Here is a 115,343-nt window from a genome sequence, read left to right as displayed (position 1 = left end):
GCAAGAGCGATTTGGGCAGTTGTTGTGTGGAGTGGCGATCATAGACTTGCAGAATGGGCAAACAGTGGGAATGCTAGAGTTCCTAGCAGGATGTCAAGAACTTTATGCGGTACAATTTTTACCAGGTGTTTTTCGACCAAATATCTTAAATGCCGAACGTGCAGAGATTCGTCAGGCGTTTACAGCTCCGGGTATTGATTACTGGCTAAGGCCTAGCGCGGAAATTAAAGATTGATTTCAGTAAGTAAAGTTTTTCGGTTACAGAAGTTGATATAGCTACTTAAAACGTATCATTTTATGCGATGCATTGACAGTATATTTCTGTAATATCCAATGCAAAGATCGTCAAAATTAACGACTGAGATTGCATAGATACAATAATTGGAGTATGTGAAACGATGAGCGATCCGTATATAGGCGAAATTCGCATGTTCGGGGGAAATTTTGCACCTGTGGGTTGGGCGCTCTGTGATGGGCAGTTACTCCCCATTTCCGGAAATGATGCCCTATTTGCTTTGATTGGTACAACCTATGGCGGGGATGGGCAGACAAACTTTGCATTGCCTGATTTACGAGGTCGAGCGCCCATCCATCAAGGGACGGGGACTGGATTATCTCCCCGCAATATTGGCAAGCCAATTGGAGCGGAAGCTGTAACTCTCACCACAGATCAACTGCCACAACATAATCATTCTCTGACAGCCAACACCAATTCAAATCCAGGAGTCATTACTGCCACAGATAAAAGCCCAGTTAATAATGTGCCAGCTACCGGCACCCTTGAAATGTATGCCCGACCAAGCGATCCATTGGTATCTATGAGTGCAAATGCGATCGCCCCCTTTGTCGGTGGTAGCCAACCCCACAGCAATATGCAACCCTTTCAGGCAATCAATTTCATCATTGCGCTGGAAGGTATTTTCCCACAGCGAAATTGACCTGTACAGAATAGTTGCTGAGGGCACATAGATGATTGATTTTAGCTTGCTTAACTACCGTGCTGTCTCCCTCCAAGATGAGAATTTTCTATTTGAGTTGTATGCCAGCACTCGTGCGGAAGAATTAGATGCTTGGGGTTGGAACCAGTCCCAGCGAGAAGCTTTTTTGCAAATGCAATTCAAGGCTCAACGCTGGTCTTATCAGATGAATTTTCCCAAGGCAGAACATCAGATAGTAGAGTACTGCGACCGCCCCATTGGTAGCATTCTAGTAGACAGAACGCTGACAGAAATTCTTTTAGTGGCGATCGCACTGCTACCAAAATATCGAAATCAGGGAATTGGAACTCGTTTGATTCAAACTCTATTAGATGAGGCTACACAAAACCATCAGATTGTCAAGCTACAAGTAATTTGGCACAATCCAGCCTTCCATCTATATCAGCGCTTGGGATTCTATAAAACAGGTCACACGGCTAGCCACATACAGATGGAATGGCAGTTGTCAAAAGCCTCTTCCTTTAATATTTCACACAAGTCAATATCATCAAAGAGCTGATTATATGGATAATTTCATAGGTGAAATTCGCATGTTTGCTGGTACTTTTGCTCCTAAAGGTTGGGCATTTTGTAATGGACAAATCCTACCCATCAGCCAAAATACTGCCCTATTTTCTCTTTTGGGTACTTTTTATGGCGGGAATGGCACTTAATTCTCAGTGCTACCAGCATCGACGAAAATGTGGCTGCTAACTCTGTAGTGGCCAACTTCAGCACCATAGACCCCGACGCTGGCAACACCTTCACCTACAGCCTAGTTGCTGGAACTGGTTCCACCGATAACGCTGCTTTCAGCATCGTCGGCAACCAGTTGCGAATCAATAATTCACCTGATTTTGAAACCAAGAATTCTTACAGCATCCGACTACGTACCACTGACCAGGGAGGACTAAGTTTAGAAAGTCCCTTCACTATCACTGTCAACAATCTTACTGAACAAAACATCATTAATGGTACGGCTAATTCGGATATCTTGCGAGGAACTGCTCAAGACGATATCATCACAGGTTTCGGGAAAGCAGATTTGATTATAACTGGTGATGGTCGAGACTCAATTGTATAGACTAGCCTTAATGAAGGCATTGACCTCATCAAGGACTTTTCAATTGGCAACGACAAGATTGTGTTGACAAGCTTACTCGACAGTATAGTTGCTGGTGGTTATAACGGAACCAATGCGATCGCTGATGGTTATGTGCGAGTGCGATCGCTTTTGGGTAGTACTAATCTCCTCTTTAGTCTTGATATTGACGCAGATGGACTAGGGAATAGTAAAACCTTCCAAAGCTTGACTACGATTACAGGTTCCGGATTAACACTCTCTGGATTGAGTAACCCCAGTAATTTCGTTTTTTAGGAAGTGTTTTCAAACTATAGCCAAAGACAGATAGAAGCTGTGAGGTAAGTTGTAGCGATTTTCATTTGAATAAGTTACACGGTAGGGTAGCAAAGCTGTCCTACCTTACAAATTGTTTGTACTCGACGCAATTGCAAACCGCTATATGATGTAGTTCTGTTCAGACAGCAAAAAACAAAATCCACCTCAATACTTGTCGGTTAAGGGGAAAAGGGGAAGGGGAAAAGGGAAAGAAAAAACCTTTAACCCTTACCCTTTAACCTTTTCCCCAAACCAAATTCTGAGTTCAAAATGCACAAAGCGAGTAGTATTGAAATCCACCTTGATATCAAATTATCAGGTGGACTTGTTAGTTTTTTTGTTAGTGGATCCGAGCAGAGTCGAACTGCTGTCCAAATTGGGTATTGACCCCCCGCTCATTCACAGGTTTAGCCTATCTAACCCTCAAGGCGGGAATCGTTCATTATCCCGAACGTAGGATGCTCTGATTTAATCTTAGCCAGCAAGCCAACCAGAGAACGCTTGCTAGAGCATCCGTTGGGGTTTTGTCTTCAGTCCTTAACGGAGTCAAACTAAAGACGCTCGAACCTGTAAGAGGTGTTTTAGGCTGCTACTAGAGCTTCCCGACGAGCAAATTTTACGATGTTATTCGCATTTACTTTTGTTTTGAGCCTTTGATTTCCGAGAGGAGACTCACTCTCGACCTGAATCACAGAGCAGCGTTCGCCAACCTGTCGAAACCGTGACGGACCCATGCGGTTGATATTTCTATTATAATACGCGATTTTTAATTCGTATTAAAGCCAGTACAAATGGCTTCAATCACTAAAAATAGCCAATCGCTAATTTTAAAATAACTAGCAATTGGCTATTTTCAACGATCCACAACAAGTATTTTCCTAAGTTAATGCTTCGGCACCACCCACAACTTCAAGGAGTTCTTGAGTAATTGCCGCTTGTCGGGCTTTGTTGTAAGACAGGGTGAGAGTGTTAATTAATTCACCAGCGTTCTCGCTGGCATTACTCATAGCTGTCATGCGGGCTGCTAGTTCGCTAGCCGCTGATTCTTGCAGCGCCCGCAATAGCTGGTTACTCAGATACAGGGGCAACAAAGAATCGAGAATCTGTAGCGGATCTTGCTCGAAAATCATGTCAGGAGCTAATGGCCGCACTTGCTTGGTGACTTTCTCCCGTTCTACTTCAAATTTACCGCCACGGGTTGTCAAGCGGAAAATTTCGTCATCACCTGCTTCTAGACCTTGTGGATCTAGAGGTAGCAAGGTTTGTATCACAGGACGGGAGCTAACCAAGGAAAGGAATCTGGTATAGATTAATTCAACCCGGTCTACTTCTTCGGAAAGGAACAAGGAAAGTAGCTGGTCGGCAATTTGAGTTGCTTCTGCTGCGGTAGGAATTTGCTCTAAGCCGCTGTAAGTGGCATCAATGGGCTGATTGCGGCGTTGAAAGTACTGTGTAGCTTTACGTCCGACAAGCACAAATTGATAATCTACACCTTCTGCCTTGAGTTCCTTGGCGCGGTTTTCGGCGCGACGGATAACGTTACTATTGTAGCCACCGCATAGACCCCGATCGCCAGAGACGACCAAAAGTGCCACGGACTTCACTTGGCGTTTTCTCAGCAGTGGTAGGTTTGCTTCTTCAAACCGGAGACGGCTTTGTAAACCATACAATACTTGTGCCAAGCGATCGGCAAAGGGGCGAGTTGCTAGCACTTGTTCCTGTGCCCGACGCACCCTTGCTGCCGCAACTAGGCGCATAGCTTCTGTAATTTTTTTGGTGTTTTTGACCGACTGGATGCGATCGCGTATTGCTTTAAGATTGGCCATATTTTTGTCCTTTGTCCTTAGTCATTTGTCATTTGTCCTCTGTTACAAAGTTGAGGCAGTCAGTTGGCGGGGTTCCCCGCTTAAAGGAACTGCCGTTGAGCCACTGCGTTGGATTTCCCGGCTTGAAGCAAGTGGCGTCTGATTTAAGGAAGCCTTAGCTCAGACTTTGGGCTTTGTCACTAGTCATTTTAGTTATTCACCAATGACTAATGACTAATGACTAAAGACTAATTACGCTGTTGCTTTGAAGGTCTTCTTGTATTCGGTGAGTGCTTCCTTCAAGGCAGATTCTTCTGTGTCACCTAATGCTTTGGAAGCTTGCACTCCTTGGGCGTACTGGGGTTTACCAGTTTTTAAGTAGTCCCGCAGACCTTGGGTAAAGACGGTGACTTTATCTACTGGTATATCATCTAAGTAACCGTTGATACCAGCATAAAGAATTGCCACTTGCTCGTATACTGACAGAGGAGCGTTTTGTGGCTGTTTTAGCAATTCCCGCAAGCGTTGACCCCGTGCCAACTGGTCTTGAGTGGCTTTATCTAAGTCAGAAGCAAATTGCGCGAATGCTTGCAGGTCGTCAAATTGTGCCAGTTCTAATTTAATTTTACCAGCAACTTTTTTCATTGCCTTGGTTTGAGCCGCAGAACCTACGCGGGATACGGAAATACCCGGGTTCACAGCGGGACGGATACCAGCGTTAAACAAGTCAGAAGAGAGGAATATCTGACCATCGGTAATAGAAATTACGTTGGTAGGAATGTAAGCCGAAACGTCACCTGCTTGGGTTTCGATGATTGGCAGGGCAGTCATACTGCCTTTACCTAATTCGTCACTGAGCTTTGCTGCTCTTTCTAACAAGCGGGAGTGGATGTAGAATACATCTCCAGGGTACGCTTCGCGTCCGGGTGGACGACGCAGCAACAAGGACATTTGGCGGTAAGCTTGGGCTTGCTTGGAAAGATCATCGTAAATTACCAAGGTAGCTTTGCCTTTGTACATGAAGTACTCAGCAATAGTTGCGCCTGTGTAGGGAGCTAGGTATTGTAAGGTAGCTGGGTCACTGGCATTAGCGGCGACGACGACGGTATAGTCCATTGCGCCCTTTTCTTGCAATGTCTGCACCACGTTAGCGACGGTGGAAGCTTTTTGACCGATGGCAACGTAGACACATACTACATCTTCTTCTTTTTGGTTGATGATTGTGTCAATGGCGATCGCAGTTTTGCCAGTTTGGCGGTCACCAATAATCAATTCCCGCTGACCACGACCAATGGGAATCATGGAGTCAATAGCTGTGATACCCGTTTGCATGGGTTCGTGTACAGACCGACGGGCAATAATACCGGGTGCTGGAGATTCAATCAAACGGCTTTCTGAGGATTTGATGTCTCCCTTACCGTCAATAGCACGACCCAAACCATCCACAACTCGTCCAATTAAGGCATCTCCTACGGGTACTTGGGCAATTCTACCAGTAGCAGTTACAGAGCTACCTTCTTGAATTTCCAGACCTTCACCCATGAGTACCGCACCCACGTTGTCTTCTTCCAAGTTCTGGGCGATACCGACTGTGCCATCTTCAAATTCTAAAAGTTCCCCAGCCATAGCCTTTTCCAGACCATAGATCCGGGCAATACCGTCACCAACTTGCAGGACAGTACCGACGTTAGCAACTTTGACTTCTTGGTCGTATTGCTCGATTTGTTGTTGGATAATGCTGCTGATTTCGTCTGGTCTAATTGATATGCTCATGTGTCTATCTTTTTTGCTTTCGAGACTGAATTCAGTGCTGAGCGATGAGAGACGCGATTATTCTCTTACGAGAAGCCGCTCTTCGAGCGTCTACGCGTCTGTACAAGAGTGCTTTGACAATTTTAGATTTTTAATTTTGGATTCACGGAGAAATCTCAAATCTCAAATCCAAAATTGAATAGCTTTCTAGCCACTAGTTAAGCGCAATGAGAGGCGACGTAGCTGACCTCGGATACTAGCGTCAATTACTTGGGAGCCGACTTTAATAATCACACCACCAATTAATTCGCTGTCTACTTTGGTTTCCAGTTCGACTTGGCGAGCTTTAGTGATGGCAATCACTTTTTCTGTAATTGCTTGCTGTTGAGCTTCTGTGAGGGGAATGGCTGAAGTTACTTCCGCTAATACGGTTTGGTTCAGCTGCCGCAACAGCGCCAGATATTGCTGTAAAATCGGTTCCAAGAAGGCAATGCGTCGCTTATCTACCAGTACTAGCAAAAAATTGCGTAAGTAGGGATTAGCGCCTTCACCAACTATTTGTTTGATGAGAGCCTTTTTACTCTCAGACTGAATAAAAGGGTTGCCAAAGAAGTTTTGTAGCTGTTTGTCTGCTCTCAGCAGGCTCAGGAAAGTACGCGCATCTTCCCCGAACTCTTCTGTCAAATTTTTCGATTGCGCTATTGACAAAAGTGCCTGTGCATAAGGCTGGGCTACTTCAGCTGTCGCTACTTGACTTGTCATACATTGCCTCCGAGTTGTGCGATGCTACGGTCAATTAAAGTTTGTTGAGCATCGTCGGCAATCCCGCCTTTGAGTTGCGATTCGACTTTTTGCAATGCTAGAGTCGCTACCCGTTGCCGCAGTTGGGCAATCGCTCGCTCTGTTTCGGTGTTTAAATCCGCTGCTGCTGTTTGTTTCAAGCGTTCTACGTCTTGTGCCGCCTTCGCTAACAAGGCTTCTTTCGCTTTTTGGGCGTTTTCTTCAGCAGATTTACGGATGCGTTGTGCCTCTGCTTGAGACTGGGTTAACTGCTCTTGTGCTTGGGAGAGGGCAATCTTTGCCTCTTTTAACCGTGCTTCTGCTTCCTGAATTGCGGTGGCAATATTGGATTGTCGCTCGTTCAGGATATTGCTTAAAACTTTACGTCCGAAGTAGAATAATATGCCAACCAGAATCGCTAGATTGATGAGATTGGTTTCAAAAAGGTCTAGATTTAGACCAAAACCACCCTCTGCCGCGCCTTCTGCCAATTCAGAGCCAACGGCGTTGGCTTCTGCGGCAAGTAATAAGAATGTGCCCATGATACCCATCTACAAGTGCGCTGCTTGCTAGTACGTTCGTATTTTCCCGTAGGGAAATTAGGTAAATAAATCCCGTAGGGAAATTAGGTAAATAAATCCCGTAAGGGAATTAGGTAAATAAATCCTGAAGGGAAATCAAGTATCTTTATCCCGAAGGAAAAAAGTGCCTTTTTTTGACACTTAATTTAGCGCTCTGGAACTAGTGCCCAGCTGCGCCTATGCTGACACAGGAATATTCCTGTAAGCTTATCTAACTACAGGTTGTCCCAATAGTTTTTCTAGGATCTGTCTACTTAGAGCATCAACTCGTTGCTCTAAGGTACGCAAAGCTTCCTGCTTTTGTTGTTCTATTTCAACAGCAGCTTGTTCTCGTTGAGACTGAGCTTCTTTTTGTGCCTCAGCGATTTTTTGGGCAGTAATTTTCTTAGCTTCAACTTGAGCTGCTTCTACAGTGGCTTGCGATTGTCTGCGAGCATCTGCGATCTGCTGCTCATATTCTGTGGCTAACCGCTCAGCTTTCGCCAAGCTTTCCTTTGCCTCAAGGGTATTCGTTCGGATGTAATTATCGCGATCGTCTAGTACCTTGGTGAGTGGCTTATAGAAAATTACATTCAACAAAGCTGCCAATAGCAGGAATTGCAATGCCATGAAGGGCAAGGTAGCATCGAAATCAAACATTTCTCTCCTCTTTGGCTGGAGTAGCAATTTTCATGGCTAGCAAAATCATCCAACCTTTGATATTTTAGAGACCCATAGCCAACAAGGGTCAAGGGATTTTGGATCGCGCAGCGTTAGCGACGTAGGAGCGTCTTTATAGATTGACAATTTTAGATTTGTTCTACCGACAAGCTTACAGGTATGTACTGAAAACTATCGAGCTTCTAAAATCCAAGTTGCGCTTTCAGCGCATTTTTGGTCCGACCCAAAATCTAAAATTGGTAATGCCCAAAATCTCCTAGACTGTAGAGGCGTGATGGTTCACGTCTCCACACTCACAAAAACTTTGAGGTCTTATGCTGAGAAGGGGTTAGCAAACAGCAGCACCAGAGCAATAACCAGACCGTAAATGGTCAGGGATTCCATGAACGCCAAGGTTAATAGCAGAGTACCGCGAATTTTTCCTTCTGCTTCTGGTTGACGGGCAATACCTTCTACTGCTTGTCCAGCAGCGTTACCTTGACCAATACCAGGACCAATTGCAGCTAAACCGATTGCTAGAGCAGCAGCTAGAACTGAAGCAGCAGAAACTAATGGATCCATTTTGATTTTCCTTGGTTTGATTACAGAACTAACAAATGTACGTTAACGATTAGAAACGTGGTTTTCACGCTGCACCGAGTTCTCTAAGTCGCTATTGCGACGTTTTGAGCGCATACCGCTCTTGGAACTGTGCTATCAACTGAGAAGCTTAACAGTATCAGTTATCAGTTGTCAGTTGCGCCGCAAGCTTGATAACTGTTGACTGTTGACTGAATTTAATGCTCCTCATGCTCTTCTCCGCCATGTCCCTCCATTGCCTCATGAATGTAGGCTCCGGCTAAGGTAGCAAAAACCAGGGCTTGGATGGCACTGGTAAATAAACCTAAGGCCATTACAGGCAGAGGTATAAATAGAGGAACTAGCAGCACCAGCACCGCTACTACCAATTCATCCGCCAATATATTCCCAAATAGACGGAAGCTTAGGGAGAGGGGCTTAGTAAAATCTTCTAGGATTGCAATCGGCAACAGCACGGGTGTTGGCTCTATATATTTCTTAAAGTAGCCCAAACCCCGCTTGCTAAAACCCGCGTAAAAGTACGCTAAAGAAGTGAGCAGTGCCAATGCAACAGTCGTATTGATGTCATTGGTGGGAGCTGCCAATTCTCCCGAAGGTAGCTTAATCAGCTTCCAGGGAATTAGTGCACCTGACCAGTTCGATACGAAAATAAACAAGAACAAAGTACCAATAAATGGCACCCAAGGGCGGTACTCTTTCTCACCAAGTTGGTTTTTTGCCAGATCTCGAATAAACTCTAGAGCATATTCCATCAAATTTTGGATGCCCTTGGGAATTCTCTGGGCGTTGCGAGTAGCAGCTATTGAAGCCACTACTAAAATGCTAATCACAAACCATGAGGTGAGAAAAACTTGCCCATGAATTTTAAGATTGCCCAACTGCCAGTAGAAATGATGACCTACTTCTAATTCGGCGAGGGGAAAAGAATTAAAGGCGTTTAAGACACTAAGCATTTGCATTCTTCAAGCATTTTCCCCAACGAGCGAGGATGGGAGTATTGTCTTTGTCAGCCTGATTTTTTAAGAATCAGGAATGAACGCAGTTTGCACCATGTAGACGAAGAGCGTGGCTTTATAAGTTAGAAACCCCAAAAATATGGGCAAAATCTTTAGCTCATGCCATTGAGTTGCCAATACAAACACCCCAATAAACAGAGCAAAGCGAGTTTTGCTCAGTCGGGTTTTCTCACTACCGAGTCGCTCAACATCTTTAGCCAGCATTTTTAAGTAAACCACACCTGTACACGCTCCAATCAAATAATTGAGAGCAATGTTTAAGGAATAAAAAATCCACACAGAGATAAAAATAATCCCCGTCAAGACAAGTGTGATTACCAATAACCTCTGGAAAAGTTGATAAAACTCTCCCATCGAGTTATCTGATTCTGTGTTCTCAGAATCAGTTTTAGCATCTTGTCGTGTCGTCGTCGGAGTCGGTGCAATTGGTTCTTCTGACAAGCTCACGGGACTCGAAACTAGTACAGTTAAAGGATAATGACTGCACATTCAGTCAGCTGAATCATATCACGATCCGGTAACAATACTTTAGAAAAAAACAATTAACTTCTTGCAAACGTGAAAAACTAAACAAAGTTACGCTCTCTTGCAATAACAGAGCCTTTGATGATGGAATAGGGTAGAATGAGCAGTAATTAACACTTAATGCCCGGACAATTCCTAATTGTTGCAAATTTTGGCTTTTTTAGTGAACGATCGCCCTCCAAGGTTTTTGTTTTATTCAGCATCTTGGTGTTGAAACTAAGTCGGTGTTGAGGAGTACAGGCGCTGACTGCAAAGCAGAATTTGTAGGGTAGCGCCTTGTCTTTAGACATTGCACCATTGCTGAATTCCAAAAAATTCCAAGTTTTTCGGATGTGCAACACCCAGTTTTTGGGGCACTTTTCTAATCTACACCAGATTGGCGAAAAGTCGTGATGGGCGATCGCCCATGACCAAAAGTATAAATTCTACTGCGATGAAGCTGGTGTCAATAAAATCAACTGCTGTTGGATAAGCTTTCTGACTGCATCTAATCCCAATTCCAGGTTTGCCAAAATCTCTGCCACTGTGGAATTAGCATCACACCTTTGCATAAATTCAAACTCTGGAACTGACAACTTAACAATCTGATAATCGTAATTAAAGAAAGATTGGCTGGGAAATCCCTCAATACAAGGGTTAAGTTCCGGAATTGCTGCCAATAGGGCGTTATCGTCTGACCAGTCGGCTTTAATTAGGGGAGGACGGCCGAGGAAAAACTCGTAATGACTGACTTCGGGATCTAGTAATTCTATCAGCCGATAACGTTGGCGATCGCTCAACTCTTTAGCCCGTTCTACCAACTCTGGCGCTTTACCCAAAAGTCTCTCTAAATCCCAAAAATTCGGATTCGAGAAACCAATAAACTCCAATCCCGAACCATCGATTAATTCAAACAGCGTCTCGATGTTGTAATCAATTTCCTGGGGATGAACGTACATATCAGCAAAGTGTTCGTCCTTGTGGTTTTCTAACGACCAACGCTGTTTTTCATATTTGACAATTCGATTATTTTCTGGTAGTGAAGCGAATATCTTTCGTCCAACTTGGACACCATCGCGGTAGTCGCCTTTTTTGTCACCTTGGAGAAGTGCGATCGCTTTTTGCATGAGTTGAATTTCCCAGCGTCCCAACTCACCGTAGACAAAAATGTGCATTAAGCCGCCTGGAGCTAACTTTCTCGCCAAGGCTTGAATACCACCAATTGGGTCGGCAGTATGGTGCAAAACACCTACACAGTTAATTAAATCAAACTCACCTGGTAACTGTTGGGCATCAAACAAGCTGAGGTGATGAAACTCAACGCGGTTAGCACCGGAACGCTGACAACGTTCTTTTGCTATATCCAAAGCACCGCTACTGAGGTCAATTCCCACAACAGTAGCCTGAGAATTGAGGTGAACCAAGTACTCAGTACTCACACCGGTACCGCAACCTGCATCTAAAATGCGGACATCTTGCTTTTGGGGTTTTTGACCTGTGCAGAAGTTATAAGCGGCTAACCAATTCCAGCGCCAATTATACCCCGGTGGTGGTTCGTCTAACAGAGCTTCCGGCGGAAAGGGATAGGTATTGTAGAGTTTGGCAACGGCAGCACTAACAGTTTGGGAATCGGACATGATGAGGAATAACGCAGCAGTTTTGAGTGTAGCGAATGCTGGACACTTCAAGTAAAAAGATATCAGAGGAATTATTTTAACGTGAGTTCGACGGATAGAAAAGCCCAAAAAACCCTCAATTGACATTTACCCAAAAGATTTACCCGCACTACCTCCTGCCGTTTTTTAGTTCGTCGAACTCACGTTATTGTTACATTATTGCTGTATCAAAAAATCCTGCTTACACTTAAGATTAAGGAAAATATAAAGGTAAAACCTAAGTAGTACTACCTAAAGCAGAATTGGTAAGATGATAATCATTAAAGTCGTTCACTCTAATTCAAATCACGAGGTTCAAAAGAAATTACTTGCTCTTGAGAATTATGATGTAAAAAGTTTTGTTCGTAAGCGACTACCTATTGAAAAGTCGCTTGTAGAATCAGGAAACAAAGATTTATTGACAAGAATAACTGAAGTAATGGAACGTACTGTTTCAAAGCTTATAAACGATATTCGTAGTCAATTTGAAGAGGAAAACGTCGAGATTCTATCTCTCGAAGCCGCGAGGCAAAAATATCCGACAACTCATAATCTTTCAATTGGAACTTATACACTTCATCCCTATGACTCTAAAAAGCTAACTCGTCTTGAACATTACCACTCTAATCTTGCACTTGAGAAAGATGATGAGTTGATTGTGCTTCTGGGAAGAATGGGCGCTAAAACCCTAAAGATAACAGATAATGAAAGTTTCGATAAATCCAGATCCGGCAACTTAGGAGTAACTAATGTGGCAGTGGCTGGTACTAGAGTAGATGCAGAACTTTCCAAAAAAGTGGAAGCAGGTAAAGATTTGCTTGTTACCTTTGAAGGTAATATCGTTGACATTGATCCAACTCTTTTAAAACAATCATTGTGGTTTGCAAATGATAGTAGGCTTAATGCCATTTTTGAAAGCAGACGATTTAGCCAAAATAAAATAGAAAGCTATACATTACGAAACACATATACGGAAACCTTCGATTTTGATTTTGTTCTAGCATCAAGGTATTTGGCGGTTGATTTTGATTTAAAGGCTGAATATCGTTCGTTGAGTAAGAAGGAAAGATTTTTCCATCTTGAGTTTGGGAGGTAGAGTTAGCGTTCGCGTCATAACAATCCTGCTACATCAGTTATTTGTCAGTTACAGAGTGTTATAAACGCACAAATTTAACCCAAATAAACTGGTTTTAAACTCTTGATTCACTCTAAATCTGTGTAAGCAGATATAGTTAAAATAGTTCCGTTATTTATAATGGCTAGAATACCGATTCAGAAAATGTATCTTGTAATCTAGCAGGAGCTAAGACTAATTTATCTGATGAATTAGCCCTGTTAATAGTATTTATTCTTCCCCATAGTTGTTCAGTAGCTTTACACTAGCTTACTTATTTATGGTTGAATTTTTATAATATTGTATAAAAGCGATCGCTCTTATGATTTACGACCAATCAGAGTTTAATTTACGCTGTGAATGGGGCGCACAAGGAGTTTCTCAACTTGCTTCTATCAGTGATGTAGTGATAATAGTTGATGTTCTTTCTTTTTCTACTTGTGTAGAAATTGCCACGAACAATGGTGCGATAATTTTTCCCTACGCATATAAAGATGAATCAGTTATAGATTATGCCAAGTCACTACAAGCAGAATTAGCGAGTCATAGACAACGTTGGACAATAACTGGATATTCTCTTTCTCCAAAGTCACTAGAAAAAATTCCTGCTGGAACTAGATTAGTTTTGCCTTCACCTAATGGTTCTTTTTTAACTTTGCATACTGGAAAGACACCAACTTTGGCTGGCTGTTTGCGAAATTGCCAAGCTGTAGCCCAGTTTGCTCAAAAATATGGCGATAAAATCGCAGTGATTCCTGCTGGTGAGAGGTGGAAAGATAATGGTAGCCTCCGGCCTGCTTTTGAAGATTTGATTGGTGCTGGGGCAATTCTTAGCTATTTACCTGGTAGTTTATCCCCAGAAACCGAAGCAGCCGTAGCAGCATTTCAAGCTTTCCAGCACGATTTAGTAGGATACTTGAAAAAATGCAGTTCTGGTAAAGAGTTGATAGAAAAAGGTTTTGAACCAGATGTTGAACTTGCGGCTGCTTTTAATGTTAGTAATTGCGTACCTTTATTGACTGGTAATGCTTATATAAATTCTGGGTTACAGAGTTAATTAAACGTCACATTGATTAGTTTGACAATATTTTGCACTATCTATGTTTTGCTGCAAATTATTCAAGGGAATTATTTGAAATCCGGAAATACTAGGTGCATCAGCTGTAGCCTCGAAATCAGAAGCGCTGTAGGCAAACTTTTGCCCACGATAAAACTGTTCGTGAGCAACTTTGGTGACGTAGCGAGAATTTTTGAAGTCATTAGCAATATTAGAACCATAAATGTCTTGAAGCAATTTGACTGCTTTGACATTTTTCTTGGTGAATTTGAGCTTGGAGTCACCATTTATAGATATGGTCTCATGAGTCACTATCCTTTGATTACTTTCGTGAACTGTCACATAAAAACTCAAATTTGCCTTAGTACCGTAATAAATTAAGGTTTCGTGACCATATTCTAGGGTTGGTAGTTGGGGTTTGGTTTTTAGCCAGCTCAAGACAGTGTTAATATTTTGTCCTGGTAAGGCATTGGCCGGAGCAACGGCAAATGTGATTGCTAGGGTGGACAAAGTGGCAAAGTGCAACAAGTTAAATTTATTACTTTTGTTCATAAATATTTTTTTACTACGACAGTTTTAATCAAAAATCTGAAATTGGGGCGTTCTTGAATTGCGGTATGAATCCACATGTAGAGACCTTGCATTGCAATGTCTCTACACAGTCAAATGTCGCATTGATTCGTTTGACAATATTTTGCATTATCAATAAATTCTTGCAAGTTTCTCAAAGGGATTATCTGCAATGATGACCCGCCTTGCACCTCAGCGGTGATGTAAGCAAACTTTTGCCCGCGATAATATAGGTCACGACCAATTTTGGTCACGTACCGAGACTTCTGGAAGTCATTGGCAATCTGAGAATTATAAATATTTTGTAACAATTTTACGGCATTGGCATTTTTTGTGGTGAATTTGAGACCGCTACCACCAACAGTGATTCCTTCTTTTGTTACTGTCCCATCTTCAGAGGTGACATCAGCATAAAAGTACAGTTTTCCCTTTGTACCCTCATAGCCGTGGGCTTCGCTGTTGTATGTCAGAGTGGGTAGTTGAGATCTCGTTTTTGCCCACTTGACAACGCTGCTGACATTTTGACCTGGAAGCGCATTTGCAGGAGTAACAGCCACTATAACTACTATGGCAGACGCAGTAGCATTGAATAAGTAGTTAAATTTAGAACTTTTAAGCATAGTATTTTTACAATAAACAATGATGATAGCTAAAGCTTGAGCCTTTCTAATCTCAGAATCTTTCCAGAGCGATGTTATTTATAAATATTCAGCTATTAGTAGCAAAAACAACTTAACACTGACTAGTGGTTACTGTCCACTGGTGTTACAGATTGTAGGGTGGACATCAAGCGATTAGACATTTGGCGTTGTTTATTCGGCATTAGCCACAGGACAAACGACAAATGACAAATGACTAACTACTTAGTTACAAAACTTAGTTTTGTCTCAGACAAACAAGATTATCTATTGGGATTTGATGCATTAAAGCTACATATTCTACATACTTCTTAATAAACCAGCCTTGATAACCCAAAACGTTTTAATCTAAAAGCTAACTGGGTTAATTTACTGGCAGTTTTGCAGGCAGTACTCTTAGGCTAATAAGCATAGACGCACCGATGTGTCAAGCCTCAAAGCGACCCAGACTTAACACATAAATGATTATGATGGGAGTTTTACAAATCCGATGAGTGTTAAGGCAAGTGGTGGAAGCTCAGTTGCGCGTCCGCAACTATATCAAACCCTAGCTGTAGCTACAATTACCCAAGCGGAGCAGCAAGACCGCTTTTTGGGCACTGGTGAACTAAATGAACTGGCAAGCTATTTTGCATCTGGTGCAAAGCGTCTAGAAATTGCCCAGACGCTCACGGATAATTCCGAGATTATCGTATCTCGAGCTGCCAACCGGATTTTTGTCGGTGGTTCGCCAATGGCTTTTTTAGAAAAGCCCAGAGAACCAGAACTAGTAACTGCTGGTGCTGGTAGTGGTGATGTTCAACAAGGGATGCAGCTGGGAACAATAACTTACGTTGAAAGCCGTGGTGGGTTCCTAGAAAATTTACGCTCAATCTTTAACTCATCCCCCAGCGGCCCAACACCTCCAGGTTTTAGACCAATTAACATTGCTCGTTATGGTCCGAGCAACATGGCCAAGAGCTTGCGGGATTTATCCTGGTTCTTACGCTATGCTACTTATGCGATCGTTGCTGGCGACCCCAACATCATCGCCGTGAACACACGCGGTTTACGGGAAATAATTGAAAATGCCTGTTCTGGTGAAGCGACACTGGTGGCTTTGCAAGAAATTAAAGCCGGGTCACTTTCCTTTTTCCGTAAGGATGCTGAGGCTACAGAAATTGTCTCTCAGTACATGGATGTTTTGCTTACAGAATTCAAAGCAGCCACACCTTCCAATAAACTGCGCCAACGTCCCTCTAGCGACCAACAAGGCTTACAACTGCCACAAATTTACTTTAATGCGGCAGAACGACGTCCCAAGTTTGTGATGAAAACTGGGTTGTCAGCTAGCGAAAAAAATGAGGTAGTCAAAGCAGCCTACCGACAAATCTTTGAGCGCGACATTACCCGTGCTTACAGCTTGTCTATTTCTGACATAGAATCCAAAGTCAAGAATGGCGACATCTCTATGAAGGAGTTTGTTCGCCGTCTAGCTAAATCTCCCCTTTACCAAAAACAGTTTTACCAGCCTTTTATTAACAGCCGAGTCATCGAACTAGCTTTCCGTCACATTCTGGGACGGGGACCAAGTAGCCGCGAAGAAGTACAAAAATATTTCTCGATTATTTCTATCGGTGGTCTGGCAGCTTTAGTAGATGCCTTAGTAGATTCTGCTGAATACAGCGACTATTTTGGTGAAGAGACAGTACCTTACCTCCGGGGTCTGGGTCAAGAAGCCCAAGAATGTCGTAACTGGGGGCCGCAACAAGACCTGTTTAACTACAGTGCGCCTTTCCGCAAGATACCTCAGTTCATCACCACATTTGCGGCTTACGAGCAACCGCTACCTGATCAGCATCCTTACGGTTCTGGTAATGACCCCTTAGAAATTCAGTTTGGGGCGATTTTCCCGAAAGAAACTCGCAACCCCAGCAACAGTCCGGCTCCTTTTGGCAAGGATACCAAGCGCATCCTGATTCATCAAGGGGCAGGGATTAATAACCAAAACAGTAATCCTAAGGCACGGGGTGAAGCTCCCGGTACTCTTGGACCTAAGGTGTTCAAACTGGATCAACTGCCTGGAACTATTGGCAAAAAGGCTGCTAAAGGTTCTAGCATCAGATTCTCCGAAAGCTCTACCCAAGCAGTTATTAGAGCTGCTTATCTGCAAGTTTTCGGCCGGGATGTTTACGAAGGTCAGCGGCAAAAGGTATTGGAGATCAAGCTGGAAAACGGCGACATCTCTGTGCGGGAGTTTGTCCGTGCTTTGGCTAAGTCGGATGTATTCCGCAATCTTTACTGGTCATCGCTGTATGTTTGTAAAGCGATCGAGTACATTCACCGCCGCTTGTTGGGTCGTCCTACCTACGGTCGTCAAGAAATCAATAAGTACTTTGATATCGCTGCTAGACAAGGCTTCTACGCTGTGGTTGACGCCATCATTAACAGCGTAGAATACAGCGAAGCATTTGGTGAAGATACAGTTCCTTATGAACGGTATCTGACCCCTAGTGGTGTAGCAGGGCGACAATTGCGCGTTGGTAGTATTCGTGAAGATATTGCCCCGAAAGTCCAGAAGGAAGTAACGCCGAGCTTTGTGACACTGGGTACTGTCAGTGAAAAGCGGTCAGAACCAGATATTCAGTTCCGCATTAACCAAGGTGTTAGCAAGCAGCGCGAACAAACCAAAATCTTCAAGTTGGTGGCGAATACCAGTGACAAAGTTGCAGTGCAAACTTTGATTAGCGCTGCCTATCGTCAGATTTTTGAGCGCGATGTTGCACCCTACATCGCTAAAAATGAATTTACGGTGTGGGAAAGCAAGCTGGGTAACGGCGAAATCAGTGTAAAAGAATTTATTGAAGGTTTGGGTTACTCGAATCTCTACCTCAAAGAATTTTATACACCCTACCCCAACACCAAAGTAATTGAGTTGGGAACCAAACACTTCCTCGGACGTGCTCCACTAGACCAAGCAGAAATCCGCAAATATAACCAGATTTTGGCTACTCAAGGTATTCGTGCCTTTATTGGTGCTCTGGTAAATAGTGTGGAATATAACCAAGTATTCGGTGAAGATACTGTACCTTACCGTCGCTTCCCGACCTTACCAGCGGCAAACTTCCCGAATACCGAGAAGCTTTACAACCAGCTAACCAAGCAAAATGACGATGTAGTTGTACCGAGCTTTAAGGCTGTGCAACCACGTACAGGATCTAGTGATACGCCGCTTATAGCCCAGGCGATCGCAGATATCGCAAGCCAAAAGGCGATCGCGGACAAACAGCCCTCCTATGCTGAACTAGGTCGTTCTTACAGTAGTGGTAGCGGACAAACTGTAGAAGTAGGTGTGCGTAAACATGCACGTATTTACCGTTTAACGGAAAGTACAAGCCCAGCCGAAAGGCAACAGGCAGTTAACGCCATTTACTCTCAGGTATTGGATATCTATAGCGGTCAAATACCTGATAATTTCCGCCTGAGTGGCCTAGACAGCAAACTCGAGAATGGTGAAATTTCCGTCCGCGAGTTTGTGCGCCAACTGGCTAGTTCTGAAATCTATCGCCAGCGCTTCTTTTCACCTTATCCGTCTGCCAAGGTGATTGAGTTCCTCTTCCGTCATCTATTGGGACGTGCACCGGCGACTCAAGAAGAAATTAAGCAATACAACAAGCTGCTAGATGATAGCGGCTTAACAGCGGCTGTAGAAGCAATAGTTGAAAGCCCAGAATATGCCCGTTACTTTGGTGAAGATGTTGTGCCTTACAACCGCTTCCCATCCCTGCCAGCAGGTAACTACCTTGGCAGCGTACAGGCAGCTGAGTAGGGGCTAGGGACTGGGGACTGGTAGGTAAACTTTCAGTCCCCAATTACCAGTAATACCCAATCCCCAGTCCCCAATACCCAGTACCCAACAAGCTTTGCAACCTTTCGTAATACTGCTCTCAGATTGCAGCTAGACAGTGAAATCTGAAAAGTAATATTACAAAGTGTTAAGAGCAGTCATAAATGCTCAACAGAATGCCGGAAAATGTTTTGCGGAAGGTAGCTGAGTTTAAAAGCTTGTGTACTTATGTTGACTCAAGCAAACTCGTAATTTATTAGCCGTAGCAGTTATAAAACTGTTGTGTCTAAAACGACGAGAAAATAAACTCAGTCAACCAAATCAAAGTTGCACCAGTTTAATCAAATCCTGGTTTCATTCGTATTGGAGGAATCCATTAATGAGTATCGTCACGAAAGCGATCGTGAATGCTGACGCAGAAGCACGCTACCTCAGCCCTGGTGAATTGGATCGGATCAAATCCTTTGTTGCAGCTGGTGAGCGCCGCCTGCGGATTGCTCAAGTTTTGACAGACAATCGCGAACGGTTAATTAAAGGAGCTGGCGATCAACTGTTCCAAAAGCGTCCTGATGTTGTGTCTCCTGGTGGTAACGCCTACGGTCAAGAATTGACTGCTACTTGTCTGCGTGACCTAGATTACTACCTCCGCCTCGTTACCTACGGTATCGTTGCTGGTGATGTTACCCCCATCGAAGAAATTGGTGTTATCGGCGCCCGTGAACTTTATAAGTCCTTGGGAACTCCTATCGATGCTCTTGCTGAAGGTATCCGCGGAGTCAAGGCTGGTGCTGCTGGCCTGCTGTCTGGTGATGACGCTGCTGAAGCTGGTAGCTACTTCGACTATCTAGTTGGTGCTTTACTAGGTTAAAGCTGTTTACTCGGCATCAAACAGAAGTATTGCAATACAGTTGGAAATAAGGAATTAACAACATGGCTCAAGACGCAATTACCGCTGTCATTAACTCCGCAGACGTTCAAGGTAAATACCTCGACTCTGCTGCTTTAGAGAAGCTAAAAGGCTATTTCTCTACTGGCGAACTGCGGGTACGTGCTGCTAGCACCATCAGCGCCAACGCTGCTACGATTGTCAAAGAAGCTGTAGCAAAATCTTTGCTGTACTCTGACATCACCCGTCCCGGTGGCAACATGTACACCACCCGTCGCTATGCTGCTTGCATTCGTGACTTAGACTACTACCTCCGCTATGCCACCTACGCTATGTTGGCTGGCGATCCTTCGATTTTGGATGAGCGCGTACTCAATGGCTTGAAGGAAACCTATAACTCCTTGGGTGTACCTGTTGGTGCTACTGTACAAGCTATCCAATCCATCAAAGAAGTAACCGCCAGTTTGGTAGGTTCTGACGCCGGTAAGGAAATGGGCGTTTACTTAGACTATATCTCCTCTGGCTTAAGCTAAGAGCTAGTTTGCGCTTAAGAATTTAGGTGCGGCTTTATTAAGGTCTGGAAATCAATCGTGAGTGCTAGAACGTTATATTGCTTATCTTGGTCAATTATCAGTGATGAGTGTTGGTGGTCTAGTATTGATGTTTGATTTCCAGCCTTTGAAAGATTAATTTAAAGATTTGCACTCAAGATTTAGAGATAAAAAAGTTTCCACAAACAATACAGGAGATTTTCACAACATGGCCCGTTTGTTTAAGATTACTGCTCTAGTTCCTAGCCAAACCCGAATTCGTACCCAACGCGAACTACAAAATACTTACTTCACTAAGCTAGTTCCCTATGAGAACTGGTTCCGCGAACAGCAACGCATTCAAAAAGCAGGCGGCACAATCATCAAAGTGGAACTAGCAACTGGTAAACAAGGTGCTAATACTGGTTTGTCGTAATTGCTGTAGACAGAACATTTTTTTTAGGGAATTGGTAAGAGGTCGTTCTCGACCTCTTTTTTGTTATTCGTATTTCTGAAAATTAAAAGTCAAACATATTTACCAGGCGATACCCACGAGTGTAAAGCGGAACTGGAGCGCCAATATTCTGCCTATTTTTAGCCTGTTCAACAGTTTCATCAAACACAATCAGGGTTTCATTGCCAACTTTTAGCCAATCTTCATAAGGCACGCTCATATCTTCTTCAAAACCTGCAATACTAGGTGGTATCATTGCCCGGTAAGCTTCGTTGAATTTCCTGCGGAACCGAAAATCTACTGAAATTCTCAAACTTTCAGTCTTTCGTCTTACTGTTTGGTGTAATCCACGGGCATCATTAAAGTACATCGTACCGTGTTGTAATTGTGCTTCAGTGTAGGAAACAACCATTGGAATATCTCTACCTTCAGCAAAGTCTGACATTACCCGCATAGCCTGTAATTCCATTTCCCGGGGCATTTCACCAGCTTCAATGGTTATATTATCGATGTCGCCAAATAGTGGCAGAACCACTACAGTCGCATCGGCGGGAACACCTGCCCAGACATCGCTATGGCACTTCGAGCTAGCAAAGGGCAAACCCAACTTTGCCGAGTCAGTTTTGCCGTAGACCATGCGGAGATTGACTGGTAAATCTACTGCATCGATTAAGTCATTTGCTCCTAGTTGATAAAAAGCCTCAGCTACGCTTTTTTGAAAGAGGTTAAATGCCAGAGTGTGTTCCCGCTTCGGCATTAAAAGACCAGTGCCGGTGTAGTTCGGCAAAGTATTTCTTGCTTCCATTAGCCGTTCAAGCATTTCAGCTTCGGAAAGAATGATGGGACTGTTCAGACAAACTGATATATAAGCCGCAGCAGCAACTCGGATTTGCTGGAATAATTCAGGCTTTAATGTGTGTTCAAACAGCAGTCGATACTGGCGTCTCGTAGCCATTTTATCAGCCAGTTCATCAAAGAGGCGATCGCCAAGCTGAGAAAATGCGATCGCACGCTCATATTCTAAGCTGGATACTGATGATTCTACTGGCAGTTTTGTTAACATTATTTCTCCCAAAGTTCTTGTTAATTAGTTAAATAAGTGATGTATCCAAAGCTAGTTCGTCGTCAAAACGAGTTTGGTTATTATAAATTAACAAGATTATTTTGCAGATACTTCGTCAAATATACTGTTTTCCTTATCGTATTTATCTTGATTAAAATAGCAAATTTTAAGTATTTTAATAAAGCAGAGATAAACTTAAAACTTAAAGATATAGAAGTAGTTACATGTAAGGTATTTTTTAAATTAAAAATGTCAAAAATTTATAAAGTTAAATAATTTGGAGTTACTTTTTTTGAAGAGCTTACGAAGTCAATCAAAGTTAGGCTCGCTATTTCTTGAAATCATTCAATTTAAAATACAGCAAACACCTCAGATGAAAATCGGTAAAATCAACGTTAACAGTAAAAATATTAAATGCTAAAAATATATATATCCGTATTTAATGCTGATAGTTTTGCAACTCTGAAGATAAACCTAAATCAAATATAAATAAATAGTGAAAAATGTCAACCTTGAATCATAAAAACTCAACGAGAAACTTATATAATCGCACAGCATCAGAGTGGATTAGAGGAGAACCTATTTCCTTATCAGACTTTACAGCACGCCCTTTGGTACTAGCGCTTTGTGAACCTGTGAGTGGGCTGCGAGTACTCGATATAGGTTGTGGTGAAGGTTATTGCAGCCGAGAATTACGCCGACGTGGAGCTGCACAAGTACATGGAATAGACCTTTCTCAAAGCATGATTGAAGCAGCAACTTTGCAAGAAATAGAGGATGCTTTGGGTATTACCTACGAAGTAGGATGTGCTACTAACCTCAAGCAATTTGACAATGGTGAAATTGATTTAGTTGTTGCAGTATTTCTATTTAATTATTTAACAATTGCTCAGACTGAAGAATGCATGATGGAAGTTGCACGTGTTCTTCGTCCCGGTGGTAGATTTGTTTTCAGCGTTCCCCATCCATCCTTTCCATATATGCGGGAGCCAGGATATCCATTTTATTTTCAAGTTGAAGGTAAAGGCTACTTCAGCAAGCGAGATCAACAGTTTCCTGGCCGTATTTGGAAACGAGACGGTTCCTGGCTAAATGTGCAATTGATTCACAAAACTCTTGAGGATTATTTTAATGCCCTTAAAATTTCTGGCTTCAATACGATGCCAATCCTAAAGGAATTACGTGTGACTCCAGAACATATCGCACTAGATGAATCATTCTTTAGCCCTTTACTTGACCAACCCCTCCATCTAGCCATACAAATATCACGATGACACAGACACTTTCTTTAGCTAAAAATTCCTTTCAGAAAATAGCCGATAATCATCCTTTATGGAACCATGAGTTCCTAATGCAGTGTCGTACTGGAAATTTATTTCTAGCAGATGTACAGATACTAGCTGTTCAGATGTACAAATTCTCGAAAGAATTTAATCGTATCCTGGCTAGCATTTTATCTTGCTGCCAAGATGAAAGTACTCAGTTAGTCATCTTGGAAAACCTATTTGACGAAATGGGACAAGGAGATGTGAGTCAGTCCCACCCAGAATTATTTCGTCAATTTACTCGCGCACTTGGTATCCACGACGAAACTTTAGCAGCATTATCTACTGCACCTGAAACTCGCGCCTTGATTGATACCTACTTACAAATACCTCACAAGTATGGCTATTTAGCTGCGCTAGGTGCTGTCTGTTATGCTTCTGAAGGGATTGTTAGCTCGTTGTACACACAACTATATAAAGGAATTGTCGGCGCTGCTCCCTTACCTAAAGAATCACTGATCTTTTTTGAAGTTCATATTAATATCGATGATAGTCACGCGGCGAAGCTTGCAGCGGTGATTGAAGCTCAAATTGGGATGATTGAAGACGATATCAAGATTAAACAAGCAATTGTAGAAGCTATGGACGCTCGAGTTCAATTCTTTAACGGAATTCAACGCCAAATATCTAAATATAGCTTGTCTCCTAATTCGTTGCTGGTTGTGAGTGCATAGCTGTAGACGAAAGTAAAGAGTGGAAATACGGTTGTACATCCAATATATCTTAGTATTAAAATGCGAATAATCTTACCTGTTTTTGGGTTTTTAAAACTGTAATCAGACATTTTAATGTTTAACTACAGGAAATATCGTCATTTTAGTCTTGGTCAAATTCACGAAGCAAATTAGGTGCAACAAGAGGAAACTTCCATGTATGGATTAGTGAACAAGGCGATTCAAGACATGGTATGCAGTCGTTTTGGCGAAGAAACTTGGAAAGTAATTAAGCACAAAGCAGAGTTGGATGTAGATGTTTTCATCAGTATGGAAGGCTATCCTGATGACATCACTCATAGGCTAGTAAAAGCTGCTAGTGGCGTTTTGGGTTTATCTCCCACAGAAATTATGCAAGCCTTTGGGGAATTCTGGGTTCAGTACACAGCCGAAGAAGGCTATGGTGAAATGATGGATATGAGCGGAGATACACTACCCGAGTTTTTAGAAAACCTCGACAATCTTCATGCTCGTGTCGGAGTTAGCTTTCCCAAACTCCAACCTCCATCATTTGAGTGTACTGATATGGAGGAAAATTCTTTAAATTTACACTATCGCTCTGATAGAGAAGGGCTGACGCCAATGATTCTTGGATTAGTCAAGGGATTGGGAACTAGGTTTGATACACAAGTTGATATTAGCCAAACCCAGAGTCGAGAAGAAGGTGGTGAACATGATGAATTTTTAGTGATTTATAAAGCAAATTGACCGCAGGACAGCAGCATGGCTCCTCCTTACCTTACGCTTTCACCAGAGTTACTGGCGAAAGCTTTTCCTTTCCATTTTGTATTTAGCCGCGATCGCAAAATTGTACAAGCTGGTGATGTTTTAGAACGTATTAGTCCGGAACCACTAGTTGGTAAATTTATTGAGCAGCATTTCCAGATCAATCGTCCAAAAATTTTGTTCGATTTTGATACTATTAGTAAACAGTCTCGTGCCCTGTTTATTTTAGAGTTTCTCCACAATCGAATGCAGCTCAAAGGTCAGATGATGTATCACCCAGATCAAGAGGTGATATTTTTCTTAGGTTCTCCCTGGATTACAGATACAAGTAGTCTTCCTCCTTTGGGTATCAAGCTCAAAGACTTTGCGATTCATGACCCAATTGTTGATTTTCTGTTTTTATTGCAAGCTCAGAACACTGCTTTGGCTGATGCCAAAAAGTTAACAGGTGAACTCAAACAACAAAGATCTCAACTACGCAGTGCCTTACAAATCAAGGAAAATCTAGCGGAAATTGCTGAAGCTCAAGCTAAAAAATTGGAAAACTCACTCAAGGAACTTCAGCAGACTCAAGCCCAATTAGTTCAAGCTGAAAAAATGTCTAGTTTAGGGCAATTAGTTGCGGGGGTTGCTCACGAAATTAATAATCCCGTTAACTTTATTTATGGTAATATAAAATTTGTAAAAGATTATACAGAATCTTTGCTCAAGCTGGTACATCTTTATCAGCAATTTTATGTTAATCCTATGCCAGAAATCCAAAAATATACTGAGAAAATTGAGTTAGATTTTTTACTAGATGATTTGCCAAAAATTCTCAATTCGATGGAAGTAGGAGCCGAACGAATATCAGAAATTGTATTGTCCCTGAGGAACTTTTCGCGACTTGATGAAGCGGAGAAGAAAAGTGTTGATATTCACCAAGGACTAGACAGTACTTTGCTGATTTTACAAAATCGCTTCAAGAGTAGCCTCGATCATCCTGGTGTCAAAATAGTTAAAAATTATGGAAATTTGCCTTTAGTTGATTGTTACCCTGGTCAACTAAATCAGGTATTCATGAATATTATTAGCAATGCTATCGATGCTCTCGATCACCATAACAGTAAACGAGGAATCGCAGAAATTCATGCTCATCCTAATATTATTACAATTACTACAGAAGTCATTGGAACTAACTGTGCGATCCGAATTGCTGATAATGGTTCAGGAATGACAGAAACAGTTAAAGAACGATTGTTTGATCCATTTTTCACAACTAAGCCTGTTGGTAAAGGTACAGGATTAGGTTTATCAATTAGCTATCAAATTATAGTTGAAAAACATGGGGGAGTACTCAGATGTATATCAGAACCAGGACAAGGAACTGAGTTTCGGATTGAAATTCCTCTATCGATAAAAAGGCAAGCATTTACATCAGAATTCATCAATCAAAAATCAGAATTTGGAAGTAATACAGGCTTGATGCCTAGCTATCAAACATAGTTTCTAGATAGAAGGTTGATTCAATAGAAGCAGTAGGGATTTGTGCTTAAAAGTCCGACCTCTAACGATGGAAAAACTGAAATTTCATTTTTACTGAAATATCTTTTAATTAAGTTTATAATATTACGATTTAAACAGTGATTTGCTTGCTAACTATTTTTGGGTCTTGATGTGCTATGCAATCCCTAAAATCTTTTTTATCAATAAGCAAAGATTAATAACATTATTTTTGAGTCTATTGAAGATAGAACAATATTATTAACATAATGCAAAAATTACGCTTCTGGATGCAAATTAGTATAAGTGTAGCATTGGCTTCAGCAACATTGGGCGATCGCTAGATAAAAACAGCTTGTAGAAGTTACTGATTGCTAAGGCTTGATTATGTGTAGCAACTTACACTAATGGTATGATGAAAACGGTGCATCAGATTACTGAGTTATGAGTTATGATTTATGAGTTTTATTCCTAACTTTTAATTCCTAACTTTTCACCTATAGCGATCGTGAATCTACGCCGCCTGATTCCAATTTTTGATAATTCCGTCTCCAACTGGGCACTAGAAGCGCGATTATTGCGCTGGCTAACCTTTATTTGGCTATTCGTCGGCTTGATCGTCCTATTTTCAGCATCCTATCCCGTTGCTGATGCGCGTCATGATGATGGATTGTATTACTTTAAGCGCCAACTGCTTTGGGTTTTAGTTGCCTTATTCGGATTCAATATTATTGTTAACTCGCCATTGCAGAAAATTTTGGGACAATCCCATTGGTTTTTGATGGTGTTTTTGACGTTAATTTTCGTGACGCTGATCCCAGGATTGGGAAAAAAGGCTTTTGATGCAGCACGTTGGATAGCGATCGGGCCAATTCCCATTCAACCCTCAGAATTGATTAAACCCTTTCTGGTGCTGCAAAGTGCGAGGCTTTTTGGTCAATGGGAACGAATTAGTTGGCGGGTTCGCTGTGGTTGGCTGGTTATTTTTGGTCTAGTGCTTTTAGGAATTCTTGCCCAGCCTAATTTAAGTACAACAGCACTTTGTGGTATGACTATTTGGCTAATTGCCTTAGCGGGTGGGTTACCTTACAAGTACTTGGGAGGGACAGCGATCGGCGGAGTGATGTTGGCACTACTGAGTATTAGTATCAAAGAGTACCAGCGTAAGCGGGTGATGTCGTTCCTTAATCCTTGGGCGGATGCAACAGGAGATGGTTATCAGTTGGTGCAGAGTCTACTAGCTGTTGGTTCTGGTAGAACTTGGGGAGCCGGATTTGGACTTTCCCAACAAAAGCTGTTTTATTTACCAATTCAGGACACCGATTTTATTTTTGCTGTGTTTGCTGAAGAGTTTGGTTTTGTTGGCAGTATGGTGCTGTTAGCACTTTTAGCGATATTTGCGACTATGGGATTAATTGTGGCACTGAAAGCGAAAAATTCAGTGCATCGACTGGTGGCGATCGGTGTGACGGTTTTGATGGTAGGACAATCATTGCTCCACATTGGCGTTGCTACAGGTTCTCTACCAACTACTGGCTTACCCTTGCCTTTGTTTAGTTACGGTGGTAATTCCATGATTGCCAGTTTGATAGCTGCTGGGTTGCTGATTCGGGTAGCACGCGAAAGTAGCGAAGCCGAGGTAGTACCGTTGCGAAAACCAGTGTTGTCAAATGGGCAAAGACGCCGAACTTTTCATAAAACGAGGAATTGAGCTATTAAAAGCCACAACAGCCAAAGCTTTACGCTTTTTGAGAAATGGAAGACCTAAAACAAGCAATAATCAGCTACTCCAGCACAAGAATATATCTTGAGAGAATTAGGAAACATGGCCATTGATTCGGGGCAATTCAAAAACTTAATATGGGGACAATTTGTATCAGAAGTGACATACACTGTTGATGGGTATTTAACAGTTTCTTTTGAGTACTTATATCATGTTCGGATGAAGACTTATCATTAAGACTGACGCGGGGACGCGGGGACGCGGAGAAATTTTAATAATAAGTGATTATCCGAACTTGATATTACTCGATGTACATAAAATTAGATCCACATAGCAAAGAGTCTTTCTTTTCAGCATTGAAGCATCGCATCGAAGATAATTTTGGAAGCAGTTTGCAACTTTCGTATATCTCTGCTTTTCACGTAGCCCAAAAAGTGTAAATTTGAGAGGTTCGTAGTAAGCACTTTAGTGCTTAAAAAATCAAGGACTACGAACATTATTTACACTAGATAAACTAGGCTTAAGGTAAAGGACTCTTAAATGGGTTATTGGGCGGAAGATTAGGTGGAGTTGGGTTAATGGGAGGTATGGGAGTAGGTTCTGGTTTTGGGATGACTTTGATGGCAAATCCTTTCTGCTGGGGTTGCTGGTTACCAGATATATCATTAACTTGCAGTGCAATTTGAGGCGGGAAAGCTAGATTGACTGGAAGCTTCATTGAACCAACTGCTGGAATATTATTGCCATAAGGTTGAAGTTTAACCTGAATATTTTCTCCTTCTACTCTCCAATTGAGAGTTGCTGTTGTTCCTTCGTTGAGTTCTAGATTTGGTTGTTGACTACCGTTGATTGTGAAAGAAACAATCTGAAATGGTTTTGGTAATATTGCAATTTTAGATTCAGTCTTTTTAGAATCATTTTTTGGGCTTCCGTTATTAGGAAAAGCTTTAATTTCAAAGGCAAATTTTCCAGCTTTGAATGCGGGAAGAGGAATATTTGTACATTGCAATTGTTGATTTTGTTGTGTGCAGAGTTTTTGCAGCTTCGGGTCAGCAATATTACCTTGATTAAATTTATAAGTAATTGGTTCACTATATGATGTACCATCATCTGCACTACCAATAAGTTGAATTTGTGCCAGCAATAAGGGACGGTCAATTGTCCAACTTAAAAGAATGTTTTCACCTTTTGTATATTGTGTTTTATCTGCTTGAAAGTTAATCACTCTAGCAATCTCTTTCTCAACTATTTCTACTGGAGTTGTTTTAGTTGCTACTTGGTCTTTTCGAGAAAATAATTGTATACCATTGCGATAAATAGCTTGTAACTCAAAAGTGTAATTACCTTTGGTTCTCACTCCAGTTTTCACATTGCTACAAATGAGTTCTTGTTTTTCTTCCACCTGACAAGGAGGTATTTCATTAGCGTTACTTTTACCTAGTGACTGAGGAATACCATTGCTAAAGTCATAAGTAATAGGTTGAATAGGTTGTGAACCTTTGCTTGTGAGAACCAGCTTTTGCAACTGTTTATAGTGTTGAATTTTCCAACTCAAGGCTACCTCATCGCCTTCAGTAATTCGAGAGTTATTAGGTTCAAAAGATTCCAATCTTAAAGGGTCAGGGTTTAAAATTCGCAAAATAATAAATCCTATCCCTCCCAATAACCCCAAAATTGCTAAAATTAATAGGAGAAATTGCCACCAAGGACGAGGTTTCCATATCAATGTTCCCTGAGGGAATGTGTTAGGTAAAGGTAAACTTTGTTGGTCTTTGATGTTAACTTGAAAGTTGACAACTAGTCCTGTACCAAGCCACGGTCGTCGCCACCAAGGTTTAGGTTTGACCATCAAATTGGCTATGGCACTTTTACTAGGTATTAATCTCACCTCAGTAGGCTCAAAAGTGTAAGTATAAAGTTCTTCCTCGTCTCGATTTTTTAAGCTCAATATCAGTTCACGGACAATGTTTCCTCGGTTAGCTAGTGATAATTCATACTTGCCAAGACTACGGCTAACTTGCCCCAAAATTGTATTAAGTTCTATATCTAGGCGATAATTTGTGGGAATTTGGATGTATACCAAATCGAGTAGCACTAAGTCTGGAGAGTTTTCCGAGTACAAGCGGATTGTTGGAGAATAACTACCGGCGATGGTATCCGCAGGTGGATGAAATTTCAATAATATTTGACCTTGAGAACCAGGATTGAGTTTTAATGCATTTACCTCAGATACCAATCCTTGTCCCTCTAATCCACTTGTGGGATAATTGATTGTGAACCAGTCATCATCTAAATCTGGGCAAGTCAAGCGGAAATGGTCTACACGATCGGAGGGATTGTCAACTATTACCTCAACTTGCAAAGCTTCACTAAAATTGAAAATCAATTGCTTGTTGGGGTTGGTGTTAGGTCTAATGAAAAATGTCGGGTCATTCAACCGAATTGCGGTCTGTTCTCTTTGCAGAACCTTAATTTGGTTTGGAAAGGTTAGGGGAGTATCTTGGGGATAATGCAGAGGGGAGTCTACGAATAAGGTATACTCATAGGTTCCAGGAAAAGCGTCAGGGGCAATTTGAAATTCAAATTTCACTTCGTCACTATTTTGCCCTGGATCTAATGATAAACTTTCTCTAGGAGAACTAGACCAGCCTGTTAAATTTTGAAATCCCTCATCAAAAACAAAATATAAGTCAATAACAGCACTTTTATCTCCCTGATTAGTCACAACTATATAGAGAACAATACTATCTCCCGGCATTCCAAATTGAATATCAGATGGGTTGATATAAACTTGCAGTGGGTTGAATTTAGCTTGCATGTCATCGACTCCCTTATTTGATGCGGTGTAGTTTGACCTGAAAATCTTCACTGCCACTCACAATCATGGTTCCTTGATTAGTTTTCAAGTCGATACTATTGATTTTTTTAGAGGTTTGGTAAATTGTTTTACCTTCTGCTGCCTTTGTTTTATCGAGTTGATGTTCGGAGGTTAGATACCAAATTACGACTCGTCCATCATCGCCACCACTGACTAGCAGATTACCATCTTCACTAAATGCTAGACTACGCACAGATGTTTTCGAGGCTGACCAGCGGTCTAGTGGTGGGCAATTTAGTTCATTTACTTGTACTTGGGAATTGGGATTTGTGAGAATCTTGCAGCGATTTAAATTCCAAATTGTGATGTATCCTGCAGAATCAGAAGTTGCAAGGATTTTTTCTGCCGAATTAGGCACAAAAGCTAATGCCCAAATATAATCTTCACGCCCTACTCTTTCATCTAATTTTTCCAGATTTTGCACTGATAAATCTGGAAATTGTTTATTATTTTGACTTGGATTCCACTGCCATAAGATGAAGCGCTTAAAGTTTCCAGCAATCACAACAGTTGTGGCATCTGGACTGAGAGTTAAGGCACGAACTTGAAAACCTGATAATTTTAATGTACTTTGTACATCGATCGCTTGTGGTTCTGACAGAAAATTAGTATTGGGTGCTGGTCTTGACCATAATCTAACTTTCCCGCTACCATAACCACTAAATAAATTTAGAGAATTGGGAGTAAAAACTAAATCAAAAACGCGATCGCCTTTTGCTTTTGGATCTTTAAGATCTTGAAGTTCGCTAATCTTAACACCTGAGGGTACATCTCTGAGTTCAATTACACCATTATCTAGACCAACGGCAGCGCGATCGTTTTGTAATGGCATAAAACGTAAGACTTGTACAGCGTCATCAGTTATGGTCATCAAACCTTTGGGCTGTTGCGGTTTATCACAAGCAATAGGCTGCCCAGCATATGTTACTCTGTCGTCAGCATCTAAACGATGGTTGCCGATACTCCAAAGTCTTAATGTGCAATCGTCTGAACCACTGACAACAGACAAACCAATGCCACTAAAACGCACTGAGTTCACGGAACGCGTATGCATGACACCCCTTGGTTGTATTATCCATGCTATCAGTGCTGCAAGGGCGGCGATCGCTGCTAATTGTAACCACACAGGTATAATCGGCAAAACCCGCACTTCTAATGTCTGGGTGGCGGGGTCTGTAGTACCTAAACGGTGGTCGGATAATTCCGATTTAGCCTCCAGCAACAAAGTTTTCCCTATTCCTACCCAAGGACGTTTTGTTTTCACATCAAGAATAACTTTAGTTGTCTCTCCTAAATTTAAATTGGCGATTTCAGGAAACTTCTTAAAACTACATTTTCGTTCGTCTCTACCCTGAACTTGCACATCAAGTTGCTGATTTAAGTTACTAGCATTTTTAAATAGCAATTCAAAAGAGGCTGTATTGGATTTCCAGTCGGGTAACCATGCCGATTTACTAGGAATTTTTAGGTGTTTTTGTGTGGCCGTAAATTCTACAAAACCCACAGGTAAAACTTCAATATTGCCTTGAGTACTAGTTGGGTAACCATTATTGCTAACGGCTTCGATGGCAAAAGGATAGTTTTGACTGGGCGCTTGCAATACAGAAGGAGGTTGGCATTGGAATGTGGCTTCTGCTATACCACCGGGTTCTATAGCTAATCGTCGTTCTGCACTATTAGTCACCCAAGACGGATCTATACCTGTAAAACGTAGCACCACATTTGTCGGTTGTTGACTCAAGTTCCGCACCCGTATCAATATATCCAGAGAATTGCGGGGATAAACTTGGAACTCTCGCACAGGTAATTCTAAACTTAAATGTGTTGGTCTATTGTCTCGCTCAATTTTCAGACGCAGCACAAGTCTGCATTGTTGTGCTAACTGTGGTGAAAAAATCTTCACCATAAGGTTAACAGTGCCGACAAATCCCACTATCGGCGTATTGAATATGAAGACTTGGAATATTGTACTACTGCCTGTTGGCTTAGCTGCTGATACTTCTGGTTCGAGTCTATACCAGCGATAAGCGGGGTTGCGAGTTTCTCCGGCTGCGGTAATTTCTATCTGAAAATTCACAAACTCACCGCTGTCATTATTGACAGTTACCTCAAACGAGGCAGGAGTATCACCTGGACGAAAGGTTAGGTTTTCAGTTGAAAGGCTAGCACTGATACCATTTTTTTCCATATTTTTATTATTTATAATATTTATTTATATTCTGCACGATTGACAGTATTAGAAAATTAATATTTGCGAAAACATTACCATAAGTTTTTTGGCTTAATTATTGCAGTTTATATATTAAAATATATTTTCAGATAAATCTATCAATTGATAGATACTATTTTGACAAACAAATATTGAGTACTAAATTTATCAATAGCTAATATTTAGTCTTATTTTTCACAAACTAAAAAAACCGGGTTTCTGCCAGAAAAAACGAGATTTACGAGATCAAAGCCCAAAAAATCCCGTTTTTGGCACCCATGATAGATATGATTTGGGTCAAGTAGTAAAATTACATAGATTTGCTGATTGTGACAAGTAGCAACTTGCTAGATCGTATCAACGATGGAAAAATTACTCATGAATAATAGTTTGCCGATTCGTGACAAGTTATTGTCAAAAGTTTTCATCCCCTTTCGGGGAAGTGTGAGGAGAACTTTTGTACACTAAGCTGAGAGTGAAGTTTTAACTTGGCCAAAACGGCGATCGCGCTTTTGGTAACTCAACAAAGCCTGATGAAATGCTTCTGTGTTAAAATCTGGCCAAAGAATATCAGTGAAATACATTTCTGTATAGGCCATTTGCCACAACAGAAAATTACTTAACCGCATCTCACCGCTGGTACGAATCAGCAAATCTGGTTCCGGAGTATCTGCGGTATAGAGGTGTTTTTCGATAAGACTTTGATTCACTTGTTCCGGGCTGAGTTCGCCTCGTTCGACTAAGTCGGCTACTTGGCGACAGACTTTTGTAATTTCGTTGCGGCTACCGTAGTTGACTGCGACAGTAAAGTGTATTGCTTGATTGTTTAGCGTCTCTGTCATTGAACGTTCCATTTCTGTTTGTAGAGACTTGGGTAGAACCGATAAATCTCCAATAAACGAAATTCGCACTCCTTCTTGATGCATCTGTGCTAATTCGCGGCGTAGTAATCGCTCAAACAAAAGCATCAGAAAATTTACTTCTTCAATGGGACGCTGCCAATTTTCTGTTGAGAAAGCGTAGGCTGTTAGGGCTTTGATTCCCCAATGTTTGCAGCAACGTAATAGTTCTTTGAGGGTTTTTGCTCCTTGGCGATGTCCGGCGATGCGGGGTAATCCTCGATTGGTTGCCCATCGGCCGTTACCATCCATGATGACGGCGATGTGGTGGGGTAGGTGTTGGGGGTTTAGATCGGTGGGTAATAAAGTCATGAATTTTTGGTGTTGAGGAAAATAATGAAAAGTTCACGCAAAGGCGTAAAGACGCAAAGAAGAGAGGAAGAGGTTTATTGAACAGGTTTCATGTAGAGACGCAATTCATCGCGTCTGAAAGCCGGAATGATTGATTGAGGAGTTTCAAATAAAGTTTGTAAGTATTTTGGTGTGAGGGTGTTGTTCCAAGTCCATAAGCGATGCATTGTGTAGGTGAAGGTGAAGAGGAGGGTGGTTTTATTGGTTAATGACCAGGCGTTCCAGTTGAGAGTGGCCATCATGCGCCGGAGGGTACGTATAAGGTTGTTGCGCTGATAGTTTTGCGATCGCGTTTTGATGAGGGTGCGTCCAATTCGCATTAGTCCTGTATCAGGGAAAGCCCAGACTCCAAACCCCCAGAATTTGGTCATGTGATTGATTTCGTCTTGTGCTAGTTCTTCGAGTACGTCGTGGAGCGCACCTGTGGTGTGAGCCATTAGCCAAAGATAAAGGCAGGTTGCACCATATTCTGTGGCTATACGGTGTAAGCCGTGGCGATATAAATCTTCGTAAGGGTCATCTGTGGGGAGATAGCCTCGAACTGTGCGATGTGTGGCGGTAATTTTGTCGCCTGTTAATTGGGTGTAGACTTTGATTAATGCAGGGGTATGCTGACGTTCTTCTTTTTCCCACAAGCCAAGTTCTATGAGGTTGTTGTCTTCACCGACTGTGCCACCAACAAAGCGAGCCATCTGAGGATGCAGTTTTTCCAAATATTGGCGGCTGGTTTGGGTATAGCCACGAATGGGGGCTTCTGTATCCATTGCACCTATCAATATTGATAAGAATACTTCTGGCTCTATGCCGATAATTTGATTGCGATTTATTGTTTGCCAGTCGATGAGTTTCCAAGGACGCGGTTGGGGATTAGCAAACTGTATCAGTAAATCTTGCAGACGCTCATGTAGTTTTTCGACTGCAACATATCTGTCTATCAGGGAACGAATGCACTGCTGTGTTTGGAAATAGTGCGGACTGGGATGGGTTTGACCTGCTAAGTCTTCTGCAAGTGGGCTGAGGGTGTGAAGCATAATTTTTATACTTTGCTTTTTATCTCTTTGCCCAATAGCCTAAGCGATCGCACTTTGTTTTGTCAGTCGGCGAAAGTAGGCAGTTTTATCTGATGCAGCTACAAAAGTCAGAGAAAAAGTTGGTTATAGAAAATTTGGGTTTAAAATCTCGTCTCTGCTGCTATAGCTCATAAAAATCCAGAGACAGTAATTTTATTCGTCCTTATAAACTTCTCTACGATGTCCTACTCTAACAACGATTACTATTAATACATCATCGAAAATCTGATACAAAATCCGATAATCGCCTACTCTGATGCGATAACGATTCTCGCCATTTTTTAATTTACCGACACCATCAGGGCGAGGGTCTTGACCTAATTGTTGAATTTTGCTCTCTAACCTTGATTGAATATCTAAGGGTAACTTTTTGAGTTGTTTAGATGCACTCTTGGAAATTTCTACTTGGTAGCTCATGCAATTTGTTGCTGATGTTCTGACCAAGTTAAAGTACCATTTTCTGCAATATCTTTTAATCCCTCTTCAAACTCTATTTCGTCTGATTCGTCTTCTTGTTTACGAATTTTTAACAGTTCTAAAATTTCTTGTAGTGTATCGTCATAAGCGAGTTCTAATTGTTCATTAATAGCCTTAATTAATGCTTGCCTTTTAGTTGTAGTTTCCATGTTCATGCTGGTTTATACTTTCAACACCTTATTGTACTTGAAAATAAAGTTTCATTGTCAGGACTTACGCAAAATTATGAAAAAACGAACCACAAAGGACACAAATAACACAAAGAAATAAGAGTTTCAGAGAGTTTTTGCGTAAGTCCTAATTGTTTCTAGATCAATCATTAATTTCTCATAAAATTTACTCGTATTTAAGAGAATAAGTTTTTTTAACCTGTAAAAATCCTTTTTGGTTAATTTAAGCCTCTGGCAGTTCCCCAAATTGCTGACGATAACGCTCAAGTTGTTTTTGCGCTAATTCAAGCTGTTCTTCTGGAGTTTGATATCGCTTTCCTTGTCGGTCATACCAATACAAAACCTGACGCGGGATATTACCAGATACGTATTGCCCCCTACTAATTCCTAAACCAATTTCTGGCATCCAAAAAGGTTCGCCAATTTGCAATTGATAGCTACCATCTACTAAGCGATAAACTTCAAAAGGTTGGTGACGATCACGTTGCCAATACTCTGGATTATAAATAATGTAGTACAGTACTCCTAACTTGGCATAAGTATCTAATTTTTTGTCGTATTCTCCACCAGGAGTTAAGGAGACAATTTCTAAAGCAAGAATGGGTGGAATTTCGTTTTCTTCCCAAAGAACATAACTTTTACGCGATTTACCTGCTTTGCGACGTTCTACACCCAAGCTCAAAAATCCATCTGGAACAATTGGCACAAGCGGGCTAACACCTGTGGTATGGTAAACACCCATATCAACACTGAAAAACCAGTCATTACGGTCTGCCCAAATATATTGCAGCAAGAACAAAAGTAAATTGGGAATAAAATTTTGGTCTTCGTTATCCACTGGCGTATCGTCTGAACAAGGAAGTTCAGCGCTGCTAGGCAAAGATTGACGGGGGTCGGATTTCACCATAAGTAATGATGGTGCTGAGGTGACCTAATAAGTTTTATTTTATTAGACCACAAGGCTTTTATAGTTTCGCTTTGAAGGCAAGGCCGGAAAAGTCGGGAAAAAAGTAGGATTTACAAAATCTTATCCGAAAATTTGAAAAGCATAGCTGTAGAGTGATTTATAGTTGTGTGTAAAAGTCTGAACTACCCTAGCCGTTACAAATGGACGCCCAAGCAGCATTAGCATGGTTAGACACCATAATTCCTGCTCAGACCGGGGAACGGTTGAGCGATTTGCAAAAAGTAATTCTTGGGCAAGTTTGGTTGGGTAGGAAATACTTGGATATCGCTCGTTCTTACGGTTGTACGGAAGGACATGCTAAGGATGCTGGTTCTCAGTTATGGAAGTTACTTTCTAAGGTACTGCGCCAGAAGATTACTAAAAGTAATTGTCGCGCTACTTTGGAACGGGTTCTGAGAAAAAGTAATACGATATCGAGTCTGATTGATTACTCTAGAACGCCACACGCCGCCCCAAAATTAGAGGATAGCAATTTTATTGGACGAACAGAAGCGATCGCTCACCTGAATGCTTTGGTAAATCAAGGCTCGAAAGTGATTGTCATTCAAGGTGAAGGCGGTTTGGGCAAAACTACTCTGGCGCAGCAATATCTCCAAACTCAGGATTTTGAGTTGGTTTTGGAATTGCTGATGGCCAAGGAAACGCAAAACATCACTCCCGCCGAACGAGTTGTAGAGGAATGGCTCAAACAAGATTTTAATGAAGAACCTGGGGTAGAATTTGGCGTAACTTTGGCACGACTCAAGCGCCAACTCCACAATCGGCGGATTGGGGTGTTAATTGATAATCTCGAACCTGCATTGGATGGAAAAGGTGGGTTGATTGCTTCCCACCGCAACTATGTAGAGCTATTACGAGTTTTAGCTGATGCTAGGGTGCAATCTGTGACTCTAATTACTAGCCGCGATCGCCTTTGTGAACCTGGACTAAATGTTGATCGCTATCGGCTTCCTGGTTTGGATCAAAGCGCATGGCAACAGTTTTTTAGCAACCAGGGATTAGCGATCGACTTGCCAACTTTAGAAATCATGCATCGCACATATAACGGTAATGCTAAAGCAATGGGAATTCTCTGTGGTTCGATTCAAGAGGATTTTGACGGTGATATGGCTGTTTATTGGCAAGAAAATCAGGCTGATCCTTTAGCCGCAACCGACTTAAAAAATTTAGCTGTTAGTCAAATTAATCGTTTACAAAATCTCGACCTCCAAGCATATCGCTTGCTTTGCCGTTTGGGATGTTATCGTTATCAAGACATACCAAGTATCTCATCTCAAGGTTTATTTTGTTTGCTCTGGGATGTTCCACCCGACCAACATCGCCAAATTATTACTTCCTTAAGAAATCGGTCTTTGATAGAGTGTGATCGAGGTAAATATTGGCTACATCCAGTGATTCGTGCAGAAGCGATCGCCCGTTTACGACCCAGCGATGAATGGAGAATCGCCAACCACAAAGCCGCTGAGTTTTGGACAGGCAGTGTTAAACAAATTGAATCTTTTAAAGATGCTTTGCAAGCTTTAGAGGCATATTATCACTACATCGAAATTCAAGAATTTGAGTTGGCAGGCAAAGTTCTTCTCAAAAGCCGAAATAATCAATGGCAGCAGTTTTTACCTCTTGGCAGTACGCTGTATCGTATGGGATTAATTCAGCCTATACTGACGGCAATTAATCAAGTTGTTAACAATCTGGAAAATCACCAAAATCTCAGCGAACTTTACAATATTTTGGGTGATTTCTACTGGATAATAGGTAAAATTAGTCAAGCGATCGCTTGTCAAGAAAAGACTATTACTTTAGCAACGCAAGCACTCAAATCTCTTGTACCTCAGCCAGAAAATAAACATACAGTTTACTATCTAAGGATGCTTGAGGTAGATTCTTTATTAAGTATTGGTCTTTATCAAATAGATTTGTGGGAACTAAAAGCAGCTACAAAGTTATTTCAACAAGTAATTTACCTGGCTCAAAATACCAAGCATCATCGCTGGGCTGAAAAGGCTTCAGTGTGTTTAGCTTTGGTATATTCTTATTCAGGTTTGCGTGATGCTTCATATCAATTAGCAGATGTAGCTTATCAAAATATTACGAATTCAAAACTAGTAGAACAGACTGGAAGATTTGCTTATTTCATGCAAATTTTGGGACAAACCTATGTCAATTTAGGAGAATTTGAGCAGGCAAATCAAATGTTCAACCAAGCTCTGACTTTTGCAGAAGAAAGTCACTATATGCAAGTAAAAGCTAAAACACTCAATGCATTAGCCGAAATCCATCGACACCAAGCAAATTTTGAATTAGCTCTTGCTAATCATACAGAAGCAATCGGACTTTTAGAAAAACTCGGTGCTAAATGTGACTTAGCTGAAGCTTATTTTCAATTGGGTTTAACTTATCAAAAAATGGCTCAGCCTGATGAAAGTCATATGAATATTCATCAAGCAATTCAGTTATTTACTGAAATCAAAGCTCCTAAGCAAGTGGAAAGAATTCAGGAGTCAGGAATCAGAATTCAGATTATTGAAAATCAATGAGGATAGCACATCTGTCCTATCCTAAGTGTGTACCTCATTCAAAAAAAAATCGCCATATTCGATTTGGGTATCAAAGTCTTCTCATTCTGAATTCTTATTTAATAATTAATTTCACTAAATTATCAAGCAGGCGATCGCGTTCCATCGGCACGATATCGCCACTTTGCATAATATCTCGCAAAAGGACGAAATGAACGAGTGTCCCAACAAAAGCTCGCGCGGTAACTTCAGCATCGGGAAGCCCTAGTTCTGGATGAGAAGCTAGGTATTGGGTGAGAGCTTCTAGCATCGGTTTTTCAATGTTCTTGACAAATGCTCGCGCTAATTCTGGAAACCTCCCTGACTCACCAATAATAATCCTGAAGAATGTCAGAGCTTGCGGATCGTCTGCAATATGCTCAAGCATCCTATTTGCAAAGGATCTCAGCAAAGAAACCGGATCGCCTTGAGCAGATTGGATTTGTGCTGAATTAAAAAGTTCTTTTTTGCAAGCTAATTGCTGCATCAATGCTGTAAACAAACTTTCCTTGTCGGGAAAACGCCTGTATATCGTCGCTTTAGAAACACCCGCCGCCACAGCAATTTTATCTATTCTGGCTGCTGCATAGCCGTTTTCGAGAAACTCTTGCATTGCCCCATCGAGAATCATTTCAGTCTTCTCGGGAGATAAATCGCGCTCAACACTCTTAGATTTGCTCATGTCTTGATTTTACAAATAAACTAGCGAACTCATTCACGTCATTCACATATATTTCCAGCATACACTTGACAAGACGAAACAGTTTCGTTTACCTTAATAATATACACGAAACGAAACAGTTTTGTCTAGCTATTAAATGTAACTAGGAGCTTGTTAATGCTGCAAAACTTACCGGGTAGCCCTACCTCTGCTAAATCTCGTCAATGGTTTGGAATTGCTGCTAGCGCGTTGATTATTGTGGGTGGAACTTCTGCGTATGTACTCTCGCGATCGCCATCAAATCAACAGGTACAAAATCCCACCACAGCAGCAACTTCACCCCAAATTACTACAGTGACAGCGCTGGGGCGATTGGAACCTCAGGGAGAAACGGTTAACTTGTCAGCTCCCACCGCCAATAACGGCAATCGAGTGGAAGAATTGTTAGTTAAGGAAGGCGATCGCGTCAAGATAGGGCAAGTAATTGCAATTTTGGATAACCGCGATCGCCTCTTAGCAGCATATCAGCAAGCGCAGGAAGATGTGAAAGTTGCCCAAGCGAAACTTGCTATCACCAAAGCGGGAGCTAAAACTGGAGAAATTAATGCTCAACGTGCCGAAATTGCTCGTTTGTCAGCACAACGACAGGGAGACATTGATGCTCAAGCGGCAACAGTGGCTCGGTTAACATCAGAATTAACAAATGCACAGACACAATACAACCGCTATCAGTCGTTGTATCAGGAGGGTGCAATCTCAGCTGCCGATCGAGATACCAGACAGTTAACTTTAGAAACTACTCAGAAGAGTTTGCAAGAGGCAAAAGCAGTGTTAGCGCGGATTCAATCTACCAGTCCAGCGCAACTTAATCAAGCCAGAGCAAATCTGGATCGGATTGCAGAAGTGCGGCCAGTGGATGTGAAACAGAACCAAGTAGAAGTTGATCGCGCCATTGCAGCCATGAAACAAGCCCAGGCAGAACTGAATCAAGCATCAGTGCGATCGCCGATTGATGGTGAAATTCTAGAGATTCATACCCGTGCTGGAGAAGTCGTTGGCAACGATGGGATTGTGGAAATTGGGCAGACTCAACGCATGTATGCAGTTGCTGAGGTTTATCAAAGCGACATCAGTGATGTGAAAATCGGACAACGGGTGCAAGTAACTAGCGATTCGATTCCTGGCGAACTTGTGGGGAAAGTTGAACGTATTGGTTCTCAAGTGAAACGGCAAACTATTGTTAATACTGACCCTAGTACTAATATTGATGCCAGGGTGGTTGAGGTGCATGTGGCTTTGGATGACGCATCAAGTAAAAAAGCTGCTAAGTTTACTAATTTGCAAATTACAGCAGAAATTGAAAAATGATGGTTTTTTATTTCACGCAAAGGCGCAAAGAATCGTTCTCCGATTCAGCAACCTCCAAAATGGATCTTAATTACGAATTATTATGATTGGATTTATTCACCAAATTCAACGGCGAACGCCCCTCGGATGGCTGCAACTGAGTCGGGAAAAAGGCCGTCTTTTAGTGGCATTATCAGGGATTGCTTTTGCTGATGTGCTGATGTTTATGCAGCTTGGTTTTCAAAGTGCATTGTACGATAGCAATACAAAACTCAGCCGTACTTTGAATGCAGATATTGTCTTAGTCAGTCCCCAAGCGCGGAACACACAGAATTTAGGCACGTTCTCACGGCGACGTTTGTATCAAGCAAAGGATATTCCGGGAGTCCAATCAGCACAAGCGTTTTATTCCAATACTATTACTTGGAAACATCCCGAAACTCGCAAAGATACATCTATGCAAGTGATTGGGTTTGAGCCTGAACAACCAGCTTTGAATTTGCCAGAAGTGAATCAGCAATTGAAAAAAATTAAGCTGCCAGATCGGGTGTTATTCGATCGCAATTCTAGAGGAAGTTATAAAGATGCGATCGCTCAAGTTGAAGGAGGAAAAATTGTTACTACTGAAATTGAGCGCCGTACCGTTACCATCCCTGGATTATTTACATTAGGAGCATCCTTTGGTGCGGATGGAATTTTGATTGGTAGCGATCAAACTTTCTTACATTTCTTTCCTCGACGAGAAGCCGCTAGCATCAATCTGGGATTAATTAAACTCCAACCAGGTTATGACCCAAAGCAAGTTGCTACTGCATTACACTCTCATCTACCTAATGATGTCAGAGTTATGACTCATCAAGAATACATTGAATTTGAGCAGAGTTATTGGCAGAAAGAAAGCCCAATTGGATTCATTTTTGGATTAGGAACAGCGATGGCATTTGTAGTGGGCGTTGTCATTGTTTATCAGGTACTTTCAACCGATGTTAACAGTCACATCAAAGAATATGCAACTTTTAAAGCAATGGGATACCGTAACCAATACTTACTTGCGGTAGTCTTTGAAGAAGCAATTATCCTAGCTTTTTTTGGCTTTATTCCTGGTTTAATTTTACCAATTGGACTTTATAATCTCGCAGCAAAAGCAACTGCACTACCCATTTTAATGACATTATCGCGAGCCTTACTCGTTCTGATTCTAACCATCATTATGTGTGGAATTTCGGGAGCGATCGCCACTCGCAAACTTCAATCTGCCGACCCTGCTGATATGTTTTGAAATTTATCATTAGTCATTAGTCATTGGTCATTGGTCATTAGTGAATGATGAAGGGTAATTTTATGAATAATAAACCAGTTATTTCCATCAATAACCTTAACCATTATTTTGGTCACGGACAATTAAAGAAACAAGTTTTATTTGATATTAACCTAGAAATCAATGCTGGTGAAATTGTTATCATGACTGGGCCTTCTGGTTCTGGTAAAACGACGTTATTGACTCTGATTGGTGGACTGCGTTCTGCTCAATCCGGAAGCTTGAAAGTCTTAGAAACAGAACTGTGTGATGCCAATGCAGAACAATTGACATTAGCACGAAGAAACAACGGTTATATTTTTCAGGCACACAATTTGCATGGCAGCTTAACTGCTTTACAAAATGTCAAAATGGCTTTAGAACTACACAATCATTTATCATTAAAACAGATGCAAGCGCTTTCTGCCCAAATGTTAGAACACGTTGGTTTAGGGAATCGTCTCAACTATTATCCTGATAACTTGTCTGGTGGACAGAAGCAAAGAGTTGCGATCGCTCGTGCCTTAGTCAACCATCCCAAAATCGTCCTAGCTGACGAACCAACAGCTGCCTTAGATAGCAAATCCGGTCGAGATGTAGTCACCTTAATGCAGACATTAGCCAAAGAACAAGGCTGCACCATTCTACTCGTCACCCACGACAATCGGATTCTAGATGTTGCCGATCGCATTGTGAAAATGGAAGATGGCAAACTGATCGACAATGGAGTTTTGAGTGCAGCTGCTTGATTGATATTATTCTTTGCACCTTTGTCTTGAAAAGTGACGCTCCTACGTCGCTAACGCTGCGCTAACAGATCGCCGGAAACCGGCGCTCCGACGCCAGTTGCTTTCCGACGCAAGGCGACAGGAACGCACTGGCTCGACTTTTCGCTGCGCCTATGCGTGACCAAATCCACCTCCCCCAGGAGTTTCTATCACAAAAACATCACCAACATTCATCTCCACCGTTGCAGTACTATCTAAACTTTCTTCACTTCCATTTTGACGTTGTATCCAATTACGTCCGACTTTTCCCGCTTCCCCACCATTTAATCCAAAGGTCGGAACCAGCCGATGTCCAGAGAGAATATTAGCTGTCATCGGTTCTAAAAACCGGATACGACGAACAACTCCATTACCGCCAGAATATTTACCTTTCCCACCACTATGATCACGAAGACTAAAGCTTTCTAAAAGTACAGGATAACGTGTTTCTAAAACCTCTGGATCGGTCAAACGCGAGTTAGTCATGTGGGAATGAACGCCATCGGTTCCATAAAAATTAATTCCTGCTCCAGAACCACCACAAATAGTTTCATAATATTGATATCGTTCGTTACCAAAAGTGAAATTATTCATCGTTCCTTGAGAAGCAGCCATCACACCCAAAGCACCGTATAAAGCATCAACAATGGTTTGGGAAGTTTCTACATTACCTGCTACTACTGCTGCTGGATAAGTTGGGTTTAGCATACAGCCCACCGGGATAATAATTTCTAGAGGATTAAGACATCCGGCATTAAGAGGAATATTATCATCAACTAAAGTCCGAAATACATATAAAACCGCTGCTTGAGTTACAGCTTTGGGAGCATTGAAATTACTATTTAATTGCCCAGAGGTTCCAGTAAAATCAATAGTAGCGCTGCGCTTTTCTGGGTGAATTGTCACTTTAACTTGAATTTGTGCTCCATTGTCCATTTTATAAATAAATGAACCATCCTTGAGAACAGCGATCGCCTTTCTCACCGACTCCTCAGCATTAGCTTGCACAAATTTCATATAAGCTTGAACAGTTTCGAGCTTGTATCGCGAAACCATTTTTCGCAGTTCTTGAACTCCCCTTTCATTGGCGGCAATTTGGGCTTTGAAATCAGCTAGATTTTGCTCAGGATTACGAGCAGGATAAGTATGATTTGAGAGGTGATATCTGACTGCTGGTTCTCGAAAATTTCCTTCTTCAACTAAGAGAAAATTATCAAAAAGAATTCCTTCCTCTTCTACTGTGGTACTGTGGGGAGGCATGGAACCGGGAGTTATTCCGCCGATATCAGCTTGATGACCGCGAGAAGCAACAAAGAAGAGGGGCATAGGGCATGGGGCAGAAGAGGCGGAGGGGCAGAGGTGCGGAGGGGCAGAGGAGAAAGAACTTGTACAACAACTCTCCCCATCTCCCCAATCCCCACTTTCCAAAAATACAGGGGTAATTGCAGTTACATCAGGAAGATGTGTACCGCCGTTGTATGGGTTATTTGATAAATAGACATTTCCTGGTTTTACGCTGTCGCCTTTATCGTTAATTAAACTGCGAACACTTTCACTCATTGAGCCTAAATGTACAGGAATGTGGGGGGCATTTGCTACTAATAATCCAGAAGAGTCAAATATAGCGCAGGAAAAATCTAGCCTTTCTTTGATATTCACCGATGTTGCTGTGTTTTGGAGAACAATTCCCATTTGTTCGGCAATAAATTGATAGAGATTTTTGAAGATTTCTAAGCGGACGGGATCTGGTAGCGTTGTTGTGTACATGTTTGATTCCTATTCTTTGCTAAAATTATCTACTAAAGTGATTAAAAGTAATTCAATGAAGATTCGGTCTGCTACACCTGATGACATATTACTAATTTTTTCCTTTATCCAAAAAAAGTCTGAATTTGATAGAAACATTGGTGCTTATTCTGGCGTACTTCAAGTTACTGAGGAGAAAATAGGTAAAACGCTTTTTGGAACAATACCTTTTTCTTACGTTTTATTTGCAGAAACCTCAGAGTGTGTGGTTGGGTTTGCTTTATATGGATTCAGATATTCATCTTTTGTAGGGCAACCGAGTATCTGGCTTGATGATTTGTATGTGGATGAAGATATGAGAAGTCAGGGAGCAGGAGCCGCGTTAATGAGTTATTTAGCTCAAGTAGCAAAGGACAATGACTGTACCCATCTTGCTTGGAATGCTGATGTTCGCAACAGTCGCGGACTTAGTTTTTATAATAGGCTAGGTGCAAAAGTTACGGAGCAAAAAGGTAATCGCTGTTTTTTAACCTGGATACCACAAATACTTACTGTATAAGCAGTTTATAGACGCTGTAAAATTAAATGATTATATTCAGTTAATATTGCTTGCCAATTAGGTTCCACTACAATCGTGCTAATTTTTTCGACAATAATTGCAGTTCCAGTAATCCTATCTTCTGGTTGTAAATCTTCGCGTCGATAAACAGGTGTATCATGCCATTTATCAGCAGTAAACATCTGAACTATTTCAACAGATTTTGGCGCTTCATTTATAGAACGTGTACGAGTAATTAAGGGTTCTTCTGGTGTATCCATCTTCTGAATGACTTCTACTGAGACAGATTCGACAATTAAGGTTTTGTCTGATTGAATGAAACCATAGCGAGATTTATGTTCAATTTCAAAGTCTTGTCGCATTACTGCCACTTTATCAGCAAAATTCACTGTCAAGATAGAGTTAGTACCCTGATATTTTAAGTTAGTTTTTCGGACTACTTCTACTTGACTACTTGCTTCATTCATTTCACTTCTAGCTTGGGTTTCTAAATATTGCATTAAATGTTGTAGTTGAGGAATTAATGCTTGATTTAAAGGTTGTTCGACTCCTGATTCTCTAATCGCCCGCACATCAGCTAATCCCATTCCATAAGCAGAAAGAACTCCAGCATAAGGATGTAAAAATATCTTTTTCATACCCAAAGTATCGGCAATTAAACAAGCAACTTGCCCGCCTGCACCGCCAAAACAACACAGCACGTATTGTGTGACATCATAACCTCGTTGTAGACTGATTTTTTTAATTGCATTTGCCATATTTTCCACTGCGATCGCCATAAATCCAGCCGCTACTTGTTCCGGTGTACAATGATTTCCTGTAGCAGTTACAATCTCTTGGGCTAATTGTGCAAATTTCTCAATTACAACATCTTTATCTAAAGGTAAATTACCATCAATGCCAAAGACTGAAGGAAAATATTCTGGATGAATTTTACCTAACATCACATTTGCATCAGTAACCGCTAATGTTCCACCACGACGATAACAAGCAGGCCCAGGAATTGAACCAGCAGATTCCGGGCCTACACGATAACTAGAACCATCAAAAAATAGAATTGAACCACCGCCAGCCGCAATAGTATTAATTGCTAATACCGGAACTCGCATCCGCGCCCCAGCAATTTCTGATTCTAATTGTCGTTCATACTCTCCTTTAAAATGGGCAACATCTGTACTTGTTCCTCCCATATCAAAGGTAATTACTAACTCAAAGCCTGCCCTTTTACTAGTTTGAACTGCGCCAACAATACCCCCGGCTGGCCCACTCAAAATACTATCTTTGCCTTGAAATTGTTCGGCTGCAACTAAACCGCCATCAGATTTCATAAACATTAATTTGACTTGGGGTAGCTGACTGGCTATTTGGTTGACATAGCTGCGTAAAATAGGAGTTAAATAAGCATCGACTACTGTTGTATCTCCTCGGCTAACTAATTTCATTAACGGACTCACTTGATGAGATACAGATATTTGGGTAAAGCCGATTTCTTGGGCAATGGTCGCTACTTGTTTTTCGTGTTCAGGATAGCGATCGCTGTGCATAAAAACAATAGCACAACTCCGAATTCCTGTCTGATAAACTGCTTGTAAATCGAGTTTAACTTGTTCGATATTTACAGCAATTAATTCATTCCCTTTAGCATCATACCGTTCATCTACTTCTATTACCTGTTCGTAAAGCATCGTTGGTAGAACAATATGACGGGCAAAAATGTTGGGACGATTTTGGTAGCCAATTCGCAGCGCATCTTTAAAACCCTTGGTAATCAGCAGCACAACTCTGTCCCCTTTTCTTTCTAACAGTGCATTTGTGGCTACTGTTGTGCCCATTTTTATTACTTCTATTACTTCACTAGGAATAGGTTCCTTGCTGCAAATGCCCATAATATCTCGAATACCTTGAATAGCTGCATCTTGATATTGTTCGGGATTTTCTGAAAGTAATTTATAAACTATAAGCCACTGACGATTAGGCAGAGAAACAATTAAAAAACGTTCGGGATGTTCTAAAAGTCTGTCTATAATTGCTTGATTATTAGTAACAGCAACAATATCTGTGAATGTACCGCCCCTGTCTGCAAAAACTTTCAACATCGTTCTGTTTCATGAATAGCTTATAAGTAGATTAACAATAAGATGTGGCGTGTTTCTACTTCGGCTGTAGAAAATTTTCCAGACAACTGTCGAAGATTAACCTCCATCGATATGAGTAATATCATTTCCGCTTGATTGCTTGTTAAACCCTAAGAACCCTACCCCGCCAAAGCTGCGCTTTGTCTCAATTGAGGTAAATTTATACATCCGCTGCAATGATTAGTTAAGTCTTTTGAGCAATTATATAGACATGATTTTCAGGATATTGATCGTATTCAAGATGGCGGCATGTACAGTGATGCTCAATCAAAATTTGTAGGAAAGCATCTACACCTAAAGTGCTGTAGTCAAAGTCTAGACCTTGAAATGACCCTGAAATCTCGCTGTTTGTATGTCCACCGCCACAGGTGAACAGAAGTACTCCATCAGGTTCAAGAGCATCGCATAGCTTTTTGATAACAGGCTCTTGCATATCGAGCGGTAAATGAAATGTGCTGTCCCAAGCACAAATTAAGCTGTAAAGTTTTGGAGGAATCCAACAGCAGATATCTTCGTTGTAAAATTTCATTTCTGGATGCAGGTACTTAGCTAAATCGATCATTTGGGTGGAAATATCAAGTCCTTCAGCCCGAAATCCATACTTGGAAAAGACGTTAATGAAACGTCCGCTGCTTCCACACCCTATGTCAATAGCTGAGTGCCGCTTAGAAGTAAATTTGATAGCTCGCTCTAATTGTGCGATACCGTATAGCGAATCTTGATGCTTAATCTGCCACCATCGGGCAATTCTATCATATTGGGCAGCTGTAGCATTCGGATTCATAATGATAAATCTCACTTCAATTGATTGAAATACGTTTTAAATCTTGTAAAACTGCGGCGGCTGATTGATAGCGATCGCTAAAATGATAGCAAACCATTTTATCTAAAATCACTGCTAATTCTTCGCTGATTCGTGCTGTTTGTCGCCACATCACATTACCCGTTTCCTGATCTGGATGTAGTTCCTGTGGTAGTATTCCAGTTATTGCCTGAATAGCAATCATTCCTAAAGCGTAAATATCACTACACAACCGGGGATGACCAGCAAACTGTTCTGGAAGTGCATAACCCCGTGTTCCAATGGCTACCGTTGCTAATTCTGTTTGTTCGCTACTGGGCGGCTGCATGAGTTTTACAGCCCCAAAGTCAATCAATACTAACTGATTATCTTCAGCGCGTCTAATAATATTAGTCGGTTTAATATCACGATGAATCACCCGATGTTGATGAACAAATACCAGAATTTCCAAAACTTCTTTGAGCATTCCAATTACAAATGATTCGTTTTGTAAATTCTGCACGGGTGGCAATTCTTCACTTAAAGTATGTCCCTCGATGTATTCTTGAATTAAATAAAATTCTTGGTTATCTTCAAAATAAGCAAGTAGTTCGGGTATTTGATGATGTTTACCCAAAGTTTCTAAAATTTCTGCTTCACTATTAAATAATCTGCGAGCAACTTGCAAAAATCTGCTATCTTGGCGGGCTGGCATTAATTGTTTCACCACACAAGTTGGATTACCTGGTCGTTGAGTATCTTGTGCTAAATAAGTACGACCAAATCCGCCTGCACCTAAGACTTTTGAGATTTGGTAACGTCCACCCAAAAGTAAATCACCAGATTTTGTTTGTGGTGAATCGATTGCAGGAGGAAAATCAAGCTGCGAATCGGGAATTGCTGTTTGATCTTCTAAGAGTAGATTTAATTGAGCGATCGCTTCTTGTTGTTTTTCAACTTGGAGAATAATTACCTGAGTCTGCCGCTCATTTTGATAATTAGTATAAGCCATGACGCCGATCATACTAATTGTTAAAGCCAAACCAGAGGGAATTAACGGTATCCATCCGGCTTGAAGAAATAAAATAATGCAGATTCCCACCAATACAACTAGGGTTATTCCTCCTACCGTTAGCAAAAGCAACGGATTTCGCCACCACCATGCTAAAGTACTACCTAAAACTGCCCAGCCCCACACCCAAATTAGTTCTACCCAGTCAGGCCAATACCAAATTAAAGGCCGCCCATCCAACACTTTACTAATCAGTTGACTTGCTATCTGTGCGTGAATAAACAGAGCAGGCATTCTTGCTGGTTGATCTGGTAAACTGCTGTAAGGTGTATAAAAGCTACCTGGAACCAAGTTAGCTGAAGTAGTGCCAATAATTACCAGACGGTCTTTAAATAAACTAGGATTAACGCGATCGCTAAGAACTTCTGTCAATGTCACCCGATCCGCGAGATAATTGGGGTGACGATAATTTAATAGTATTTGATAACCATTTGCATCCAAATGTTGGTAACTGCCAGAATTAGGTTTTAGACGCCAGAAGATGGTTTTACCTAACTGAAAATCTCCTTGATCTGTAAATTCGTATTCAATGCCTTGTTTTTCCAAATAATTAATGGCAATTAGCGTCCCAAATGCAAATGATGTTGTACATTTTTCGTCTGTAGAATGAGCGAATAACAAGCTGCGGCGAAGGATTTGGTCGTTTTCATTATCAGGAACTACATCGCTAAACCCAACATTATCTATGGGAAAATTCGGCGGTGGTGGAATTTCAGATCTACCGACACTGCTAAACAAGCAAGTACTAATAATATTGTCTTGATTTTGTTTGTTTGCTGCTAAATTTTTATCTTCTGGTCGAAAAAGATATAAACCAACAATTCGCGGTTGATAAGAATTGATTTTTTGTAATAGTTGATTAATTTTAGTATCTGACAGATGCCATTTTTCTCGTTGGAGATCTGCATCAGTGATTGTTACCAGCAAAATCCGTCGATCGGGTGCTTCCGTAGGACGCGATCGCAACATTTGATCGTATACTCTTAATTCCCAAGGCTGCAACCATTTGAGTTCACGAATTCCCCAGATAGAGGCGGTGACCCCTACACTGCTAACCAAAATAATTTGTAGCCAGCTATTGCTGAAGGACGTTTTACGGGAATTTCGATCTTTGACAAACGGGACACGGAGTTTTTCTAAAAGTCCACTAATCACAGCGTTGCGGTGGTAGCCTGAATCGAGTAAATTACTCTAATTTAATCTAGCAATTTACTTGCTAATTCGAGGCGTTGGCTTGAGGGTCTTTTCAGGGTATGGAAAATCTAACGCCAAACCTAACCAGCGAGGAAGCTTTCCACCTCTGTGAAGCTGATGCGCTTTTAAATTGCATAGTTCAACTCGCTAGAAAGACGCGGGGATACGGAGATGCAATTTGAATGGCGATTAGCTTAACTCTCTTTTAATAGAAGCTAGGGCCTACACACAAATTTCTTGACCTGTTATGCCAATGCAGGTCGATGCATTGTTAATGCATGGGCTTGTCAAAATAAACTTACTCTACTAGGACTAGCCCTGACAAAGAAAAATGAAAATCTCTCTTCCCATGCCCCATGCCCCATGCCCCATGCCCCATGCCCCATGCCCCATGCCCCATGCCCATTATTCATCTGCTTTTGCTGGTTGAGCATCTTCAACAGAACTGGCAATTGCAAAGGAAATAGGCTCTGTAGATGAAGTGCTTGAATTTAACTGGGGGTGTTCGAGTGATGCTTCCATACTGGGATCGGTGAAATAGGAACCAACAATCTTGTCGTAGTTAGAAGCAACGGCTAAAAAAGCCCCACCCAAAATATAGATAGGCAATGGCAAGTTAAATTTTTGTAACCAGTCAAAAAATTCTGCCAACGCAAACAGTACAAAAAAGCAAGCAAGCCAAACTCTCATGTTTTCATCTTTTGCATTCAAATAACTCTATTATTAGCCCAAATAGCTTGCACTATAATGGTATGTATTAGACTAGAACTATCCCATAATCCCTACAACCCTAGATAGAGGCAGTCCAAATTATACAGGAATCAAATTTTATTTTAAAAAAATAACTTACTTTTGAGGCAACAGGCAAAAATAAATTCATCTTTCCCTATTGCCTATTGGCTATTGCCTATTGCCTATTCCCTACGTCTGGTATAAATATAAAAATACATTTAGCGTTATACTTTCACAGGTAAAACTGCCAACGATGCTAGGAGTTTCGTTTCACAGTATAAACCGATGGAGAGAAACTGATGAGGTGCTTTTAGCCAAATACATTCAAAAATGAGGAGCAGAAACTGTGACTGCTGAAATTCGGGCAACTTGCCCCCAAAATGTTGAAGAAATCTTAGCTACGATCAGCGATGCTTTTGTCATATTGGATTGTGAATGGCGCTACACCTATGTCAATGACAAGCTAGCTCAACTAGCTCAAATGAATAAAGAAGATTTCTTGGGGAAGAGTATTTGGGATTTATTTCCTAAGACAGTTAATAGCAGACTCTACACCGAGATGCATCGGGCTGTTGCCGAAGAAATTACAGTAAATTTTGAGTATTTAGACCCAACATGGCATCGTTGGTTAGAATACCGCGTCTATCCTGGGGAAAATGGCGTATCAATATTAATTACAGATATTACTGAACAAAAACGTAAAAAACAGCTTTTATCTGCACACTACACAGTCACCCAGATTTTAGCTGAGACCACTGTTTTTGCTAATGCTGTTCCTCTGCTGCTGCGATCGCTATGCGAAATCTTAGGATGGCAACTTGGTATTTTCTGGAGTGTAGATGAAAAAATTAATGCTCTGCATCGCATCGGTAGTTGGCATTCATCTGATTTGAGCATAGATACTTCCCAAGTATTTATCCAGCCTTCAACCCTCGCTATTGGGGAAGGGTTAGCTGTTCAAGTTTGGGGAAGTGGTCAACCTGTTTGGATTTGTGAACTTGCTCCAGATGAGAAATTGTTTGCAGCCGCCATCGAATTGCCGATTGTGCTGGGTAATAAAATTTTAGGTGTAATGAAATTCTTCACCAACCAAATTTTACAGCCTGACTCAGATTTACTTCAGATGATGAGTGCGATCGCTATTCAAATTGCTCAGTTCATCGAACACCAGCGAACCGAGTCATTATTGCAAGTAACACAGGAACAATATCGCCAAATTTTGGAAACTGCTGATGTTCCAATTTTGAATAAAGATTTTACCCATGTTAAAAATTTAACTAATAACTTCACAGATGAAGAAGTTACGGGTTTACAGCAGTGTTTGAGCGAACAGCAAACCGCACTGCGCGATCGCCAGCTCGTAGAAGAAAATCTGCGTTACAGTGAAGCACGCTACCGTTCCCTAGCACAAGCAAGCGCATCCATTATTTGGAGAGCCTCACCTTGGGGTAATGTTATTGACGAGATTCCTAACTGGCAGGCATTTACCGGTCAAAGTCCTGAAGAATACAAAGGCTGGGGTTGGGTAAATGCACTGCACCCAGAAGACCGGCAATCCGTAGCTGCAATCTGGAGACAGGCATTTTATGGACGTAATGTTGCAGTTGCAGAATATCGTGTCCTACGCTATGACGGGGAATACCGTCACATGTCTATACGCGGTGTGCCCATACTCAATCAAACAGGGGAAATCATCGAATGGGTGGGGATGTGTGTAGATATTAGTGAACGCAAGCAAGCAGAGTCAGAACGTGAGCGACTCCTAGCGCTACTAGAAACAGAACAGACTCGTTTGGTAGAAGCTAACGTGCTGCTTGATACCCTTTTCAATAACGCACCTATCGGGATTGGCGTATGGGATGAAAAATTGAGATACGTTCGCTTGAATCACGCTTTAGCTGAAATCAACGGTATGCCCCAAGAGATGCATATCGGTAAAACGGTTGCCGAATTGCTACCAGGAATAGCTTCGGAAGTCACCGAAGCTTTCCGTCATGTCGTGGAGACTGGAGAATCTATTTCCCAAGAAACTAGTGGAGAAACACCCGCTGCCCCTGGAGAGCAGCGCTACTGGTCAGTAAATTACTATCCGATTCAACTACCTGGCAAAATTACTTGGGTGGGCGCAATTTGCGAAGAAATCACCGAACGCAAGCAAGCAGAAGCCGAACGCGATCGCCTGCTTGAGGGCGAACGTTTGGCTCGTGTTGAAGCTGAGAACGCCAAAGAACAAGTTACGACAATTTTGGAGAGTATCACTGATGGGTTTCTTGCCTTTGACAGTGAGTGGCGCTTCACCTACCTCAACCATGAGGGAAGCAGAACTTTAGGGCGTTCCTCGGAGGATCTGCTAGGAAAGAACTTGTGGCAAGAGTTTCCAGAATTGACAGATACTAGTTTTGGTCAGCTTTATCTCAGAGCAGTTGCTTTGCAAGTGCCGCTAGAGTTAGAAGATTATTATCCACCCTTTGAAGCGTGGTTTGCTGTCCGCGCCTATCCCTCCGCCACAGGACTATCGCTATATTTCCGTAACATTAATGTCCGCAAACAGGCACAGGCAGCACTAACAGAGAGTGAAGCCCGTTTTCGGCTGCTGGCGGAGAATTCCACTGATATTATTTCACGTACTACAGTAGATGGAATTTTCCTATATCTTTCACCAGCTTGTTACACAGTACTAGGCTATCAACCAGAAGAACTAGTGGGTAGTTTCGGTGGCGAGTTACTTCACCCAGAGGATTTAGCTGAGATTCTCAAGAATTACCCAATCAACACTGATTTACCAGATATTTATACTCTTACTTATCGCACTCGTCACAAATACGGACATTATATTTGGTTGGAAACAACTGTTCGAGCAATTCGCGATCGCCAAACTCAAGAAATTTTAGAAATGCAAGCCTCTTCGCGGGATATTACTGAGCGCAAGCAAGTGGAAGCTAAACAGCGCTTTTTAGCTGAGGCTAGCGAAATTTTGGCTGGATCGTTGGATTATGAGACAACTTTAGCAAGCTTGGCGCGTTTAGTAGTACCCGAAATAGCTGATTGGTGCGTAGTTGATATGATTTGTGAAAATCAATCAATTCGCCGGGTTGCAGCCGCCCATGCCGATGCAGCGAAACAAGAACTCGTAGAACAGTTACAAAATTATCCGCCCAATTTGGCACAAACACATGGTGTTGCTGAGGTGATAGCAAAAGGCAAATCACAAATTACTCATTTTATTTCCTCAGAACAGATACAAGCGGTAACCTCAAATGGCAATCACTTCAAAATCTTGCAACAGCTAAATCCTCAGTCTGGGATGTGTGTATTGCTGATTGTTCGCGGACGGGTACTAGGAGCGATGAGTTTAGTATCTTCTACTAATCGTCGCTATGATAGTCAGAGCTTAATGTTAGCTGAAGAATTGGCTCGACGTGCAGCGATCGCTATTGATAACGCCCGACTCTACACAGAAACACAGCAATCGCAACAAGCTGCCGAACGAGCCGCATCTCGTACTGCTCGTTTGCAAGCCATTACTGCCGCCCTTTCTGAATCTCTAACTCCCGCACAAGTGGCAGAGGTGATTGTCGAGCAAAGTATGGCAGCTTTGGGCGCTAGTTCTGCTTTAGTAGCGCTACTGACAAACAACGGCACAGAACTGGAAATTATCCGTGCAGTTGGTTATGAGGAGGAAGCTGTAAACTTATGGCGTCGATTCTCGATTAATGCAGCCCTACCACTGGCAGAAGCAGTACGAACTAAAAAACCCGTTTGGCAAGAGTCAACAGCAGCAAGGGTGGCTCGTTACTCACATTTGGCTAAAGAATATGGTCGATATAACTACGGTGCTTGGATTTCCATTCCATTAATTATTGAGGGACGCGCCGTAGGCGGAATGTCCCTAGCGTTCACCGAAACTCAGGAGTTGAACCAAGATGACCGCGGCTTTGTACTGGCACTAGCACAGCAATGCGCCCAAGCAATGGAACGTGCGCGTTTATACGAAGCAGAACAAACTGCACGAGAAGCAGCAGAAAACGCCAACCGCATTAAAGACGAGTTTTTGGCAGTTCTTTCCCATGAATTGCGATCGCCACTTAACCCAATTCTTGGATGGTCGAAGTTACTCCAAACCAGAAAATTGGATGAAAAGACAATCCCTCAGGCGCTCAAAACTATCGAACGCAATGCTCAATTACAAGCTCAATTAATCGAAGACTTGCTAGATATTTCCCGGATTTTACAAGGTAAACTCAGCTTAAATATCCTTCCAGTTGATTTGGTATCTGTAATTTCCGCAGGAATGGAGACAGTGCGGCTGTCAGCAGAAGCCAAATCAATAGAGATGCACATCAGCTTGCAACCAAATCTGAGACAAGTTTTAGGCGACCCCAGCCGATTGCAGCAGATCGTTTGGAATCTGCTTTCAAACGCCGTTAAATTTACACCAGAGGGTGGACGGGTTGATATTCGACTCGAAGAAGCAGGGGAGCAGGGAGCAGGGAGCAGAGGGGAGGATCTTCTCCCCTGCACCCTGCCCCCTGCCCCTCTGCCTCCCTACGCCCAAATCACCGTCAGCGACACAGGCAAAGGCATCGATCCGAATTTTTTGCCCTATGTGTTTGAATATTTTCGCCAAGAAAACAGCAGCACTACCAGAAAATTTGGGGGATTAGGGTTAGGATTAGCCATCGTTCGTCACTTAGTGGAACTACATGGCGGCACAGTCAAGGTAGAAAGTGAGGGTGAAAATCGCGGCGCAACTTTTACTGTCAGACTGCCGATGATTCAACAGCCATCGGAGAGGAAACAAGACATTAACAACTCCGAGCCATCCTCAAATTTAAATAATATCAAAATTTTAGTAGTGGATGATGATGCCGATACGCGAGAATTCATTGCCTTTTTGCTAGAGCAATATGGGGCAAATGTGACAACAGCGGCATCAGCAGATGAAGCACTAGCCGCCTTAAAGCAATCTCTACCAGATGTGCTGTTAAGCGACATTGGAATGCCAGACGTAGATGGATGTATGTTTATGCGACAGTTGAGAACATTACCACCAGAACAGGGAGGAAAAATTCCAGCGATCGCACTTACCGCCTATGCTGGAGAAATGAATGCCAAACAAGTGCTTGCAGCAGGATTTCACAAGCATATCGCCAAACCAGTAGAGCCAGCCGAATTGATAGAAGCGATCGCCAACTTATATAGGAATCATATTTGATTTTTGAAATATACGTAGTTTTGGTGTGTTATGCCGTAGGCTAACGCACCAAAACCTTCGGGTGGTGCGTTACGGAAGCCGTAACACACCCTACACATACTTAGATTTTTTCAGAAATCAAATACTAGTCCTATATCATGTTGAAATGAACACTTAATATTAAGGCTGACCCAGGAAGCGGAGAGTTTTAAATTACAAGTAATTAGGACTTACGCAAAAACTCTCTGAAACTCTTATTTCTTTGTGTTCTTTGTGTCCTTTGTGGTAGCCTGCGGCAAGCCGCTCCGCGTCTACGTTTTTTCATAATTTTGCCTAAGTCCTGGTAATTAACCCGACTTGATATCACTCATGAGCATCACTTGTGATCCTTGCATAAATTCTGAATTAATCTAAGTTTCTTACATTAGTACAACAAAATGAAAAACCAACCATAAAGACAAAGAATGTAAAGCCATAATCTATAAAATTTAAAGAAGTTTTTGTAGTAATTATGCATACTAAACTAGTACACATCATTAAAACTCCACAAATAACTAAAGCAGCACTTATTACTATTGCTTTTAAATTGTTAACAGCTTCAATTAAATCTTCGCGATCTTCAGGCATAAAGAACACCATCGATTGTTTAATAAGCATTTTAGAGCAAATATAACTGCTGAAACAGAAAGAATCGGCGACACCAATTAAACCATCAAAACGTTCTTTCCGCTTCTAAATTCTGAATTCTCGTGCCATGACTTCTTAAGCGATAGGAATTTCAATAATAAACTTTGTTCCTTGGCAGTGTGAAGAAATACATTGTAATTGACCGCCGTGCTTGTCTGCCACAATTTGCTGACTAATTGATAATCCCATACCTGTGCCTTTGCCCATAGGTTTGGTGGTGAAGAAAGAGCTAAAAATTCTAGACCGGACATTCTCTGTCATTCCAACACCATTATCAGCAATTGATATCCTAACGTGATCGCCTCCCCCTATTTCCGTATTAATGAGAATTTGCGGCAAAGAAGTGAGACAATCTTGAGCGCAATCAACATCTTCCAAAGCATCAATGGCATTAGCTAAAAGATTCATAAAAACTTGATTTAGCTGACCAGCATAACAGGTTACTAATGGCAACGCGCCATAATTTTTGATCACCTCAATGGCTGGACGTTCCGAGTTAGCTTTCAATCGATGTTGCAATATCATCAAGGTACTATCAATCCCTTCATGAATATCAACTGGCTTTTTCTCAGTGTCATCTAAACGAGAGAATTTCCGTAGAGATAGCACAATCTGACGAATGCGATCGGCACCTAATTTCATCGAAGACAGTAGTTTTGGTAGATCGGAGATTACAAACGGCAAGTCTATTTCTTCAATGCGATCGATAATTTCTGGTGCAGGATTTGGATAGTGTAATTCGTAAATTTCTAGTAACTCTATTAATTGTTGAATATATTCCTGTGTCGGCAACAGATTACCATAAAGAAAATTCACAGGATTATTAATTTCATGAGCTATACCTGCAACAAGTTGACCCAAACTAGACATTTTTTCGCTTTGTACCAACTGCAATTGAGTGTGTTGCAGACTCTTTAAAGAATTTTCTAGAGCAATTGCTTTTTCTCTTTCTCTAGATTCACTGTCACGCAATGCAATTTCTATTTGTTGACATCGTTCAATTTCTAACTGTAACTTTTGACTTAAAGAATAACTTCTTAAAGCCGTTAGTATAGTAGTGTATAACTTTTGGCTAGTTAATTCAGTTTTAGTTTTATAATCGTTAATATCGTAATTAAAAATAATTTCCTTTTCTGGTACATGACCTGGTTGCCCAGTACGTAAAATAATCCGTACTAATTGGTTACCTAAAACCTCACGAACATATTGAACAAAATCTAGTCCAGCATTATCTGTTTCCATAATTACATCTAACAGAATTATGGCAATATCCGAATTTTCTGCAATTAACTGTTTAGCTTGACTAGCTGAGTAAGCATTCAGAAAAGCCAAAGATTTTTGTTCAAAAACAAAGTTAGTCAGCGCAATATTAGTAGCAGTATGAACTTCTGATTCATCATCTACAATTAAAACTTTCCAACTTTCAACAGGTAATTCATCATCTATTTCAGCCGCAAAGACTAACTCATCATCTAAATTTTTTGAACGATCGGCATCAGATGAAAGCACATTTGTAAATAGCCTTTCTTCAAAAATATTAAAACTATTTTGTAACATAAACTTAGTATCCTATAAAAAATGAATGGCAGTTATTTAATTGATAAAATCGCTTTGATAGCAGTCCTAGCTGAGCTACAAACAACTTTTCTCACTCATCCCTAAAAAAGTAATTTTTAACTCAAATACTATTGTTATAATCGCACAGGAAAATTAATAATAAACTTTGTTCCTTTTTCCAACTTACTTTGGCATTCAATTTCACCTTTAAGTTTTTGAGTAACTAAGTTATAAACAAGATTTAATCCTAATCCACTGCCTCCTTGACTGCGTTTGGTAGTAAAGAAAGGCTCAAAAATTTTACTTAAATTTTCAGCAGCAATACCTTTACCATCATCGGTATATTCTATATGCAGTTGTTCGTCAATTTGCTGGAAACTAAAAATTAGTTTTCCAGAATCTTCAGGTTCGTAAGCATGAGCCAAGGAATTCATCAACAAATTAGTAACAATTTGCGACAACGCACCAGGATAAGAGTCTAGAATTATATTGTCTTCTCCATAAATTTCAATTTTATGTTTACTTGTTTTCAATTTTGGCCTCAATTGGATTAAAATTTCATTGAGATAATTTTTCAAGTTAAACACACGTTGTACCTCACTAGACTGATCTACCGCTACTTGCTTAAAACTTTGAATTAATTCTGCTGCTCGATTTAAGTTTATTAAAAGTGTATTTCCACTTTGGGTAGTTAAATCGAAAAACTTTTCTAAGTCAGAGCGTTTCATCGCACCACTCTGATATTTAGAACAAAACTCTGAAGTATGTTCTACTAAAGCTGAGGCAACAGTAACACCAATTCCGACTGGAGTATTAATTTCATGAGCAACCCCAGCAACTAAACCTCCTAGCGATGCCATTTTTTCAGCTTCTACAAGCTTACTTTGGGTAGCTTTTAAATTAACTAGTGTCTCTGATAATTCTTGAGTGCGTTTAGTGACTAGTTCTTCTAAGTTTTGATTGAATTCTTGCAAATTTTTGTAGAGTTGGGCATTTTCAATTGCAATAGCAATTTGAGCAGATAATATCCTTAAAAGCTCTAGTCTATCTGTAGTAAAAGCCGCTTCCGTGAGATTATTTTCTAGGTAAAGAATTCCAGTGATTTTACCTTGATACAGTAAAGGAGTACAGAGAATAGATTTGGGTTGAGTCGCTACAATATAAGAATCAGAGATAAACTGTCCCTCTTGAGTAGCATTGTTTAAAACGACATTTTCTTGAGTGTGAATCACATAGTTAATAATGGCATCTGAGAGTTTTGCTTTCTCTTGATAAGCTGTTTTTGAACTTACAGGAATTGATTGTAGTACAGTTACATCATCATGATTTACTGCACCTTCAGCTTCAATTAGCCAATTTCCTTGTTTTTCTAAAATTAAACAACCTCTTTGGGCACCAGCATTTTCAATTACTATTCTCATTAATCTGGCAAGTAAATTGCTCAAAACTATTTCACCAGAAATAGCTTGTGCGGCTTTCATAACTGTGGTTAAATCTAGGGCAACTCCTATACTAGTAGTAGTAGAAGCAGTTGTGATTTCAATATCTTTAATCTTTGTGGTTGTCTTAGCTACTTCTCTAACTAAGAGCTTGGGGTATTTTATTTCTAAATCTTTTACTTTACCATAAGCCCCCCAAAGTCGATAGCTGTAGTGAGCTTTCATCATATAAGTTTTAGCAAAATCTTCTTTACCTTTTGCTAACCAAAATTTAGCTGCGAGTTCATTAGCTAAAGCTTCATCTTGAATAAATTCATGGTCTCTAGCTGAGGCGATCGCTTTATCATACAACTCCATTGCTTCTAAAAAATTACCAGAAATCCGACTAATTTCTGCTTCTACTAATAAATATTTATGCCAAAAATTTTCTGGACATTGTTCTGCCCATTTTCTTAATTTTATTTGATTATTATTTAATATTTCCCTATGGGTTTCTTGCTCTGCCTGAGAAGCGGATGGATAAACTGCTGTGAGGATTAGTGAGTAATAAAAATAATGGTGGCAGCTAGAAATATGCCCCATTAAATAATCGAGTATTTCCGCAGCAGAACTTGACCATTTTTGGGCTTCATCGTAGCGATCGTAATTATAAAAAACTTGAGCTTTCAAAACATGGTATTCACAAATAGCTGCCATACTCTTATGCTGATGGAACATTTCTAAGTATTGAGAGTCTCTTAATTCATCTGTTTCTCCCATCAAGTTTAATACAGCTAATTTGTTAGCCCAGATAATATCAGCAGCCCATTGGTTTTGAGTTTTTTCACAAAATAAAATAAAATTAGCTATTTTTTTTAAAAGTAGTTCCAAATTTAGCCCTTGGAAGAAAAGTGTTATGCTTTGAAACATCCGGTTATATCCTGCCCATTGCAAATTCCCAGATTGCAATCCAATTTTATAACCTTCATTGTTAATATCAACGGTAGTTTTGATGTGATTCATCCAACAATTTAAATAGTTGGCAAATATCACACTATCTTGACAGTTTTGGGCTAAGTTATTAGTTAATTCGCTTAGTTTTAAAGATAGCATTCCAAACTCGTATCCAGACTGAGAATCTTCTAAGATACAACTCAGCATAATTCCATAGCAAGAGTAGCAATAAGAACCGCCAGCCACAAAACCATATTTAAAAGACAGATTAATTGCTTTAATAACAGTAATTTTCCATAAAGATTGATGAGAGAAAAATGTCAATGGCCCCATGTGTCCCAATACTTTTAATGCCACTTTTTGTTTGGGATATTTCATTTTTTCTTCATTAATTAATGAAGCAATTTTTTTATCTTCTAAATAGGCTTTGGCTTCGGCTATTTCCCCAGGAAGTGCCGCTTCTAAATCTTCTACTTTTTCTGGTAAATTAATTCCTAGTAATACCAGTGCCTCCCGTCCAGCTTGAATTGCCTCTTCATATTTAGTTAGTAAGGTATATTGCACAATCAGAATATTATAAACTTCTGCTTTTTCAATAGCTGATTTTGCTTGAGTTAATATTAATCTGATTAATTTCTCAGATTGCTCAAAATTTCCATTTAAATACTCAATTTCTGCTCGTTCTTTGTAGATTTTTAAAGTTAAATCATAGTCTTGCATCCATGTATCTACCCCTAAACAATCTATAGCTGCGATTAAATACTCTCTAGCGGCTGCATAAGCCATTGAGTCTTTAGCTTTTTTACCTGCAATTAAATTCAACTCAGCTAATTGAGCTTTTTGATTTAAATCATCAATTAATTCAACACCATTATTAAGATGATTGACAATATCAAATATCTTTTCCTCAAGTTCGGTAGTACTAGTATTTTGAAATAGTAGTTGACCAATTTTGAGATGAACTTGTTTTTTATGCTCTTCGAGAATGAGTGCGTAAGCTGCTTGTTGTACACGGTCATGCAAAAATCTAAAACTGAAAATTACCAAACGGGCATTAATTACTTCTTCTGGCGTGATTTCTAAATCGGAAAGAGTTAAAATTAAGCTTTCTTTAATTGCCGGTAAAAGGTCTTGAAAAGCTGCTGATGCTGATTTTTCGCTAATAATAGAAAGTGTGTGTAAATCAAATGTATTACCTGCACAAGCAGCTAACTGTAAAACTTGTTGTGTTGTATCAGGGAGTTTCTTTAATTTTCTGATCATTAACTCGACAACATTATCAGTGATATCTATTGCTTCAATATTCGCTATATCCCACTGCCATAAAGCTTTATTATTTGCTGATGGAGGTTGAAAAGTTAACAGATTTTCTTGATATAAAGTTTTGAGAAATTGATTGACAAAGAAAGGATTTCCAGAAGTTTTACGTATGACTAATTCAGCTAATATCTGAATCCTGAAAGTGTTACTATGCAATGTCTCAGTAATTAACTCGTTAACGTGTGCAAGTGCTAAAGGAGCTAAAGTAATATCATTGATAATAGCCGCTTGAGAACGCAGTAACTCAAGAGTCATTACCAATGGATGTCTAGGATCAACTTCATTATCCCGATATGCTCCAATTAAAAATAGATGGCGGGTTTCTTCCTCAGTCATCATTACTTCTAGCAACTTCAGAGTAGCTAAATCAGCCCATTGTAAATCATCTAAAAAAATTACTAGAGGATGCTCTGGCGAACAAAATACACGGATAAAATTTTGGAAAACTAAATTAAAGCGATTTTGAGCTTCTGAAGCTCCTAGTTCTTGTACTGGAGATTGTTTACCAATTATCAGTTCAACCTCAGGGATAACATCAATAATGACCTGACCATTAGCACGAAGAGCGTTACAAAGTTTTTCTTGCCATTGATTTAGTTGTTCTTGACTTTCAGTTAATAATTGTCTAACCAATGACTGAAACGCTTTAACTATAGCTGAGTAAGGAATATTCCGTTGAAACTGGTCAAATTTACCAGAAATAAAATATCCTCTAGCTTTAGTAATTGGTTTATAAATCTCTTGTACTAATGCTGATTTACCAATGCCAGAATAGCCTGACACTAAAATCATTTCTTTTGTCCCAGCACTCACACGTTCAAAAGCTGCTAGTAAGTTAGTAACTTCTTGTTCTCGACCATAGAGTTTTTGCGGAATTTGAAATTTATTAGAAATGTCTTGTTGTGCAAGTACAAAATCAGATATATAACCTTGATTTTGTAATTGTGTTAGGCATGTTTCTAAATCAGCAATAATTCCCCAGGTAGTTTGGTATCTTTCTTCTACTGTTTTAGCTAACAGTTTCATTACAATCTCTGAAATTGATTTTGGTATGTCTGGATTAATTTCATGAGGTGAGACTGGTTGTTTAGCAATGTGGCAATGGACTAACTCCATTGCATCAGCATAGTTACAGGGTAGTTGTTGTGTTAGTAGTTCATAAAAAGTGACACCAAGCGAGTAAAAATCAGTGCGATAATCCATTGCTCGGTTCATTCTGCCTGTCTGTTCTGGTGAAATGTAGGCAATAGTTCCTTCTAAAACGTTAGGATTTTTAATAGTGGGATTTTCATAAGTTAATACAGTTGAAATACCAAAATCTATGATTTTGACTTGAGACGTACTAGAATTAATAACAATATTGCCAGGGTTAATATCTTTGTGAATAATATTGTTTTGGTGAATCTTACCTAAAGCTTTAGTAATTGCGATCGCCAGAGATAAAAATTCTGATAACGTAAATTTTTGGCGATTAATTATAGATTTTAAAGACTCACCACCAAAATCTTCCAATATTATTACTAAACTGTTTTGATATTTTTCTAAGCTGTAAACCTTAATTACTCCATCCAAATCTAAGTTTTTTGTGATTTCGTATTCTTGCTTATATCTCACTAGTGCTGATGGAGTGGGATAGTCTTGTTTTAAAAATTTGAGAATTACAGGTTGACAATCTTGGTTTCGATGTCCTCGATAAACTGAAGAATTATTGCTGTCGTAAATTTGATTAAAAATTGTATAGCCAGTTAAAGTCAACATAGTTGGAGTAAGTCAGTTAAGTTGCTAAAATAAATCTTTTTGTTCTTTTACTAAAATGCCCAGAAGTTTAATAAAAAATTAACTTCTCAATAAAACTAAATATTTACTCAACTATTGACTCTTATTTATTTTGGATAAATATTAAGATAAGTTTTTCATTAAAAAACTTGTTGCTTATTTCCTTACCTTTGCAAAAACAAAGCTAGTCTAATTTCTGCCACAATAGCCAAAGATAAGCGTGTCTTTACTGTTATCTAAAACTAAAAACTCCTACTGAAACAAAAAAGACAGTAGAAATTACAATTTCTACTGTCTTGTTGTACCAATTCTGTATGTGAATGCACTTGATCTTTATCAAATGTAGACACGTGGGAGTTTCCCTATAAGCGACTGCTGTTAGCGCAGCCTTAGTGAGGTACTAGCCTTGCCACAGGCTACTCCAAAGTACGCAAAGAAAGAAAAGAAATAAGTTAAGAATTATTTAGTGCAAGTTTATAGAGAATTAGTATGAGTTTGGATTTTGTTAACTCGAAACTTGAGTTTTTGAGTCAGGATACTTCAGTCGCAAGTCCTCTATTTTTCACTAATTAGTGTTGGTGGAGTAATAGCTGCATATTCTTTAGGTGTCAGCAGTGCTTCCTCAACGTCAATCTTCTTGGGCAGAATTTTTTCGTTAAATTAGCAATCCGTTTTTTAGTAGCTTCATCCAAAGCTTCATAAGCCAAATTGGTATTTAACCAATAAGTATCTCCACCTTGAGAAGGTATTTCCAAAGCATAAAGAAGCGAACCACTAAAGGGAGTATGAGTCCACTTGTGGTCAGAGTGAAAACTTAGTTTTCCAGTACGAGTGTAGCCACCATAGACATTAGAAATCAGAATCACCACGGGAGTTTCTCCAGGTTTAGAAGCTAGTACCGGAGTTTCATCAGATGGTACAAAAAGCCTGCCAAAGTATAAAGAAAAATTTAAAAACTGCTCATCGGAAAGTTGTTGATTTTTAAAGATGAGGATGTGGCGATCGCGCAGAGTTTCTTTAAGTTGTAATATGACTTCAGCGCAATAGCTTGACTCGCATCCAGACCAGTAACTACCGCTCATAACAGGGCATCAATATGCGTGATTTTTACTTCTGTTAAAGTTGCAGTGGACATAATATTCTCCTCTGTTTCAGTATTTTGTTGTCAAGAATAGCAATTGCACAAATTCATTCACACTAGTCTTGCTAAAAAAGACATTCTCAATCCACAATCCAAAATTTAAAATCCAAAATTGCATGACTATTTGTTAGCCAAAACCTCAGCAGGAGTAATTTTGATGTACTCTTCAGGTGTCAAAAACCCAACTTTCACATCCACCTTTTTTGGTATAAGTCCAAGGCTGTACCATTTGTCCGCAACCTCTTGTTGCTTGGTAATAGTTTTCTCAGTAATTGGTAGCACACCATAGTTATATTTACTATGCATAGTTTCTAGAATAGACGGGTCTAGTTGAGTTACAGGAGCAAGTAATTGTGCTACTTCTTTCGGATGCTCCTTAGTCCAGATTTCTGCTTTTTCTAGTTCTTCTAAAAATACTTTAATCACATCAGGGTGTGCCTGATAAAACTGACGTGAAGTTGAGTAAAAATTGCCAGTATCTCGCAACTCACCTCCATCTATCAAAACACGACCTACTTTGTTTTGCACATTTCTAGTAACGAATGGCTCCCAAATAAACCAAGCATCTACTTTGTTCTGACTAAAAGCCACATTAGCATCTGGTGGTGGGAGAAAAACTGATTGGGCATCACTTAGTTTCAGTCCTGCTTTTTCTAATGCTTTGACTAATAAGTAGTGACCTATAGAGGCTTTTTGAAAGGCTACTTTTTTTCCTTTCAAGTCAGCAACACTTTTAATCGGAGAGTTTATCGGAACTAAAAGTGAAGTTGCTTGACCACTAGAATGTGTAGTAGCTAGATAAACAAGAGGTGCCCCTGCTGCTTGTGAAAATACAGGAGGCGACTCGGCTGTAGAAGCTATATCAAGTGCGTTTGCATTTATAGCTTCTAGCTGTTGCGGCCCAGCTGCAAACTCAGACCACTGTACCTTAAAACCTAGAGGTTCCAATCGTTTTTCTAAAGATCCCTGCTTTTCTAATACTGCTAGACCAGTGAGTTGTTTTGAACGCACAATTCGTACTGTTTGCTTTTCTGTAGTGTTAGATGAAGTTGCTGGATCAGAATAAGCAGGGGACTGTTGAGCGTTATTTTTAGCTTCACTGCAACTGGATAAGGCTGTCGATAATACTAAGCAATATCCCAGCGCAAAAAACAAAGAACGGCGTGTTATTTTCTGGCTTTTACTAAATTCAAATCTTGGTTTTATTACTGGCATAAGTTGTTTGATTTCTTCTTTTATAGGTGATGCAAAAAATATGATTGATTGCAAATTAATAAATAAAAACTAATTTATTAATTTTTGATATATTTAAGCAATTTAAAATAGGAACTAGAGTGGATGTGACTCCACTCTATAGCAACTCGAGGAACTTGAGTTTAACAGTTATAAGGCGGAAAATTAGGAAATGAAGTGATAAGAACCCACTCCAGTGTTGTGCTAGTCGAAGGTTAAAATTTATAAGTTAATTGTTGCTAGTAGACAAGGGTAAAAATCAAGCTACCATTCTCAACTTTTTACATTGCAATTTTACATTCCAAAGAAGCGGCGCTATTTCTTCCAACCGACTAAGATTGTAGCTTTGAGTTCTTCTGTAAAATGTCCAGACGGTTCAGTTTGTAGTAATGCTTCTTTGAGGTCTGCTTCAAATGCTGGAGCATTATCGCCATAGAAAATTTTTAGAGAAAAAGCTGTGGTATATAAGTAACCAAGATAGCTATCGACAGTCCAAGATTTTTCAAATGGCACTTCATAAACTTCTTGACGAGCAAAAGCTGAATTGCTAATAACAACTTCATGGGAAGGATCGACTGGCTTACGAGTACCTTCTCCTCGTTGTCCAGTTCGCCGGCGATCGCCTAACCATTTCTTCACGACTCCAAGAGCAGCTTGTTTCCAGGGTAAAGAACTCTCCCAAGGATTATCGCCAGTATTCAGCAATGCTATTCCACCATCATCAGTAAGCAATTCATAAAGGCGCTCAAGCACTAATTCGCGTTCCATCCAGTGGAAAGCTCGACCAATAGTAGCTAATTTAAATGTCCCTAAACTAGAGTCGATGAATTCTGCTCCTTGTTGTAACCAAGTAATATTATTTGCCCCTACTGCTGCTGCTTGGCGTTTAGCTTCTGCAATCATATCGGGATCGGGATCGATCGCCACAACTTCTTCAAATCTGGTTCGCAAAGGAATTGCAATCAATCCCGGCCCGGTACCCAAATCAAGCAGTCGTCCTTGACCATTGAGATTAAATATTTCCGCTAGTTTATCAAATACAACAGGTGGATATTTGGTTCTGTATTGAGCGTAGCCCTGAGCCGCTCCCTCAAATAAGGTTGGGTCATAAGTAGGAAGTGTTTTGAGTTGAGTCATATCGATTTTAGATTTTGGATTTTGTAGAGACGCGATTCATCGCGTCTTCAGAGAACGGCGGAAAAAATAACCGATGCCCTATGAATATTGTGTAATCACGGGTAACTGCTCATTGAGTACCCAATCGCCGATCGCTCGCAATTTGTAGTCCACAGGATCGTGAAGGGTAAAGGTTCGCAAATCCCGCCAGTAACGGTCAAATCCATATTTGGTTGCAGTAGCGCGAGTTCCCGTCACTTCAAAGATGCGATTAGTAACATCTATACCTACACGAGTAGCTAATGCTTTGGCTGCGGAAACTGCGACCGCTACTTCTCCCCTTTCTTGATGAGTGAGTGCTACATCCTTTTCCCAAGCTACTTGCACCTTTTCGGCTGCTGAGTCAGCTAGAGCGATCGCGCCTTGGATTTCCACCCAAAAATCACCGTAATTATGCAGTATATATGGGTCTTGAGTAGCACTATTTACTCCTGATGTAATCCAAGGACGAGTATTAGTTTTAGTGTACTCACGAGCAGCGGCGAAGGCTCCTTTAGTAATTCCCAGATAAACGTTAGTTTTTGTTAGCTGGGCAATAATACCAAGAAAAGTTGAAAAAGCATTATCAGGAGGTTCTGATAGCCCCAAAATTTCATCTTTTTCTACTAGGACATTATTAAATGTATAACTATCACTATCAGTGCGACGTTGCCCAATATTGTCCCAATCTTGATTAGAAACTAAGCCTTCTCTGTCTTTGGGAATTATAAATATGAAGGGCAATTCTACACCATCTTGCAAAGCCGAGAATACCCGATAATCTGCAACAGCAATACCTGTACCAAAGCTTTTAACACCATTAACCCGAAAATTTTCGCCTTCTGGGCTAATTTTCAGCCTAGTATCTCGCGTGTTAATCGCATTTGCCCAAAATAAATTATTCTTAGCAGTTTCCCGATAATATTTTTCCTTTTGGGTTGCTGTACCAGAAACATGACCCAAAGCTGTCAGATTCAAATGATTACCATATAACTGACCAATTGAACCATCAGCTTTTGATAGTTTTCTCACAATTTTTAAGGCATCAATCCATGTTGCACCAATTCCACCATATTGCTTAGGCACAATCAATGGTAACAATCCAGTTTCGCGCAGTCTATTAATTTCTTCTTCTGGAACTCCGGCTTTAGCATCTCTTTCAACTGCCGATTCGGCGAGTTCTTTAGATAATGAAGCTGCTATATCAATGTAATCCTTTGGTTTTGTAATATCTAGCACCATAAAAAAATTATCCTTTTATAATTCGTAATTAAAGCAAATACAGAAGAATGGTTATTAATGCAGTTTCTAATTAGTTACTGTGTCAACATTGCTGTTCCAAATATTTTCCCAATTTGCTATTAAACAGAGAATTTAGGAGAAATGTAGAGTGAGCAAAACTCACCCTACGACTAAACAGAGGAAATGGAACATGGAACACTTTAAAGAAGGGTATGGGGCATTGGGCATTGGTAATTACTGGTTTCTTCATCTCCCTTACTCCCCAGTCCCTACTTCTACTTCTTAGCCAAAAATTCATCTGCGGCTTTCTCAACACCTGTACCCTTGAAAAAGTCACGATTGAGGCTGGTGTACAACTCCAATGGGTGGATTGATAGGAAGTAGCGGAGGTCTTCTTCGGTGATGATTTCTTGTTCCTAATAGAACGCCGATTTATCCATCCCATACCAGAAGAGTGGTTGGTGGGTACAACTTTAAGTTCTACGCACTTCGCCCAGAATGGATCGTAGTCATACTTGCTATCCAAGCCAAAGGTATCAATCCAGATAGCTTCGTTTGCTACTTCTTGGCCATACTTCTCGAAGGCGGGGATCGGACGGCGGATATGGCCGGGAATTTGAATTGCTTTGAATCCCAGCACATTGACTGCATATTCCAATTCTGCGATCGCTTCAGAACCTATACGCAAGGAAGATATATTGTTAGATGCAGCAATAGAATTAATACTATTGGCATTAATAGCCTCAACGGATTGAGCCGATTCACTTTTGCCTTGGCTACATGCTGTAGTTAGCAGCAGTAATATACAACCTACTGAAGTTGATAATTGCAAAGAAAATTTCTTTTGATTGATAGAACCTGTTGCTACTGGGAACGACAGCATGACTATTTTCTCCGCTGTGCTATACACCGTGTGCAACTTTCTCTCAAAGCTAACTTCCAACCCCTTCCCTACGTTCGCGCAGCGTCTCGAAGAGAGGAAAGAGGAGCAAGAATCAAAGCCTCTCTCCCTGTGGGGGAGAGGTTTGAAGAGGGGTTCTAAAAATAAATTGCACATCGCATTACTATTTCATCTGCTTCAAAATTTGGAATGTTTGATCGCTTTTTGCTGTTGATGTGCGTTTATATCCCCAACCAACGTTTTCACGGTAACTACCCAGCAAGCCGACTTGTGCCAATTCTGCTTCGTTGACTGAAGTCTGCATGTCGCTTTGGGGTGCTACATAAAGGGCATCAACTGGACAGTACAATTCGCACATATAACAGGTTTGACAGTCACTTTGTCGAGCAATAGTTGGCGGTGCATCCGCTACGCGGTCAAACACGTTAGTCGGACAAACGTTTACGCAGATATTACATTGTATGCACCGCGATTCGCTGACCAACTCAATCACACTACGGCTCCTACTTTAGATAAACGCTTTTCTGTACTATTTAACGGCTGAGTCTTCACCCAGACTCGATCTAATCCACCACTAATTAAATAATGTTGCTGGTTAGGATCTTGTTCGGGATAGTCTAAATGTTTGTGCATACCACGAGTTTCTTTTCGTTCAATGGCACTGCTATACATCCATCGCGCTGTAGCTACCATCGCCGCAGCTTCTCTAGCCCGAATAAGTTCTTGATTTGATGTTACCTGGCTACTACGGATTTCTTGCCAGAGGTGATTTAGCCTTGCTAAAGACTCAGTTAAGCCTTGTTCTGTACGGAATAAGTTCCGTTCGTAGGGGAATACTTCGGCTTGGACTGCCTGAATCACTTCATCAGTTGCAAATTTCTGATGGCGATCGCTCTGACTCTTTAATCCTACCTCTCCAACACCCTTCAGGTGAGGTTGAGTTTTCTGTTCTCTCAAACTGTGGATATATTCAGCAGCCGATTGACCTGACCAATAGCCAGAAGATATTGCCCAAGCAGCGTTGTGGCTACCACCGCCAGTGAATCCGCCACAAATCAGTTCCCGTGTGGCTGCATCTCCAGCAGCGTAGAGTCCCCGCACAGAAGTAGCACAGCTATCATCAACAATCCGAATTCCTCCTGTACCGCGTACAGTTCCCTCTAGGCGCAAGGTAACGGGAAAACGTTGGGTAAATGGATCGATACCTGCACGGTCAAACGGTAGAAAGAAGTTAGGCTGCGCCAAACGCATAGATGAGCGCATAGATTCCGTTGCTTTATCTAAAATGGCGTAAACTGGCTGTTGCAGCAATGTCTGGGCTATGACCGAACGTCCCTTTTGAGAACCAGCACCGGGAATCACGGTGCCGTCTTCGTAGGTAAACGTTGCCCAATTGTAGAAGAGGGTTTTGGTAACTGAAGAAAAAGCTGGGGAGATGCCATAAGCGTTGGAAAACTCCATACCTGACATCTCGGCACCTGCTTCAGCAGCCATTAAATAACCATCCCCTGTCAGGACGTTGCATCCCAACGCTTTACTCAGAAACGCACAGCCACCAGTGGCAACGATTGTGGCACGCGATCGCACCATCCATCTCCCACCAGTTTGACGGTTCGCGCCCGTAGCACCGCCAACAGCACCATCTTCACCTACCAATAGTTCTAAGGCGGGGCTGTGGTCTAAAATCTTGACTCCGGCTCGTTGAATTTGCCGCCGCATCAACCGCATATATTCCGGGCCTTGTAGCGATCGCCGATAGGCTTTACCTTCATCGTCGGTGGGAAAGGGATAACCCCACTCTGCTAACTGATTGACATTGACATAGGTCTGATTCAGTACCCGATCCATCCAATTGCGATCGGATAGAAACCCACCCAACGATTCCCGACTAGCCTTAGCTGTTTCCCGTGCTTCTGGGTCGGGTGGCACATACCACACACCATTACCAGACGCAGCAGCACACCCAGTCGTCCCACAATATCCTTTGTCTACGAGGATAACTCTGGCTCCACTTGATGCAGCACTCCAAGCCGCCCAAGTTCCAGCAGGCCCACCTCCAATTATTAGGACATCTGCTTGCAGATCGAGTTCAAAATCGGTTGTTAACGTCTTCAGCATCTCAAATATTTCCCCCATCGATCAAGTATTGAGCATCAAATCTTCACCCCATCGATGCCGCACGCTGTCAGAAATCTCTTTGCCTATCCTATTTAGGGTTTTCTACTACCCTCAATTTATGGCTCCTTTATTTAAGTTGCCAGCAGATTAAGTTTTAAACTACTTTAACTTTAGCGATTAACCGTAGTTTATGACATAACAAAGCTTTTCACAATTTCTGACAAAAAGCAAGTGTTGTAACAAATAAATTCAAACATAAATTTCTGTAAAATAAACTTTGTACTTCTCAAAATATACTTGCTTTTTACATCACTTTATGCATAACAAGGCTATGAGATGTGTATGAATTATTTCTAGTTGGTGCTTTAGTTCTAGAGAAGGGAATGGGGAGGTGGGTATATCGGGGAGAAAGTAATTCTTCTTTCCCCTTATCCCCACATCCTGTACCCCATACCCAATGCCCCAGTCTTTACAAAAGACAAATGACTAATGACTAATGACTAAAACCTAAAGACGGTACGAACCCAACCAAATAAACTATCGGGATTATTGTTATCAGAGTCTGGTGCAGTAATCCAGATTAAACCTGGCGTAATCTCAATATTGTTTCCGATTTTATATTGGTAAAATGCCTCAACGTGTAGGGAGGTATCTTTATCCGCTTGTCCAAAACCTGCTCCCAAATTTACACTATCACTCAGACGGGTGAGTTTTGGCTCCATACCAACTAAAACTCCCCCTAGAGCACCTTCACTAAAAAGATCCGGGAATGCCAATCCTACCGCCCAATCCATAGCTCTGCCATCTCCGCGTCCTATGTAGCGATGCGCTGCATAGCTTATCCATCCATTGATTGCTAATTTAGGACTAATTTGATAGAACGCCTGTAGTCCATAAAGATTGCCTACGGTTCCCGCTCCAGCCACGGTGCTGTTTACCAAGTTACTCCCAACTGCTGGGCCGAAGTTTGTGCCGCTAAAACCTTGGGTATTTGGTGGGCTATAGGTATTGACGTAAGTTCCAGCTACCCGAAAATTCCTATCCGCAGAGTAGTATATTACCTGTGCTAAAGCTAAATACCTACCTGTAAGTAAGCCATTATTAATTGTTGGATTATTACCGTTTGGAGCGCTAAACGCTACCCCCAATTGAACCTGTTTACCTAATCGTTGCAGTATGGCAATGCCGGGGCCGCTATCTCCATAGTTATAGACCAAAGACCGCCGTGAAAATCGTGAAATCCCATTAGCACCAGTCGCAGAAGAAGATTCAAAATATGGGTTAATCGGACCGGAAAGGCCTATTTCACTAGCTCCATCGGATAGGGCATAAATATTGACTTGGGTATTTGGAGTAGGTAAAAACCGATAGCGAACACCACCGAGAGTAATCTGATTGCGTGCAAAAGTAATACTGGAGTTATCAGCAGTTCTCCCTTCATAAGTTCCTAATAATCCAGCTCTTGTTTGTCCCAAGGATTCAATATTTCCACCTGACAACGATAAGCTGAGTGAGTCTTTACCGTTAAAGCTGGTGTTTAACCGTAAGGATACTGAGCCTTGAGCGGTGACGTTGCGAGCTGCGGGTGTCTTAGTCACGACATTATTACCCGCTAGAAGTGAGCCAAAGACAATCTGCGCTCTACCTATAAGTTTGGTTGTAGTCGTAAACTGACTTGCTTCTAACTTCGCAGTCCGCGCTTCCAAGTTATCTAAGCGCCCGCGAAATTGAGCAAGTTCTGGAGAAAATTGCTCTTGTAGTTTTTTGATGGTATCTAAATCTTCCCGTCTGACTAAATCTGTTGTTGAAGTTGCTATGAGTTCATTGAGGCGATCTAAAGCTGCATTCAAGCCAGCTGCAAATTCATAGCGTGTTAGGCCACGATTCCCTTTGAATGTTCCATCTGTATATCCAGCAATTACACCATAGCGTTCCACCAAAGACTGTAGTGCTTGAAATGCCCAATCTGTCGGCTTCACATCTGCCAGTTGCGAGACAGATGTCACTTGTTCTGCTGAATTATTGGTAGGTCTTTTCTTAGTCGGTGGTGCAACTCCAGATAATTCGGAGACAGGTGTCACTCGTTCTGGCTTTTTAACTTTTTTTCTAGTTAGCCCTGGAATTGAAGTTTCAACTGTCTGATTAACAACTGCTTGTGGAGGTTGGTTTGCTTCTACTTCAGCAACTGAAGTTTCTACTGTTTGATTAACAACTGTTTCTGGAGGTTTGTTTGCTTCTAGCTCAGAAATTGAAGTTTCAACTGTCTGATTAACAACTGCTTGTGGAGGTTGGTTTGCTTCTATTTCTTTAGATAGTTCAGCCTGACTTTTAGCTGGATGAAAAACCAGGATAGCCAGAATATCTAGCAATGAAAGCAGGAACAGTATAGATCTATAATTCCAGCTAAACTTGGACATGACTCTTTAACTCCTCAACCTGAAAAACGAATAAACTAGCTCTAAATTGCACAAAAAACCACCATAAGTTCCTGATGCAATGTTTGTGCTAAACCATTAGATAGTTGGTTCAGCAAAGGTTTAATTGATGAGAAAATTACAAATCTCGGATATCAAAACCACCACTAAGCAGTTGTTAATGTACAATCCAAAAGTTGCAGCAGATTATTAATTTTGCCGCTTGAAAGGATAGTAAGACGATGTTTTAAAATTGGTAACTGATAATCAGCTATATTTTGACAGCATCAATTAATTGCGTAAATCCGATAAAACGATAGACTTACCGGATTTTATTTAGAAATATATTTGCATAGAGCTTGCTACAATGCAAGGCCTAGTATTTCTCCACGATCGCAAAATATGATCAAGAGTACTGAGTGCTGAGTTAGGAGTCGTTCTCCGGCCACCTCACCATCTCGTCATCCCCCGAACGGTGAGCCTACGGTGTATACATATCTCTCTAGAAAACTAAAATCGTTGTAGATCCTCCTAAATCCTCCTTAAAAAGGAGGACTTTGAGAGATTTTTGCCCCCCTTTTTAAGGGGGGTTGGGGGGATCTAAACGCTGTGGCGCAACTCTAGAAGACTTGTGTGTACACCGTAGGGTCGGTGAGCAAAGCCGAACCGCATCTTACCTGCTCCTTACTCCCTATGCTTCTTGATAATTATGGTTTTATGAGTAGAAAGTTGTGTTTTGCAATACAGTCACCCTGGCCACAAGAGTGGCAAAATAATACATGCTTACAAAGTTATCCAGTCACAGCTGCTCACTATAAAGTCAGTCGGCAAACAAATATTTTTTACCAATGGTTAAATTAGGGTTGATTTTTACGTAATATCGGGTAAGATTCACCTATAAACTACGGTAAATCGATCGGAAAAACGTAAATTTTGAACCTGATACCCTGATAAACATGCAAATTCTTTGGTTTATTCCTACTGGATCTCATGACGGACGCTATTTAGGCACAGATATTGGCTCTCGTGTTGCTACACCTGATTATTTGCAGCAAATTGCTCAAGCTGTAGATAGTCTAGGTTACACAGGGGCATTACTACCTACAGGGCGTTCTTGTGAAGATGCTTGGATTACTGCTGCGGCTTTCATCTCTGTTACCAAGCAAATGAAATTTCTCGTGGCAATTCGTCCAGGAATCACTTCTCCTGGCGCTGCGGCACGAATGGCAGCAACATTTGACCGAATTTCTAAAGGAAGATTGTTGATTAATGTGGTCACAGGTGGAGATCCTGTGCATCTTGCTGGGGATGGTTTGCATCTGAGTCATGACGATCGCTACGATCTAACCGATGAATTCTTGCATGTTTGGCGGGGTATCGTCAGCGGGGAAACAGTTGATTTTAAAGGAAACCACCTAGACATCAAAGGTGGTAAACTCCTATTCCCGCCAGTTCAAAAACCCTATCCACCTTTGTGGTTTGGTGGTTCATCTGCTGCTGCTAAGCGAGTTGCTGCTAAACATATAGATGTGTATCTGACATGGGGAGAGCCTCCACAGCAAGTTGCACAAAAAATTGCTGAAGTTCGGCGACTGGCGGCAGAACAAGGCAGAACAGTGCGTTTTGGCATTCGTTTGCACGTAATTGTGCGAGAAACCGAGTCTGCGGCTTGGGATGCAGCCAATGAGTTAATTAAGTATGTGGATGAAGAAGCGATCGCCACAGCTCAAAAAGACTTTGCTAGTTCTGATTCTGAAGGACAACGACGCATGAGTCAACTACATAATGGCTCTCGACAAGCCTTAGAAATTAGCCCCAACCTATGGACAGGAATTGGATTAGTGCGGGGTGGTGCGGGTACTGCTTTAGTTGGAGATCCCGACACCGTTATTGCTAGGATGCTGGAATATCAAGAACTAGGAATAGAAACTTTCGTTTTTTCTGGATATCCCCATTTAGAAGAAGCGTATCGCACGGCTGAATTATTATTTCCACGTCTACCTTTGCAGAACCAACCTGTACCTTCAACACCAGAAGTCTTGAGTCATTTTAGCGAAATAGCGGCTAATGAAAAACTTGCTAAACAACTCACTGCTGCCTCATAAATATGTGAATTTTAGATTTTAGATTTGGGATTTATGGGGATTATTAATTTTGAATTTTGAATTTTGAATTCGGAGCGAAGCGACGTGACTATCACCCTCAAACACAGCAAAAGTAGTAACATATCCCTAAATGCGCTGCTACAAAATCCCAAATTTGACAAAATAGTTCCTTGGATTGTGCCTGTTTTCGTGTTAGTACTTTGGGAATTTGCTTCTAGAACTGGTTTACTTTCAAGCAGAATCTTGCCAGCCCCTAGTGGCGTAATTAGCACAGCGATTAGATTAGCTTCAACTGGAGAACTATTTCAACATATAGGAATTAGTGCTGGGCGTGCCATATCTGGTTTTATAGTTGGTGGCAGCATTGGCTTCGGTTTGGGGTTGCTCAATGGCTTTTCCCGTATCGCAGAAAAGTTATTGGATAGTTCTCTACAAATGCTCCGTACAATTCCTAATTTAGCATTAATTCCGCTAGTAATTCTCTGGTTTGGTATTGGCGACCAAGCCAGATTATTTCTAGTATCTATGGGGGTATTTTTCCCGCTGTATCTCAATACATTTCATGGCATTCGTAGTGTTGATCCTGGATTGATTGAGATGGGAAAAGTATATGGATTGAAAACACCCCAACTTTTGTGGCAAATCGTTTTCCCTGGAGCTTTATCTTCGATTCTTGTTGGCGTCCGTTTCTCCTTGGGAATTATGTGGCTAACACTAATTGTTGCAGAAACTATTGCAGCAGATTCCGGACTTGGCTATATGGCGATGAATGCTCGTGAATTTATGCAAACTGATGTTGTGGTATTGAGTATTGTTATTTATGCCTTGCTAGGCAAATTAGCAGATGCTACTGCCAGAACATTAGAAAGAAAATTTTTGGCTTGGAATCCTAATTACCAAGGCTCATAGTTTTCAGTCTCAGTCAAAGGTCATTAATGAAAAACAGTGCGTATCCAATAAGGATTTGAACGCAATAAAAATCATAGCTACTCTGTCAATAAAGGAGGTTTTTCGAGTGAATTCAAATGTACAAGGTACCCAATTAAGTATTTTGGATCTGACGAAGGATTTTGGCAGAAAAACTGTTTTAAATTCATTGAATTTAGAAGTTGCTCCAGGTGAGTTTGTTGCCATTGTAGGACGTAGTGGTTGCGGTAAGAGTACTTTATTGCGTCTGGTGTCAGCATTGGATAAACCGACTTCAGGCGGAATACTACTAGATGGAGAACCACTACGTAAACTCAGTCGGTCTGTAACAGTGATGTTTCAAGATCCGCGTTTACTACCGTGGAAGCGAGTTATTGAGAATGTAGGGTTAGGCTTGCAAGGAAATTGGCGTGAAAGAGCCAAGTGGGCACTCCAGAAAGTGGGACTTGAGGATAGAGCTGATGAATGGCCTCATGTATTATCTGGTGGACAGCGCCAACGGGTATCATTAGCAAGAGCATTAGTGAGTCAACCGCGTTTGTTGTTGTTAGATGAACCTTTGGGAGCTTTGGATGCTCTCACTCGCCTAGAAATGCAACATTTGATTGAAAATTTGTGGCAAGAGCGCAAGTTTACTGCATTTTTAGTTACTCATGATGTAGAAGAAGCAGTAGCATTGGCAGACAGAGTGATCCTGATTGAAGCAGGACAGATTACTTTAGATGTACCTGTAAGACTTTCACGCCCGCGAGATAGAAGTCATGAACAGTTCATCAATATCAGAGAAGCAGTTTTAGAACGAGTAATGCACAATGAAAATACTCAGCCAAGCAACCAGTTATTACAACTGAGTAGTTGAGATTTAAGCTTTTTTTAGTCAATGAATATTAAACTTGAGGTAGCTGCGGTAAATTTTTTATAAAACATAGGCAATATCTAGAGAAAAGTCTGTAAATAAGGAAAAGGGAATCTACAATGAAGCTGATTTTGCCCCTCGATCTTGTTGCTGATATGGCCTGGTAGACCTCGTAAACGTACGCTTTTTGGCTGTCCCTGCAACGAAGGGTTAGAAATCGCGGGCATACTGAAGGCCAAGTTCAGCCGCCCTCACAATGGACACGAGGCCAAACCAGACCAATGTGCCAGCAAGGAACTTCATCGTTAGGAGATAGCCCCGGCTCTCCAAGGAAGGGAAGAAGCGTACAGCAAGAACGGCAACAGCAACCTTAGAAGCGATCAGGGTTCCGATAGCTGTTACTACGAAGACCAGTCTCTCGGCGGTAGAGCCGCGAATGATGTAGCTCCCGCCGACAGTGAACCAAAAGAGATAGGGGCCCGGGTTGAGAAGGTTTACCTTCACTGCTGTAGCGAGTGAACTTTGTGACTTGAGCTTTCCAGTTAACGAAATTTCGCTGACGCGAAGCATCTTTGCGGACAGCCAAAGCAGATAGACTCCGCCGACCAAACTTAGGGCAGCGGCAAATAGGTCAATACTCTTGAACTCAGAGAGGAACCACAGTGCAGCGATGATGATTGGACCATCGGTAATCAGCGGGGCGAGGCTTGCTCGCACTCCGGCGGAAAGTCCTCTCGATAAAGTTTGTTGAATCACAATGACGCCGAGCGGCCCCGGTTTGATGCCCGCAGCTAATCCGAATGACAGTGCAGAAAGGAAGAACTCGTTCATTAGCAGCAAGATAGCGATTTCTAACTATTTATTCTGTCGCTTGTTGGAATCTTTTACTTGTGTTTCTCCATTAACACGAATGACAGATTTGGGTTTATTTCCTCACTCTTGAATATCTTATACCCAAGACGCTCATACAGATGGATGTTGCGATCGCTCCCTCCCCATGCATACTTAATTAATATTGCTCGTGGCGGTGTCATCGATGAATCAGCATTAATTAAAGCACTTACAGAAGGTTGGATTGCAGGTGCAGTATTAGATACAGTTAACACCGAACCCCTACCACCAGAAAGTCCTTTGTGGTCACTTCCAAACATCTTTATCACACCTTATACTTCTGGTCATTCACCAAAAAGTAAACAGCGTTCAATAGCTTTATTTATCGACAATCTTAAACGCTACCAAGCTGGCGAACCGTTACGAAATGTAGTAGATAAAGAAGCAGGGTATTAGGGGCTAGGCATTGGGGACTGGGGAGATGGGGAGGCAGGGGAAGCAGTGGGAGAATAACTCTTACTTTCAATTTCTAACTCAGCAGTACCCATACCGAATGCCCAATCCCTTTTAAATCAGGTAATAGGAAATATCGTGAAACTAATTTTACCCGATCATTTGATTGCCGAGATTAAGCCACAATTACCATCTGATGTAGAGTTTGTACAGGTGGATAGTGAAGGCAACCTCAATGGTGATGCTAGTGATGCAGAAGTTTATGTCAACGGATTCTACCTCAAGTCCTCTACCCTTGACAAAGTACTGGCAGCAGCACCGAAGCTGCGTTGGCAACAAACACCGAGTGCAGGAGTAAATCATATTCTCACGCCTAATTTTTTGCAAAGAGATATTATTCTCACAAATGGTGCAGGAGTTCACGCGATTCCAATTTCGGAATTTGTACTGGCATTTATGCTTTATCACGCCAAGAATCTGCGGAAATTACAAACTTTGCAGGATGAACACACTTGGGTAAGAGGAGTGTTTCTTGAAGAGTTGGCAGATGCAACTTTATTAATTATTGGCACAGGAAATATTGGTCAAGCGATCGCATCTCGCGCTAAAGCTTTTGGAGTGCGAGTTTGGGGTAGTCGCCGCCATCCCGAACCCTTACCTAATTTTGACAAAATTGTCGGTGCTGATGAATGGCGATTGCTCCTGCCAGCCGCAGATTATGTAGTTATTGCTACACCATTAACACCAGAAACTAAAGGCTTAATCGATGAAGCTGCATTACAGTCTATGCGTCCATCTGCCTACCTGATCAATATTGCTCGTGGTGCGATCGTAGATGAAACAGCATTGCTCACCGCTCTACGTGAAGGCTGGATTGCGGGTGCTGGGTTAGACACAGTTGCCATAGAACCTCTGCCCCCGGAAAGTCCTTTATGGTCGCTACCGAACGCTTTTATCACGCCCCATTGTTCAGCCCTGTCACCACGGCTGAGAGAACGCATAGCAGAATTGTTTATTGACAATCTTAAACGCTACCAAACTGGTCAGCCATTACGGAATGTCGTAGACAAAAAAGCAGGATATTAAATATTGGGCATTGGGCATTGGGTATTGGGCACAAGAGGTAGAGGGGCAAAGGGGAAAATAATAACTCTTAACTCCTCGCTCCTCACTCAGCACTCTCCATGCGCAATTACTTAACTTTCAGCGCCGATTTTCCTAAAGATTGGCAAATAACGTCATTTTGCGGTGTGTGGATACGGCTGCACAGAACGTCACGGTAGTGTCGCTCCAAAGGATTCTTTTTTAACAGGCCAGGATTACCAGTTAATTCCAAGGCAATCTCTACGGCACGAATCGAGTTAGTGGTAGTTAGATATTTAACACTTTGTGCCTGTAATCCTACGCTGGGTTCATACTCGCCCTTGTCGCTATCTTGAGCCAAGCTATAAATCAGCCTACGGTTAGCAAATAGCAGTGCTTCCATCTCACCCACAGCAGTTTGAAAGCGTGGTAAAGTTGCTAGTGGCTCTCCTAAATTAGATGGCGATCGCTCCCAAAGATATTTTATCAGCCAGTCTCGCGCAGCACTAGCAACACCAAGATATAAAGCACTCACTGTCAAGCTGCCCCAAGTGGCAATCAATGGGTCAAAAGAAGGCGCAGCAGAGATGGGGCGGATATCAACGGCGTATTCTGGGGGAATTAATACATTCTCCAAGATTAGGTCGTGGCTGCCGGTGGCTCTCATGCCCAAGTGATCCCAAGTTTCGACAATTCGTAAGCCAGGAAGATCGCGCCTAACCAGAAAATTCCCCACTCGTGGTTCATCTTCATTTGTCAGTGCCCAAACAACAAAGTAGCTGAGGATGGGACTACCTGTGGTGTATTGTTTGTGACCTGTTAAACGCCAACCTTCTGTTGTGCGTTCGGCAATGGTGGCAGGTAATCCACCTCTGGCTGGTGTGCCTAACTCTGGTTCAACACGGGCAGCATTCAGCAGCGCAATACCTTCAATTGATTCACGACACACCCGTTTATATACTTCTGGAGTCCAGCGACGACTACGAGCTGCATGGGCATGTTGGAGATAGTGCATTGTCAGTACTAACGCGGTGGAAGCATCCCCATACGCTATGCCTTCAATCACTCGGCAGATAGTCTCTAGCCCCAAATCCTGGCCGCCGAGTTCGCGGGGGATAGTGAGGCTCAGCAGTTCTGCCTCATGCAAAGCTGTAAAATTCTCAAAAGGAAACGAAGCGTCTTTGTCGTGTGCCCCTGCACGGGTAGCAAAGTCCTTGGCCAAAGCCTCAACCTGATGCAAAATATTCGGGGTAGTTTCTAAGCTTTTGGCTATAAAAGTGTCTGGCGTCGCTTGTTCCAACTGTGACATAATATATTCCTTGTTGAGGGTAAACTTAAATCTTCAAAAGACGGCCAGACACTCGTCCCGCGAAAAAAAAGTTGATGTTCCTGCAAACTTGAGATGCTTTCATCAGAAATTGAGCCATGTCTGACGACAAGTCGCTTTGCGTCTACGCATCAAAGATTATAACAATTTACCAAAACTCTGATTAAAGATAGATTGCGATCGCTTTTACCAGTACCTCCAGCCATCTGATATTCGTAGCTTTCAAGCAAGAACCTGCTACAGGCTGCGCGAAACAGAAAAATTTGCCTGTATGTATATGAAGAGTTTTACTCCTCATCATGGCTGTGCCCTGGCCACGGAACTGAATCAATGTGATTGCATATTACGAAAATATGCTGCACTTACCGTAGTATGCTTTAATAAGAGAACTGTATAGATTGCTTGTAAAAGCAATCTATTGATTACCTGAATTTTCAGGCGATCGCTTTCTGGATATCTATCGTAGCCATTTTATTGGCACTAATCACCCAGTCCCCAATCCCCAATCCCTTTTACCTTTGGTGAAAGTTGAATATTTATCCGTAAAAGTAGAGTCAAGACGTTGATGAAGTTCTTTCCAACTCGATTGCTGAGCATTGTGATGTCTGCGGCGGGCACAATTATAACCTTCCTCAAGAAATTCAAGCAGCAAAAGATTTACACCTTTTTCCTAATGTTTACAGTCGGACTGGGTTTAACATTGGCTGTTTTTGCTTGTTCTCCAACCACAAGCAACAGTGGGACGACCCAAACAACCCAGACAACTAACAACACTGTAGTTCGTATTGGCTACCAGAAAGCATCAACTATCCTCTATGCACTCAAAGCAAATGCAAATTTAGAAAAAGTTTTTGCAGCCTCCGGTGCTTTAGTAACTTGGTCAGAATTTCCTGCTGGGCCTCCCATGTTGGAAGCATTAAACGCAGGTAGCATTGACTTTGGCTATACCGGAGAATCACCACCAATATTTGCCCAAGCAGGGGGAATTCCTTTAGTTTATGTTGCCTACGATCCTTGGAGTCCTAAAGCTGAAGCTATTTTAGTTCCTAAGGATTCACCTATTAAAAATGTAGCTGAACTTAAAGGCAAAAGAGTTGCTTTTGCCAAAGGTTCTAATGCTAACTATTTATTAGTCAAAGCCCTGGAAAAGGCAGGACTAAAATACAGTGATATTCAGCCAAAAACTCTCGCACCTGCTGATGCTCGTGGTGCTTTTGAAAGCAAGAATGTCGAGGCTTGGGCAATTTGGGACCCGTACTTAGCCGCAGCAGAAGCAGCAACAAACGCACGTACTTTAACAGATGGAACGGGATTAGCTCCCAATCGTGGTTATTATCTCGCGGCTAAGTCTTTTGCTGACAAGAAGCCGGATGCTTTGAAAACAATTTTAGATGAGGTTAAAAAAACTAGTGATTGGGCGAAAAGTAATTCCAGTGATGTTGCGAAACTCCTTTCCCCAGCATTAGGCATAGATGCTCCTGTGTTAGAGATAGCTGAAAAGCGGCGCGAGTATGATGTACTCCCGCTCACGGATGAAGTGATTAGCAAACAACAAGAAGTTGCAGATACATTTTATAAAATTAAGTTGATCCCCAAGGAAATTAAAGTTAAAGAAATCGTTTGGCAAACCAAGAAATAATTCGTAATTCGTAATTAATGATTGTGATAAATAGGTACTGTTTCTCTAGGCAGAATCCAAAATCTAAAATCTAAAATCCAAAATTGTATGACTAACATAAATACACAGTGGATCAAAACGGATGTCCTAGTCATTGGGGGCGGTACGGCGGGGACAATGGCTGCAATTAAAGCTAAACAAGCCAATAGCGATCGCCAAGTATTGATTCTCGAAAAAGCAAATATTCGTCGTAGCGGTGCGATCGCAATGGGAATGGATGGGGTAAATACAGCCGTCATTCCCGGACATTCCACCCCAGAACAGTACGTGCGTGAAGTCACAATTGCCAATGATGGCATTCTCCACCAAAAAGCCGTCTACCAAACAGGAAAGTTAGGTTACGAAACTATTCAAGAGTTGGAAAGCTGGGGCGTTAAGTTCCAAAAAGATCCCCAAGGTAATTATGACCTTAAACAAGTGCATCGGGTAGGTAAATACGTGTTGCCTATGCCAGAAGGTAAAGACCTCAAGCAAATTCTAACTCGACAAGTCAAGCGCCATAAAGTCAACGTGACAAACCGTGTCATGGCGACAAGAGTGCTAGTAAAAAATGGTAGAGCGATCGGTGCAGTTGGGTTTGACGTGCGCGGCGGCGATTTTGTCGTCATTCAGGCAAAAGCCGTCATCCTCAGCACAGGAGCCTGCGGACGCTTGGGATTACCTGCATCCGGCTATCTCTACGGCACTTACGAAAACCCTACTAACGCTGGCGATGGCTATTCAATGGCGTACCACGCAGGGGCAGAACTGAGCAACATCGAATGCTTCCAAATGAACCCCCTGATTAAAGATTACAACGGCCCCGCCTGTGCTTATGTTGCTGGCCCATTTGGGGCATATACAGCCAACGCCGAAGGACACCGCTTCATTAATTGTGATTACTGGAGCGGTCAAATGATGCTAGAAATTTGGAAAGAATTAAACTCTGGCAAAGGTCCCATTCAAATGAAAATGAACCATTTGGATGAGGATACAATTTCCGAAATTGAGTCTATTTTATGGGCAAATGAGCGTCCTAGTAGAGAACGTTTCCATGAGGGTAGAGGTGAAGACTACCGCACTCATGCAGTTGAAATGAACATTTCCGAAATTGGGTTATGTAGTGGACATAGTGCATCTGGTGTTTGGGTGAACGAGAAAGCAGAAACCACAGTACCAGGACTTTACGCAGCAGGAGACATGGCCAGCGTCCCCCATAATTACATGATTGGTGCATTTGTGTTTGGACGGTTGGCGGGAGAAAATGCAATTGAATATATTCAAAACTTAGAGCATTTAGAGCCGGACTCTGATTTTTTAGAAGCAGAAAAAGCTAGGATTTATACACCTTTAAATCAGCCAAACGGCATTCCTCACACCCAGGTAGAATATAAATTACGCCGACTAGTGAATGATTATTTACAACCGCCAAAATCGGGTAACAAAATAGAAATTGGGCTAAATAGTTTTGTTCATTATCATCAGACATTAGCACAAATGGGAGCGCGCGATCCTCACGAACTAATGCGCTGTATGGAAGTGCATTTTATTCGTGATTGTGCAGAAATGGCAGCACGCGCATCTTTATATCGTCGGGAGAGCCGCTGGGGTTTATATCATTATCGTTTGGATTTTCCAGATAAGAATAATGAAGAATGGTTTTGTCACGTCAATTTGAAAAAGCATGACACAGGAGAAATGGTACTTTTTAAGCGTCCAGTGGAGCCTTATATTATTGACGTAGATTTACAGAAAGAGTTTTACGATGTAGCAGTACGATAAAAGCTCTGCATAGGATAATGGCTCATTGATTTTATGAAAAAAATTGGCTATACAAATATCAAACAATCAATAACTTTTGCTAAAAAACTGTAAAATCCATAGTCCAATACCGTTCAGTTAAGCATTTCTTTCTTCCCTTTGCGTCCTTCACGTCCTTGGCGGTTCGTAAAAAAAATTGAGGTTGCTGATTGAGAACATGAATTTAGATCGCGCAGAGTCGCAGAGAGTAAGAGTAAACATCCTCTTAACTGAATCGTATTCATCCATAGTCAAGAATTTAAACAATCAAGTAAAAATATGGCTTTAATCACCCAAAGAGTAGATGTCCCCGTAATCGTCGATGAATCTAAATGTTTAGAAAAATGCGTTGCTTGCATTGAAGTTTGTCCCTTGGATGTATTAGCAAAAAACCCAGAGACGGGGAAAGCCTATATGAAATATGACGAATGCTGGTTTTGTCTCCCTTGTGAAAAAGAATGTCCCACCAATGCAATTACTGTGCAAATTCCCTTTTTGTTGCGCTGAGGTTTCCCAATGGCTACGGATACAGATTCGGAATTAAATCAATGGTTGGAAATGTTGCGATCGCCAAATGTTAGCGATCGCTTGGTTGCGGTAAAATCTTTACAACACTTGGGAGAAGATGCAGCAGTTGAGGCGTTAATTCTCGCCCTCGAAGACGAAAACACAGCAGTACAAAAAATAGCGGTATCTGCACTCTGGGAAATTGCCGATCCCGTTGCTGTTCCGGCTTTACTAAAATCTCTCACTTCCCCCGACGCAGAAATTCGCAGTGAGGCATTATCAGCTTTAGGTGAATTAGTTACGGCAGATCATCTACTACTATTGCTAGATGCGTTACACCAAAAAGATATCAATCTGAATCTTAATGTGCTAATTTTGTTACGCAAGATTCATGATGTGCAATCTCTACCTGCGGTATTGTCTTTTTTTGAGTCAGAAAATAGCGAACTGCGGGAAGCCGCTGTGACAACTGTGCGCTATTTAAATCAGGTGCAAATATGTCCGCCAGCTTTGTCTTTGATGAACGATCCCGATCATAATGTGCGTCGTGCTGCCACTTTAACCTTAGGTCATTTAGCAGACAAGGAAACTGTAATATTACTCACTCAAGCACTGACTTCTGATTCTGATTGGCAGGTGCGAAGAAATGCCGCAAAATCTCTAGCAATTCACGCTGATTTAGAAGCAATTCCGGCTTTAAAAATTGCCCTCAAAGATGAACATTGGCAAGTGCGAAAGTTTGCTATTCAAGTGTTACAAAAAACTCCAGATGAAAACTTGTTAGCTGCATTGATTGAAGCATTAACAGATGAGTATTCTGATGTGCGAAAAGAAGCAGCGATCGCCCTTGGAAATTTGGGTAATTCTGATGCTATTAATGCCCTCAAACAAGCACTAGATGACCCCGACCGAGATGTGTCTATTTACGCGCAAAGGGCAATTGACAAGATTCAACAACAAAACTGATTGCGATCGCATACAAAAATTATGGTGCATAATTCCATATCATCACATCAACAAGTCCAAGCTTCTCCTCCCGATCCCCTGATAATTGCTCGTCAGCAAGAAGTCGTCCAACTTCTCAAGCAAATCATCGAACCCGCTCTAAAAAACGACATTGTGACTTTAGGAATGGTGCGAAATCTGCGTATCGTTGATGACTATGTTTACCTGCGCCTTTATATCGGTTCCCACCAGCAACAATTAGAAGCAGAAATTAAAACAGTATTATCACTTTTATCTTGGTGCAAAAAAACTTACATTCAACTCTGCACCATTCCGGGGGTAAAAACCTCCTTAGCAATTTCCAGTGGAAAAGGGGGAGTTGGAAAATCTACAACCGCAGTTAATTTAGCTATTGCTTTAAGATTAACTGGTGCTAAAGTTGGTCTATTGGATGCTGATGTCTACGGTCCCAATGTTCCGCAAATGCTGGGACTAGGTAAATCTGAAGTTCAAGTTATTGATACTCCCAACGGTCAGAAATTTTTACCTTTGTCGGCTTATGGCATTAAAGTTATGTCTGTGGGATTGTTGGCAGAAGCGGATCATCCTTTAGCATGGCGTGGCCCAGTCTTACACAAAATCATCACCCAGTTTATCCACGAAGTCGAATGGGGAGAACTGGATTATTTATTAATAGACCTTCCTCCCGGTACTGGTGATGCCCAAATCACTATTGTCCAAGAAAGTCCTATTTGTGGGGTGATATTAGTAACAACTCCCCAACAAGTCGCTGTTGCCGATGTGCGCCGCAGTATTCATATGTTTCGCCAAGTGGGGGTTCCTGTTCTCGGCATTATCGAGAACATGAGCTATTTTATCAGTAGTAGTGGCGAAAAAACATCGATTTTCGGTACTGGTGGCGGTCAAAAATTGGCAGATGAACTCAAAGCACCTCTTTTGGGAGAGGTTCCCATTGATCCCCGCATTTGTAATGGAGGTGATACAGGAGAACCCCTGACACTTGCTGACCCCAAGTCAACAACAAGCCAGGTATTTGTTCAAATTGCCGCAGCTTTGGATACGACTTTTTTCTCTGTGTTGAATGCCTAAATGGCAACATTCTCAGGGAATTGCTCAATAGGATTGATAATGGCGATCGCTAATCTGTATTCATGGTAGTATATAAAATACACCGATAACTCGACAAAATTACAGGTATATGCAATGAGTTCAATCACATCGCTACACACAGTAAAGTCTGGTGTTGCATAAATGCAGGATGATTGTATGGTGGCTTGTATAAATGCGGGATGATTTAGCAACTTCCAAAATTTCCCTCTACCTCAAGAACCTCCCATACTCCTTCATCTTCGCCACTCCCTATTCCCAGGAGAAACTAAATTATGCCAGTCGAGTTTATTGGATTAATCCGAAAAAACCTACTTCGGAATTAAGTAGTACAACAAGTACTCTCGGCGATGACATTATCGATGCGGCTTAAGGCATTCCTAGTATTTGGTGATTTTCTTTGCTTGAAGAGCAAGATTTACAAATTAAGGTCGAAACTATATCCTTTCTCCAACCACAATTATTCTGAATAATGTAAATTTTCTCTATTTATCAGGTAAATCACAATGATTAGCGGCATTTTTGAAAATTGTGTTGGCTCAAAGGATATTGAAGCTACTCTGAAATATTGGAATGAATTTGGCTATCGAGAGGTCAAAAAAGGAGAATTTTCCGCAGAACAGGCAAAATTACTCTACGGTCATGCCTCAGATTTAATATCGCTGCGACTGCAAAATGGCAACTCATCAGATCATGGATTAGTGCGGTTAATGTGGTGGAAAGAACCGCGCAATGAAGGTCTAGGTGATACCTTGCCAGTGGTGGAAGGTAGCCGTTGGTTTGCTTCTCTGACTCAAGATATTTATGCGATTGCCGATGCCTTTGCCGACGATAAGGCCAACGGTGGAGACTGGATTTATACCGAACCAGTGCGCGGCATTGAGTTTGTAGGCAATGTGGGAACGGGATTATATAACCGCTTTGTCGGTGTCCGGGAAATGTTTGTGATTGGCAAGGAGACGCGACAGGCATTTTTCCAGCGATATAACTATAACCGCCCTGGTTACGGTACTATTAATGCCAATTCTGGGCTATTAGTGAGTGAAGGGACTCACTCAAGTTTCATCACTTCCGACCATAGCCTCACCTCTTTTTACACAGAGGTTTTTGGACTTGTGCCATCAGAGAACAACCCCAAACTATCTGGCTATAAAAATGCCGCAACTCGCCAGATTATGATGCTTGATGAAGGGCAAGAATTTTATCTTTCGGTTTTCGCTTCACCAAAGACCAATGTCGGAGTTTTTCAAGTTTATAGCCCACTCTATCCTACAAGCGATCGCCGCGAATATGCTCAACCAGGTTCATTGGGCATAAGCCTTTTCACTTATCAAGTTGAAGATATTGAGGCTTTCCATCAACGCGTCATTGCCAGCAACGCTACTGACGTTACACCCATCGTCCCTAACGAATTTGGCGAACCTTCTTTTGGATTAGTTGCACCAGATGGGATGTACTGGGTAATAGTTGGCTAGTTTGGGAACTAGGGACTAGGAATTGGGTATAGGGAAGAGGACAAGGAGATAGGGAAAAAACTTGCAATAAATCTTTCACCTTATCTCCCCATCTCCCCAGATTAAACCTCTCTACCGCCTGTATGCGAGGAATTGAACGTCAATACATACCCATCTGGCCCAGTTAAGGTAAATGAACTGTGGATTCTGCCTGGTTCGATCTCAGAAACAGTCAGTCCCCACTCTGTAAAAGCATCTCTAGTGGCAAAAACATCATCTACCATCAAATCAAAAGGTGCTTTGGTTCCAAAAACAATAGCCTCTGGCGTTGTTCTTAAAACTAAGTGCGTTCCTCCCCGTAATTCTAAAACAGCTACTTGTTCTGATTGGGTAATTAGCCGCAGTCCTATTTTGACGAAAAATTCGCTGGCCTCCGATACATTACTCACATACAATCTCACATGACCAATCGCCACAGGGGGACGAGTATCTTTTTCTTTGGCAATAGTTTCTGGTAGTGACATAGCTTTGATCCAACAATATTTACTTAACGTCCGGTCTACCATCTCCCAAATCAGCTTGGTCAAATTCAGCAGTTTTGGGCAAATTCATCTCAATATTTGATATAGTATCAATCTCTACTTTAGCATTTTGAAACTGCCCATCTAAAATATGTCCTCCAGTTTTACGATTTGCAGTTAAAAAATGAAAATGATAGCCCTTTACATTCACTCCTTCCATATATTTGGGTGTACGAAATCCTACTAAAGTACCATTCACATTCCTTAACTCGAAAACAGATTGTTCTTTTAGCGCATCTGCCAAAGGACGATAGGGCGAGCTTTGTTTGGGAACACTTCTAAATTTTAGATAAGGAAAATTACCTTGAATACGAATTGCATAAGGATGATTTTTAGTGGTTAAGCGCCGATCCAAAGATTCTTGGAATTGCTGATAATTCATCTGCCCTGCTAGACGAATTAATTTTTCTGGTTTAAAAAAGGTGACTGTTGCAAAAGGGCTTGCGATCGCATCAGGAATAATAGACGCAACTCCGTCAGCTTTAACTTGGTAGAATTTACCATCTAATCCAATCATTTCTCCATCAAGATAATTGACTGTACCCAAACCAAAATCACCGTATTTTTTTAACTGTTGAAAATTAGTATTTCCCTCATAAATTCCTACAGACAGAGCGCTAATTGTAGATGTTTGAAATAGTGTATTTGATGATGTATGCGCCTGAATTTTTCCAGGCATCATCACACCTATCAATGTAGTGATGCTTAAAATAGCTATCCAGAAAAAACGCTTGAGTTTCATAAGATTAAACAAAGAAAGGGCATTAGGCATGGAAAAGACGATGGGATGGGGAGCAGAGGGGAAGGATAGCTCTTTCCTCTTTTTCCCTCATCTCCTTGTCTTGCGATAATTGTCGTTCCTCAACAGACATGATATGATGCTTACTCACCTTGTATTAATTTGACAGGTGGATTTTTTTAAGCAGATACTAAGGATGCAAACTTTCTGTTAATCTAACATTAAGCAAAGTTAACTATTCTTTAGGGCTTGTGATGTACAAGCCTAGCGAAGCTTTCTCAAAAACATTCTGAGGACTTTGTATAAGTCTTCTAAATTCCTCATGTTCATCACAACAAGAGGATAAAATTGCTGTCTTTTTTATTTGTAAGACTATAAACGCGCCGGAGAATTAGCGAAATCAGTAAATAATTAAACGCCTAAAAGCATATTTCAAAAGTCTACGCTTGTATCCAGATCCTCCCGTAGCCCCCTTAAAAAGTGGGGAATAACCCTCTCAAAGTTCTCCTTTATAAGGAGGATTTAGGAGGCTCTAAAGGTTGGGGTATTTCAGTCACCACTTTTTAAACAAACTCTAACTTTGGGCTGAAAATACATCAATATTAATTCCGTAAAAATATGGCTAAAAATATTTTTGAACAGGGAAAAGCCAATGTTACCAAGTAATAGAGAAAATTTTCCAAAAGCCAAATTAAAGTTTGTGCCTTTTGAACTTCCATCTGCACTTAAATCTCCGAATGTTACTTGTTTTGTTATTGGTGAGAGCTTATCTTTTTTTGGCTCTTGGATGACACAGATTGCTTTAGTATGGTTAGTTTATCAATTAACTAATTCAGCTATCTTAGTGGGTATAGCTGGATTCACAAATCAAGCTATGGGCTTGATAATTACACCTCTAGTAGGAGTATTATTAGATCGCTGGAACTTACGATATGTTTTACTAACTACTCAGCTAGCATCTATTATTTTATCTTCTACACTAACGTTTTTAACTATTAGCGATCGCATCACTGTTACTTCGATTATTATCATTGGCACACTTCAAGGAACAGTAAAAGCTTTTGATCTACCAGCACGTCAAGTAATTATTCCGAGACTGGTAGATCAAAAAGCAGATATTTACAGCGCCATGGCCTCCCATTCCTTCTTAATTAACACTGCTAAGTTTGTTAGTCCGATGATTGGGGGTTTACTAATTGCAAGTTCTGGAGCCGCTTCATGCTTTTTGGTAGATAGTATTAGCTATTTGCCGTTCTTATCTGCTATCTTAACTATTCAAGTCAAGCCTGTTCTCAAAAACTTATCAGAACAAAAAACAAAAATTTGGCAAAATCTTAAAGAAGGCTTTGTTTTTGCATATGATTTTCTGCCGATAAAATCTGTATTAACTTTACAAATAGTGATTTGTTTTATGGCAATGACACACGTAAATTTAATGCCTATTTTTGCCAAAGAAATTTTGAGAGGTGATGCTAAAACTATGGGATTTTTGATGACAGCTTCAGCACTTGGTTCTATCATATCAGGATTTTATCTAGTTTCCCGAAAACAAGCCATAGGGCTGGAAGATATTATCGCGCGATCTGCGGCAATTTTAGGTTTATCATTAATCGTATTTTCGCGCATCGAAAATTTGGAAATTTGTCTAGTATTTATGTTTCTCATAGGCATGAGTACTACTTTAACTTTGGCTTCAATTAGTAATTTTCTGCAACTAATTATTGTTGATGAAAATAAAAGAGGTAGAGTAACTAGTATATTTACAACTGGTTTTTTAGGAGTTCTACCTTTCGGCAATTTATTCTTTGGAGGGCTGGCTGATCGCATCGGTGTAACCAATGCTTTATTATTTGGCGGTGCTTGTTGCATTGTAGGAGCCTATTTCTTTAGTAGAAAACTAGGCACTATTAAAAGAATAGTACATCCAATTTACGTAGATATGGGAATAGTTACATAGTTAAAACAAAAGCAATAGGTAATAGGCAAGGGGCAATTAACCGTTGCCTCTTGCCTTTTGCCTTAATAAACAGCTTTGCTTTTAAAGAAACTCAGAGTAGTGCCTAAATTGTTGTAAAAAATACTTGATTTTCAGAGGTGTTTGTGAGAAAGTTTGATTTAACAACCAAAAATAACGGTAAATCGATAGATTTACAGTATATTATTTATTGAACTGCAAAATGATCGTGGTTAAAAATGTACGATCGCACATTTTTAACCACAGCGTATGCTATCGATTTCATGAAAACTGTAGAAGTGTAAAAGCTATGCGATCGAGCCTTGAATAGCATAAGTAAATGCCCAGAATAATAACTAAAAGTGCAAATTACTTTCCTGTAGAGTGGCTCTAGCTTTGATATAGCAATTATCAGGTTAGTTAGAACATAAACTGAGCGCTAAACCCCGACACAAAGAGAATTTTAAGCCTGCTCTCTGTTGTAACAAATTCCCTCAGGTTACTCCCTTCTTCAATTAGTGGGTGTTTCAAATATGTGACTTAAAGTTACTGATTGATTCACTAATAGCTGAATTTTTGTATTGTTTTTGCCAGTGGAGATATCTTCAGATGCAAATAGATCCCAATTATCACCAAAACTCCGGTCAAGATGCTCAATCTCAGACCCAAATAACGCAGCCTCAGCAACCCAAAGTAGGTACTTCAGGTAGCAGACGCTTCTTTTTTACTCGTGGTAGTAGACGTTCATTTCTAGGGCGTGTGGGTTTATTTACATTCGCCAGCACCGTTGGAGGAGTTTTAGGTTCAACTGTGTCCTCCAAAAAGGGAGGAGACATTGCCCAAGCCACAAATCCTTCCGGGCCTTATGGAAAATCAAGCTTCAACTATAAGAAGTTTGTTAATAAAGCTTTTCAAGTGCGTCTTGAAGCAGCAAGACTCGGAACCAATATTCCCATTCCGCCGCATCCGACCAATGGTGACGAGGAGCGATATGCCAACAAAATCGGCTCCGACAGTAGGGGACTACCCCACGATGGACGGGGTGAAGTCATATTGAAAGCTTATAATTCTTTGACCAAAGCACTGACAACACAAAACCCAGATGATTTTGAAAATATCATCTTGGGTGATGGCAGAAAATTGGTCAATCCTCAAGGGCCTCTGGCAATTAGCTTGGAAGGCATCAATGCAGCCCAGATAGCAGTACCACCACCACCAGCTCTAGGTAGTGCAGATAGAGCTGCTGAAGCTGTTGAACTCTACTGGCAAGCCTTACTACGTGATGTACCTTATTCCAAGTTCCAAAATAATACAGACGACCCGAAAGTTTTGGCAGCCGTCGCAGACCTGAACAAGCTTTCAGCATTCCGAGGTCCAAAACAAAATGGTTTTGTGACTCCTCAAACTTTATTTCGTGGTAGCGTCAACTACGTTGATCGCAATGATAGCTCTGGTAAGACTGCAAAATATGTTACTCCCCCAGGAGTACTAGACGGCCCTTACATCTCACAATTTCTACTACGGACTATTGCTTGGGGAACCCAGTCTGTTTCGCCGCTAATTCGTACTGCTCTTCCTGGCAATGACTTTCTTATCGATTTCAATGAATGGCTGACCGTTCAGAATGGAGGGACTTCAGGCAAGTCAATCAACTACGATCCGATTAACCGTTACATAGTCACGGTTCGCGATTTAGGTGAGTATGCTCACATTGGTGGTCCTACTTACTTGGGAGCCTCCTTGATTCTTGGTAGCATTGGCACACCATTGAATCCAGCCAATCCATATGTCAATTCCCCGACCCAAGTTGGTTCTGCTGCCACCTTTGCTGTGGGACATTTACAAGCTTTGCTCAACTTGGGTAGTTCGCGTGTGATTAGAGCATCATACTGGCAGAAATTTTATGTACACCGCATTCTGCGCCCAGAGGCATATGGTGGGCTAATTTACACCAACATTGTCAATAAAACTCAGTATCCGATTAATCCTGAAGTCTTAAATTCGGAAGCTTTAGCTTCGACCTTCAAAACCTTCGGCACTTATCTGTTACCTCAAGCATATCCAGAAGCTGCACCAATCCATTCTTCCTATACAGGTGGTGCTGCGGCCACTGCTGGTGTCAATGTCACCCTGTTAAAAGCATTCTTTGACGAGAACTATGTTATTCCCAACCCAGTCATACCTGACCCCAACGACCCCACAAAAGTAATTTCCTACAGCGGCCCGCCTCTGACCGTAGGCGGTGAGTTAAATAAGCTAGCAACTAACTATGCTATCGGTCGCGGTAACGGCGGTATCCATTGGCGTTCTGATGGTTCAGCGGCCTTAGCTTTGGGAGAAGAGGTTGCCATTAGCCTCCTTAGGGATGAAAGACTTGGATATAACGAACGATTCAGAGGTTTTACGTTTACTAAATTTGACGGTACGAAAGTCACAGTTTAAGGAAAACGCTGAGAACTGGGGAAAGGGATTAAAAACCTTTCTTCTTTCCTTGCCAATTTATCTTGGCGAGCTATTTAGATTACAGCACGGTGATAGATGCAGATATTTATGAAACAAATCTTTTCGCAAGATGCTTGATTGTTCTAGTCTTCTGTGATAATTTTCTTTTTACGTACACAAAATACGATAAATTGATAAATTTACCGTAGTTTATAGATATCATTAACCTAGTTGCAGGAATTCAAAGTAAAAAAAGAATAGATAATCCATCAAGTCGATCTCTTGGAAGCAATAAATTGCGAACCAACGATCTAGAAATTAATCTCTAAGCCAGGGCAACCTTATGAGCAAAATACGTGCTGTGATTGTTGACCCCAATGTGCCAGGGCGTTTGGCACTGAGTGAAGTGGCTGCACCACAGCCTGCTTCAGATGAAGCTTTAGTTCGGGTAGTAGCGATTTCCCTGAACCGGGGAGAAGTCAAACGTTCAACCACTGCTGAGGCTGGTTGGCAGCCTGGTTGGGACTTTGCTGGTGTAATCGAAACTCCTGCCATTGATGGGTCAGGACCTCCTCAAGGAGCGCGTGTAGTTGGCTTACGCCGCAGCGGTGCTTGGGCAGAACTCGTGTCTGTTCCCAGCAACACCCTAGCAGAAGTACCGCCATCGGTATCCTTTGCTGAAGCTGCCACATTGCCTGTAGCGGGTTTAACTGCCTACCATGCCCTGCTGAAAGGCGGCTCACTTTTAGGTCGTCCTGTTCTGGTTACAGGTGCATCAGGAGGCGTTGGTTACTTTGCGATTCAATTGGCACGACTATCAGGGGCGCAAGTCGTGGCACACATTCGCCAAGGTGGTTATGAGACTCTGGTGAGGGAAGCAGGGGCAAAATCGGTAGTGATTGGTGAAGACCTCTCACCGGCAAAGGAATACGGCCCTTATCATCTGATTGTAGAGTCAGTAGGTGGCAAGACTTTGGGTATAGCCCTTGGCTTACTAGCTCAGGATGGAAAAACTGTGCTGTATGGAGTTTCTGGGGGTGCTGAAGTGACCTTCAACGCTGCTCAATTTTTCGGGACTGGTGGCGTGAGTTTGTATGGTTTACGTTTGTTCGATGAACTGAGATTTGAATCAGCAGCAGTCGGACTAAAAAGGCTTTTGAGTTTAGTAGAAGCAGGTCAGTTACGTCCTCACATTGATTTAGAAGCTTCTTGGACAGAAATAGCTGACGTAGCCCAAAAACTACTCGACAGGAGTTTTCCTGGCAAGGCTGTATTGCACATTTCCAATTGAGTATTACGGAATAATTCGTAATTCGTAATTTATTGTTTTTTCATAGAACTAAACTCATTGTTTAGACCCGCCTAATTTCAGGCGTATAATAATTATGAATTACAAATTAGAAAATACAAATTATGCTGAATTCTGGTTAAAATTAGACCAGCTTGTCACTGCTAGTAATATCAAAATAGATCGTCCAAGAGGGACACCACATCCACGTTATCCATCCTTTATTTATCCTCTAGATTATGGATATTTGGAAGATACTCATTCTGGAGATAAAGCTGATATAGATGTCTGGATAGGAAGCTTATCAAGTAGAACAGTCACCGCCCTCATCTGTAGCGTTGACTTGGAAAAGCGCGATACAGAAATCAAAATACTTTTGGGTTGTACATCCGAAGAAAGGCGAGGGATTTTGAACATCCATAATACAGGTTCTCAATCAGCAATATTATTGGTTTGAGATGAGGTATTTGAAGTATTTGAAACGCGACAAATCGCATCTATAAAATGAATATTTTATGCTTAATAAAGCAGAGCAAAAAATAGCGGATTATGACAAATAAATCACATTTTTTTAAATTGAAAAAGGATTGTGGAAGAGTAATTTACTAAACTTAGGTTCACAATGCTGTTCCAAATCCAAAATCTAAAACCCCAAATGGTATAACTTTGTATGAGCTTAGAACTAAAACTATCAGGTAAAACAGCCATTGTTACAGGAGGAAGTGCAGGGATTGGCTTAGCGAGCGCCAAAGCTTTGTATAGTGAAGGTGTGAATGTAGCGATCGCAGCTCGTAACCCAGAACGATTAGAAAATGCGGTCAGTGCAATTCAGTCGCTACCCACCCTAGGAGCGAAAGTCATCTCCATCAGTGCTGACCTGACTCAAGCTGAGGATGTTGAGAAAGTTGTGTCAACAACTCTGGCACAGTTTGGTCAGATTGATATTTTGATTAATAACGCCGGTTCAGCCCGTGCGGGGTCATTCCTCAACTCAAGTGATGATTTGTTTTTGGATGCTTGGAATTTAAAACTATTGGGCTACATTCGCTTAGTCAGAGCCGTTGTACCCCATCAAAAAAGTCGCGGTGATGGACGGATTGTTAATATAGTCGGCGGTGCAGCACGTACACCTCGCCCTAGCTTTTTAGCTGGTGGTACAAGCAATGCAGCTCTGCTCAACTTCACAAAAGGCATTTCTAAAGAGTTAGCCGAGTACAACATTCGGATTAATGCCATATCACCTGGTGCTACAGCTACTGAGCGTGCTGAACGTTTAGCTCAGCAGAACGCCCAAGCGCGTGGAATCACCATCGAGCAAGCAAAGGCGGAAAGCCTCCAAACTATTCCTTTAAAAAGAATCGCCCAGCCAGAAGAAATTGCCGCCCTGGCGCTGTTTTTGGTATCCGATTTAGCTGCATCGATTACAGGAACAGAAATTATCGTTGATGGTGGTTCTACTCCTGGTGTTTAACAGGCTAGTACGCCACGGCGTAAATAGAGCAACCATTTAAAATCCCTAAAAAACCTATTCCATAATACTTTTGACTTTTGACTTTTGACTTCCGCCTTGCGGTATTAGGAGGTGGAGGATAGGGGGCAAAGGACATAGACAAATAAGAGTTTCAGAGAGTTCTTGCATAAGTCCTATCTAATTAATAAGAGCGGATTGCAGAGCCTCGAAAACTTCAATTTCAACACAAACTCTTCAGGAGAAACAAACACATGAGTTCGCAACACTTTGACATCAAACCAGTTACCGGACGTATTGGTGCCCAAATCATTGGCGTGAATCTGAGTAGTAACCTCAGCGACGAAATTATCAGTGATATCCGCAAAGCGTTAGTTCAATACAAAGTAATTTTCTTCCGCGATCAACAGCAACTTGATGCCAACGGACAGGTAGCGTTCGCTCGCAGATTTGGTGAAGTCACTACAGCTCACCCCACCGTTCCATCACTTCCAGACCATCCAGAAGTTCTGGATTTGAATTACGGCAAAACTACTTCCCGTGCCAACAGTTGGCACACTGATGTCACATTTGTAGACCGTCCTCCCCTTGGCTCTATTTTGCGGGCACTCGTTATTCCTCAAGCTGGAGGCGATACTATCTGGGCAAACTCTGTAACTGCGTACCAAGATTTACCAAATCATCTGCGTAGTCTTGCAGATGACCTTTGGGCAGTACATAGCAACGCCTATGATTATGCAACTGGATTCGACCTTCCTGAAGACGTGAAGGCTTATCGGGCTGTTTTCACTTCGACGGTATATGAGACACTTCACCCAGTAGTACGAGTTCATCCTGAATCTGGGGAACGTGGGTTATTTATTGGTGGCTTTGTTCGCCAGTTCCGTGGTCTATCAACGACTGAATCCGACGATATTTTAAGACTGTTGCAAGCTTATGTAACCCGTCCCGAAAATACAGTTCGTTGGCGTTGGGAAGTTGGTGATGTGGCATTCTGGGATAACCGCGCGACTCAACACTATGCAGTTGCAGATTACGGCAATCAACCGCGCCACGTTCAACGAGTGACAATTGTTGGCGACGTTCCAGTTGGTATTGATGGTAAACAAAGTCAAGCCATCAAGGGTGACTCTTCTGCATATAACCGACGCGAGGCAGTTGCAGTGTAAGAGGGATTGGGGATTGGCGACTGGGGACTGGGTAATTTTGATTAGAAACTTCTTCCTAATCACTAGTCCCTAATCCCCAGTCCCTAGATGTGCCGAAACGAATTATTAACTCAGTTGAAAAAGCATTAAGTTCGTAGAAATAAAAAATGAGTCAGAAAAAACAACTTAAATTAGGTGCATTTCTACCGGGTTCAGGTCATCACGTAGCGGCTTGGCGACACCCCAACGCTCAAGCAGACGGAGGTCTGAATTTTCAGCATTACAAGCGGCTGGCACAGACAGCGGAACGCGGGAAATTTGATATGCTCTTTCTTGCAGACGGTTTAGCAGTTTGGGATCAAGGAAAAGGAAGAGAAGCTTTTAGTCGTTCGGGACAATTCAGCGTCCACTTTGAACCGCTAACTTTATTATCTGCACTATCTGTGGTGACAGAGCATATCGGTTTGGTGGCAACGGCATCAACTACTTATGACGAACCCTTTCACCTTGCCCGCAAGTTTGCTTCACTAGATTACTTGAGTGGTGGTCGTGCTGGATGGAATGTTGTCACCTCCTCTGCTGAAGCCGCAGCGAAAAACTTCAGCCGAGAAGAACATTTAGAACACGCACTGCGTTATGAACGGGCGAGGGAATTTTTAGAAGTTACTTCCAAGCTTTGGGACAGTTGGGAAGATGATGCCTTTTTACGCGACAAAGAATCAGGTATTTACCTCGACCCTGACAAGCTACACGTTCCCAATCATAAAGGTAAACATTTCTCAGTGCGCGGCCCGTTGAATGTAGCCCGCCCCATTCAAGGGTATCCGGTGATTGTGCAAGCTGGTTCTTCCGAGGCTGGGCAAGATCTAGCGGCACAAACAGCAGAAGCAATTTTTACTGCCCAGCAAACTCTTGCTGAAGCCCAGACCTTTTATTCTAGTGTCAAAGACAGACTGACCAAATACGGGCGATCGCCCGATCATCTAAAGATTATGCCTGGTATATTTCCGGTAATTGGTAGAACTGAGGAGGAAGCCAAAGAAAAGTACGAGCAACTTCAAGAGTTGATTCATCCGTCGGTTGGATTAGGATTACTTTCAGCACTTATAGGCGGACACGATTTATCGAAATACCCATTAGACGGACCACTGCCAGATTTGCCAGATACCAATGGTGGCAAAAGTCGTTTGCAGCTGATAACAGACCTCGCCCGTAGAGAGAATTTAACAATTAGACAACTGTATTTGTGGATTGCTGGGGCACGGGGACATCGGACAATTCTGGGAACACCAGAGCAAATTGCTGACCAGATCGAAGACTGGTTTGTTAACGATGGTGCTGATGGATTTAACATTATGCCGCCTTGGCTACCTGGTGGTTTGGATGAATTTGTCGATTTGGTGATTCCAGAACTGCAACGCCGGGGTTTATTCCGCACCGAATATGAAGGCCGTACCCTGCGCGAGAATCTTGGTTTACCTCGTCCGTTAAATCAGTTCAGCAAAGTTGCATCGCCTGAATTGGCGGGTGCTTCCAGATAATTTTGCTAAGAGTATAGTTTTACTTTAAAACAGCGACCGCACTTTTTCATGAAACTCTTCTATACACCTAATTCTCCCTACGCACATATAGCACGGGTAACTGCACTAGAACTGAATCTGAGCGATCGCATTGAAATGCAGAAAGTCACTGTACGAGATCCGATATGAAACTCTTTTACACAGAAAAATCTCAATACGCCCGCATAGTTAGAGTTGCAATCATTGAGCTAAATTTAAGCGATCGCGTGGAACTGCAAGAAGTTACGGTGCGCGATCCCAATAGCGAATTACTCAATTACAACCCGACAGGTAAAGTGCCAATTCTAGCGACTGATGACGGATTCATCTTGAGTGAAACCCGAATCATTGTTAGCTATCTAAATCGCTTAAATCCTGAAATCAAAATTGTTGCTGATGATTCTGACGGATTTTCGCAACAGCTTGAAGGCATCACAACTGCATTTATCGATGGTATTAGTACTTGGGCACGGGAGCGAATACTGCGTACCGAAAGTGAGCAATCACCACAGGTAATTGAGCTAGAGCGATCGCGTGCTTTGCGAATTCTAGACTACTTTGAGAAAATTTCAGAAAAACTCGACCAAACTCCTAAGCTGGCTCATATCACTCTCGCCTCTGCACTAGGGTTAGAAATTCGTCTGCCCGAATTGCAATGGCGACAGAAGTATCCGAAACTTGCTCAATGGTATGATGAATTTTCTGGGCGGCCGTCCCTACAAGTGACGAAACCAGAGTCCTAAAAACTCAAATTTCGTTTGGTCTGTCAGTCCAGTGGTTTGGGCAATACAATCGGGTTTTAAAAAACCTTTTTTGCGTGTTAGGCATCCTGACAGTTCTTCTATCCTCCTTTGTTTTGGCGTTTCACAATGTTACTGTGCGAGTTTTGTTTTCAGAACATCTTGTACTCAATTTATATTTACTTGGTGGATACGTTAAACCGGATTTGCAGAATTCATTCTTGCTGATGTTTATGCGAATGCTACTCGTGGTTCCACTCATGGCATCTCTGGCATTCAAGCTATATCCATCTGCTTTTATAGAGTTACGAGAGTTGTTCGTTCGCCAACATCGGAATGTTCTAATTCAAGCGTTTAGCTGTGGAGTATTAATGTTTGTTTACATTGCCTTACTCTACATTGCTATTGGTCTGATTCCCACTGGAATTGCTACGACCCTTTTCTTCATATATCCCGTGTTTACGGCGTTGCTATCCTGGAAGTTTTTTGGACAACGCCCTACATTTTTTCGTTGGCTGGTGATAGGAATTATTTTGCTGGGGTGCGTTCTTGTTATTCCGAAATATTCTGGAAACCACAGCAATAATACCATTTTATTTGGCATTTTAGCGAGTATTAGTGCTGGGGTTGTTTATGCTTTTTATAACGTTATCGCCCAAAAATGTTTGGAAAAATTCCATCCAGTTCCCTTCACTTGGATCAGCTTTGCTTGTACCCTAATACTTTCCGGTATTAGCTTATTGTTCTGGCCAGTTTCCACTGCTCAACTTGACTGGACACCTGTGTGGATTGGTAGTATCTTTTCTGGTTTAGTTAGCTTTATCGGGCACACTTTAAACAATTTGGGTATTCGGATGATTGGTGCAACTACCGCATCAATAATCGGTTCTAGTAGTCCAGCTTTAACCGCAATAGTAGCCTGGGGAGCGATTAACGAAACTTTAAACTTGACTCAAATTATGGGGATTAGTGTTGTTACATTTGGGATTGCTTTACTTAGTGGAGAAAGCTTTTTTAAATCACTTAAAATTAGGAAGTATGGGGACTAGTACCGTAATGCGGAAGTCAAAAGTTAAAAATCAAAATTATTAATGAATTAGTTTTTTAGGGATATATAAAATAAAACTTATAGCTTTAGACTTATTTTTAATTATAAATTAGTACGAAATATGATTGCTGATACTATCCTTTTCGATCTAGATGGAACATTGACAGATCCTAAGCTTGGTGTTACTCGCTGTATTCAGTATGCTTTATCTGAACTCGGTTATATAGCACCGGAGGCTGAGGAATTGGATTGGTGTATTGGGCCTCCGCTCAAAGATAGTTTTTCGCAGTTACTCAAGACTTCAGATAATGCGTTGATTGAGAAGGTACTTTCACTTTATCGGAGTCGCTTTTCCACAATTGGATTATTTGAAAATTCGCTTTATCCGCTGATTACAGAAACTTTAAAAGCGATTCGTTTTGCTGGCTATAAAACTTTTGTTGCCACTTCAAAACCACATATCTACGCTACGCGGATTATTGAACATTTTTCTTTATCATTGCTTTTTGATGGCGTTTATGGTAGTGAATTTGATGGCACTCGGAGCGCCAAAACTGACTTAATTTCCCATATTTTACTCACAGAAAATCTTTCGCCTTCTAGTGTGGTGATGGTTGGCGATCGCCAACACGACATGATTGGAGCCAAGCGCAATCATATTGCTGCAATTGGTGTCACTTACGGCTATGGAACTGAGGAGGAATTAAAAACTCATGGCGCTGATTTGATAGCTCATTGTCCAGAAAATATTCCAGCACTTGTAATTCCTAATTTCTAATTTATCGCTCAAAATAATGCCCTCAATTAGCGATCGCAATCTATGGCGGTTTTTTTGGAGCCGATCTAGGAATTTTAATGCTGGCAACTTTATCATTTTTAGGCATCAAAAATATTCATACTGTTACTCTAGTTGCTAGTGTTTGTGTTGTTGGGTCACTCTTGTTTATGCAGCAAGTCTCCACCTTCCGTGATTTGGTTCGTCAAAAAGTTCATAATTAGTCTTAGAATCAAAAGTTGGTAACAACAATGACCACAGTAAATGACCCTGGCATTGTAGCTGAAGTGACTGATTTATATCTTCAATATGAGGAAGCGCTTTGTAATAATAATTTAGAAGTGATGGATACTTTGTTTTGGGATGCGCCTGAAGTGGTGCGTTTCGGGGTAACAGAAAATCTCTATGGTAGCGATGAAATTCGTAACTTTCGCCAGAATCGACCAAATCCAAAAATAGACCGACAAATCTCGAATCTTAAAGTTGTCACGTTTGGCAAAGATACAGCAACCGTGACTTTAGAGTTTCGCCGCATTATTAATGGTGTAGAACGTTTCGGGCGACAAAGCCAGACTTGGTATAGATTTCCCGGAGGATGGAAAATAGTTTCAGCACATGTTTCTTTACTACCTGTGTAAATTTTATACTATTTTTTAGCAATGGCTACGCTCGTCATTAGGTAACCCTCTCCTATAGAAGGCATCGCAGACATCTTCGTTCTACTGGCTTTCCAAACATCCTTTGAGACTGCGATCGCCTTCATTCTATTAAACTAATCATTCAATATTTGTTTTGTAAATCACTATTTTTTGTTAATAATTAGTTTTTGAAAATATCAGAAGGTAGAACAAAGATAGAACCTAGTTATACCTTTTGACTTATGAACTGAGGACAAAAGTTTCTTATATTCAAGTGAAGGTGATTATCACCTTATCAAGTAAGTGAGGTAATTAATTATGTCAAAGCAAATCAGTACATTGGATTTACTTGTGGAGTTAACCACAGAAGAACAGCAGCTTTTATCTGGGGGACAAGACAGTCCTGAAGACGGAAATGGAGACGGAAATGGTTTTAGAGGCGAAAATGATCTAAGAAATCTAACAAATAGATTATCTCTTGCAAATCTAATTCCCAAATAATGGTAACTAGGTCAACCAAATTAAACTAAAGACCCCTCCAGTTGTAGGTAAGGGAAATTTTCCTATTCCTTTATAGAAAAGGGAGCGAGTCTATTTTATGTTTTTTTAGGTTGACTTACTTCTACTGCTAATAGTAGACGGTAGAAGTACGTTTTTGAGTTTGGAAATACTTGTGCATCAAGTCTTCGTTCTAGATGATAGTAGTTCATCTTAGCCTTCTTTTGTCATAGTGGGAGAACCTAATTCCTGAAAGCCTTTTGAAGCTTTGTGTTTCACCTTTTGGCTGCAAATTTTAATTCATGTTAGAAAATAAAGCCTCAAACTTTGGTTAAATAAAAGCTCCAGAGTCTGTATTCGTTTGTTGTTTTCCGAAAGTGACAGAAGCGTTCGAGGAATGTGAGATCTGACGACAAGACGCTTTGCGTCTACGCATTTCCAATGAATGTAAAAAAACAGAAATGTTTCTTAGAAGAGGCTTAGAGATCAGAAAACCTAGAGCAGCTACGAAAAGACAAGAAGAGCTATTTAGCTTATTCAAGAGCAACTAAGTTTTGAGAAATTTGAGTTAATCTCTTCTGTCTTTTGAGACATTTAATACATTCCTAGCAAAGGAGCGCTCAAAATGATTACTAACTTTTGTTATGTTGAGGAACTCTCTCCTAGTCAAGCTGAAACTATTTCAGGAGGGTTTCCAGCAAAATGGGGAAATGCAACATACGATGTTAATCTTAGTGACAGGGTGCAAGGTGATTGGACTGTTATCTGGGTGAGAGCAAGACCATCAAGTGGTCGCGATGTCTATACCTATTCAGCCAGAAGAACTTAACCACTTACCGATCGCCAGCAATCCATTATTGTCTACGGCGATGAACAAATCCACCAGCACCACAAGCTGGTTCAAACAAGTGACGGCAGAGATCAGTTGTTAGAGGTAAAGGCGATCAAGGTTGCGATCGCCTTTTTGTTTGAGTCAAGCGATGTCTACGACGGGCTGCGCCTACGCACTCCTACCGTTTCTAACAAAGAAACTAGTGCCTCCACTAAAGCCTGATTTTGTTCATCAGTCCCAACAGTGATGCGTAATTTATCCTCTAGTCCTGGCTGCTTGAAGTAGCGGATTAAAATTCCTTGTTCCTTGAGTTTTTGATAAAGATATTCGGCGTTTCCTGCTGGAGGTTGTGTCAGCAAAAAGTTAGTTTGTGAATCCCAAATACGAAAACCTAATTGTTTTAAATCTGCTGCTAGCTTAGTTCGCGATGCTTTAATTTTTGCCACACAAGCATTTTTATAAGCTTGGTCAGTAATTGCAGCAGTGCCAATTGCACAGGCGATCGCATCAATGTTATAGCTATCTTTGACTTTAAACAATCCATGCAACAGTTTGGGATTTGCCACCCCAAATCCTAATCGTAATCCCGCTAACGAGTATCCCTTAGAAAGTGTCCGAATCACAATCACATTTTCATATTCCTTTACCAAAGCCAACGCATTCTCTTCAGTAAAATCTATATAAGCTTCATCAATTACTAAAACTCCAGATAACTGGCTGGCTAGTTTTCGCAAGTCATCTATTGCCACCACATGCCCCGATGGGCTATTAGGCGAGGCAATAAATGTTACACACCCATTGACAGCAATCAATTCTTCTAACGGTAAACTATAATCTTCATCGTAGGATATTTCAGTAATATCCGCATCCTGCATTTGAGATAATGTGCGATAAAGGACATAAGTAGGTATTGGATAAACTACCTTGCGTCCGGGTTCTGCACAAGCTCGAATCACTACACTTAACAATTCATCGCTGCCATTTCCGACAATTATCCAATCACTAGGAACATCTAAGACTTTACTAGCAGCTTGGCGAAATTCTCCCCCGAAAGGTTCTGGATACCGTCGCAACCATTCTCCATCGATATTTTGCAGCACAGCTAATGCCGCAGGGGAGGGAGGATAGGGGTTCTCATTACTGTTGAGTTTAACGATCTGCGTTCCACGTTGAGGCTGCTCACCAGGAATATAGCTAGCCATTGCATCAACATTGGAGCGGAAATACTTGGTCATGCTAATTCATAATTCTGAATTCATAATTTTACAATCTACAGTAGATTTCTAGTTGATTAAGCAAAGAAGCTAAGTATTGTCTTAGCGCTGGAAGCCCGGTAAATCCATATCTTAATCAGCAATGCCTAAATAATGGTGTTTTATCGTTGCATACAGGGCTAATTCTTTCCCTATTGGTGTCCTGAAGGGCTTGGTTATTATAATGGCGATCGCCCGAATTCACCAACAATATCCCAGTTAACTTTTATATAGCCCGGTTCAATGTGGGTGAAGTGTGAACTCAACTGTTGATGAACTGTAGGTAGAGCGTGAAACGGAATTGATGGGTACAAATGATGCTCTGCATGAAATGGCATATTCCACATCAAAAATCGTACAGGAAACAGCGTCAGCGTTGTACGGGTATTTGTCAACAGATTAGCATTAAGAGTACAACCTGTGTGTTCTGCCAACAGAATAAAACGCAGAATTGGTTGACCGACAAGCAAAGGCAGCAGCCAATAGAGGAAAAACCAAGGCTCACCTGCTGCAATGGAGATAGCGATCGCTGCCGCATAAACAGCTAATTGCCAACGAGTCGAGCGAATAACTTCAGCTCGTGCTGTTTGTGGCACAAATGGGCAATCATCAAGTTGACCAAAAGCAGCCCGAAAATGCCCACCGATTTTGCCTAACCACCAGGGTAAACCACTAATTATTAATAAGTATTTACCTAAATTGCTTGGTTTGAGATCGGTCAGTTCTGGATCTTTGTCAGGAACACGAGTATAGCGGTGATGCCAGTTGTGGTAGTAGAGAAAAAATGTGCTGTTATAAAATGAAAGTAAACCTGCACACCAAGCCACAATATCATTCAAACGATTGTTTGCAAAAGCAGTTCTGTGAACGCATTCATGCATAGGTGCGAACATAGAAGCTAGACAAAAGCCGTAGATTGCTAGTGCTGGTATTGCTAATAACCAATTGCCAAAGTTCATTGCCCATACGTAACCACTAACTCCCATAACGGTTAAATGTCCAGCCAATTGAACCAGCCCCTTCCAGTTATAGCGATGATTCAAAGGACTTAATTCTTGCATATTCAGAATTTGGCGGGGCTTGTGTTGCTTGTCAACTTCGTTGTCTAATAATTCAGATTGAATAATTGCATCACTAGACATCGTTAAAACTCCACATAGTATAGATATAAATTTTAAACAAAAAATACAATGAATTTTTCTCAACCCTAACTGAGCAAGGAGCGCTCAGTCAATATATAGCACTACGCTGAAAAAAGTAAGCTGGGCTAAGCGCAGCGCAACCCAACAAAGCAACACAAATATTGGATTCCCCTATGCAAAGCGGCCTTTTGGTCAAGTTGAAAAACATTTAGTTTGCATATTGGAATTGGGTCAAACCCTTGTCATTTGGGTATCATACCCGCCCATATCATGTCAGTTAAATATGGAACATATCTAGGTTGCTTAACGTAACCTATATTTATTTATCGAACTCATAGAAATAAATTAACCCATTTGTAGGAGGTCATTTGTAAAGCGATCACTGTATTTTACATATCATCAGACCAAAATAAGATGGCTTGATAATACGCAAAATTCACACAATAGATGTATTAACTATGTTCAATCTAAAATTAAATCATTGTATACAACTACAAATGTTAGTGTTGTCAACAGCTTTTATGCTAGTTGCGGAAACTTCTGCTAACGCTCAACAAACTATCCCTAATCTGACTCCAGCACAAGCTCAAAATTTATCTCGTGACTTGTTTCCATCTACATCTCAAGACTTTTTTAGGCAAGGAAATAATGCGTTTGAAAGAGAAATCCAACTTCTCAGACAAAGACAACTTTCTTCAAATAAACCTATTCTGAAGATAGATTTGATACAGATCCGAAAAAGACCACTTACCCAGGAAAAACCCTGAAATCGTAAATATAAAGTATCTAATTGCATAACGTAGATATGGTGTGTTGGCCTACTCCTCCGGGGAAGCAAGCTACGCGAAGTGTCTCGTGGAGAAACTTACCACAGGTATCGGTCTTGGAAGCCAATACCATACTTACTTAGCAGTTATGGAAAAGAGCGATCGGTGAAAGCTCAATGACTAAGTAGTTAAGCAAAATTCAATACACATGTAGTCAAGCGATAGGCAAAGAGGCAATAGGGAATAGGGGAATAGTAGTTATAAACCATTACCTATTGCCCATTCCTTCCTTGCCTAATTCTTTTTCAGCGTATCCTGAGTATCCAAACCTTAAGCAAATTCCGGAGAAAATATAAAGTTTTGTTAAACCAATGCATAATTTCTACAAACTATACAGAAACATTAATGGACTGTAAATTTTTTAACTTGAGGGTATAAGTCATGAATGAAAGCATTGAGCCTAATCTGACTAATGCAGAACAATCTTCTCTAGAAGACGAGACCGCAGAACCTAATGATAGCCAAACAATTGATACTAAGCTTATCGATCCAAAAAAATCCCTCATGCAGAAAGGTAAATCAGTACAAATTGCTGGCGTAACAATGGATCCTCCGCCGACTAAAGAAGAGGTTTCCCCTGAGGTAATTGTCTAGTTTTGGCAATTGATTGCCTTTGCTAATCAGCAAGATCAGATTATTAAGCTAATGAGCATTTAAGTTGCATAAAACCACGGCTAGAGCCGCTTACTACAAGCGAATCAGTCTAGAAAAATGAATGATCATTAGCTTACCGACTTTCTACTTTCCCAATATTTCATCTTCTAGTTGATTTTGAACTTTTTCGTAATTTATGAAACAACGTTTTTATATCTTATGGGGTGCTTGTGGTATCTCCTTGTGTTTGGTAACTGCGACCAGTACCGTCCAGGCTCAATCTATCCAGATAGATGGGACTACCCCAACCACACCACCTACATGCAGTGGAAGTTGTAATATTGGGGGTGGACTTAAAATTGGTAACAATCTTTTTCACAGTTTTTCTGAATTTAACGTGGATCGAGGAGCAACAGTTTTGTTCCTCGATCCAGGAGTCACAAATATTCTGACTCGGGTAACAGGAAATAAACCGTCCAACATTCTTGGGACATTAGGTGTATCAGGGCTGGGTAATGCCAACCTGTTTTTGATAAACCCCAATGGGATTATCTTTGGGCCAAATGCCAAGCTAGATGTTCGGGGTTCATTTGTAGGAACTACAGCTAATGCTATTCAATTTGGCAATCAAGGCTTTTTTAGGGCTTCTGCTTCTGAAGTTCCATTATTGACAGTCAATCCTTCAGCTTTGTTCTATCAAAATCCCCAAGGAGTAATTGAGAACAATTCAATTGCAGCAGATTCAACAGACTCATCTGTATTAGGGCTAAGGGTTCCTGATGGACGGAGTTTGCTACTAGTTGGTAGAGAGGTGAACTTAGACGGAGGAAGATTAAATGCTTTTGGCGGTCGAGTGGAATTGGGAGGATTAGCTGAACCTGGAGTAATAGGGTTAGATGTTGATAACAACAACTTCCGCTTAAGTTTTCCTGAAAATACCGCCTTAGCAGATGTATCACTAACCAATGGAGCTAGAGTTGATGTAACTGCTAATGGTGGTGGTAGCATTACACTCAATGCAAGAAATATAGACATTTCAGGAAAGGATACTAGGCTTTTTAGCGGCATCAGACGAGGAATAGCTAGCAGTAAAGCTGGAGATATTACACTCAATGCTACGGGAGCAGTGACAGTTACAGAGGGTAGTAGAATCCTGAACAGAGTGCTATCTGGAGGACAAGGCAATAGTGGCAACATTAATATTAAGGCTGGATCGCTCTCTTTAATTAACGGTAGTAAAATACAAGCCCTCACTTTTGGCAAAGGAAATGCTGGCAACGTGATCATTGATGTTCCCAATGGGGCTGTTACAGTTGTCAGTAACCTTGTCAGTAACCTTGTTGACCTTAGCAACGACGACAAGCTTTCTCGGATCGATAGCAGTGTGCAAAAAAGCAGTCTTCCGGCAGAACAAGAAGAAGGTAACGGTGGTAATGTCGAAATCACAGCTAGAGAACTTTATATAAAAAATGGAGGTTTCGTCAATACCGGAACCTTAGGACAAGGAGATGCTGGAAAGATATTGATAAACGTTTCGGATTTTGTCTCTCTCGAATCCGCAGTAGGCAGTGGAATTTTTAGCAATGTGTCAGCAGGAGGAGTAGGTAATGGTGGTGATATTAAGATTACGACGCGATCGCTCTCCTTAACTGGCGGGTCTCAGATAGCTAGTTCTGTTCTCAATCAAACTACACAAAACTTGGGAGGCCGGGGAAATGGTGGAAATATCACAATCAATGCTTTTGATTCTGTAACTATTTCAGGCACTAATCCTGAAACGGGTTTGTCTAGCGGCTTACTTGCCGCGACAGAGACAGGTGCAGAAGGTCGAGCAGGCAATATTACCATCAATACGGCAGCCTTTTACATCGCAAACGGTGGTGCTGTGAATACCCAAACTTTCAATCAGAGTAATGCAGGTAACATCACCATTAATGCAACTACCTTTGAAGCTATTAATGGTGGACAAATTATCGCCACCGCCAGTAGTTCTGGAAATGCTGGCAATATTATCCTTAAAGTTACTGATAGAATCACACTTTTTGGAAGCGATCGCACCTTTGCTCAACGACTCGCCGAATTTCCGGATCAAGTTCCAAATGAAGGAGCCGCTAGTGGCTTATTTGCCAGTACCCGCCCTGACTCTACAGGATTAGGAGGGAATATCGCAATTGAAACTGGACAATTTATTCTCCAAAATCAAGCTCAAGTCAGCGTTAGTAGCCAAGGAAAAGGGGATGCAGGCAATATTGATCTAAATGCACGTATCCTAAGTTTGGACAACCAAGCAAAAATTACCTCAGAAACTGAATCAGGTAAGGGTGGAAATATTACCCTCCAACTGCAAGACTTATTACTGATGCGTCGTAATAGTCAAATATCCACTAATGCGGGCAAGACAGGATTAGGTGGCGATGGAGGTGATATCAAAATTAATGTACCTAATGGCTTTATTGTTGCTGCTCCCTTAGAAAATAATGATATTACTGCTAATGCCTTCTCTGGAAATGGTGGTAATATTTCAATCACCACTAAGAGCATCTTTGGGTTTGTGCGCCGCAGCGGTGAAGACATACAAAGGCTAGATCCAGACAACCTTGACCCCAATAAGGTTCCAACCAGTGACATTACATCATTTTCTCAGCAAAAACCTTCATTAAATGGCATAGTACAAATAAACTCACCAGATGTTGACCCCAGCAAAGGATTAGCAGAACTGCCCGTAAATGCCGTAAATGCGTCCCAGCAAATTGCTGCTGAGTGCAATGCTAGTGGAAAACCGAGCAGGAGTTCATTTACAGTTATGGGACGCGGCGGAGTACCATCTGATCCCGTACAACCACTGACATCTGATAGAGTGTTGGTAGATTGGATCGCACTGCAACCAGAGGCAAAAAATTCTGTTAATGCTATCCAAAACACAGTAATTATTTCAAAACAGAGAAACACAGAACATACTTTACAGAAAACCAATTCTGTGAATCAGCCTGCTCAAATTGTGGAAGCCCAAGGCTGGGTAGTGGACGCCAATGGTAATGTGGTTCTAGTTGCTCAAATACCAACTGCAACAACTCATAACTTAGCCCTTACATCTGCTTCTTGTCCTGTTAAATAAATATCTTGCAAAAAATTAAAAACTCTTTTGAATCCTCTAGAACTTATGCAATAGGTCTCTAAAACTCTTATTTGCACCAAATTTATAATCCAAGAAAACCCTGCTTCCTCTGCGTTAGCCTGTGGGAAGTCCCCTCGCGTCTACCTCATTTTGCTACCTTTCCCAAGAGTAGAGGTATGAATAATGCTCCTATGCTGATTTCCTAATCTAAGAAATTAATGAAACTGATAGACAGAACAAAGTATAGTTTGTATAGTCAGTTTTGTAATGAAATTTTAGTTTTACATTAGAGGCTTAAAACATGTCTACTGATACTCACATAGTTCCTTACGTTGAAGAAAGCGAATTTGATGTTGTTTTAAATGGAAGTGAAGAGCAAGTTGTTGTTGTTGACTTTACTGCTACTTGGTGTGGCCCCTGTCGGCTGATTAGTCCGTTAATGGATCAACTTGCCCAGGAATACAAAGGTCGTGCTAAAGTCGTCAAGGTAGACGTTGACGGTAACAAACCACTCTTCAAAAAATATGGTCTTCGCAGCATTCCAGCGGTTTTAATTTTTAAAGATGGTGTTTTAGCAGAGACTATCGTGGGAGTTTCTCCTTACGAGCAGTTCACCAACATTATTGACAAGCTTCTTTAGCTAATTTGTAATTGAAAAAGATTTGATTGCTCAAGAAAAATAACCCCTCATTATATAGCCGTAGTCACACAGGTTAGGACATTTTGAAAGCATGGAAGCTAGGAATAGTAATACTTTTACCTCCTGCCTCCTGCCTCCTGCCTTCTGCCTTCTGCTATACCAGAAAATATTTATGCAAGAGTTCTTTTGTATTAGTCCTTTGCACCAATAAACCTGTCCAATTCTTATTGCCCTAAATTGCTCCGCAGCTTGGCGATGTCACGATGCGGGGGAATACCAAATAGTTTTTTATATTCCCGGCTGAAATAAGACGCGTCATCGTAACCGACACGAAAGCTGGCGCTCGCCACGTCCATGTTTTCGGCGAGCATCAGACGGCGTGCTTCCTGAAGCCGTATTTGTTTCTGGAACTGCAAGGGACTCATTGCCGTAACAGACTTGAAATGAGAGTGAAAGCCTGACACGCTCATGCCGAGTTCGCGGGCTGTATCTTCGATTTTCAGCGGCCGTTCGATGTTCTCGCGGATTTGGCTGACGACCCTGGAGATGCGCTGCACGTCGCCTTCCGTAATGATCAGCTGGCCCAGCCGCGCGCGCTGTTTTCCCTTTAAAAGCCGATAGACGATCTCGCGGATGATGAGCGGCGCGAGAAACTTCATTTCGTCCGGCGTGTCAAATAATTTCACCAATTTGACGACCGCATCAAGTAAATCGGCATCAACCGGGCTGACATCCATCGCCTTGACTCCGGCATTGCTTTTTTTTGTTTCGATGCCGGATTCAATCATCACCGCAGCAACAAGTGACGGATCGAGGTCTATGCGAAGATTCAAATAAGGTTTTTCCTCGGACGCTTCGACGACATTACTCATAATCGGCAAATCAAGCGTCGAGATTAAGTAATGACCGGAATCATAGTGAAATAATTCATCGTTCAAAAGCACATCCTTGCTGCCCTGCGCGATGACGCAGAAGGCGGGCTTTAATACGGATACCTCGCTCTCGGTCCGTTTCGACGATTGATATATGAAAATGCCCGGAAACACTTCCAAAACGCTGTTTTCGGGAGCGAGACGAATCATTCTTTCGATCAGCTCTTCCCGATTGATCTGCTTCTACAGTGTTCATAAATTCATCTTAAAGGCTTTGTTCTGACAGCGGTAAGCGTTCGCAGAGCGTCTCGTAGAGAAGCCATGCCGCAGGCTTATCGCCTGCGTTCTTTAACTTTTTTTCCTCATCTTAGACTACTACCTCTGAACGCAACTTAGTATCAGCACGCGATCGGCAGATTTTTAGAGAATTGTCCGGTTTTTTTCGATGAACGTCCTCACGCTATCCGTTTTCACGCCCGTAAAATTGAACTCATACAGCAAACGGTAGAAACGCTGCTGATAAAAACCAGATTAATATTTGGAGAAATTTCAGATTAATAGAGCAACAATTTCAATCTGTAAATCTGATAATGCAAAGGAGAAAAATTATATGAAACATCTATTAATTTTAGGGATGATGACTCTTATGATCGGCGGACAGGCTTACACACAAACAGAACAAAAAGAACAATCAAAAAAACCAAAAGAAATGGAACAAATAACAGCAAAAGGATATACAACTTTTAAAGTAGGCGACAACGTTACGATGTATAAGGTTACTTTTAAAAACCAATACAAAATGAATGTTGCGGGACATCTATTTATTCCCAAAAATTTAGATCAAAGTAAAAAATATTCGGCGATCGTTGTTGGGCATCCTATGGGAGCTGTAAAAGAACAAAGTGCCAACGTGTATGCTGCAAATATGGCTGAACGAGGGTTTGTGACTTTATCTGTTGACTTGTCTTTCTGGGGTGAGAGTCAGGGCGAACCACGCAACGCTGTTGCGCCTGATATTTATTCTGAAGATTTCAGTGCAGCAGTTGACTTTCTTGGCACCCGTCCATTTGTTGACAGAAACCGAATCGGAATAATTGGAATTTGTGGTAGCGGAAGCTTTGTTATCAGTGCCGCTAAGATTGATCCGCGCATGAAAGCGATCGCAACTGTCAGTATGTACGATATGGGAGCAGCCAACCGAAATGCACTTAACCATTCGCTGACTCTTGAGCAGAGAAAGAAAATCCAGGAGAAGGCTGCAAAGCAACGTTATCAGTAAACCAAAAAGTTTTTCTCCAAAGAGCGATCGCTAAAATATTTACATT

Annotated in this window: 96 protein-coding genes, 1 other RNA gene and 2 pseudogenes (1 of these 99 running past the window's edge); 54 read left to right on the top strand and 45 right to left on the bottom strand. The window is 41.3% G+C overall.

Annotation, left to right across the window (positions count from 1 at the left end; all coding sequences use genetic code 11):
* The 6 genes from ACM0OY_RS10535 to ACM0OY_RS10510 form a co-directional block, all read left to right on the top strand.
* Positions 1–235, top strand: partial view of a TIGR03032 family protein gene (locus tag ACM0OY_RS10535; protein ID WP_414568799.1) — the 3' portion only. Its footprint begins 935 nt before the window's first position; the window shows 235 of its 1,170 coding nt (coding positions 936–1,170); its start codon lies off the left edge, out of view; the stop codon is at positions 233–235.
* 163 nt (positions 236–398) lie between these two features.
* Positions 399–938, top strand: a complete 540-nt coding sequence (locus tag ACM0OY_RS10530) for a phage tail protein (RefSeq protein ID WP_414568798.1) — start codon at positions 399–401, stop codon at positions 936–938.
* A 31-nt stretch (positions 939–969) separates the two neighbouring features.
* Positions 970–1,497, top strand: coding sequence for a GNAT family N-acetyltransferase (locus ACM0OY_RS10525; protein ID WP_414568797.1), 528 nt, complete (start codon positions 970–972; stop codon positions 1,495–1,497).
* Positions 1,498–1,501: 4 nt separating this feature from the next.
* Positions 1,502–1,651: a phage tail protein gene (locus ACM0OY_RS10520; protein WP_414568796.1), complete on the top strand. Its 150-nt coding sequence runs from the start codon at positions 1,502–1,504 to the stop codon at positions 1,649–1,651.
* Positions 1,609–2,061 (top strand): cadherin repeat domain-containing protein, encoded by a 453-nt coding sequence (locus tag ACM0OY_RS10515; RefSeq protein ID WP_414568809.1) that lies wholly within the window; start codon positions 1,609–1,611, stop codon positions 2,059–2,061. Before ACM0OY_RS10520 ends, ACM0OY_RS10515 begins: the two co-directional genes overlap by 43 nt.
* A 60-nt stretch (positions 2,062–2,121) precedes the next feature.
* Complete coding sequence (locus tag ACM0OY_RS10510) at positions 2,122–2,355, top strand: hypothetical protein (RefSeq protein ID WP_414568795.1); 234 nt, start codon at positions 2,122–2,124, stop codon at positions 2,353–2,355.
* 362 nt (positions 2,356–2,717) lie between these two features.
* Here ACM0OY_RS10510 and ssrA read toward each other — a convergent pair.
* From ssrA to ACM0OY_RS10460, 10 genes are all read right to left on the bottom strand, one after another.
* Positions 2,718–3,108, bottom strand: a transfer-messenger RNA (tmRNA) gene (gene ssrA, locus ACM0OY_RS10505).
* Positions 3,109–3,254: 146 nt separating this feature from the next.
* Positions 3,255–4,202 carry a F0F1 ATP synthase subunit gamma gene (locus ACM0OY_RS10500; RefSeq protein WP_414568794.1) on the bottom strand — a complete coding sequence of 316 codons (948 nt, stop codon included), beginning with the start codon at positions 4,200–4,202 and terminating at the stop codon, positions 3,255–3,257.
* 231 nt (positions 4,203–4,433) lie between these two features.
* Positions 4,434–5,954: a F0F1 ATP synthase subunit alpha gene (gene atpA / locus ACM0OY_RS10495; RefSeq protein ID WP_414568793.1), complete on the bottom strand. Its 1,521-nt coding sequence runs from the start codon at positions 5,952–5,954 to the stop codon at positions 4,434–4,436.
* Positions 5,955–6,140: 186 nt separating this feature from the next.
* Positions 6,141–6,695, bottom strand: coding sequence for an ATP synthase F1 subunit delta (gene atpH / locus ACM0OY_RS10490; protein WP_414568792.1), 555 nt, complete (start codon positions 6,693–6,695; stop codon positions 6,141–6,143).
* Positions 6,692–7,264 carry a F0F1 ATP synthase subunit B gene (locus tag ACM0OY_RS10485; RefSeq protein ID WP_414568791.1) on the bottom strand — a complete coding sequence of 191 codons (573 nt, stop codon included), beginning with the start codon at positions 7,262–7,264 and terminating at the stop codon, positions 6,692–6,694. Before ACM0OY_RS10485 ends, atpH begins: the two co-directional genes overlap by 4 nt.
* Before the next feature lie 237 nt (positions 7,265–7,501).
* Positions 7,502–7,933, bottom strand: a complete 432-nt coding sequence (locus ACM0OY_RS10480) for a F0F1 ATP synthase subunit B' (RefSeq protein ID WP_414568790.1) — start codon at positions 7,931–7,933, stop codon at positions 7,502–7,504.
* 333 nt (positions 7,934–8,266) lie between these two features.
* Positions 8,267–8,515 (bottom strand): ATP synthase F0 subunit C, encoded by a 249-nt coding sequence (gene atpE, locus ACM0OY_RS10475; protein WP_019493624.1) that lies wholly within the window; start codon positions 8,513–8,515, stop codon positions 8,267–8,269.
* 215 nt (positions 8,516–8,730) lie between these two features.
* Positions 8,731–9,492 carry a F0F1 ATP synthase subunit A gene (gene atpB, locus ACM0OY_RS10470; protein ID WP_185566232.1) on the bottom strand — a complete coding sequence of 254 codons (762 nt, stop codon included), beginning with the start codon at positions 9,490–9,492 and terminating at the stop codon, positions 8,731–8,733.
* Positions 9,493–9,552: 60 nt separating this feature from the next.
* Positions 9,553–10,038, bottom strand: a complete 486-nt coding sequence (locus ACM0OY_RS10465; protein ID WP_414568789.1) for an ATP synthase subunit I — start codon at positions 10,036–10,038, stop codon at positions 9,553–9,555.
* 461 nt (positions 10,039–10,499) lie between these two features.
* Entirely contained in the window at positions 10,500–11,690 is a 1,191-nt protein-coding gene (locus tag ACM0OY_RS10460) for a class I SAM-dependent methyltransferase (RefSeq protein ID WP_414568808.1), read from the bottom strand.
* Positions 11,691–11,979: 289 nt separating this feature from the next.
* Here ACM0OY_RS10460 and ACM0OY_RS10455 point away from each other — a divergent pair, with 289 nt between their 5' ends.
* Both ACM0OY_RS10455 and ACM0OY_RS10450 read left to right on the top strand, forming a co-directional pair.
* Complete coding sequence (locus tag ACM0OY_RS10455) at positions 11,980–12,804, top strand: hypothetical protein (protein WP_414568788.1); 825 nt, start codon at positions 11,980–11,982, stop codon at positions 12,802–12,804.
* A gap of 340 nt (positions 12,805–13,144) precedes the next feature.
* A complete protein-coding gene (locus ACM0OY_RS10450) occupies positions 13,145–13,879 on the top strand; it encodes a 2-phosphosulfolactate phosphatase (protein ID WP_414568787.1) in 735 nt (244 codons plus the stop codon).
* On the opposite strand, the gene ACM0OY_RS10445 is transcribed toward ACM0OY_RS10450, so the two are convergent.
* Together ACM0OY_RS10445 and ACM0OY_RS10440 are read right to left on the bottom strand one after the other, a co-directional pair.
* Positions 13,880–14,431, bottom strand: coding sequence for a hypothetical protein (locus ACM0OY_RS10445; RefSeq protein ID WP_414568786.1), 552 nt, complete (start codon positions 14,429–14,431; stop codon positions 13,880–13,882).
* Positions 14,432–14,541: 110 nt separating this feature from the next.
* Positions 14,542–15,069, bottom strand: coding sequence for a hypothetical protein (locus ACM0OY_RS10440; RefSeq protein WP_414568785.1), 528 nt, complete (start codon positions 15,067–15,069; stop codon positions 14,542–14,544).
* A gap of 508 nt (positions 15,070–15,577) precedes the next feature.
* Here ACM0OY_RS10440 and ACM0OY_RS10435 point away from each other — a divergent pair.
* From ACM0OY_RS10435 to ACM0OY_RS10420, 4 genes and pseudogenes are all read left to right on the top strand, one after another.
* Positions 15,578–18,889: pseudogene (locus ACM0OY_RS10435) on the top strand (phycobilisome rod-core linker polypeptide); the annotation flags it as partial.
* A 403-nt stretch (positions 18,890–19,292) separates the two neighbouring features.
* Positions 19,293–19,781, top strand: a complete 489-nt coding sequence (gene apcA / locus ACM0OY_RS10430) for an allophycocyanin subunit alpha (protein WP_414568784.1) — start codon at positions 19,293–19,295, stop codon at positions 19,779–19,781.
* 62 nt (positions 19,782–19,843) lie between these two features.
* Complete coding sequence (apcB, locus tag ACM0OY_RS10425; RefSeq protein ID WP_190876488.1) at positions 19,844–20,332, top strand: allophycocyanin subunit beta; 489 nt, start codon at positions 19,844–19,846, stop codon at positions 20,330–20,332.
* A gap of 226 nt (positions 20,333–20,558) precedes the next feature.
* Positions 20,559–20,765, top strand: coding sequence for a phycobilisome linker polypeptide (locus tag ACM0OY_RS10420; RefSeq protein ID WP_073640732.1), 207 nt, complete (start codon positions 20,559–20,561; stop codon positions 20,763–20,765).
* A gap of 82 nt (positions 20,766–20,847) precedes the next feature.
* Here the strand turns inward: ACM0OY_RS10420 and ACM0OY_RS10415 are convergent, their stop codons facing one another.
* On the bottom strand, positions 20,848–21,846 hold the full coding sequence (locus ACM0OY_RS10415; protein ID WP_414568783.1) for a hypothetical protein: 999 nt from the start codon (positions 21,844–21,846) through the stop codon (positions 20,848–20,850).
* Between the two features lie 503 nt (positions 21,847–22,349).
* Between ACM0OY_RS10415 and ACM0OY_RS10410 the strand changes: the two genes are divergently transcribed.
* From ACM0OY_RS10410 to ACM0OY_RS10390, 5 genes are all read left to right on the top strand, one after another.
* Positions 22,350–23,120, top strand: a complete 771-nt coding sequence (locus ACM0OY_RS10410; protein ID WP_414568782.1) for a class I SAM-dependent methyltransferase — start codon at positions 22,350–22,352, stop codon at positions 23,118–23,120.
* Positions 23,117–23,845: a TenA family transcriptional regulator gene (locus ACM0OY_RS10405; protein ID WP_414568781.1), complete on the top strand. Its 729-nt coding sequence runs from the start codon at positions 23,117–23,119 to the stop codon at positions 23,843–23,845. The genes ACM0OY_RS10410 and ACM0OY_RS10405 overlap by 4 nt, the downstream gene beginning before the upstream one ends.
* Positions 23,846–24,040: 195 nt before the next feature.
* Positions 24,041–24,592, top strand: coding sequence for a heme NO-binding domain-containing protein (locus ACM0OY_RS10400; RefSeq protein WP_414568780.1), 552 nt, complete (start codon positions 24,041–24,043; stop codon positions 24,590–24,592).
* 15 nt (positions 24,593–24,607) lie between these two features.
* Positions 24,608–26,095 carry a sensor histidine kinase gene (locus ACM0OY_RS10395; RefSeq protein WP_414568779.1) on the top strand — a complete coding sequence of 496 codons (1,488 nt, stop codon included), beginning with the start codon at positions 24,608–24,610 and terminating at the stop codon, positions 26,093–26,095.
* Positions 26,096–26,600: 505 nt separating this feature from the next.
* Entirely contained in the window at positions 26,601–27,803 is a 1,203-nt protein-coding gene (locus tag ACM0OY_RS10390; protein WP_414568778.1) for an FtsW/RodA/SpoVE family cell cycle protein, read from the top strand.
* 532 nt (positions 27,804–28,335) lie between these two features.
* On the opposite strand, the gene ACM0OY_RS10385 is transcribed toward ACM0OY_RS10390, so the two are convergent.
* The 7 genes from ACM0OY_RS10385 to ACM0OY_RS10355 form a co-directional block, all read right to left on the bottom strand.
* The gene (locus ACM0OY_RS10385) at positions 28,336–30,633 is read right to left on the bottom strand and encodes a hypothetical protein (protein ID WP_414568777.1); all 2,298 of its coding nucleotides are present in this window, start codon (positions 30,631–30,633) and stop codon (positions 28,336–28,338) included.
* 13 nt (positions 30,634–30,646) lie between these two features.
* Positions 30,647–32,881: a hypothetical protein gene (locus tag ACM0OY_RS10380; protein ID WP_414568776.1), complete on the bottom strand. Its 2,235-nt coding sequence runs from the start codon at positions 32,879–32,881 to the stop codon at positions 30,647–30,649.
* 485 nt (positions 32,882–33,366) lie between these two features.
* Complete coding sequence (locus ACM0OY_RS10375) at positions 33,367–34,113, bottom strand: isoprenyl transferase (RefSeq protein WP_414568775.1); 747 nt, start codon at positions 34,111–34,113, stop codon at positions 33,367–33,369.
* A gap of 74 nt (positions 34,114–34,187) precedes the next feature.
* A complete protein-coding gene (locus tag ACM0OY_RS10370) occupies positions 34,188–35,183 on the bottom strand; it encodes a ferritin-like domain-containing protein (protein ID WP_414568774.1) in 996 nt (331 codons plus the stop codon).
* Between the two features lie 192 nt (positions 35,184–35,375).
* Entirely contained in the window at positions 35,376–35,639 is a 264-nt protein-coding gene (locus ACM0OY_RS10365) for a type II toxin-antitoxin system RelE family toxin (protein ID WP_414568773.1), read from the bottom strand.
* Positions 35,636–35,854: a hypothetical protein gene (locus ACM0OY_RS10360; protein ID WP_414568772.1), complete on the bottom strand. Its 219-nt coding sequence runs from the start codon at positions 35,852–35,854 to the stop codon at positions 35,636–35,638. The genes ACM0OY_RS10365 and ACM0OY_RS10360 overlap by 4 nt, the downstream gene beginning before the upstream one ends.
* A gap of 238 nt (positions 35,855–36,092) precedes the next feature.
* The gene (locus tag ACM0OY_RS10355; protein ID WP_414568771.1) at positions 36,093–36,776 is read right to left on the bottom strand and encodes a Uma2 family endonuclease; all 684 of its coding nucleotides are present in this window, start codon (positions 36,774–36,776) and stop codon (positions 36,093–36,095) included.
* 200 nt (positions 36,777–36,976) lie between these two features.
* On the opposite strand from ACM0OY_RS10355, the gene ACM0OY_RS10350 reads away from it, so the two are divergent.
* Positions 36,977–39,373, top strand: a complete 2,397-nt coding sequence (locus ACM0OY_RS10350) for a tetratricopeptide repeat protein (protein ID WP_414568770.1) — start codon at positions 36,977–36,979, stop codon at positions 39,371–39,373.
* Positions 39,374–39,467: 94 nt separating this feature from the next.
* Here ACM0OY_RS10350 and ACM0OY_RS10345 read toward each other — a convergent pair whose 3' ends face one another.
* Positions 39,468–40,073 carry a TetR/AcrR family transcriptional regulator gene (locus ACM0OY_RS10345; RefSeq protein WP_414568769.1) on the bottom strand — a complete coding sequence of 202 codons (606 nt, stop codon included), beginning with the start codon at positions 40,071–40,073 and terminating at the stop codon, positions 39,468–39,470.
* Between the two features lie 156 nt (positions 40,074–40,229).
* Here ACM0OY_RS10345 and ACM0OY_RS10340 point away from each other — a divergent pair, with 156 nt between their 5' ends.
* The 3 genes from ACM0OY_RS10340 (at position 40,230) to ACM0OY_RS10330 (ending at position 43,445) form a co-directional block, all read left to right on the top strand.
* Complete coding sequence (locus ACM0OY_RS10340; RefSeq protein ID WP_414568768.1) at positions 40,230–41,420, top strand: ABC exporter membrane fusion protein; 1,191 nt, start codon at positions 40,230–40,232, stop codon at positions 41,418–41,420.
* Positions 41,421–41,502: 82 nt separating this feature from the next.
* Positions 41,503–42,678 carry an ABC transporter permease DevC gene (gene devC, locus ACM0OY_RS10335; protein ID WP_414568767.1) on the top strand — a complete coding sequence of 392 codons (1,176 nt, stop codon included), beginning with the start codon at positions 41,503–41,505 and terminating at the stop codon, positions 42,676–42,678.
* Between the two features lie 62 nt (positions 42,679–42,740).
* Entirely contained in the window at positions 42,741–43,445 is a 705-nt protein-coding gene (locus ACM0OY_RS10330; RefSeq protein WP_414568766.1) for a DevA family ABC transporter ATP-binding protein, read from the top strand.
* Positions 43,446–43,595: 150 nt separating this feature from the next.
* Here ACM0OY_RS10330 and ACM0OY_RS10325 read toward each other — a convergent pair whose 3' ends face one another.
* Entirely contained in the window at positions 43,596–45,230 is a 1,635-nt protein-coding gene (locus ACM0OY_RS10325) for a hydantoinase B/oxoprolinase family protein (RefSeq protein ID WP_414568765.1), read from the bottom strand.
* Between ACM0OY_RS10325 and ACM0OY_RS10320 the strand changes: the two genes are divergently transcribed.
* Positions 45,229–45,768 carry an N-acetyltransferase family protein gene (locus ACM0OY_RS10320; RefSeq protein WP_414568764.1) on the top strand — a complete coding sequence of 180 codons (540 nt, stop codon included), beginning with the start codon at positions 45,229–45,231 and terminating at the stop codon, positions 45,766–45,768. The genes ACM0OY_RS10325 and ACM0OY_RS10320 overlap by 2 nt on opposite strands.
* 5 nt (positions 45,769–45,773) lie before the next feature.
* On the opposite strand, the gene ACM0OY_RS10315 is transcribed toward ACM0OY_RS10320, so the two are convergent.
* From ACM0OY_RS10315 to ACM0OY_RS10300, 4 genes are all read right to left on the bottom strand, one after another.
* The gene (locus tag ACM0OY_RS10315) at positions 45,774–47,864 is read right to left on the bottom strand and encodes a hydantoinase/oxoprolinase family protein (RefSeq protein ID WP_414568763.1); all 2,091 of its coding nucleotides are present in this window, start codon (positions 47,862–47,864) and stop codon (positions 45,774–45,776) included.
* Positions 47,865–48,087: 223 nt separating this feature from the next.
* The gene (locus ACM0OY_RS10310) at positions 48,088–48,687 is read right to left on the bottom strand and encodes a class I SAM-dependent DNA methyltransferase (RefSeq protein ID WP_414568762.1); all 600 of its coding nucleotides are present in this window, start codon (positions 48,685–48,687) and stop codon (positions 48,088–48,090) included.
* A 16-nt stretch (positions 48,688–48,703) separates the two neighbouring features.
* A complete protein-coding gene (locus tag ACM0OY_RS10305; RefSeq protein ID WP_414568761.1) occupies positions 48,704–50,911 on the bottom strand; it encodes a CHASE2 domain-containing protein in 2,208 nt (735 codons plus the stop codon).
* 444 nt (positions 50,912–51,355) lie between these two features.
* Positions 51,356–51,640: a hypothetical protein gene (locus tag ACM0OY_RS10300; protein ID WP_414568760.1), complete on the bottom strand. Its 285-nt coding sequence runs from the start codon at positions 51,638–51,640 to the stop codon at positions 51,356–51,358.
* Positions 51,641–52,028: 388 nt separating this feature from the next.
* On the opposite strand from ACM0OY_RS10300, the gene ACM0OY_RS10295 reads away from it, so the two are divergent.
* Positions 52,029–56,897 carry a PAS domain S-box protein gene (locus ACM0OY_RS10295; protein WP_414568759.1) on the top strand — a complete coding sequence of 1,623 codons (4,869 nt, stop codon included), beginning with the start codon at positions 52,029–52,031 and terminating at the stop codon, positions 56,895–56,897.
* 384 nt (positions 56,898–57,281) lie between these two features.
* Here ACM0OY_RS10295 and ACM0OY_RS10290 read toward each other — a convergent pair whose 3' ends face one another.
* The 11 genes from ACM0OY_RS10290 to ACM0OY_RS10240 all read right to left on the bottom strand — a co-directional run bounded on the left by ACM0OY_RS10290 (position 57,282) and on the right by ACM0OY_RS10240 (position 74,795).
* On the bottom strand, positions 57,282–57,503 hold the full coding sequence (locus ACM0OY_RS10290; RefSeq protein ID WP_414568758.1) for a hypothetical protein: 222 nt from the start codon (positions 57,501–57,503) through the stop codon (positions 57,282–57,284).
* Between the two features lie 135 nt (positions 57,504–57,638).
* A complete protein-coding gene (locus ACM0OY_RS10285) occupies positions 57,639–59,120 on the bottom strand; it encodes an ATP-binding protein (RefSeq protein ID WP_414568757.1) in 1,482 nt (493 codons plus the stop codon).
* Positions 59,121–59,254: 134 nt separating this feature from the next.
* A complete protein-coding gene (locus tag ACM0OY_RS10280) occupies positions 59,255–64,570 on the bottom strand; it encodes an AAA family ATPase (RefSeq protein ID WP_414568756.1) in 5,316 nt (1,771 codons plus the stop codon).
* A 626-nt stretch (positions 64,571–65,196) separates the two neighbouring features.
* On the bottom strand, positions 65,197–65,670 hold the full coding sequence (locus tag ACM0OY_RS10275) for a TauD/TfdA dioxygenase family protein (RefSeq protein ID WP_414568755.1): 474 nt from the start codon (positions 65,668–65,670) through the stop codon (positions 65,197–65,199).
* 179 nt (positions 65,671–65,849) lie between these two features.
* Positions 65,850–66,944, bottom strand: coding sequence for an aliphatic sulfonate ABC transporter substrate-binding protein (locus ACM0OY_RS10270; protein ID WP_414568754.1), 1,095 nt, complete (start codon positions 66,942–66,944; stop codon positions 65,850–65,852).
* A gap of 333 nt (positions 66,945–67,277) precedes the next feature.
* A complete protein-coding gene (locus ACM0OY_RS10265; RefSeq protein WP_414568753.1) occupies positions 67,278–68,099 on the bottom strand; it encodes a class I SAM-dependent methyltransferase in 822 nt (273 codons plus the stop codon).
* 78 nt (positions 68,100–68,177) lie between these two features.
* Positions 68,178–69,359, bottom strand: coding sequence for an acyl-CoA dehydrogenase family protein (locus ACM0OY_RS10260; protein ID WP_414568752.1), 1,182 nt, complete (start codon positions 69,357–69,359; stop codon positions 68,178–68,180).
* Between the two features lie 82 nt (positions 69,360–69,441).
* Entirely contained in the window at positions 69,442–70,242 is an 801-nt protein-coding gene (locus ACM0OY_RS10255; RefSeq protein ID WP_414568751.1) for a hypothetical protein, read from the bottom strand.
* Positions 70,243–70,423: 181 nt separating this feature from the next.
* Positions 70,424–70,753, bottom strand: coding sequence for a 4Fe-4S binding protein (locus ACM0OY_RS10250; RefSeq protein ID WP_414568750.1), 330 nt, complete (start codon positions 70,751–70,753; stop codon positions 70,424–70,426).
* Positions 70,750–72,378 carry an FAD-dependent oxidoreductase gene (locus ACM0OY_RS10245; protein ID WP_414568749.1) on the bottom strand — a complete coding sequence of 543 codons (1,629 nt, stop codon included), beginning with the start codon at positions 72,376–72,378 and terminating at the stop codon, positions 70,750–70,752. The genes ACM0OY_RS10250 and ACM0OY_RS10245 overlap by 4 nt, the downstream gene beginning before the upstream one ends.
* A gap of 500 nt (positions 72,379–72,878) precedes the next feature.
* A complete protein-coding gene (locus ACM0OY_RS10240; protein WP_414568748.1) occupies positions 72,879–74,795 on the bottom strand; it encodes an iron uptake porin in 1,917 nt (638 codons plus the stop codon).
* 953 nt (positions 74,796–75,748) lie between these two features.
* Here ACM0OY_RS10240 and ssuD point away from each other — a divergent pair.
* From ssuD to ACM0OY_RS10225, 3 genes are all read left to right on the top strand, one after another.
* Entirely contained in the window at positions 75,749–76,897 is a 1,149-nt protein-coding gene (gene ssuD / locus ACM0OY_RS10235; protein WP_414568747.1) for an FMNH2-dependent alkanesulfonate monooxygenase, read from the top strand.
* Between the two features lie 84 nt (positions 76,898–76,981).
* Positions 76,982–77,806, top strand: a complete 825-nt coding sequence (ssuC, locus tag ACM0OY_RS10230) for an aliphatic sulfonate ABC transporter permease SsuC (RefSeq protein ID WP_414568746.1) — start codon at positions 76,982–76,984, stop codon at positions 77,804–77,806.
* Between the two features lie 106 nt (positions 77,807–77,912).
* Positions 77,913–78,683, top strand: a complete 771-nt coding sequence (locus tag ACM0OY_RS10225) for an ATP-binding cassette domain-containing protein (protein WP_414568745.1) — start codon at positions 77,913–77,915, stop codon at positions 78,681–78,683.
* Between the two features lie 207 nt (positions 78,684–78,890).
* Here ACM0OY_RS10225 and ACM0OY_RS10220 read toward each other — a convergent pair whose 3' ends face one another.
* Positions 78,891–79,511 carry a LysE family translocator gene (locus ACM0OY_RS10220; protein ID WP_414568744.1) on the bottom strand — a complete coding sequence of 207 codons (621 nt, stop codon included), beginning with the start codon at positions 79,509–79,511 and terminating at the stop codon, positions 78,891–78,893.
* A 144-nt stretch (positions 79,512–79,655) separates the two neighbouring features.
* Between ACM0OY_RS10220 and ACM0OY_RS10215 the strand changes: the two are divergent.
* Positions 79,656–79,967, top strand: a pseudogene (locus ACM0OY_RS10215) (NAD(P)-dependent oxidoreductase); the annotation flags it as partial.
* A 135-nt stretch (positions 79,968–80,102) separates the two neighbouring features.
* Positions 80,103–81,050 carry a D-2-hydroxyacid dehydrogenase gene (locus tag ACM0OY_RS10210; protein WP_414568743.1) on the top strand — a complete coding sequence of 316 codons (948 nt, stop codon included), beginning with the start codon at positions 80,103–80,105 and terminating at the stop codon, positions 81,048–81,050.
* A 106-nt stretch (positions 81,051–81,156) separates the two neighbouring features.
* Here the strand turns inward: ACM0OY_RS10210 and ACM0OY_RS10205 are convergent, their stop codons facing one another.
* Entirely contained in the window at positions 81,157–82,356 is a 1,200-nt protein-coding gene (locus tag ACM0OY_RS10205; protein ID WP_414568742.1) for an acyl-CoA dehydrogenase family protein, read from the bottom strand.
* Between the two features lie 583 nt (positions 82,357–82,939).
* Here ACM0OY_RS10205 and ACM0OY_RS10200 point away from each other — a divergent pair.
* From ACM0OY_RS10200 to ACM0OY_RS10180, 5 genes are all read left to right on the top strand, one after another.
* The gene (locus ACM0OY_RS10200; protein WP_414568741.1) at positions 82,940–84,013 is read left to right on the top strand and encodes a sulfonate ABC transporter substrate-binding protein; all 1,074 of its coding nucleotides are present in this window, start codon (positions 82,940–82,942) and stop codon (positions 84,011–84,013) included.
* An 87-nt stretch (positions 84,014–84,100) separates the two neighbouring features.
* Positions 84,101–85,813, top strand: a complete 1,713-nt coding sequence (locus ACM0OY_RS10195; protein ID WP_414568740.1) for a fumarate reductase/succinate dehydrogenase flavoprotein subunit — start codon at positions 84,101–84,103, stop codon at positions 85,811–85,813.
* Between the two features lie 297 nt (positions 85,814–86,110).
* Positions 86,111–86,338, top strand: coding sequence for a ferredoxin family protein (locus ACM0OY_RS10190; RefSeq protein ID WP_035152298.1), 228 nt, complete (start codon positions 86,111–86,113; stop codon positions 86,336–86,338).
* Positions 86,339–86,347: 9 nt separating this feature from the next.
* Complete coding sequence (locus ACM0OY_RS10185) at positions 86,348–87,304, top strand: HEAT repeat domain-containing protein (RefSeq protein WP_414568739.1); 957 nt, start codon at positions 86,348–86,350, stop codon at positions 87,302–87,304.
* Positions 87,305–87,325: 21 nt separating this feature from the next.
* The gene (locus ACM0OY_RS10180; RefSeq protein WP_414568738.1) at positions 87,326–88,393 is read left to right on the top strand and encodes a P-loop NTPase; all 1,068 of its coding nucleotides are present in this window, start codon (positions 87,326–87,328) and stop codon (positions 88,391–88,393) included.
* Here the strand turns inward: ACM0OY_RS10180 and ACM0OY_RS10175 are convergent.
* The gene (locus ACM0OY_RS10175) at positions 88,390–88,521 is read right to left on the bottom strand and encodes a hypothetical protein (protein ID WP_414568737.1); all 132 of its coding nucleotides are present in this window, start codon (positions 88,519–88,521) and stop codon (positions 88,390–88,392) included. The genes ACM0OY_RS10180 and ACM0OY_RS10175 overlap by 4 nt on opposite strands.
* A 65-nt stretch (positions 88,522–88,586) precedes the next feature.
* Between ACM0OY_RS10175 and ACM0OY_RS10170 the strand changes: the two genes are divergently transcribed.
* Complete coding sequence (locus tag ACM0OY_RS10170) at positions 88,587–88,784, top strand: hypothetical protein (protein WP_414568736.1); 198 nt, start codon at positions 88,587–88,589, stop codon at positions 88,782–88,784.
* A 133-nt stretch (positions 88,785–88,917) separates the two neighbouring features.
* Complete coding sequence (locus ACM0OY_RS10165; RefSeq protein ID WP_414568735.1) at positions 88,918–89,886, top strand: VOC family protein; 969 nt, start codon at positions 88,918–88,920, stop codon at positions 89,884–89,886.
* Between the two features lie 101 nt (positions 89,887–89,987).
* Here ACM0OY_RS10165 and ACM0OY_RS10160 read toward each other — a convergent pair whose 3' ends face one another.
* Both ACM0OY_RS10160 and budA read right to left on the bottom strand, forming a co-directional pair.
* Positions 89,988–90,389 carry a VOC family protein gene (locus ACM0OY_RS10160; RefSeq protein ID WP_414568734.1) on the bottom strand — a complete coding sequence of 134 codons (402 nt, stop codon included), beginning with the start codon at positions 90,387–90,389 and terminating at the stop codon, positions 89,988–89,990.
* 19 nt (positions 90,390–90,408) lie between these two features.
* Positions 90,409–91,188 carry an acetolactate decarboxylase gene (gene budA, locus ACM0OY_RS10155; RefSeq protein WP_414568733.1) on the bottom strand — a complete coding sequence of 260 codons (780 nt, stop codon included), beginning with the start codon at positions 91,186–91,188 and terminating at the stop codon, positions 90,409–90,411.
* A 649-nt stretch (positions 91,189–91,837) separates the two neighbouring features.
* Between budA and ACM0OY_RS10150 the strand changes: the two genes are divergently transcribed.
* The 14 genes from ACM0OY_RS10150 to ACM0OY_RS10085 all read left to right on the top strand — a co-directional run bounded on the left by ACM0OY_RS10150 (position 91,838) and on the right by ACM0OY_RS10085 (position 105,675).
* On the top strand, positions 91,838–93,142 hold the full coding sequence (locus tag ACM0OY_RS10150) for an MFS transporter (protein ID WP_414568732.1): 1,305 nt from the start codon (positions 91,838–91,840) through the stop codon (positions 93,140–93,142).
* 606 nt (positions 93,143–93,748) lie between these two features.
* Positions 93,749–95,581 (top strand): vanadium-dependent haloperoxidase, encoded by a 1,833-nt coding sequence (locus tag ACM0OY_RS10145; RefSeq protein ID WP_414568731.1) that lies wholly within the window; start codon positions 93,749–93,751, stop codon positions 95,579–95,581.
* A gap of 343 nt (positions 95,582–95,924) precedes the next feature.
* On the top strand, positions 95,925–96,872 hold the full coding sequence (locus ACM0OY_RS10140; RefSeq protein ID WP_414568730.1) for a zinc-binding dehydrogenase: 948 nt from the start codon (positions 95,925–95,927) through the stop codon (positions 96,870–96,872).
* 94 nt (positions 96,873–96,966) lie between these two features.
* Positions 96,967–97,326, top strand: a complete 360-nt coding sequence (locus ACM0OY_RS10135) for an Inorganic pyrophosphatase (RefSeq protein ID WP_414568729.1) — start codon at positions 96,967–96,969, stop codon at positions 97,324–97,326.
* A gap of 213 nt (positions 97,327–97,539) precedes the next feature.
* Entirely contained in the window at positions 97,540–98,340 is an 801-nt protein-coding gene (locus ACM0OY_RS10130) for an SDR family oxidoreductase (protein ID WP_414568728.1), read from the top strand.
* A 251-nt stretch (positions 98,341–98,591) separates the two neighbouring features.
* Entirely contained in the window at positions 98,592–99,506 is a 915-nt protein-coding gene (locus ACM0OY_RS10125) for a TauD/TfdA dioxygenase family protein (RefSeq protein ID WP_414568727.1), read from the top strand.
* Positions 99,507–99,652: 146 nt separating this feature from the next.
* Positions 99,653–101,026: an LLM class flavin-dependent oxidoreductase gene (locus tag ACM0OY_RS10120; RefSeq protein WP_414568726.1), complete on the top strand. Its 1,374-nt coding sequence runs from the start codon at positions 99,653–99,655 to the stop codon at positions 101,024–101,026.
* Between the two features lie 164 nt (positions 101,027–101,190).
* Positions 101,191–101,787 carry a glutathione S-transferase family protein gene (locus ACM0OY_RS10115; RefSeq protein ID WP_414568725.1) on the top strand — a complete coding sequence of 199 codons (597 nt, stop codon included), beginning with the start codon at positions 101,191–101,193 and terminating at the stop codon, positions 101,785–101,787.
* Between the two features lie 134 nt (positions 101,788–101,921).
* Entirely contained in the window at positions 101,922–102,833 is a 912-nt protein-coding gene (locus ACM0OY_RS10110; RefSeq protein WP_414568724.1) for a DMT family transporter, read from the top strand.
* Between the two features lie 120 nt (positions 102,834–102,953).
* The gene (locus ACM0OY_RS10105; RefSeq protein WP_414568723.1) at positions 102,954–103,610 is read left to right on the top strand and encodes an HAD hydrolase-like protein; all 657 of its coding nucleotides are present in this window, start codon (positions 102,954–102,956) and stop codon (positions 103,608–103,610) included.
* Positions 103,611–103,687: 77 nt separating this feature from the next.
* Entirely contained in the window at positions 103,688–103,831 is a 144-nt protein-coding gene (locus ACM0OY_RS10100) for a hypothetical protein (protein WP_414568722.1), read from the top strand.
* Positions 103,832–103,858: 27 nt separating this feature from the next.
* The gene (gene hpxZ, locus ACM0OY_RS10095; protein ID WP_414568721.1) at positions 103,859–104,245 is read left to right on the top strand and encodes an oxalurate catabolism protein HpxZ; all 387 of its coding nucleotides are present in this window, start codon (positions 103,859–103,861) and stop codon (positions 104,243–104,245) included.
* 318 nt (positions 104,246–104,563) lie between these two features.
* On the top strand, positions 104,564–104,746 hold the full coding sequence (locus ACM0OY_RS10090; protein WP_414568720.1) for a hypothetical protein: 183 nt from the start codon (positions 104,564–104,566) through the stop codon (positions 104,744–104,746).
* Between the two features lie 794 nt (positions 104,747–105,540).
* The gene (locus ACM0OY_RS10085; RefSeq protein ID WP_414568719.1) at positions 105,541–105,675 is read left to right on the top strand and encodes a hypothetical protein; all 135 of its coding nucleotides are present in this window, start codon (positions 105,541–105,543) and stop codon (positions 105,673–105,675) included.
* A 52-nt stretch (positions 105,676–105,727) separates the two neighbouring features.
* On the opposite strand, the gene hisC is transcribed toward ACM0OY_RS10085, so the two are convergent.
* Both hisC and ACM0OY_RS10075 read right to left on the bottom strand, forming a co-directional pair.
* Positions 105,728–106,810: a histidinol-phosphate transaminase gene (gene hisC / locus ACM0OY_RS10080; protein WP_414568718.1), complete on the bottom strand. Its 1,083-nt coding sequence runs from the start codon at positions 106,808–106,810 to the stop codon at positions 105,728–105,730.
* 197 nt (positions 106,811–107,007) lie between these two features.
* Entirely contained in the window at positions 107,008–107,970 is a 963-nt protein-coding gene (locus tag ACM0OY_RS10075; protein WP_414568717.1) for a fatty acid desaturase, read from the bottom strand.
* A 458-nt stretch (positions 107,971–108,428) separates the two neighbouring features.
* On the opposite strand from ACM0OY_RS10075, the gene ACM0OY_RS10070 reads away from it, so the two are divergent.
* From ACM0OY_RS10070 to trxA, 4 genes are all read left to right on the top strand, one after another.
* Positions 108,429–108,737: a hypothetical protein gene (locus tag ACM0OY_RS10070; RefSeq protein WP_414568716.1), complete on the top strand. Its 309-nt coding sequence runs from the start codon at positions 108,429–108,431 to the stop codon at positions 108,735–108,737.
* A 441-nt stretch (positions 108,738–109,178) separates the two neighbouring features.
* The gene (locus tag ACM0OY_RS10065; RefSeq protein ID WP_414568715.1) at positions 109,179–109,391 is read left to right on the top strand and encodes a hypothetical protein; all 213 of its coding nucleotides are present in this window, start codon (positions 109,179–109,181) and stop codon (positions 109,389–109,391) included.
* A 196-nt stretch (positions 109,392–109,587) separates the two neighbouring features.
* Positions 109,588–112,506 carry a filamentous hemagglutinin N-terminal domain-containing protein gene (locus ACM0OY_RS10060; protein WP_414568714.1) on the top strand — a complete coding sequence of 973 codons (2,919 nt, stop codon included), beginning with the start codon at positions 109,588–109,590 and terminating at the stop codon, positions 112,504–112,506.
* A 301-nt stretch (positions 112,507–112,807) separates the two neighbouring features.
* Positions 112,808–113,146: a thioredoxin gene (gene trxA / locus ACM0OY_RS10055; protein ID WP_414568713.1), complete on the top strand. Its 339-nt coding sequence runs from the start codon at positions 112,808–112,810 to the stop codon at positions 113,144–113,146.
* A gap of 224 nt (positions 113,147–113,370) precedes the next feature.
* On the opposite strand, the gene ACM0OY_RS10050 is transcribed toward trxA, so the two are convergent.
* Entirely contained in the window at positions 113,371–114,228 is an 858-nt protein-coding gene (locus ACM0OY_RS10050) for an AraC family transcriptional regulator (protein ID WP_414568712.1), read from the bottom strand.
* Between the two features lie 400 nt (positions 114,229–114,628).
* On the opposite strand from ACM0OY_RS10050, the gene ACM0OY_RS10045 reads away from it, so the two are divergent.
* Positions 114,629–115,297, top strand: coding sequence for an alpha/beta hydrolase (locus ACM0OY_RS10045; RefSeq protein ID WP_414568711.1), 669 nt, complete (start codon positions 114,629–114,631; stop codon positions 115,295–115,297).
* Positions 115,298–115,343 lie beyond the last annotated feature (46 nt).

It is taken from the genome of Nostoc sp. CCY 9925 (genome assembly GCF_963920935.1).
Lineage (GTDB): Bacteria > Cyanobacteriota > Cyanobacteriia > Cyanobacteriales > Nostocaceae > Nostoc.
Note: the sequence above shows the minus strand (reverse complement) of the source record. Positions and strands in the feature narration are given on the sequence as shown.

Bases quoted from the DNA above. Each gene is read 5' to 3' on its own strand.
- ACM0OY_RS10530 (WP_414568798.1), top strand. From the start codon at position 399: ATGAGCGATCCGTATATAGGCGAAATTCGCATGTTCGGGGGAAATTTT.
- ACM0OY_RS10525 (WP_414568797.1), top strand. From the start codon at position 970: ATGATTGATTTTAGCTTGCTTAACTACCGTGCTGTCTCCCTCCAAGAT.
- ACM0OY_RS10520 (WP_414568796.1), top strand. From the start codon at position 1,502: ATGGATAATTTCATAGGTGAAATTCGCATGTTTGCTGGTACTTTTGCT.
- ACM0OY_RS10500 (WP_414568794.1), bottom strand. From the start codon at position 4,202: ATGGCCAATCTTAAAGCAATACGCGATCGCATCCAGTCGGTCAAAAAC.
- atpA (WP_414568793.1), bottom strand. From the start codon at position 5,954: ATGAGCATATCAATTAGACCAGACGAAATCAGCAGCATTATCCAACAA.
- atpH (WP_414568792.1), bottom strand. From the start codon at position 6,695: ATGACAAGTCAAGTAGCGACAGCTGAAGTAGCCCAGCCTTATGCACAG.
- ACM0OY_RS10485 (WP_414568791.1), bottom strand. From the start codon at position 7,264: ATGGGTATCATGGGCACATTCTTATTACTTGCCGCAGAAGCCAACGCC.
- ACM0OY_RS10480 (WP_414568790.1), bottom strand. From the start codon at position 7,933: ATGTTTGATTTCGATGCTACCTTGCCCTTCATGGCATTGCAATTCCTG.
- atpE (WP_019493624.1), bottom strand. From the start codon at position 8,515: ATGGATCCATTAGTTTCTGCTGCTTCAGTTCTAGCTGCTGCTCTAGCA.
- atpB (WP_185566232.1), bottom strand. From the start codon at position 9,492: ATGCAAATGCTTAGTGTCTTAAACGCCTTTAATTCTTTTCCCCTCGCC.
- ACM0OY_RS10465 (WP_414568789.1), bottom strand. From the start codon at position 10,038: ATGTGCAGTCATTATCCTTTAACTGTACTAGTTTCGAGTCCCGTGAGC.
- ACM0OY_RS10460 (WP_414568808.1), bottom strand. From the start codon at position 11,690: ATGTCCGATTCCCAAACTGTTAGTGCTGCCGTTGCCAAACTCTACAAT.
- ACM0OY_RS10455 (WP_414568788.1), top strand. From the start codon at position 11,980: ATGATAATCATTAAAGTCGTTCACTCTAATTCAAATCACGAGGTTCAA.
- ACM0OY_RS10450 (WP_414568787.1), top strand. From the start codon at position 13,145: ATGATTTACGACCAATCAGAGTTTAATTTACGCTGTGAATGGGGCGCA.
- ACM0OY_RS10445 (WP_414568786.1), bottom strand. From the start codon at position 14,431: ATGAACAAAAGTAATAAATTTAACTTGTTGCACTTTGCCACTTTGTCC.
- ACM0OY_RS10440 (WP_414568785.1), bottom strand. From the start codon at position 15,069: ATGCTTAAAAGTTCTAAATTTAACTACTTATTCAATGCTACTGCGTCT.
- apcA (WP_414568784.1), top strand. From the start codon at position 19,293: ATGAGTATCGTCACGAAAGCGATCGTGAATGCTGACGCAGAAGCACGC.
- apcB (WP_190876488.1), top strand. From the start codon at position 19,844: ATGGCTCAAGACGCAATTACCGCTGTCATTAACTCCGCAGACGTTCAA.
- ACM0OY_RS10420 (WP_073640732.1), top strand. From the start codon at position 20,559: ATGGCCCGTTTGTTTAAGATTACTGCTCTAGTTCCTAGCCAAACCCGA.
- ACM0OY_RS10415 (WP_414568783.1), bottom strand. From the start codon at position 21,846: ATGTTAACAAAACTGCCAGTAGAATCATCAGTATCCAGCTTAGAATAT.
- ACM0OY_RS10410 (WP_414568782.1), top strand. From the start codon at position 22,350: ATGTCAACCTTGAATCATAAAAACTCAACGAGAAACTTATATAATCGC.
- ACM0OY_RS10405 (WP_414568781.1), top strand. From the start codon at position 23,117: ATGACACAGACACTTTCTTTAGCTAAAAATTCCTTTCAGAAAATAGCC.
- ACM0OY_RS10400 (WP_414568780.1), top strand. From the start codon at position 24,041: ATGTATGGATTAGTGAACAAGGCGATTCAAGACATGGTATGCAGTCGT.
- ACM0OY_RS10395 (WP_414568779.1), top strand. From the start codon at position 24,608: ATGGCTCCTCCTTACCTTACGCTTTCACCAGAGTTACTGGCGAAAGCT.
- ACM0OY_RS10385 (WP_414568777.1), bottom strand. From the start codon at position 30,633: ATGCAAGCTAAATTCAACCCACTGCAAGTTTATATCAACCCATCTGAT.
- ACM0OY_RS10380 (WP_414568776.1), bottom strand. From the start codon at position 32,881: ATGGAAAAAAATGGTATCAGTGCTAGCCTTTCAACTGAAAACCTAACC.
- ACM0OY_RS10375 (WP_414568775.1), bottom strand. From the start codon at position 34,113: ATGACTTTATTACCCACCGATCTAAACCCCCAACACCTACCCCACCAC.
- ACM0OY_RS10370 (WP_414568774.1), bottom strand. From the start codon at position 35,183: ATGCTTCACACCCTCAGCCCACTTGCAGAAGACTTAGCAGGTCAAACC.
- ACM0OY_RS10365 (WP_414568773.1), bottom strand. From the start codon at position 35,639: ATGAGCTACCAAGTAGAAATTTCCAAGAGTGCATCTAAACAACTCAAA.
- ACM0OY_RS10360 (WP_414568772.1), bottom strand. From the start codon at position 35,854: ATGAACATGGAAACTACAACTAAAAGGCAAGCATTAATTAAGGCTATT.
- ACM0OY_RS10355 (WP_414568771.1), bottom strand. From the start codon at position 36,776: ATGGTGAAATCCGACCCCCGTCAATCTTTGCCTAGCAGCGCTGAACTT.
- ACM0OY_RS10350 (WP_414568770.1), top strand. From the start codon at position 36,977: ATGGACGCCCAAGCAGCATTAGCATGGTTAGACACCATAATTCCTGCT.
- ACM0OY_RS10345 (WP_414568769.1), bottom strand. From the start codon at position 40,073: ATGAGCAAATCTAAGAGTGTTGAGCGCGATTTATCTCCCGAGAAGACT.
- ACM0OY_RS10340 (WP_414568768.1), top strand. From the start codon at position 40,230: ATGCTGCAAAACTTACCGGGTAGCCCTACCTCTGCTAAATCTCGTCAA.
- devC (WP_414568767.1), top strand. From the start codon at position 41,503: ATGATTGGATTTATTCACCAAATTCAACGGCGAACGCCCCTCGGATGG.
- ACM0OY_RS10330 (WP_414568766.1), top strand. From the start codon at position 42,741: ATGAATAATAAACCAGTTATTTCCATCAATAACCTTAACCATTATTTT.
- ACM0OY_RS10320 (WP_414568764.1), top strand. From the start codon at position 45,229: ATGTTTGATTCCTATTCTTTGCTAAAATTATCTACTAAAGTGATTAAA.
- ACM0OY_RS10325 (WP_414568765.1), bottom strand. From the start codon at position 45,230: ATGTACACAACAACGCTACCAGATCCCGTCCGCTTAGAAATCTTCAAA.
- ACM0OY_RS10315 (WP_414568763.1), bottom strand. From the start codon at position 47,864: ATGTTGAAAGTTTTTGCAGACAGGGGCGGTACATTCACAGATATTGTT.
- ACM0OY_RS10310 (WP_414568762.1), bottom strand. From the start codon at position 48,687: ATGAATCCGAATGCTACAGCTGCCCAATATGATAGAATTGCCCGATGG.
- ACM0OY_RS10300 (WP_414568760.1), bottom strand. From the start codon at position 51,640: ATGAGAGTTTGGCTTGCTTGCTTTTTTGTACTGTTTGCGTTGGCAGAA.
- ACM0OY_RS10290 (WP_414568758.1), bottom strand. From the start codon at position 57,503: ATGCCTGAAGATCGCGAAGATTTAATTGAAGCTGTTAACAATTTAAAA.
- ACM0OY_RS10285 (WP_414568757.1), bottom strand. From the start codon at position 59,120: ATGTTACAAAATAGTTTTAATATTTTTGAAGAAAGGCTATTTACAAAT.
- ACM0OY_RS10280 (WP_414568756.1), bottom strand. From the start codon at position 64,570: ATGTTGACTTTAACTGGCTATACAATTTTTAATCAAATTTACGACAGC.
- ACM0OY_RS10275 (WP_414568755.1), bottom strand. From the start codon at position 65,670: ATGAGCGGTAGTTACTGGTCTGGATGCGAGTCAAGCTATTGCGCTGAA.
- ACM0OY_RS10270 (WP_414568754.1), bottom strand. From the start codon at position 66,944: ATGCCAGTAATAAAACCAAGATTTGAATTTAGTAAAAGCCAGAAAATA.
- ACM0OY_RS10265 (WP_414568753.1), bottom strand. From the start codon at position 68,099: ATGACTCAACTCAAAACACTTCCTACTTATGACCCAACCTTATTTGAG.
- ACM0OY_RS10260 (WP_414568752.1), bottom strand. From the start codon at position 69,359: ATGGTGCTAGATATTACAAAACCAAAGGATTACATTGATATAGCAGCT.
- ACM0OY_RS10255 (WP_414568751.1), bottom strand. From the start codon at position 70,242: ATGCTGTCGTTCCCAGTAGCAACAGGTTCTATCAATCAAAAGAAATTT.
- ACM0OY_RS10245 (WP_414568749.1), bottom strand. From the start codon at position 72,378: ATGCTGAAGACGTTAACAACCGATTTTGAACTCGATCTGCAAGCAGAT.
- ACM0OY_RS10240 (WP_414568748.1), bottom strand. From the start codon at position 74,795: ATGTCCAAGTTTAGCTGGAATTATAGATCTATACTGTTCCTGCTTTCA.
- ssuD (WP_414568747.1), top strand. From the start codon at position 75,749: ATGCAAATTCTTTGGTTTATTCCTACTGGATCTCATGACGGACGCTAT.
- ACM0OY_RS10220 (WP_414568744.1), bottom strand. From the start codon at position 79,511: ATGAACGAGTTCTTCCTTTCTGCACTGTCATTCGGATTAGCTGCGGGC.
- ACM0OY_RS10205 (WP_414568742.1), bottom strand. From the start codon at position 82,356: ATGTCACAGTTGGAACAAGCGACGCCAGACACTTTTATAGCCAAAAGC.
- ACM0OY_RS10200 (WP_414568741.1), top strand. From the start codon at position 82,940: ATGAAGTTCTTTCCAACTCGATTGCTGAGCATTGTGATGTCTGCGGCG.
- ACM0OY_RS10195 (WP_414568740.1), top strand. From the start codon at position 84,101: ATGACTAACATAAATACACAGTGGATCAAAACGGATGTCCTAGTCATT.
- ACM0OY_RS10190 (WP_035152298.1), top strand. From the start codon at position 86,111: ATGGCTTTAATCACCCAAAGAGTAGATGTCCCCGTAATCGTCGATGAA.
- ACM0OY_RS10185 (WP_414568739.1), top strand. From the start codon at position 86,348: ATGGCTACGGATACAGATTCGGAATTAAATCAATGGTTGGAAATGTTG.
- ACM0OY_RS10180 (WP_414568738.1), top strand. From the start codon at position 87,326: ATGGTGCATAATTCCATATCATCACATCAACAAGTCCAAGCTTCTCCT.
- ACM0OY_RS10170 (WP_414568736.1), top strand. From the start codon at position 88,587: ATGCGGGATGATTTAGCAACTTCCAAAATTTCCCTCTACCTCAAGAAC.
- ACM0OY_RS10165 (WP_414568735.1), top strand. From the start codon at position 88,918: ATGATTAGCGGCATTTTTGAAAATTGTGTTGGCTCAAAGGATATTGAA.
- ACM0OY_RS10160 (WP_414568734.1), bottom strand. From the start codon at position 90,389: ATGTCACTACCAGAAACTATTGCCAAAGAAAAAGATACTCGTCCCCCT.
- budA (WP_414568733.1), bottom strand. From the start codon at position 91,188: ATGAAACTCAAGCGTTTTTTCTGGATAGCTATTTTAAGCATCACTACA.
- ACM0OY_RS10150 (WP_414568732.1), top strand. From the start codon at position 91,838: ATGTTACCAAGTAATAGAGAAAATTTTCCAAAAGCCAAATTAAAGTTT.
- ACM0OY_RS10145 (WP_414568731.1), top strand. From the start codon at position 93,749: ATGCAAATAGATCCCAATTATCACCAAAACTCCGGTCAAGATGCTCAA.
- ACM0OY_RS10140 (WP_414568730.1), top strand. From the start codon at position 95,925: ATGAGCAAAATACGTGCTGTGATTGTTGACCCCAATGTGCCAGGGCGT.
- ACM0OY_RS10135 (WP_414568729.1), top strand. From the start codon at position 96,967: ATGAATTACAAATTAGAAAATACAAATTATGCTGAATTCTGGTTAAAA.
- ACM0OY_RS10130 (WP_414568728.1), top strand. From the start codon at position 97,540: ATGAGCTTAGAACTAAAACTATCAGGTAAAACAGCCATTGTTACAGGA.
- ACM0OY_RS10125 (WP_414568727.1), top strand. From the start codon at position 98,592: ATGAGTTCGCAACACTTTGACATCAAACCAGTTACCGGACGTATTGGT.
- ACM0OY_RS10120 (WP_414568726.1), top strand. From the start codon at position 99,653: ATGAGTCAGAAAAAACAACTTAAATTAGGTGCATTTCTACCGGGTTCA.
- ACM0OY_RS10115 (WP_414568725.1), top strand. From the start codon at position 101,191: ATGAAACTCTTTTACACAGAAAAATCTCAATACGCCCGCATAGTTAGA.
- ACM0OY_RS10105 (WP_414568723.1), top strand. From the start codon at position 102,954: ATGATTGCTGATACTATCCTTTTCGATCTAGATGGAACATTGACAGAT.
- ACM0OY_RS10100 (WP_414568722.1), top strand. From the start codon at position 103,688: ATGCTGGCAACTTTATCATTTTTAGGCATCAAAAATATTCATACTGTT.
- hpxZ (WP_414568721.1), top strand. From the start codon at position 103,859: ATGACCACAGTAAATGACCCTGGCATTGTAGCTGAAGTGACTGATTTA.
- ACM0OY_RS10090 (WP_414568720.1), top strand. From the start codon at position 104,564: ATGTCAAAGCAAATCAGTACATTGGATTTACTTGTGGAGTTAACCACA.
- ACM0OY_RS10085 (WP_414568719.1), top strand. From the start codon at position 105,541: ATGTCTATACCTATTCAGCCAGAAGAACTTAACCACTTACCGATCGCC.
- hisC (WP_414568718.1), bottom strand. From the start codon at position 106,810: ATGACCAAGTATTTCCGCTCCAATGTTGATGCAATGGCTAGCTATATT.
- ACM0OY_RS10075 (WP_414568717.1), bottom strand. From the start codon at position 107,970: ATGTCTAGTGATGCAATTATTCAATCTGAATTATTAGACAACGAAGTT.
- ACM0OY_RS10070 (WP_414568716.1), top strand. From the start codon at position 108,429: ATGTTCAATCTAAAATTAAATCATTGTATACAACTACAAATGTTAGTG.
- ACM0OY_RS10065 (WP_414568715.1), top strand. From the start codon at position 109,179: ATGAATGAAAGCATTGAGCCTAATCTGACTAATGCAGAACAATCTTCT.
- ACM0OY_RS10060 (WP_414568714.1), top strand. From the start codon at position 109,588: ATGAAACAACGTTTTTATATCTTATGGGGTGCTTGTGGTATCTCCTTG.
- trxA (WP_414568713.1), top strand. From the start codon at position 112,808: ATGTCTACTGATACTCACATAGTTCCTTACGTTGAAGAAAGCGAATTT.
- ACM0OY_RS10050 (WP_414568712.1), bottom strand. From the start codon at position 114,228: ATGATTCGTCTCGCTCCCGAAAACAGCGTTTTGGAAGTGTTTCCGGGC.
- ACM0OY_RS10045 (WP_414568711.1), top strand. From the start codon at position 114,629: ATGAAACATCTATTAATTTTAGGGATGATGACTCTTATGATCGGCGGA.